The organism is Kribbella sp. NPDC058245, assembly GCF_042882005.1.
Classification (GTDB): domain Bacteria; phylum Actinomycetota; class Actinomycetes; order Propionibacteriales; family Kribbellaceae; genus Kribbella.
Genome location: NZ_JBHVWY010000017.1, coordinates 113,217 through 224,351, shown reverse-complemented (window position 1 = coordinate 224,351; position 111,135 = coordinate 113,217). Strand labels below are relative to the sequence as shown.

The window sequence follows — 111,135 nt, the reverse complement described above, 5'->3', positions numbered from 1 at the left end:
ACCAGTCCCCAACCACCTACGAAACCAGCACCGCCACTACGCTCCCATCAGCGGCGTAATCCACCACCCGTGTCCACGAACCGGGGGCAAGGCCCTTGGCTAACCGCAGGCAGTTGGCCCACCCACCACCGCGTGGACTGACCCACCAAATGGGGTGGGTTGACGAACCGCAGGGAGCGAGCGGCCCCCACCTCGGCCGGTACGACGTTGTGCTCGGTTCGACCGTATCGACGAGTATCTGGTGGGTTAACCCATGGGCTGGTGGGTTATGGACCCGCATGCGGGTGAGGAACCCACAATCTCGTGGGTTAACCCATCCGGTTGGGGGTCGGCTAACCGCATGCAGTTGGCCCACGCACCATGCGATGGGCTGACCCACCACCGCGTGGGCTGACCCGTCAAAGGATGAGCTCCAAGGTGAGTTCGTCGCGGAGCGGGATGCCGTAGTCGCCGGTCTCCGGGATCGTGGGTTTCACCTTGCGGGACTCGTCGACCGCGCCTGGTGTGACGCCGATGATGCGGAGGCCACGGCGTTGATAGAAGCGCAGGGCGTCCACGTTGTCGTTGGTGGTGATGAGCCAGAGGCGCTTCGCACCGGTCGTCCGAGCGAGCTCGGTTGCCGCGGACAGCAACGCCGTACCGACACCGGTATGACGCTCGGCTGCATGCAGGGTCACGACCTCGAAGTCATCACCCTGTACGTCGTACGTGAGCAGGCCGTCGATCTCGCCGTCCCGCTCGACGATCAGCCCGGGCAGGGCGGTCGCGTCGTAGGTGACGCCATGCGCGATCACCGTCGTACCGCCGTTCAAGGTCAAGAACTGCGCCACGGCACGGCGGTCGTCGGGACCGATCGGCCGTACGTCGATCATGAGCGTGGGTAGCCGATTTCGGCGATGCCCTCGGCGAGATCGGGCAGGCGGCGTTCGCGGTTGAGCGAGGTGACGACGTACTCGGTCAAGGGCATCAACGCGTAGACGTGCCGGATCGGTTCGATGTCGAGCTCGACGCCGTAGTAGTCCTCCGCGAACGACAGGAACGCCTCCGGGTTGCCGTCGGCCAGGAGCTGGAACAAGTAGTTGGCACCGTCCTTCTCCACGTCCTTGACCGGACCGCATTGCCAGGCGTCGTCGGCGGGGGTCCGCCAGATGCAGACCGTCGCACGCGGTACGCCGTCATCGGCGAAGGCGGGTTCATCGCGCGCGGCGTGAAAGACCTCCGGTACGCCGTCCAGCAGGCCGGGCCACAGCTTGCCGTTCCGCGCCCACGGCGACATCGGCGACTCGTGGTCGAACCCGTAAACGAACGCGCCCTCGGCGGAGAACACGATCGAGTACTCGTTGCCCGAGCCGTCGCGCATCAACGCGGCTTCCTCGGTCTCCGACCAGCGGGCGTCGAACGCGAAGAACGGCAGCATGTCATCGTCACCGTCCAGGATCAGGTCGAGGACGGCGAGGGCGCGGCTGACCCGGCGGACGTGGCCGATATCGGGCAGCCGCTGGATCACTTCATGAACGGACATCGGGCCATTCTCCCCGATGGTGCGGGCCTTATCGGCGCTGAACGGCTTCCTCGGCGACCTCGACCAGCTCGCGGTCGGTAGCCTCGGTCTCGGGATCGTGGGCCGGCTCCAGCCGGTCGTGGGCGATCAGCGACTGGATCGCCCGCAGTACGGCGCTCGCGGCCGCACCCCAGGTGGACACGTACGAGAACTGCCACCACCACAGCGCCTCGACGATCCGGCCCTCTTCGTAGTGGGCCAGGCCGTGCACGAGGTCGGTCGCGATCGCGGTCAGGTCGTCGGACAGCCGGTTCACCGTGATCTCCGGCGGTGCGGCGTACGGGTCGAAGACCTCGGCGTACTCGTCGAGACCCTCGAAGAGCACCGCCAAACGGTCACGCATCGCGTCCAGATCCGGATCCGGGCCCGCGTCGGACTCGAAGCGCTCCTCCGGCACGAAGTCCTCGAACGCGCCCAGCCGGCCACCGGCCAGCAGCAGCTGGCTGACCTCGAGCAGCAGGTACGGCAGCGAGGCGAGCCCCTCGTCCACACCGTCCTCGTCCGGCTGTGCCGCGATGTCGCGCACCGAGATCAGGAAGCTCTGCACCTGGTCGGCGATCTGTTCCGCGAACTCGGTGAGATCGTCCGAGCCGATGCTCAGCGCGCGCTCTGCCATATCGGTTGATTCAGTCATCGATCGATCGTCGCCCTTCAAACGCCCGTCCGAGTGTGACCTCGTCGGCGTACTCGAGGTCACCGCCTACTGGAAGTCCACTAGCCAATCGAGTCACGCGCAAGCCCATGGGCCGCAGCAACCGGCTCAGGTACGTCGCCGTCGCCTCGCCCTCGAGGTTCGGATCGGTGGCCAGGATGATCTCCATCACCTCTCCACCGGCCAGCCGCTGCAGCAGCTCCTTGATCCGCAGCTCGTCCGGCCCGATCCCCTCGATCGGTGAGATCGCCCCGCCGAGCACGTGGTACCGGCCGCGGAACTCGCGGGTCCGCTCGATCGCGACCACGTCCTTGGCCTCTTCGACCACACAGATCAGGCTCAGGTCCCGGCGCGGGTCCCGGCAGATCCGGCACTGCGGTTCCTCCGCGACATTGCCGCAGATCTCGCAGAACTTGACCTTCTCCTTGACCTGGATCAGCACGTGCGCGAGCCGCCGTACGTCGGTCTCGTCGGACGCCAGCAGGTGGAACGCGATCCGCTGGGCGGACTTCGGACCGACCCCCGGCAACCGGCCGAGCTCGTCGATGAGGTCCTGAACGGCCCCCTCGTACATGTCAGGCCGGGTTCTGGCCGGGCGGGCCGGACGGCTTGGTGAAGCCGATGCCGCCGCCGGGGAGCTCGGGGCTCGGCCGGTCGTCGTCCAGACCGGCGTCAGCCGGGCCGCCGAAACCGGGGATGCCGTTGGCCAGCGGGCCCATCGCCTGCGCGGCGGCGGCCTTCGCGTTCTCCGAGGCGTCCCGGACCGCGGCCACGATCAGATCGGCCAGCGTCTCGGTGTCCTCGGGGTCGACGGCTTCCTTCTTGATGTCGAGGCGGAGCAGCTCACCCGTCCCGGACACGACAGCGCCCACCAGGCCACCGCCGGCCGACCCCTCGACCTCCTGGGTCTCCAGGTTGGCTTGCGCCTGCATCAGCTGGTCTTGCATGGCCTGTGCCTGCGCAAGCAGGTTGGACATGTCGAAACCACCAGCACCGCCACCGTCGAACACGCGATCTCCTCGTCGAGCCGCCACCGAATTCTTCGACCAACCCTAGCCGGTCACCTGGACATCTCTTCGATCCCCCGGAAACCGACCAGTCTCCCCAAGTTTTCCACAGGGCTGTGAACATCTCCGTCCACACCCCTGTGGATCTTGTGGAAACCCGTGCCGGCCACCCACAGATACTGAGGGTGACCGGTGGACATTCAGCGCTGGAGGGCCAACCGAGCGCCGAGCCCGATGAACAATCCACCGGTCGTCGCGTCGATCCCACGCCGTACTCGCTCCCGGGTTCGCAGCCAGCCACCGATCCGCCCAGCGGTCACGCCGACCGCGCCGTCCACCAGGAACTCGAGCACGACCAGGACCGCCCCGAGGACGGCGAACTGCAGCCACAACGGTCCGCGGGTGGGGTCGACGAACTGCGGCAGGAACGCCAGCGTGAACGTCACCATCTTGGGGTTCACCAGATTGGTCAACAGCCCCATCGAGTACGCGCGACGGCCAGAAACGCCGCCCTGCAGGTCGAGTCCGCCACCTCGCTTGCGGATCATCTGGATCCCCATGAACACCAGATAGGCCCCGCCCGCGATCCGCGTCACCGCGAAAGCGGCGGGCACCGCGGCGAACAGCGCCACCAACCCGGCCGCAGCCAACGCCACATGGATCACTTCGCTGGTGGCAACCCCAGCCGTGGCCAGTACACCGGCCCGGGCTCCACCGCGGATCCCACAGCCCAGCACGAACATCATGTCCGGCCCGGGCACCACCATGGCCAGCAATGTGGTCAGAACGAACGCAAGAAACACCTGCTCATCAATAGGCACCTCACGATGCTCACATGATTCAGCGGGCCCCGTTGGTCTCTTCCATGATGATCTCGGCGCCGAGGGTGTCCCGCAGCAGATCCGTATGCGACCGCGAGTCCTCTTCCAGTACGACGTCGTCCTCGCCGATCGAGTCGGCCTCTTCCTCCGGCGTCAACGGCGCGGCCTGGACCACCGGCGCCGCCTGCTGCCGTCGAGCCTGCTCAGCCGCCACTGCCGCCTCGGCCGCCCGTCGCTTGCTGGCGGCCTGCTGCCGCCGATCCATGTCGGGAGCCGGCGCTGCTGCCTGTGTCGGTGCGGCTGCCTGAGCTGCTGGCGTTGTGGCGGGTGCTGGCGCGGCTGATGGTGCTGGGGTGCTCTGCTCCCAAGCTTCCGGCTCCGGCGGTACGTCGTACGGATCCGGCGGCTCCTGCAGATCCACCGCAGTCGGCGCCTCAGCTCCCCAGGCTCCGCTCTTGGCCACCTTCTCGGGTGCTTTCTCGGGTGCCACGGCCTGCGCTGGCGGCGGCTGGACGGGCTGACTGGCAACCGGCGCGTCGACCCGAGCAGTCGGCTCGGCCACCGGCGCATGCCCAGTCGGACCAGCAGGAGCGGGCGCAGCCGGACCGCCACCACCAGCAGGAGCCCCGGAACCACCCGCCGGACCTGCCCCGGCCGGCGGACCACCTGCACGCGGTCCAGCACCACCAGCAGGTGCACCTCCCGCACCAGGATCGGCCGACGGGTCCACCACAGCCTCGATCCGCCGGTTCAGCCCGATCGTGTCGATCATGGCCTGCCGCAGGATGTCCTCGCTCCCGGACCGCGAGAAACTCTCCCGCGCCCCGGCATTCAGCATGCCCAACGTCAACGTCTGATCGTCGACCGCGATGACCTGCGAGTTCTGGCTCAGCATGATCCACGCGAACCGCCGCTTGGCCTTCACAGCCTCCAACACCTGAGGCCACAACCGCCGAACATCCGCCAGCCCCACAGCCCCCACCGAAGGCGACCCCACCGGCGCGCTAGGAGCAGCCGGTACGGCGCTCGCGGCCGGCTGCGGACTCGCAGGCGCACTCTGCGGGACAGCCGTCGTCGGCTCATCCCCCCAAGCCCCCTGCCGCCCACCAGCCACCTGCCCCGCACCGGATCCCCCAGCGCCCGGCGCCGAGCCGCCACCCGCACCACCTGCTGGCGAGCCGACGCCGGCCGCACCAACGGCGGCCCCAGTCTGCTCTCCTGCGCCCCTTGAACTGTTCTCGGCGGCAGCGGCGGGAGGTGGCACAGCCCCACCCGCCGCATCACCGTCTACCGCCGTGGGACCAGGAGCGGCACCAGCCTGCGCGCCTGCGGCAGTGTCAGCAGGCACAGGGCCCGTCGCGCCGCCCTGCCCACCCACGGCAGAACCCGCAGCGCCGCCCACACCTGAGGCGGCGGCACCTGCACCGTCGACTCCGCGGGCACCTGCCTGCTCGGGACCACCTGTGGAAAACGCCTCGGCGGCAGCGGCGGGAGGTGGCACCGCGCCACCCGCCGCAGGACCAGCAGCCGAGCCGGCGCCCGCCGTACCGACGTCTTGGCCAGCGGCTGCCGCGCGGGCGGCTGCTCGGCTGGCGGCGGCGTCGGGTGCTGGGGCGGAGGGTACGGCATAACCGGCGGCGTCAGCCGGACCCGGGATGCCCATGGACAGGCGGCGCTCCATCCGGTCCAACCGCGCCTGAATTCCATTCGTGGAGTCGTCGGCGCCAGGCAGCAGCACCTTCGCGCAGATCAGCTCGAGCTGCAGCCGCGGCGCAGTGGCACCGCGCATCTCCAGCAGCCCCGCAGCCACAATGTCCGCGGCCCGCGTGAGCTCAGCCGCGCCGATCCCAGCGGCCTGCGTCTGCAGCCGCTCGCCCTGATCCTCAGCAGCCTCGATCAGCCCGGACGCCACCGCATTCGGCACCGCGGACAGTACGACGAGATCCCGCAGCCGCCGCAGCAGATCCTCAGCGAACCGCTTCGGGTCCTGCCCGGTCTCGATCACCTTCTCGACCGTCTCGAACACGGCCTTGCTGTCATGCGCCGCGAACCCGTCAACACACGCATCCAGCAGCGAATCGGGCGTGAAGCCGAGCAGCGCAACCGCCAGCTCATAAGTCACGCCGGCCGGCCCCGCACCACCGATCAGCTGGTCGAGCACGCTCAGTGAGTCACGCACCGACCCCGCACCCGCGCGCACCACCAACGGCAGCGCTGCCGGCTCGATCGCGACACCCTCGGACTCACACAGCGTCGCCATGTAGTCGCCGAGCACCTTCGGCGGCACCAGCCGGAACGGGTAGTGATGCGTCCGGGACCGGATCGTCCCGATCACCTTGTCGGGCTCGGTCGTGGCGAAGATGAACTTCAGGTGCGGCGGCGGCTCCTCGACCAGCTTCAGCAGGGCGTTGAAGCCCTGCGTGGTCACCATGTGCGCCTCGTCGATGATGTAGATCTTGTAGCGGCTCTCGACCGGCGCGAAGAACGCCCGCTCACGCAGGTCACGCGCGTCGTCGACACCACCGTGCGACGCGGCGTCGATCTCGATCACGTCGATACTGCCGGGGCCACCGCGGGCCAGGTCGGTACACGATTTGCAGACGCCGCACGGCTCGGCGATCGGGCCCTTCTCACAGTTGATCGCGCGGGCCAGGATCCGGGCGCTGGTGGTCTTGCCACACCCGCGCGGCCCGGAGAACAAGTAGGCGTGGTTGACCCGGTTGTTGCTCAGCGCGTTCCGCAGCGGCGCGGTGACGTGCTCCTGGCCGATGACCTCGGCGAACGTCTCCGGGCGATACCGGCGGTACAACGCAAGGGGTGCTTCCACGCCGCAACCCTAGCGCCGCCCGCCGACATTTCCACCGTCGCCCGGATCACGCCCGCGCGCCGGTCCCGGCCCGGCCTAGGGTGAGCGGATGGGCTCCGGCGACGAGCGGTACGACGTGATGATCCAGCGCGCCCGCGACCTGCTCCCGGCCGACGACCGGGTCCTGGCGGCCTACCTGATCGGGAGCTACGCGACCGGCGCCGAGGACCGGTTCAGCGATCTCGACGTCCACCTCGTCGTGACGGACGCGAGTATCGGCTGGTTCGAGGAGCACTGGGACGACGTACTGCGCGACCTCGCCGGGCCGACCGTCTTCACCGAACGGCTCGGCACCCTCGCCGGCGGTCTCGGCATCACCCCGGACTGGCTGCACGTGGACCTCATCGCGCATCCGCTCGCGTCCTTCGACCGATTCCAGTACGACGGGGTCCGGGTGCTGTTCGATCGCGACGGCACCTTGTTCCCGGACGGCGATCAGCCGGCGGAGGACGGCCGCCCGGGGACGCCGTACTGGCCGGAGAGCGTCGTACAGATGTTCTTCTACTTCCTCGGCAATCTGGTCACCGTCCTCGGCCGGGACGAACTGGTGGTCGCCAACCAGGGCGTCGGCGTGGTTCGTGACCAGCTGATTCGGCTCATGCTCGCGGAGCGCGGAGTACGTCGTACTGGGGGTGCGAAGCGGCTGAACGCGCTGCTGTCGGCGGAGCAACGCGCCGTACTGGAAGGTGTTCCGGCTGCTGGGTCCGACCCGACCGACATCATCGCGGCCAACCAGTACCTCTGCCGGGAGATGCTCCGGCGCGGGAAGGCGCTCGCGTTGGAGACGGGCGCGCCTTGGCCGACTGAGTTCGTCGACGCCACGCTGGCTCATCTGCAGCGGCACTTCGGGGTTGCGTTCGACTGAGGGAACCGCGCGGCCAGGTCGCACGTTGCGGTGGTGTGACAACAACCGTCAGCGGGCCTGGTGCGGCCTCGAAGCGTGAGGTCAGCCGGGGATCTGGGTGGTTCCGGGCGTTCTGGCGATGGCATTTCTACGCCAGCTTCCTGGTCGTCCCGATTTTGTTGCTCTTGGCGACGACCGGGCTGATCTACCTGTTCCGGTTCCAGATCGAGCCTTTGCTGCATGCCGATCTGATGAAGGTGGCGCAGCCCGCCGGACTCGTTGCGCAGCCCTACTCGTCGCAGCTCGACGAGGTGAAGGCGGCGATGCCAGGCGCGACGGTCGTGTCGATGACCGAGCCGTCTGGCCCGGATCGGTCGACGGTCTTCTCGGTACAGACCGCGGACGGCGAAGGCCGTGATGTCTTCGTAGATCCGTACGAAGGCAAGGTGCTCGGATCGCTGAACCCGGACAAGACACTGTCCGGCGCGGCGATCGTCCTGCACGGCAACCTGATGGCCGGCCGCGTCGGTGAAGTGGTGGTCGAGATCGCTGCCTGCTGGGCGCTCGTGATGGCGATCACCGGCTACTACCTGTTCTTCCGCGGCCGAATCGCGCGAGCCCGACGCCGCGCTGCCCGGGCCGCGGGCGCCGTACTGCGGTCTCGGCACGCACTTACCGGTTCGGTGGTCGGCATCGGCGTGCTGTTCCTGATCGTGTCGGGGCTGCCGTGGACGGGCTTCTGGGGCGCGAAGGTGCAGGAAATCGCCAGCAGCCAAGGCAGTTCGATGTGGAGCGAGGACCACGGAGCACTCTCCAACCCGACCTCCACCCTGGACGAATCACTCCCGCACAGCCACACAGTCCCCTGGGCCCTCGGCGACACCAAAGTCCCGCGCTCGGACCCCAACGGCGACCGCCGCTCAGTCGCCAACGTGGACACAGCCATCGCCGTCGGCGACCGCAACGGCCTCGCCCACCCGATGACCATCGCCCTGCCTGGCGACGAAGAGGGCGTCTACTCCGTCATCGGCTACGCCTTCCAGAACCCCGCCAAGGAACGAACCCTGCACGTCGACCAGTACGGCGGCGCTGTCGTCTCGACGTACGGCTATCAGGACTACCCGCTCCTGGCCAAGACCGTCGCCCAAGGCATCGCCCTCCACGAAGGCCGTCGCCTAGGAACCCTCAACCTGTGGCTCACCACAGCCTTCTGCCTAGCCGTCATCTTCATGGGCATCACCGGCCCAACCATGTGGTGGCGCCGCCGCCCCAAGACCCCCGGCGCCGGCCTCGGCGCCCCGCGCGGCCGCCTCCCCCTCAAATCCACCCCAGCCCTAGCCATCATCGTCACCGCACTGGCCCTCTTCCTCCCCCTCTTCGGCGTAACCCTCGTAGCCGTCCTCCTCCTGGACCGCTACGTAATCCGCCGAACTCCGCCCCTCCGCAACTGGTTCAACAGCACCCCCTAATCCCCTGTGCCTGCTGCCTGCCTGTCTGCCTGCGGCCGGGGCGGTCCGCGGTGGTTGCTCGCCGCTGCGGCCGGCTTGCAGACACGGGTGGCTGGGCTGGGTGCCTGGCTGAGGGGGATGGTGCGGTTGGCGATCACCTGCCCGTTGACTGGACTTCCGGGCTGTGGTTGCCGCCGCTGGCGAGGAGGCCAGTTGGCCAACCCGTCGCGGTGGTTTCCCACGATCACTGGGGAGCCAAATGCACCCGATTCGACAGGTAACCGCGCCCAGCCGCCGCGTTCAGCGGTGACGAGGTCTGCGGCTGACTCGCCGGGGAGCCGATTGCGCCCAAATCGACAGGCAACTTCCCCAGCCCCGCGCAACGTGCACCCGCAGACGACCTCAATCACTACCCCAGCCACAGCCCGTCAGGCCCAGGCAACATGAACGCGATCGCCGACCGAACCATCAGCCCAGCCACCACCAACGGCCACCCGAAGGCTTCGTGGACGCCGAAGGCGACCGAGTCGGTTAGCGGCGGCGCTTTGTGGATACCTACTGCCGCAGACAGGCAGTAACCATCCACAAAGCGGTCCCTCCGGCGACCCCAGCACCTAACGTCCGAAGACCCGGAGACCACGCCTGCGGTCCTTCGGACGTTAGCTCGCAGCCGTTTGCCGACCACGCCAACGCACTGAGTCGATGAGCACCGACCGACCCCACCACCTTGAGCACGGGCCAACCACCTCCGCGAGCTAGACCTGGTTGATGGGTGCACAAGGTGCACCTCGGCCACCACCTTGAGCACGGCTCAACCAGTTCCGAGCGCGGAATGTGGTTGGCGGGTGCACAAGGTCTGCCTCGACCACCACCTTGAGCACGGGCCAACCAGTTCTGCGGGCGGAATGTGGTCGGTGCGTGCACAAAGTGAGAGGCGCTCGTGGGATGGGTGGTGGACCGGCACGCAACGCAACGAGGGTTCCTGCGGTGTGCAGGAACCCTCGTGAGTGGAGCGCAGTGGGGGTTACTTCAGGTGGTAGTTGGCGAAGCGGGTGCGGAGGTCTTTCTTGGAGAACTTGCCGACGGAGGTCTTGGGGACCTCGTCGATGAACTCGACCGCGTCGGGGAGCCACCACTTGGCGACCTGGGGACGGAGGTAGTCGAGGATCTCCTCGCCGGTGACCGTCGCGCCTTCCTGCAGGACGACGCAGGCCAGGGGGCGCTCGTCCCACTTCGGGTGCGGTACGCCGATGACCGCGGCTTCCTTGACGTCGGGGTGGGCCATCAGGAGGTTCTCCAGCTCGACCGAGCTGATCCACTCACCACCGGACTTCACCAGGTCCTTGGTCCGGTCGACCAGGCGGACCGAACCGAACTGGTCGATCGCCGCCACATCCCCTGTCTTCATCCAGCCGTCCTCGGTGCACAGCTGGACACCGGCGTCGGGGCGGTAGTACTCGGCCGCGATCCACGGTCCGCGGACCTGTAGTTCACCGGTCGCCTCGTCGTTCCAGGGCAGGGCCTCGATCGAGCCGGGCTCCACGATCCGCACCTCGACGCCGGGCAACGGGGTCCCCTGGCGGGCCCGCACGTGGGCCTGCTCCTCCTCGGGGAGGTCGGCGTAGCGCGGCGGGACGTGGGAGGCGGTCGCGACCGGGCTGGTCTCGGTCATCCCCCAGGCCTGCAGGATCGGCTTGCCCAGCTTGGCGCGGAACGCCTCCGACAGCGCCAGCGGCACCGCGGAACCGCCACACGGGATCCGCCGAAGCTTGGGCAGCTCGACCCCGTCGAGCAGCGGCAGCAGCCCCTGCCAGATGGTCGGGACGCCGGCCGCCAGCGTGACGTCCTGCTCCTGCAGCAGCTTGAGAATCCCCTGCGGGCTCATGTCCGGCCCCGGGAACACCAGGCTCGCGCCGGCCATCGGCGCCGCGTGGGCCAGGCCCCAGGCGTTCGCGTGGAACATCGGCACGACGGGCATCACGGTGTCCGTCTCGGCCAGCCCGATCGCCGAGTTGGTCAGGACGCCGATCGAGTGCAGCCAGGTGGACCGGTGCGAATAGACGACACCCTTCGGATTCCCCGTCGTACCGCTGGTGTAGCACATGGCGGCCGCCTGGTTCTCGTCCTCGACGTGGAACTCGACCGGCTCGGCGGCGGCCACCAGCTCCTCGTAGTCGTGGAACCGCGGGTCGTCCGGCACCTCGACCCCGGGCGCACCCGGCGGCAGGTCGTCCATCACCACGACGTGTTTGAGCAGCGGGAGCCGGTCGAGCAGCGGCAGGAACAGCCCCAGCAACGAGCGGTCGACGAAGACGACCTCGTCCTCGGCGTGGTTGGCGATGTAGACGATCTGCTCCGGGAAGAGCCTGATGTTGAGCGTGTGCAGCACCCGGCCGGTGCACGGCGCGGCGAAGTACAGCTCGAGGTGGCGCCCGGAATTCCAGGCAAAAGTGCCGACCCGGCCGTCCGCGGTGACCTCGAGCGTGTCCAGCACCCCACCCAGGCGTCTGGTCCGCGCGGCCCACTCGCCGTACGTCATCGTGGCCGGCGCCGGCCCGCCGGTGTGCACGGTCCGGTCCGGGTAGAACTGCTCGGCCCGGAGAAAAATGTTGTCCAGGGACAGCTGGTAGTCCTGCATCAGACCCTTCATGCACACACTGTGCCAGTCCCGATGTCGCGTTGACCATGACCCCCGCAGGACTTTTTCCGGCACTCTTCCGGCACTCTTGCCGCGCGCCGATAGATGTCGTGACATACGTGTCGTGTAATGTATTCCGCATGAAGGTTCTGGAGGAGCTGCGTTATCTCGTGCTGGCGATCCAGCGCGAGGGCAACCGGCTGCTCGCCGCCGAGCTGCGCCCACTGGGCATCACGCCATCCCAGGCAGAGGTTCTGCGAGTCCTGCGTGACCATGGCCCGCTCACGTTGAACGCCTTGGGCGGCCTGCTGGTCTGCGAGACAGGCAACAGCCCAAGCCGCCTCGTCGACCGCCTCGTTGCCCAGGGCCTCGTGCAGCGCAGCGTCGACACGGTCGACCGGCGGTACCTCGCGCTGAGCCTGACCACGGCGGGTCGCGCCCTGCACCGCCGCGTCGTCACCGCGGAGAACCGGCTGCACCGGACGATCGACGGCCTGGTCGCCGACCGCGAGCTCGGCGAGACGATCGCCACCCTCCGTGCCGTCGCCGACGGCTTCCCCGCCGGCGCCGCCCTGGCCCGCCGCCGAGACCCCGCACACCCATTCGCCTAAGAGAGATCGTCGCCCAGGAGAGATAGACATGGAGCAAGCCACCGACAGCATCCCAGCCGGCCCGACCGCGATCCGGCACCTCCTGCTGGACGCCCTCACCCTCCCGGAATGGAACGAGGCCTTCCTCGCGATCGATGGCCCGCCCGCCGCCGAGCAGGGCTCCCGGTATGCGCTGCGGGTGCGCCCGGGCCTGGCCGGCGAGCTGGTCTACACGGCGGTCGAGGCGGACCGGGTCGAGATCACCTGGCAGGTCCCCGGCTTCCGCGAGGTCGGTATCTGGGCCATCGGCCCGGACAGCCAGGTCACCCACACCTTCGAACAGACCGGCCCCCTGGCCACGGTTCTGCGACCGGCGTACCGGAACATCGCCACCATCCGCCTTGCCCGCCTGACCAACCGCCTCCGCGAGCTGGCCCACGCATCCTGACCTGAAGCTGCCAGGCCTGCCCAGAACCGCTCACGACACCTAAGCTTCGGGACCATGCTGATCGAGGTCCGCGGCACCAGGCTGTACGTCGACGAGCGCGGCTCCGCGGATGGGCCTGCGCTCTTGTTCCTCCACGGCGGTCCCGGCTCCGGCTCCTACGACTTCCTGTCGTTCCAGGGTGGCCGGCTGGCCAAGCACTTCCACCTGATCGGTGTCGACCAGCGCGGCGTACAGCAGTCCGACCCCCTCACCGGACCGGTCAACGAGCTCGACCTGGTCGCGGACTTCGAGGCCCTCCGCGAGACGCTGGGCCTGGCGAGCTGGTCAATCCTCGGCCACTCGTTCGGCGGCCGCCTCGCCCTCCGGTACGCCATCATGCACCCGACCGCCGTCACAAGGGTCATCTTCGAGAACCCCGCCTGGGACCTGCTACTGAACACCGAGACGCTCATCCGGGCGGCCCAGCGGATCGCGCCCGCACTGCAGCTTCCGCCGCACGAAGGCCCGGCGACCACGCAGATGCTGAACGACCGGTTCAGGCTCATGCACCAACTGGGCGACCGCCGGATGGAGGTCTACCTCGGCCCTGACACGCAGGATCTGGAGCTCCCCGCCGACACCGAGATCCCCGACGAACTCCACGCACGTTCCGGCCAGTTCTCCGAGGCCATCATGAAGACGCCCGAATTCCTGGAGTCTCTGCTGCCACTGCTCGCGCAGATCACCCAACCGGCGTTGCTGATCAAGGGTGCGTATGACCCCGTCACCAGTCCGGAAGAGATCGCCCGGTTCCAGGCCGACGTACCGAAGGGGACCTACTACTTCGCGAAGAACAGCGCTCACTTCGTCCACGCCGAAGCCGCAGACGCCTACACGGAGCTAGTGACTAGCTTCCTCAGCTGACGGCGAGCGGCTGGGCGCGTTTGTGTGCCGTACGGCGATGGGTCGCGATGATCGTGCTCGCAGCCTTCTCGTCGACCTCACGGCCCTCGAGGAAGTCGTCGATCTCGTCGTAGGTGACGCCGAGAACCGCCTCGTCGGGAACACCCGGGTTGTTGGTCTCGAGGTCCGCCGTCGGCACCTTGCCGGTGATCTCCGGGGACGCACCGAGCCGGGCGCCGACCTCACGAACCCGGCGCTTGGTCAGACCGGAGAGCGGGGTCAGGTCGCACGCGCCGTCGCCGAACTTCGTGAAGAAACCCATCACGGCCTCGGCCGCGTGGTCGGTCCCGACCACCAGACCGCCGCGCGCACCGGCCACGGTGTACTGCGCGATCATCCGCTGCCGCGCCTTCACGTTGCCGACATGGAAGTCCTCGCGCTCACCGAATCCGGCGTGCCGCACCGACTCGACCATGGCATCGGTGGCCGGCTTCACGTCGACCACGAGCGTCTCGTCGGGCCGGATGAACTCCAGCGACCGCTGTGCATCCGCTTCGTCGGCCTGTACGCCGTACGGGAGCCGCATCGCGATGAACGTCGCCCGACCGCCCTCGCCGCGGATCCGCTCGACCGCCAGCTGGCACAGCCGCCCTGCGGTCGCGGAATCGACACCGCCACTGATTCCGAGCACGTACGACGTCGCTCCGGATCGGCGCAGCTGGTCGGCGAGGAACTCGACCCGGCGCTCGATCTCCGTGTCCGGATCGAACGCGGCCGGCACGCCCAGCTCGGCGATGATCAGTTCCTGCAGATAGCGGATTTCGTCGCTCACCGGAGCCTCCCAGACTGGGCCTGGACATAAGGATTCCCCGCGCACCCGGAAGAGCTCACTTACCCTTGCTGCCTTCCGGCCCTGGGGGAGTTGGGCGAGATACCGCCACGCGGGGAACCGAGGTCGAGTGTACGGGATCCGGACCGCTGACCGGGAATCGGCCCATCCGCCGCACGCTGTCAGCGAACACTCTGGCGCGTTGCCCCGCTCCCGGCGCACGCTGACTAAGTGACGGATCATCAATTCGGCCGGTTCGGGATCTCGACCGGTCTGGACAGCAGCCCCCACTCGCTCGCGGCCGCGCAGGCCGCCGAAGAACTCGGCTACCCGGCGATCTGGCTGTCCGGAGGTCCACTCCCCGGCCTGCAGACGATCACCGACCTGATCGGGGCGACGAACTCGATCAAGTTCATCACCGGCGTCCTGGCGATCGTCACGTATCCGGCCGCCGACGTGGCAGCGACGTACGCCGCTCTGGAGCCGAGCGGCCGCTTCACCGTCGGACTGGGCGGTGCACACGGCCCACGCCCGATCGAACGACTCACGGCGTACCTGGAAGAGCTTGAGGTCCCCGTAGAGCACCGCGTGCTCGCAGCGCTCGGTCCGCGGATGCTGGGGCTCGCCCGCGACCACTCCGCCGGCGCCTTCCCGTTCCTGATCACCCCGGCGTACACCGCCGAGGCACGGCAGGTGGTCGGGCCGGACAAGCTGCTCGCGGTGAGTCACCTCGTCGTACTGGAGTCAGACGCCGAGAAGGCACGGTCGATCGCCCGGGACACCATCAGCTTCTTCCCGAAGATCCCCGGGTACGCCGCCTCGCTGGAACGCCAGGGGTTCAGCAAAGCCGACCAGGCCGAGCTACCGGACCACATGGTCGACGCACTGGCCGCCTGGGGCACCCCAGCCGACATCAAGGCCAAGCTGTCCGAACACCGCGCCGCCGGCGCCGACCACGTCGCCATCAACGTGATCACTGGCGTCACAGGCCCCCAGCCCATCGACCAGTGGCGAGCGCTAGCCCCTGTCCTGCTCGACTGACAGGTCGTCGATCCGGCCGGACATGATCGCCCGGACGTTCGCCGTGACCTTCTCAACCGGCCAGTCCCACCAGGCGACGGCCAGCAGCCGCTCCACGTCCGCATCCGGGAACCGCCGGCGAATCAGCTTCGCCGGGTTCCCACCGACAATCCCGTACGGCGGTACGTCGTCCACCACAACCGCCCCGGACGCGATGATCGCCCCATCACCGATCGTCACCCCTGGCATCACCAGACTCCGATACCCGAACCACACGTCGTTCCCGACCACCGTGTCCCCCCGGCCGGGCAGCCCGGTGATGAGGTCGAAGTGCTCGGCCCACGCCCCGCCCATGATCGGAAACGGGAACGTCGACGGCCCGTCCATCCGGTGGTTGGCGCCGTTCATGATGAACGTCGTCCCCTCGCCCAGCGCGCAGTACTTCCCGATCCGCAACCGCTCCGGCCCGTAGTGGTACAGCACATTCGTGGTCTCGAACCGCTCCGGCTCCTCCGGATCGTCGTAGTACGAGTAGTCCCCCACCTCGATCAACGGCGACGACACCACCGCCTTCAGCAACACCACCCGCTCAGCCGCAGGCATCGGATGGACGACATTCGGATCAGGAGCACCCATGGACCGACCCTACTGAACGTTCTTCTGCCTGATGTGCAGGCGCAGTGTGGTCTCCGCCGCAGGCGCCAAGGCCCCACCCAGGCATGCCGACAGAAGGCTCGTCCGGACGTGCATCACCCATCAACAGTGATGATTTGGGTGTGGCTCCGCAGTGGCCGTCCTGACTCACCCTTCAACTGACTTCGGGTCTTCAAGTGGATCTGTCGGTCGGCCTGCTGCGGAGCCACTGCACTCACCGGACCAGAGGACTCGTGACTTCATAGGAGCCTGTGCCAGCAGGCACCCATCACTGTTCTGTCCGCTTGCCTCGGCTGGTGCGTGCCGCCCTAGCCCTAGCAAAGGACGGCAATAACCACCATGACACGCGACAACACCCAGCTCCAGTCCACTGTCACCGGCGGTGTCGACACCCACCGAGACACCCACACCGCCGCCGTGATCGACAATGTCGGACGGCTGCTCGGCCACCAGGTGTTTCCCACGACAACACTGGGATACCGCCAGTTGCTGGCCTGGCTGCGCAGCTTCGGAACCGTGCTGACAGTGGGCGTGGAAGGAACCGGCGCCTACGGCCACGGCCTGACCAGATACCTCACCAGCCAGCATCTCAACGTGATCGAGGTCGACCGGCCCGACCGCAAAACCCGCCGATCCGCCGGAAAGTCCGACCCCCTCGACGCCGAAGCAGCCGCCCGGTCCGCCCTGTCCGGGACCCGCACCGGAACACCGAAAATCCGCACCGGCCACATCGAAGCACTCCGCCAACCTGCGAGTCGCCCGCCGCAGCGCGATCAGCCAGCGCGCCGACTGCGTCCGCCGCATGAAATCACTCATCATCACCGCGCCCGACCAGCTCCGCGACCAACTCCGGGCCCTGACGGTCGTGCAACTGATCAAGACCTGCACCGCGCTGCGCCCCGACACCAACCAGGCCGCCGACCCCGCCCAAGCCGCCAAAATCGCGCTCCGCAGCCTCGCCCGCCGCTACCGCAACCTCAGCGACGAGATCGCCGACCTCGACACCCTCATCACCCCACTGACCCACGCCAGCAACCCCGACCTGCTCAAACTCCACAGCGTCGGCCCGGACAGCGCCGGCCAACTCCTCATCACAGCCGGCCAAAACACCGACCGCCTCCACTCCGAAGCCGCCTTCGCCATGCTCTGCGGCACCGCACCCATCCCCGCATCCTCCGGCCAGACACACCGCCACCGCCTCAACCGCGGCGGCGACCGCCAAGCCAACGCAGCCATCCACCGCATCGTCATCTGCCGACTCCGCTGGGACCCACGCACCCGCGCCTACCTCGAACGCCGCACCGCCGAAGGCCTCTCCAAAAAAGACACCATCCGCTGCCTCAAACGAATCGTCACCCGCGAGATCTACTACGTCCTCACCACACCACAGCCCGCTTGACATCTATAGGAGCATCCCCTCTCCGGGCCGCTCGCCCAGGCAGTGCTGAGCGTGGCCGCGCGGAGTTGGTGGGTGGTGGCGATCCAGCGCGGCGGCGCCAGTCGCCGTACAGGTGCAGCGATCTGGCGTCGAGTGGAAGGAGTGTGCCGCCGGTAATCGATATCCGGCGGCACACTCCTTCCAGTCAGCGACGCTCTCCCCGCACTCGGTCGATCACGCCGACCGCCCCAACTGACCACATCCCCCGTGACCTGGGATCACGTTGGTGCCCCGATTTCCACAACCAAGTCCTCCTCGCGTATTCTCTCCGCTTGGAGGATTCGCCTAGTGGCCTAGGGCGCACGCTTGGAAAGCGTGTTGGGGGCAACCCCTCACGAGTTCGAATCTCGTATCCTCCGCCACTCTCCGAGCGGCCGATTGACCAGTGTTTCCGCTGGTCAGAGCGCAGTACGGCACTCGCAGGGGCTGAACACAGGAAGGGCCGGTCGCATCAGCGACCGGCCCTTCTTCAGTGCGGGTCTCAACGGGGTCTCAACGACCCCGAGCGAGGCCAGGTGGAGGAGCGCCAGGGCTCCGTAGGGAGAGCCTCCATGTATCAAAACCTACCCATCATGGCTGGGCAGGGGGAGGATTCGATACACGCATGCGTCGTTTCGACAGCGGCCGTCGCGGTGAGTTTGACGTGTAAGACGGAACGGCGAGGGCGGTTCGCTGGCAGTAGCCCGAGTGCTTCCTGCGCCTTCTCGCTGCGCTAGATGGGGGTCGTACTCACTGTGCGGTATCGCCAACGCCCACACAGCGTCAAACGCGGTACGGCATTGCTCGACGTCCCTTGAATCGGTCGACATGGTGAACGCAGTGTTCAGCCCAGCACCCGAGTAGTGCAGGAACACGACCAGCTCGTTGTCGAGTAGGTAGAAGTCGTTCCCAGGGACGCAGACCGCGGACACCCGCCGGCGGGGACCCACCGGATGTCCTCGCCCGCATCGACCATCGGATGCGCGATGCTGCGCGACCACCGCTGATACTCACTCAACGGCTCAGACACGACCCGAGCCCGCCGAACCGTTCGGCCGGCCTTCACGTGCTCTCGCAGTTCCGCACACCACTCATCCAGCCACGCGAGATTATCCGGCTCACCCGCAGCCCACTTCGCCATGCACGGAAGCTCAGTCGCCGTCCCGTAGGCATCACGAGTCTCCAGGTCAGCCGAGCTCTCCTGGAAGCCATCCAGCAGAGGACCGAACTCGCCCTCCGAAATCTCCCGCACGATCCTCCTCCTTAAAGAATTGAATCATCCGATCCGGAATCTCCGCGGCAGACTCCGCAGCCGGAAGATTCAGCGTAGCCAACGCCTCCGGATCTTCATTAACCCACCCTTGAACAACCCAACTGTCCCGATCCGTCATGTAAATCGTCGGCGAGTTCTTCGGGTTCAACATCGGATCTCCGCCAACCAACGTGAGCTGCATAATTGCCAACCTCCCAGTGGAATTGCGCATTATTGCCGTTAACTAGCCTGCCGTTTCTGACAGTTACCCGTCAGGGGGGTTGCGAGAAGCTGCGATCCGACTCTTGGCGGCCTCACAAGCGACCTGAAGCCACCCAGAGGCTCGCAGGGCGAGGTTCAGGACCAGAGGCAGCGAATTTCGGCGCCCTCGAAGAAGGTTCCTCAGCCTTGCAATCACCTCTCAGCGCTCAGATGATGACTGGCATGAACCTCGAACAGTTGACCACGCTGCTATCTGGAGCCTTTCTGCTATGGCTCGGCATAGCCCTGAACACACTCCAAGAGAAGCGTCGATGGCTGCGCGAATGGAACATCGGCATGGTTAAAGAATGGCGCTCATTTTCAGCCGAGGTCTGCGCCGCAATGGACCGCCAGTATCTGATCCATGGACTCATACATAATGCCAATCGCTCAGGCGGTCCGATCGCAGACGATCGGATTCGAGCCGCCGACGAAGCCTGGCGGACCGTCTTGGCCCAACGGGTCATATACGGCACTCATGAGCTACAAAACGCAATGACCAAGTTCGACCAAATCCGCGCCGAGAGCACCTTGGCGATCAATGCTCGCAACGTCAGAGAATTCGATGAGATCGCATCACGCCTCCGCGGCGCAAGAGGTGCTCGATGCTATGCAGATGATGATCAACGAGGTTAACGAGACACTGGCGAATCACGCGTACTCGGGACTTTATCGATGGTGGCTCCGACTAAGAGGCCGATCGGTCGCACCAATCGCTAGCCTGCCGTCGCAGATTGACCGCTCACAGAAACGGTGCTCTGAAACAGAGTAGAGCCGCCAACTAGTTCGGCCATCTGGAAGCACGTCGCTAAGCCTCTCCGAATTTCCGCCCGTGCGATAGCCAATCTACTTAGAACAAGCCGAGCACGGTTGCCAGTTCGTCACGCTCCCGAGTAGTCGTGCCCTTAAGGATCAAGATGCTGGCATCCAGAAGGTCATCCAATCGATACTTCGCCACGGTACGACCCGCCGCGACACCTTTGGTTAAGTCGCACCGAAGACTCTGCCCTGTTTCTAGGCCGACCACAACACGTCGCACAGCCGCATTAACGCCGAGGGCGTCGCCTAGTCGCGTGAGGAGTTCATCCCGCGAAAGATCACCATCAGCATTACTGACCCCCACGCGCTGACCACGAACGCCTTCGAGCTCAATTTCCGACAGTGTCACCTGCGCCTGATCGACACGTGAAACAAGGTCTGGAACCGTGACCGCATCACTGGACCGCAGAGTGACTCCCATGTCAGCGGCGGCGTAGGTGCTTGCAAACGCCGAATAGCGCTGTGCTATTAACCCGAGTGCTCTGCCAGTCGTAGTCCAACGCGGCAGCGACAGGTCCGTTGTCGCCTGATCCTCGATCAGCACTACACATGCCTTCGCGGAAAGATGTGGCAATGCCGCACGCACGAGCCTCTGGAGATTCTCCGAATCAACATCGATGGTGGTCTCAATTAGCCTCCCCAGCGTCAGCCCTCGTGCCAGGCGCGCCCAGAACTCGTAATCGTCGATGTCCGCACCTGCCAGGAGGAACTGAAGTGACTCTCGATCCAGGTTGGCGGTGAGTTGCACTGCTCCAGGGAATCCGGTCGCCGGTGCTCCAGAGGCAATCCAGACCGCCTGCAGAAGTCTGTTGATCCTGCTTGCATGGAAGCCGTCCAACAGACCATCGACCAGGTCGACTGCGCGACCTGTATCGTCCGCAGACCCTTGACTCGCGGCAACGAAGCCATCTCCAACCGTTGCTCCTGCGGCAGCTGCGCGCCCCTCGCCGACCAGTCCTCGCCCTCCTTGGAGCACAGCGCGAGATAACAATCCAACGACCGGCGCATCGACAGCAGCTTCCGCCAAGCTCTCAAGTGCCTGTGGGTTCGCTACAAGGGTGCGCGCTTCCACTGACTTTCGATCGAAGTTTGTACGCTCAGCTCGGGAAGCATCAATCGATTCCCCGCCCCTCTCGTCGGTGCCGTCAAGGTCGCCGAGCGGCATGATTATCGGATGCATTTCGCCGATTGCGTCGATATCCTCCAGCAAGTACTGCTGACGCGTGGTCGTCCTCAGGAAAACATTTCGACTCGCTTCACCGGGCCAACTAAGCACCAGGTCGGGCGTATAAGTATGGTTAAAGTACTCGGTCGCGTAAACATCGACATCTGAGTCTGATTCCCGGAACCGATTGGCGACCAGTTGCTTGATCGCGTCAACATGGCGCCCGGGGCTGGCATCGGCAAGGTTGGCGATCGACTGCATAAATCCGGTGGTCATTCGCTATCCTTCTTTGTTTGCTTCTTGACGAGCCATGACCGATGTTTGCCCGTGATCACCAACTTCTCTTGCCTCTCAGACAAGACGATCACCCAGAGGCGCGAAGCAACGTCAGTTACAATTTTCGAATCTATAGCCGCCTTCGCGTCATCGCGATCTTTTGTGCCGAAGATGCGTTCGATGTTCTTGGGCAGAAGGATGCCCTTCTCAACCCACTCTTCCGTACACAGCTTCTTCCAATTCGTTTGCGCAAAGGGATGCCACGTGATCCACATAAAATTGTCGGTCAATGCGGGGTTCAACTGTCGCGCAATATAACTCTTCGCCAACCAGTCATCGTAATGTTCCGGCTGATCTCCTACTCCACTGTAATTCTTGACTTCGGAAACGAATGTCTGATTCTCAAACTCGTCGCCGGATAAGATACCACCAAGGTCAAAGGAGAATGTTTGCCCCCCGTACGGCCATGCGAATGACAACTTATTTATGTTGACTTCGTCTTCATTAGTCCATGACGCTTTCACTCTCGTCGTGGCGTCGAGCCATTTCTTTGCGCGACGCGCGCCGTCCGCACCTTTGAGATGATTCGCTTCCCCCACTGCCATCTGCTGACCTTAGTAGCAAATTCAGCAGTCGGCGATAGCTCGTCAACATCAGATCCGGGCACCTTTGTAAAGTCGTTACCTCTGACAGCTTGGCGAGGCTGGCCTCTGGTGGGAGCCCCTGAGCTCCCACATGCCGTCGTACTAGCTCGGGGCAACCGTGAACCTCATAGAGGTCGACAACGCTCAACTGCAGTCTTTGAGTCTGAGGCTCAGTCGGCTCAGGTATTCACGTGGAGTCCGTTCCCTACGTACGATCAGCCATGAGATGGCGACGCACGGCACTTGACCGGATGCAAGCACGAATCATGCAACTGGGGCTCAGCAGTTGCGCAGTATGCGGCACCGGCCAACTGGGCGTCCTGCGGCTGCCTGTGATGCAGAACATCGGCGGCTTCCAACGCGAGCGTTCTGACCCGGAATGGGACGCCGAAGCCAACGTTCTCTTCTTGGTCCAGGTGGAGTGTGACGTCTGCGGGCACGTCCTTCTGTTCAACTCCGAGCGGCTCGAGCCATCGAGCACCAAGTCGCTTGTCCTCGGTCTCACACAAGAGGAGGAAGACGCCCTGCCGGACGACGACCCTGCAGGCCCTTGACCTCAGGGCACCGCCTACATGTCCAAGCCGTTGGCCGGCACAAGCTCATCCGCTTCGATTCATGGATGTTGGGCAAACACTCGGATTGCTCGGTCGGCCTCGGCCGACCGTCTTGGGTGGCTATTCGGAAACCTCGAAAGCATGCCCGCAAAGCTCCGAGAGGCGCACTCCTGGGGTATCGACGCCGAGCTCTGCAGTCTCGGGAACGCCTATAGCAGCAGCCCGTCAGCAGTCTCAAAGCTAGTCTCATCCATGTCTGTTCGGGGGCGTGCAGGCGCTGCGGCTGCGCCTGAACGGTCCTTGGCGAACACCCCTGAACGACCACGGGGACTCGGAAAGCGTGTTGGGGGCAACCCCTCACGAGTTCGAATCTCGTATCCTCCGCCACTCTCCGAGTGGCCACCCGACCAGCTTTCCACTGGGCAACGCAGGACGTGGTCACGCGCAGGGGCAGAACACAATGAGGGGCGGTTCCCGGTCTGGGAACCGCCCCTCGGTCATTTCGTCTCAGTTGTTTCGTGGGGCCGGGACCGCGTCTACGGCGTACAGGTAGCCGTCTCGGGTGCCGACGTAGACCACGCCGTCCGCGACGACTGGAGTCGACACTCGTCCGCCGAGCGGCACCTTCCACCGCACCTGTCCGTTCTGCGCGCTCACTGCCCACAGGTGACCGTCGGCGCTGCCGAAGTAGACGGTGCCGTCCGCCACTACCGGGGAAGAGCCGACTTCGCCGCCCGTGGTGACGTGCCATCGGGTTTCGCCGGTGGTCGCGTTGAGCGCGTATAGGCGATGATCGCGGGAACCGACGTACAGGGTGTTGCCGTAGATCGCGGGCGTCGTTTTGATGCTGCTGACGCTCTGGATGTCGGGCCACGCTTGCCAGCGATGCGCGCCGGTGGCGGCGTCGAGAGCATAGACGCGAGGGCCCTGTCCGGCTGCCAAGTAGAGGCAACCGTCGTGCACTAACGGCGTACTGGGCTCAAAGGCCGGGGTGGACTGCTGCCAGCGGGTCCTGCCGGTGGCAGGGTCGAAGGCCCGGACCGTTCCCCGATCGTCGACCGCGTAGAGAGTGCCATCGGCAAGCACGGGTGCGGACTCGTTCCACCTGGGCCGACGGTACTTCGTCCTCCAGCGACCGCGGCCGGTTGCCGCGTCGAGGGTACGAAGGTATCGGTTGTCGTTGACGTAGTGGACCAGGCCGTTGCCGACCGCGGGCGGAGTATGGGACCACCGGTTCATGCGCCGATGCCAGCGGGTCCGGCCGTCAGTAGCGGCCAAGGCGAAGAACCTGAAGTAGCCCGCGATGTAGACGCTGTCGCCGACCACCGTGGCCGCACTCGTGAACCCGGCGTCGGGATGGGTCCACCGGACGGTGCCGTCAGTCGTGTCGAGGGCCCACAGCCCGTCCCCGGCGACATAGACGGTCCCGTCGGCGACGGTCGGCGCCGAGTGGACGGGGCCTCCGACGTGCACCCGCCAGCGCACAGGCGCGCCAGGTACGAAGGCAGATTGCGCTGTTCCGGTCGACGGGCTCGACGGACGGAACCGAAGATCCTTGGAGGTGCGCCGGAGGCGCTTTCGATTCGTCATTCCACCCCTGTGTCTCGCTCTTTGGCCAGCAAAAGGCGTCCCCCACCACACGTCGCAGGCGCGTCGGCGAGCCGGACGCACCGTAGCTGACCAGGTTAGTGCCGGGACCGCCCCTCAGTCATCGCGTCAGTGGCCGGTGGCGCCGTCGATCGCTTCGCGGATGATGTCGGCGTGGCCGTTGTGGCGGGCGGTTTCTTGGGTCATGTGGAGCAGGATTGCGCGCAGGTTGGCTTCGGAGCCCCAGGGTGTGGTGACTACGTCGTCGAGGTCGCCGGCGGCTACGAGGGCGCTGGCTCGCTCGCAGACCTGTAGGTACTGGCCGACCAGGCCGTCGGTGGTTTCGCCGGGTTCCGCGCGGAACTCGGCCTCGCGGTCGCCGGGGACGGCGTACAGGTCTGGCTCGGTGGAGCCGCCGTAGATCTTGATGAACCAGCTGTGCTCGGTGTCGGCCAGGTGTTTGACCAGGCCCAGCAGGCTGAGGCCGGAGGCTGTCATGGGGCGGCGGAGTGCCTCGTCGTCGAGGCCGTCCAGCTTGCGCAGCAGGGTGGCGCGGTGGAAGTCGAGCTGCTGGGTGAGCGCATCGCGCTCGTTGGCCAGGCGGTCCGGCGACGATCGCTCTACAGACGAGGTGAACACCATGTGGTCAACGTATCCGGGACAGGAGGCCTTGAGCACGTGCTTCCTGTACGGCGGTATTGCGGTCGCTGGCGTTGAGTTTCGCGTAGATGTGGCGGATGTGGGTGTTGACCGTGTTGAGGGAGAGCAGCAGGTCGGCGGCGATCTCGGGGCGGGTGAGGTTCGTGGGGAGGTAGCGGAGGACGCGGAGCTCGCTGGGGCTGAGCGGATCCACCACCGGAGCTGATGGAGTGTTGTTGCGGACGGCGTCGAGGATGGCGGTGACGAGAGCCGCGTGCTTGGTGTCCCAGGCTGGTAGCGCCTCGAGCAACTGCCAGGCGCCGGTGATGGCGAACGGGAGGATCAGGCGGTCCGGCTCAGCCAGGTCCAGTGCCTGCTCCAGCGCGGTCGTAGCGCCGCGTTTGTCGTCCAGGTCGCAGTAGGCGAGGGCTGTCAGCAGGTGGGCTTCGACCCTCGTCAGGGTGTCGCCTCCGCCAGCAGCGACGGGCGCTGGGTCACCTTCGGCTAGGTGAAGAGCCGCGGCCGCAGTGGGGAGCTCACCGGCGGCAGCGAGCGCCGTACGGGCTTGGTCGAGCATGCCGGCGCGAGCTTGAGTAGCGATCGCCCAGGCCGTCACCTGGGTGGACAGGGTGTGTTCACCAGCCATGCTCGCCTGGACCTTGCGTGCGGCGGCGAAGTCGGTCAGGGCGTCGTAGTGGTGGCCGCGGGCGGCCGCGACGAGTGCCGAGACCACGTACACGAGGAGCTGCACGCCCGGTTCAGCGTCGGTCTGGTTGACCTGTTCGAGCCGGTACGACGCTTGCTCGAACTCGCCGGTCTGGACGAGTACCCAGGCCAGGGTGGCGTGTGCGGGTGCGGCAACCGCCTCCGTGTCCCAGCCATGTCGGGCAGCGAAGGCGATCGCCTCCTCGCAGCGCTGGCGGGCCAGCGCGAGCGAGCGTCCAGTGGAGGCGAACCCGAGGTACGCGAGGCAAGACACCTCGAGGTACGGGCGGTTGAGGTCGCGGGCGAGCGCCGCGCCCTCCAGGAGGTGGCGTTCGGCGTCGGCGAGCCGCTGTGACCACGCCTCGGTGACGCCGAGGTTCAGCAGGACCATGGCGCGCAGAGCGGGGTCGGCGAACGGCTGGACGCCGTCCTGCGCCACTACACAGTCGAAGTGACCACGCAGCCTGGCCAGCAGCAGGTCCAGCGCCGTGAGCAGCATCTGGTGCTCACCTCTCAAGCGGGCGACCTCCAGGTGAGCCGCGGCCTCATCGAGCCGCAGGGTGCCGAGCTCATCGATGGCGTAGACAAGCGCGAGCGAATCACCGGGAGCAGGGAAGGCGTGCAGAAGGTCCCGGACAAGCGACCCCTGCCCGTCGAGAGTCAGACCGAGTGCGTGCTCAGTCAGCAGGCGGGTCGCCTCAGCCCAGTCACCAGCTGCCTGGAGGTGTCGGATGGCGTCGGCAGGCTGCCCGTGCTCTCTGAACCACCCTGCGGCGAGCCGATGCAGGGCAGGGATCTCGTCGGCCTGTGTACGGCGTAGCTCCAACCGCAGCAGTCCCGCGAACAGATGGTGATAGCGAAACCACGTGCGCTCCGGATCGAGTGAGACGACAAATGCGTTCGCCTCCTCCAGATCCAGCAACATGCGCTCTGCCCCGACCGCACCGGTGAGCAGATCAGCCAGCTCGCCATTGACTCTGTCCAGCAAGGACGTGCGCAGCAGGAGCCTCTGTACGTCGGGACGCTGCCGCTCCAGCATCTCGGCCATCAGATACTCGGCCACAGTCCGATCACTACCGGAGAACTCGGTCACGAACCGCTCGGGATTCGGATGCCCCGCCAGCGACAGCACCGCGAGCCGCAGCCCGGCCGCCCAGCCCTCAGTGCGCTGGTGCAGGAGCTCGACGAGCCGATCAGGCAGTGAGATCCCCGCTGCGGCCAGGAGCTCCCGCGTCTCCGCGACGGTGAAGCGCAGCTGCGGGCTGCGGATCTCAGCCAGCTGCCCGGCCAGCCGCAGCTTGTGCAGGTGCAGCGGCAGCTCACCCCGAGTGGCAACGATCGCGTGTGCGAGCGGCGGGAGGTCGGCCAGCAGCTCAGCCAGGTCCTCTGCGGAGCTGAGCTCGTGTGCGTCGTCAATAACCAGTACGAACGGGCCGTCGATCGCACTGACCTCGGAGAGCACCTTGTCGTGCCCGTTGCACCCAGGTGCCGCGAACGGCGGCTCCCCACCACAGGCGGCCCGGATCGCGCTCAGTACGGCGAACCAGAACAGGTGCGCGTCCTGACCGGGCTGCAGCGCCACGAAGGCAATCCGGTGGTTCTGCTCCGCACGGTCGGCCCACAGCCGCAGTACCGACGTCTTCCCGCTGCCCGCAGGCGCAGCGAGGACCGTCACCTTCTTCGTCACCGCACGGTCGAGCGCGGCGACCAGGTCTTGGCGGTCAATCAGCCCGGACACACTGTGAGTCTAGTGGCCGAATCACCTGATTCAGGTGATGCCCAGTCACCTGGCCGGTGGCGACTCTGGCCATATGACAACAGAACTCCCGGACTACGCACCGGTGCCGCACTCTTCACTCGGCCCGGCCATGAACGAACAGGGCTTCTACGTCGGGCGGGTGGAGAAGAACCTCTACTGGGTCACCGACAGCGGCTACCAAGCAGCGTTCCTGACCACACCGGACGGCGTCGTGCTCTTCGACGCGCCCCCGACCCTCGGCCACAACCTGCAGCGGGCCATCGACCGGATCGCGTCGGACAACGGCGTGTCCAACAAGGTGACCCACCTCGTCTACTCACACCACCACGCCGACCACATCGGCGCCTCGTCCCTCTTCGGCCGCGACGTCGTCCGGGTCGGCCACGCCGAGACCAAGCGACTGCTGCTCCGCGCCGACGACCCAGCGCGCCCCGCCCCCGACCTCACCTTCGACGCCAAGCACACCCTCGAGGTCGGCGGCGAACGCGTGAACCTCGCCTGGCAGGGCTCCAACCACACCCCCGACAACATCTACATCCACCTGCCCGACCACGAGACGATGATGCTGATCGACGTCGTGATCCCCGGCTGGGCCTCGTTCGCCGGCTTCAACGTCAACGTCGACGTACCGGGCTCGCTCGCCGCCCCGGACCTCGCCCTGGCCTACCCGTGGAAGCACTTCATCGGCGGCCACCTCGGCCGGCCAGGTACGCGCGAAGACCTGGATCTGCACAAGCAGTACCTCGCCGACATCGTCGAGAACGTGCGCACCGCGTTGGCCACAGTCGACCCGATGCCCTTCTACGCCCGGTACGGCGACAACGCGTGGGCCGCAGTGAAGGGCTACCTCGACACCGCCTCCGCCCAAGCCGCCGCACCCGTCGTCAAGAAGTACTCCGGGGTGCTCGGCGCCGCCGATGTCTTCATCACCAGCACCGTCTTCGTCATCCTGGAGTCGATGCGCCTCGACCTCGGAATCGGCCTGCAGATCCACCCCTAGCCGATGCTGACCACGCGAGCCCAGTGCGGTGGGGTGTCCGGGGAGTACTCCGGATCGTCCTCATCCACTGCCCTCGCCGGCCGGGCGAAGAGACCGACGACTGTGCGGCACCGTGGCTGGGCTGAGGGCCATGGTGTCTGCCCGTCGGTCAGAACGACGATCACGTCCGGGCGCGACCGCAGCGCCTGGGCGAACCCGGACCGCAGGTCTGTGCCCCCACCTCCCATCAGCTCGAGGTTCTCGGCTCGACAGAGCGGTACGGCGACCCCTGCCGCCGCGTCGCACGAGATCACCGACACCAGGTCGCGCCGGCCGCCCACCGCCCGTGAGATCGCCGCCACCTCCAGGAGCGCGCTGCCCAGTTCGCCGTCGCTCACGGAGCCCGAGGTGTCAATCACGATGCACACGCGGGGCGGCATCCGGCGCAGGCTGGGCAGCAGCACTCCGGGGAGCGCGGCAGACCGGCGGGACGGACGCCGGTAGGTGTGGTCGTCGCCCACTCCAGGTGCACTGACCGCGGAGCGGACAGCCGCCCCCAGCAACTGTCGCCATGGCTGCGGCGGGTGGAACGCCTCGTCCGCCCACCGCCGCCAACCCGCCGGTGCGTCACCCGGGCGGGCCCTGATCCCCTCTGCGATCCGGAAGCGGACCGCATCCTGCTCCTGCCTGCTCAGACCGTTCGCCCCATCCGGTCCGAGTTCCCACGGCCGGGTGTGCCCGTCTGCGCCGCTGCCACAGTCCAGCCAAGACAGCTCCACCGGTAGCCCGGACATCGACGTACTGCGCAGGTACTCCTCCATCAGCAGACCTGGGGCAAGATCCAGCAGCGACGGCAGTACCGCACCAGCTGGCTGGGGCAGGCCGTCGCCGTAGATGTCGTCGTTGATCTCGAAGTCGGCAGCGATGTTCCGCCGCAGCCGCTCACCAGCCCCGTACGCCGATTGCTCCCGCGCATACCGCTCTCCGCGCCCATGGTGGTCCCGGAGCAGGTGGGAGACCTCGTGCACCCAGACGCCGGCGAGCTCCTCGACTGGAGTGCGCAGCACAAAACCAGGGGAGACGTAGCAGCGCCAGTGTGCGTCCACTGCCATGGTCAGCACCGTGTGGTCCTCCACCACCTGCAGTGCGAAGAGTGCGCCGGCCAGGTAGGGCCGGACCTTCACTGCGTGCAGCCGAGCGGCCAGCAGCTTCTCCATGTCCAGCGGGAGTCCAGAGCTCCGTACGACGGTTCGTACCGGTCTCGGCGGCATGGGCCGAGGTACTGGGTTCCCGGTCATCGGCCTGCGGCGACCGTCGTCCGCCGTACTGACTGGTCAGCCCTCTGGGAGAGACCGACCACGCCGGTGAGCCGCTCCACCGCTGCGGGCACCTCCCAGTCGTCACGCCGCAGTGCAGCAAGCGCCATCGCCGGAGCGACCAGCAGATCCGGTAGGCCCGTCTCCAGCGCCCGGATCAGCACCGCCCAGCCCGCCTCCCAGCGGGCCCGCTCCGGCTGTGCACCTATGGCGGCTATGACTGCTTCCAGCGCGGCCTGCCGCAGATCGCCGCGCTCAGGCAGTTCGGCGGCAGCCGGGTCGGCTAGTAGAGACTCCGGGTCCGGAAGCTCCATTCGGTCCAGATGGGCGAGGAGCTCGAGCCCTGGTCCATCCCCTATCGTTCCACGCACCAGCAGCGCCAATACGTCCCGGGACACGGCGGCCGCCGTACCGAAGGCCAGCAGAGTCAGTGCGGCCTCCCAGCTCCGGGGCGACGGCCAAGCACCGCCTCGCCGCGTCTCGGTGGTGGGCAGCCGGTGGATCAGTGTCGGCCGCGCTTCCAGAAAGCTACAGACTGCCTGCCGGGCGTATGCCACCGCCGCTGGCAGTCGCTCAGGTATCAGCGAGGGCAGCTCCGCCCGGGGCCAGGTCCCGCCGAGACCGCGCACTACTACCTCTCGGTCGTGCACCCAGTAGAGGTGCACGAAGCGGTTCGCCAGCGGCGGGCTCAGCTCCCAGCCGTCCGCCGACGACGCACGCGGGTTGGCCGCTGCCACGATCCGTACTCCTGGTGGCAACTGCAGTGCCCCGACTCGCCGTTCCAGGACAACCCGGAGCAGTGCGGCCTGAACGGCCGGGGTCGCTGTCGAGAGCTCGTCCAGGAACAGCAGCCCGCGCCCGGCCTGCACGAGCTCCACTGCCCATTGCGGCGGCGCCATCGGAACCCCTTGCACCGTTGGGTTGTCGCCGACGATGGGGAGGCCGGAGAAGTCAGTGGGCTCGTGGACACTCGCAATCACGGTCGTCAGCGGCAGGTCGAGGGACGCGGCAAGCTGAGTGAGGGCGGCGGTTTTGCCGATGCCCGGCTCACCCCAGAGCAGGACAGGCAGGTCAGCTGCCACCGCAAGGGTGAGGGCTTCGAGCTGTTCGTCAGGACGTGGCTCGGTGGTGGTGAGCCGCAGCAGGGCAAGGAGGTCCTCTGCGACAGTGAGACGGGAAGCGGGCAGGGCAGTAGTCATAAGCATCACCTGGTGTTTGGTAGCGGAAACGATCAGGACAGGTCAGTACGACGCCGTACCCGGCTGATGCGCTTCGGGCGCAGCGTGGCTCGCGTACGGCGGTCGAAGCTGCCTGACGCGTACCTGGAGTTGAAGGCCCTCCCAGCGAACCGCAGGTCCGCACGGAAGAGGCCGTGATCGACGCGACGGGCAGCAGCCGATTCCAGCTCCTCCCGAAGCGGTCCGTCGCGCAGGATCGCACCGGGGCCGAGCAGCCGCTCAATCACGTCCAGCGCGCCGGCGAAGTCACCGTGATCGATCCGCTCTCGGACCGCGGGCAGGTCCTCCGGATCGCGATGCACCGCGTCAATCGCTTGCAGACAAGGTAATGCGGGCCCGCCGAGTGCCACCAGTAGCTCCTCGCGACGCAGCTCTACCGCATCGTGATCGACCGCCGCCAGCACTCCGTCGCGCAGCACGATCCGATGGATCTCACCCCGACACTCCACTCGATGCGGATCGCTGCCGGAGGCGGTGGTCGCAGCAACCGAGTCGGTCATCGGCAGCGCGGCTGCGACGAGTGGATGTAGCCGCTCGGACGTGATCAGTCCGGCCTGCAGCAGCTCCAGATCGGGGAGGACCCGGACAGCAGCGTCGGGCAGCATCGGCAGCTGCGCGACCTCCGGGCGCGCCGACGACCGGATCGTCGGCGCATGACTGTTGTCAGGAGCAACCAATTCGAGGACGGCGTGACTCCGGGCATTGAGTCGCACGGTGAAGAACCCGCTGCGATGACCCAGCAGCAACTCGGCTTCCACTGCCCACGCCGCTCTCCCCACACCGCATCGCCGCGCAAGTTCGCCGTACCGGGTCGAATCCCAGAGATGCCGATGCAGGTCCAGCCGGAAACGCCGACTGGGATGCGGATGGTTGCTCGGGGCACCGACCTCCCACAACGCCAGCGACATCCGCTGTCCCGCATCCGCCCAGGCCGGCGGCGTCCGCACCACCAACTGCATGCCGGGATAGCGACTCAGCGAGACGGTCACTCCGGGCCGGAGCAGCCCGTCGGGAGCGATCCGAGGCATGTGCCAACGCAACAGGTCCGGCGCCAGCCGCCGGAGATCCGTCCGCAGAAGGTTGACGACTTCGGTGCCGTGACGGTCGCGCACGGCGCGCAGATCGAGATCGACATCAATCCGGGCGGCAGCACAAGCGCCCGCCCAGTCACCCACCGAACGTCGTACGGCGGCGGTCTCGATCATGGACGGCGGTACGGCGTACTGACGCACGCGCCGCCACATCAACAGACGGGATGAAATCGGATTCGCGGAGTGGTGCATCAGCACTCACCTGGCGCGAACGATTCCCCCGATCCACACGAGAAGTTGTTCATCCCCAGAATCATAAGCACACACGAAGGATCTGTCATGCGTCAGGGTGAATGCCCGTCATCGACAGACCGTCCGCCGTGAAGTTCAGACGGAACCATCCACCCCGGTCGACGATCGTCGGCAGCGAACAGCCGTGGATCGACGCCAGGTGGGCAAGGACCACGGGAATCAGGTCACCGTGAGAGCAGACGACGGCTCGACCACCCTGATGCCGAGCAACGACCTCACCCAGTACGGCGACCCCGCGCGCCGCCGTCCATGCTCCCCCCAACGCCTGACCAATAGGCGCGAACACCCCACCAACCCAGTCCGCCGGCTCGTCGAACCCCTCCTGAAGCCGCTCATCAACACTGATCGAAACTCCCGCGGTCGCGGCCAACGGCCCCACCGACTGCCGGCAGCGCAACGCCGGACTCGTGTAAACACCCTGCACACCCTCAGCAGCCACCGCCGCCAAGACCTCCGCCTCCCGCAACCCCTTCTCACTCAACGGCCGCTCATCATCACCCCCGGCCCACTCCCCCCGCGGCGTCGAAGAGCAATGCGGCAACAGCTCAATCACAGTCAAATCCCCAGACACGCCACCTATTCTGCAGGAGCTGCGATGGTGATGATGTGGGCTTGGATTTTGCCTTCTAGGGGGCCTGGGCCGTAACGGTGGGTTAGGGCTTTGGCGCAGGCTGTGGTGGCGGTGGCTAGGTCTGGGGTGGCGCGGGCTTCGATCTCGGCGCGGACTGGGGTGCCTTGGCAGTAGGCGATGGCTACTGCTTCGGCTGAGGTGGCGCGGCTGCGGGCGGTGATTGTTTCGTGGTGGGGAGGACTGGTGAAGCCCGCGGTGGTTAGGTCGTGGGCAATGGCGTCGAGGTCGAAATACCCGTGGGGCGTGCGGGCCATGAACTGTGGCGGGTCGGTCGGGTACAGGTCGGCGAGAGTGCTGCTGACGGTGGCCGCGAACTCGTTGTCCTCAATGCGATCCCACACGTTGAACAGCAGCGTGCCGCCAGGGCGTAGGACGCGGCGCATCTCGGCGAAGGCCTTCGCCTTATCCGGGAAGAACATGGCGCCGAACTGGCAGAAGACCACGTCGAAACTCGCGGACTCGAACGGCAGGTCCATCGCGTCCGCCTGCTGCCAGCGCACCGATCGCGTCGTACCGATCGCTTGGGCGCGGTCGAGCATCGCCTGGTTGAGGTCCGTCGCCACCAGCTCCACCGACTCGGGCAACAGACGCGCCGCAACCCGCGTGACGACGCCCGTCCCCGCGGCAATCTCCAGCGCCCGATCCGGCGCGAGGTCCGCCACCCGGCGGGCGAGATCCTCGGCGTACACCGCGAAGATCATCGGCACCATGTACTCGTCGTAGAACTCAGGAATCGAGCCCACGAAGACTGCGTCTGACTTCTCCATGTGACACCCCCGATTGATCGTACGACGTTCCTGCGCCCTGGCTACCCCTCGCGGCGATCGGTGTAGGTTCGCGGCCATGAGTGCACGGGTGACGGCGCAGGAGTTTCACGCGGCCGACGGCGTACAGGACTGGCGGTCGGTCTATCACTTGGTGTCGGCGCATTTTCCGACTGAGTCGCTAGCTGCCGGTACGGCGTTCGTCGGGGAGGTCACGCGAGTTGCCGGAGCGGGCGCGGAGTACCTGGCGGTCGATCTCCGCGCCGGCGGCGTGACAGTCTCGTTGGGACGGCGGGATGTTGAGCTGGCTCGGCGGATCTCCGGGGTGGCCGCGGAACTGGGGCTGCAGGCGGACCCAAGCGTCGTACAAGTCATCAATGTGACGGTGGACGCGTTGGTGGGAGCCGATGTGTTGCCGTTCTGGCGGGCGGTGCTGGGGTATGGGCAGATCGGGGACGACTACTTGTTCGACCCGTTGCGGCGCGGGCCCGCGGTTGGGCTGCAGGAGATGGACGTTGCCCGGGTCGGACGCAATCGGATCCATGTCGACGTGGCGGTAGCTCACGACCAGGCCGAGGCACGCGTCGCGGCAGCGCTGGCGGCGGGTGGGCGCCTGGTGTCGGACGCGCATGCCCCCAAGTGGTGGGTGCTCTCCGATGCTGAAGGCAACGAGGCATGTGTCGCTACGTGGATGGGCCGCTGAGGGTCAGATGGGTGCGGACGATCTGACGAACGAGCGTGGGGAGATCCAGGCCTTCTAGGAGCTCGAGGGTTTTGGTGGCTCGGAGGGTGGTGAGGCCGTGAAGGTTGGTCCAGAGGGCTACGGCGCGGAGTTGGGCGTCGGCGGGGTGTGACTCGGCGACCAGGTCGATGAAGGTTTGCAGGAGCGGGAGGGACTGGGCGCGGAGGTTGCCGCCAGCGCCTTCGAGGAGGTCGTGGCGGAAGATCAGGTCGAACATGCCGGGGCGTTCCGCGGCGAACTCGAGGTAGCGCTCGGCGGCCGCGACCAGGCGCTCCTCGACCGATCCGTCGACCGATCCGTCGACCGGCAGGGCGAGGCGGGTGGCGAGGTCGGCGAGGCCAGTGGCGGCGATGGCGGCGAGCAGGGCGTTGTGGGTGGGGAAGTAGCGGCGCGGTGCGCCGTGGGAGACGCCGGTACGGCGGGTGATCGCGCGGAGGGTCAGGTTCGTCAGCCCCTCGGACTCGAGGAGTTCGACGCCGGCCTGGACCAGGCGATCGCGCAGTGGGGTCTCGGTCACGGGCCTATTGTGACCCTCTCTCCGGTAGATTGGTCGTCGTGACTACCGGGTCGGCTATACGCCATTCACGAGTTGGGTTCCCGGTCGCTCTCTGAGCGCCGAAGGGGCCGCCCGCGGGCCGCCCTCGCTTCTCTCTCACCAGCACCAGCGCAGTACCCCCAACCGAGAGAAGAGAATGCCGAACCCTTTCACCGATGCACTGATCACTGAGTTCCGCGCGAACGACGGCCGGCTGAGCGGGCCGTTCGCGGGCGGAAGAATGTTGCTATTGACAACGACTGGTCGCCGTTCGGGCCGGCCGCACACCGCGATCATCGCGTACTACCCGGACCGCGACCGGGTGCTCGTCGTCGGCTCGGCCGGCGGCTCCGACAAGCACCCGGACTGGTACCTCAACCTGCTCGCCAACCCCGAGGTCACCGTCGAGACCGGCCTGTTCACCTACCAGGCGGACGCCGTACCGCTCGAAGGAACCGAACGGGACGAGGTCTTCACCCGCCTCGTCGAGGCGAACGCGGGCTGGGGTGAATACCAGGCCGGTACGACGCGCGCGATCCCGGTGATCGCCCTGACCCAGAAGCAGATCGGGCCGCCGCGGGGTGGTGGTTCGTTCGCGGACCTGCTGATCCGGATCCACACCGCGTTCCGGCGGGAGCTCGCGTTGATCCGTGAAGAGGTCGCCACCTCCGGTACGGCGGGAGTCGGTGCGCAACTGCGCGTCAACTGCCTCACGCTGTGCCAAGGACTCCACCATCACCACACCGGCGAGTCCGACGGCATCTTCCCCGCACTGCTCCAACAACACCCCGAACTCTCCGACGAGATCACCGCACTGATCGCTGAGCACGACCAACTCGCCGTACACCTGGAGGAGCTCGAGAAGCTCCTCCAAACCCCTCAACCCAACCTCCTACCAGAGGTCGACCGCATCGTCGCGGTCCTGACCGCCCACCTGGACCACGAAGAAGCAGCACTACTCGCGTTCCTGTGAGCCAGTAGCACAGAGGCTCGGCGTACTCCCCCAGTACGCCGAGCCGCAGGCTTGCACGCGTTACCCGGTCAGGGCGTCGTACAGGTCGCGAACGAAAAAGGTGTCCGCCAGCGCATCGTGGATCGCATAGGCGGACTGATCGATCCCGACCATCGCTGCCATCTCACCAACCGTGGTCGTCGGCGGCCGCCGCGTCCGCCCGATGAGCTGGCTGATCACGCAGACCAGTCGGAAGTCCCATGGCACGTCGGCCGCATCCAGCGGAACCAGGCCGTGGACGTGCATCAGATGCAGTACGTCGTTCGCGTCCATCCAAGGTGCTGCACCGACCCACAGCGGTTGATCGGCTGTGAGCTCGACCATCAACTCGGCGATCTCACGACCGGTGGCGACGTCGGCATCGGAACCGTGCGACTCCGGGTGCCGGTCGAACCGGCTGATTGCCAGCGCCTGCTGGGTCGCGCGCCCGAGGTCCAGTTCGTGCAGGGGAACGAAGCGGTTGTACGCCGTCTCCCGGCCGTCGTCCTCGCGCCGAATCACCGCGAGCTGCCAGATCTGCCGCCCACCCGGCAGCCACGGCTCACGAACGCTGGTGGTCTCGAGATCCACGAAGACAATCGGCATGAGCCCAGTCTGACCGTCCGAGCCGACATTTTAATTACCCAGTGTCAGCGTGACTGTGCGTGACGTGACGATTTTTGGAAGATGGTGGGTATTGGGGGAAATCGTTCGGGGAAAACGCGAAAAAACCGTACGGGAGGTGTAACGGACGGCTGACTGTGACGATAAACGGGTGAGCGTCCCGGTTGGGGGGCCAGCGGGACGCTCCGGTGCTTCTTCGGGATCACCGAACGTTGGGGGGAAACGAACAGGTGCTCACCCGGGGCGGGGTGAGCACCTGTTTCTTTGTCAGCCCTTGATGGCCGATTTGTCAGCCCTTGATGCCGACGTTGGCCATGCCCTCGACGAAGCGCTTCTGCGCGAAGACGAAGAGGATGATCATCGGCAGGGTGGCGAGCGCCGTACCGGCCATCAGATAGGGCCACTGGATCTCGGCCGGGTTCTGGGAGAAGATCGCCAGCCCCAGCTGGAGCGGGCGCATCTCGTCCGAGGTGGTGATCATCAGCGGCCAGAGGAAGCCGTTCCAGGCGGCTTCGATCTGGAAGACGGCGATGGTGATCAGCGCCGGCTTGATCAGCGGCGTCATGATCCGCCAGAAGATGCCGAACTCACCGAGGCCGTCGACGCGGGCCGCCTGGGCCAGTTCGTCCGGGAGCGAGACGAAGAACTGCCGGGCCAGGAAGGTGAAGAACGGCGCGGCGCCGAGCGGGATGATGAGGCCCCACCAGGAGTTCAGCCAGCCGATCCCGCCTTGGCCGATGATGTTGTTGCCGCCGAACAGCGGGATCGACTTCACGATCATGAACAGCGGCACCAGGATGATCTGGAACGGCACCAGCAGCAGCACGATGAAGTAGCCGAGCATGGCCTTGCCGCCGCGCAACGGCATCTTGGCCAGTGCGTACCCGGCCGTCGTACAGACCACCAGTGTGAACGCCGTCTCGCCGATCGCGATCAGTGCACTGTTGCGGAAGTAGCGCAGGAACGGCGCGGTCTGCATCGCCTCGCTGAAGTTGCTCCAGCGCAGCTCACCAGGCAACCACGAGAACTTGAGGATCTCGGCCTCGCTCTTGAACGCCGTCAGCACCATCCACAGGAACGGTGTGACCATCAACAGCGCGCCGATCACCAGGACGACGTACAGCAGGATCCGGCCCGGCCGGACCGCCGACGGCTTCGTCGAGGCCTGAGCGACCGCCGGCAACGTGGCGCTAGTCATTGGTATCCGCCCTCTGGAGCAGGCGCCCGACACCGATGAAGACGGCGATCACGATCATCATGATCACGGTCTCGGCGGACGCGTAGCCGAGTTTCAGGTCCTGGAACGCGTTCTGGTAGATGTCGAGCACCAGCACGCGGGTCTCACTGCCGGGTCCACCCCGCGTCATCACGTAGACCAGGTCGAAGACCTGGAACGTGCCGACGATCGACGTGATCAGTACGAAGAACTGCACCGGGCCGAGCGCCGGCAGCGTGACGTTGCGGAACTTCTGCCACCGCGAGGCACCGTCGATGTCGGCCGACTCGAGCAGGTCGCGGGACACGCCCTGCAACGCGGCCAGGTAGATGATGATCTTGGTGCCGAGGCCCTGCCAGATACCGACCACCATCAGCGAGCCCAACGCCGTACCGGGGTCTGCCAGCCAGCGGTTCGGCGCGAACCCGAACAGACTGAGGAATCCGTTCGCCAGGCCGGAACCCGGGTTGTAGATCCACAGCCAGATCGTCGCGACCGCGACCGTCGCGGTGACGGTCGGGACGTAGAACGCCGTCCGGAAGAAGCCGATCCCGCGGATCTTCTGGTTCAGTCCGAGCGCGACGGCGAGCGAGATCGCCATCGAGATCGGGATCACGATCAGCGCGTACAGCACCGTGTGCCACAGCGCCGCGAGGAAGTCGACGTCCTGGAAAAGCTCGCTGTAGTTGCCGAAACCGACCCAGGACCAGGTGTCACCGAAGCTGTAGTCGGTCAGGCTCAGCACCAGGACCGAGATGACCGGGATGACGATGAAGATGCCCGAGTGCAGCAGAGCGGGCGTCAGCAGCGCCCAGCCGGTCCGGACCTGACTGCGGGTCAGCGTGCCTTTGTCCTTGGCGACCTCGGACTTGCGCGAGGCCGCGAGCGCCGGGCGCTCGAGTGTTGTGCTCATCGGCTTTGTCCTGCCAGGTTGTGCAGCACCGTCGCGGGATCCTTCTGTCCGAGGACCGCCTGGGTGAGCTGGATGTCGAAGTTGCCCCGCATCTCGAGCCAGTTCGGCGGGACCTCGTTCTCGTTCGCGGCCTTGTCCAGACCCTCGGCGACGAACTTGCTCAGCGGGTTCGATTTCGCCTGCGGTGAGTTCGCCGCATCCTTGTACGCCGGGAGCTTCTTGTTCAGCTTGGCCATCGCGTCGAGCGTGCTCGGCTGCGTCATCGACTGGATGAACGACCAGGCCGCTTCCTTGTGCCGGCTGCGGGATCCGATCGAGGCGAGGTCACCACCCATGTACTCGATCTCCTTACCGCTGTTGAAGCGGAAGAACTTCAAGTCGTCACAGGTCTTCTGACCGATGCCCTTGCCGCCGGTCGAGCAGTCGACCGCGCCACCGACGATCCCCATCGCGGCCTCACCCGAGTAGACGAGCGGCTGCTGGGCGGCGTTCACCTGACCGTACGGCTGGACGTTGTTGATCATCGACTTGATCCACAGCAGGGTGTCGAGCCCCTCCTGGTTGTCGAAGTTCGGCTCGCCGCCGACATAGAGCGGCTTGCCGGTCGACGCGAGGAAGGTCGTGAACGACTGCCGGAACCCGGTCGCCGACGCGAGGTCGAAACCGCTCCGGGTGATGTTGCCGTTCTTGTCCCGCTTGGTCAGCTTCTCCGCCGCGACCTTGATCTCGGCGAGCGACGTCGGCGGCTTCTCGGGATCCAGCCCGGCCTCGATGAACGCGCTCTTGCGCAGCGCCACCGCGCGGGTGTCCGCGAGCAGCGGATAGCCGTACATCTTGCCGTCGTACGTGACCGCGGGGATCAGCGCCTCGAGGCTCTTCTCCTTGATCACGTCCGGCGTCAGCCCGAACTCGCCGAGGTCGGCGAAGATCCGCTTCGACGCGAACGGCTGGATCCAGCCGACGCCGGTGACCATCACGTCGTACGGGATGCCGGCCGCGATCGAGGTCGACATCTTCTCGTTCAGGTTGTTGTACGTCGCGAAGTCCGGCTCGACCTTCATCTTCGGATAGGCCTTGTGGAAGTCGTCGACGACCTTCTGGAACTGTTGCCGCCCCTCGTTGCTGGGCGGGAACGACGGGAGCAACACCCGCAGCGTCCCGGTGGCCTCGGCCGGCGGCACGCCGTCCGTGCTCTTGTCGATCACCCCGCTACCACAACTGCTGACCACAACGGCAAGGGCCGCGGCCAGCAACGTCAGTCCCACGGAACGTCTCACAGGGGAACTCCTTCGCATCAAGTGCAGCGAAAGTATGGGAAAGGGCTTTCCTCGTCAAGACCTCAACGCTCGAATGATCACTTTCGATCAGTTCCGGAACTGATGTGATCAGAGTTCCGCGCAGCGGGCTGTTCTAGCGCTGAATTTCAGGCCCGCGCTCGGGAGAGGACTGCGTTCCGGAGCGCCGCGAACCCATCCGGTCCTCGCCCAGCCGACTGGCCGAGCTGAGCGGCTCAGAGCCGGAACGACTCGCATGTACGGCGGCCGCCAGGTCCGGCGGGAGCTGCTGAGACTCCGCGCTGTCCGCGGTCTGGGGCCCGGCCTCCTGCGGAGCCTGTCCGTTCGACCGCCCCTGCTCAGCCGCCACCCCACGCTCCACCCGCGCCTCCGGCGCCGGCTGCCCCCACTCCTTGCTCAGCTTGTCGACCTCGTCCAGCCCGGCCTCGACCGACCTCGCGCCGGCCTTCGCCGACTCCCGGCGTTTCTTCTCCGGATCAGATTCTTCCTTCAACTCTTTCAAACCGGACATCGCCGGTTTCATGGCCGTTTCGATCCGCCGAATCGCCGCGTCGCGCTCCTGCTCCGGAACCTTGCCCGGCAGATCGCTGCTGTCGTAGAGCATTCCGGCGGCGACCCGGAACTTCTGCTCCGCATTGACAACGGCGAGCCGCCGTACCACCTCGGTCGACTCTTCGCCGGTCTCCCGCCCGATATTCTCAGCGAACCGCCGCGCCGCCGGCGTGTAGTGCGGGTACGACGGCCGGGCCTCCGCCGACTTGATCCCCGGTGCGACGTCCTCGAGCCCGAGCTCGTCGATGTACTCGTTCAGGTTGTCGTAGCTGTGAACCTCGCTGATGCCCTCTTCGAGCGCCTGTTCCGGCAGGTTCTGAAACGCCTGCTTACCGTCAGCATGCTGGGTGCCCTCGGCCGCGAGCATGTGAGTGTTCTCGTGATGGACGGTTTTGACCGCCTCACGGTACGACCGCAGCGTTTCCGGGTCCTGGTTGTAGACCCGCTCGTTCTCGAACATCTCTTTGAGCGGCTGAGTCACCGAGCGGTCGGCGTAGGTGATGGTGTGATCCCACTGGGCGACACCATGAGCGTTGTCCTCGGGCGGGGTAATGCCGACCTTGCCGTTCCACGAGGAGTGATGCGCACCCGAAACCCTGATGGCGGCTCGGGCCTGCTCCGCCATCAGTTGGTTGTAGGTGGTGACTTTCACTCGGCGTCGGGCTCCAGCGACGACCTCAGCATGGCCAACGAGCCGTTCATCTCGACGATCGCATACTGCTCGTCCGACGGCGCGGAGTCGGCGATGCGGCCGATTTCAGCCATTGCTGCTGTGATGCGAGCAATGCGCTCGGCCTTGGTACCGCTGTCGTCCGAGGCCGCGGAGTGGACTTGGACCGCCTCGTTCATCGCGTCCGACCAAGGCTCCTCCTTGGCAGCCTCGCCCTCGCGGATGACACCTTCGATGCTCAGGATGGTGCCTTCGGCCCGCCAGCGCTGCCTGGGGTCTTCGAGACTTGCAGCAAGCTCCTTCAGGCGGGCGATGTCGTCCTGCAAGGTCGGCGGGAGGACCTTCGCATCGAGGACGTCCCAGACTTTTTCGCTCTCAACCTTGAACTGCGCGTAGTCCATGGAGTGAATCTACCGTTTGGGCGCCGCAGGAGGCGCGGACGTTGAGAGTCGGGAGCAGCGACAGGTGCTGGACCGGACCTGGTTTTGAGTGGAGTTTGCGGAGGAGTAGGTCGCAGGCGGTTTCGCCTAGGGCGAAGCGTGGGGGGCAGACGGCGGTGAGGGGGACTACGGCGAGGGCGGCGGTGACGTCGTTGTAGACGACGACGGCGAAGTCTTCAGGGATACGGAGGCCTAGCTCCAGGGCGCGTTCTACCAGGCGGGCGGCGTGTTCGTCGGAGTGGATGAGGGCGGCGCGGGCGCCGAAGGTTTCGCATTCGGCGAGGAAGGCGTCCAGTTGGGCGAGTGAGGCCGGGTCGTCGCGGGACTGCGGGAGTTCGACGCGGGACAGGAAGAAGTCGATGCCGAGCGTTGCCGCTGCAGTCTCGACGCCTCGGCGTAGCCAGTACTCCGTCTTGGTCGGCTGCAGGCTGACTGCGATCCGCTCGTGGCCGAGGCCGGCGAAATGCCGCAGCGCCAGCATCGCGCCGTAGGCGTGATCGGTGCGGACGTGGTCGTAGTCGCCGGCCACTTCCGGGAAGCCGAACGCGCGCTCCATCAGGACGAGCGGGACGTCGATGTCGTCCAGCCGGGAGCCGAGCAGCGCCGCCTCGCCATCGCCCAGCGCGGTCCCCATCAGCACGCCTGCCACGCCGACGCCGAGAACCTTGTCGATTCGTTCCAGCTCGACTTCGGGGTCGTAGTTGGAGACGCCGAGCACGAGCCGGGCGCCGTACCGGGCCGCTGCCGCCTCGGCGCCGCGGATGATGTCGGTGTAGTAGCGCCCAGCACTCGGTACGACGATGCCGAGGGTCAGGGCGCTGCCCGGCGTACTGGCGTCGCTGGGGCTGGTGCCGATCGCGCCGCCGTGGACGCGGCGGAGCAGCCCGGCACCGTCGAGCTCGGCCAGATCCCGGCGTACTGTGATCGCGGAAACGCCCAGCTCGGCGGCCAGCTCGTTCACCCGGAGCCGGCCGTGGCGACGCAGGCTCCGCAGGATCAGCTCGTGGCGCTCCGGTGCAAGCATTCGCGTTCCCCTGTGGTTTTTGATGATTGTTTGTGATCATACGATCAACCCAGGCCCATCCGGAATGCGCACGACCTCAGGAGGCGAACCAGTGGAACAGGCCGGCGGCCGGACCAACGCGGTGTTGGCGAAACTGACAGTGGTCGGCGATCTGCTCCTGCTGCAGTTGACCTTCCTCGTGCTCAGCGCCGGGATCATCACGCTGTTCCCGGCGGCGTTCGCGCTGCAGCGAGTGCTGCCGGACGCGATCAGCCAGGAGCGGACCGGCCTGATGCGGATGTTCTTCCGCGAGTTCGGCTGGGCGTTCAAGCGGTTCTGGCTGTCCGGATTCGGCCTCTACCTCGGTGGCGTGATGCTCGCGTTCGGGCTGACGTTCTGGGCGCATGCCAGCGGGCCGGCGCGGATATTCGCCCTCGTGATCCTCATTCCACTGACCGGAATGATCATCGGCCTCTATCTCAGCGGCCTGGCGGTCATGCGCGATGCCGGCGACGACGCATCCATGAAAACGGTGTTCCGGCAGGCGAATCTGTTTCTGCTGCGGCGGTCGCTGCCGGTAGCGGGCGGAGTGGTCATTCTGCTGACATGGTTCGCGCTGGCGTCGCAGGTGCCGACACTGCTCGTGATCGGATCCGGACTGGTCCCGGCACTCATCGCCTACTGGCTGGGCGGCGGCCGACGCCGTACCGAGGCTGAAGAAAAAGATTCGGGAGACGTGTCAATCTGACGCACTCCGGTTCGACGTAAGGGTATAGACGCTCTTACGAAGGAGATCCGGATGTACGCGACGACGACCGACACCCTGGCGACCACGCCGGCCACGCAGGGCGGCCGCGCGCGGTGGCTGGCTCTGTACACACTGTGCGCAGGCATGTTGATGATCGTGCTCGACGTCACCGTCGTGAACGTGGCTCTGCCTGCGATTCAGGACGACCTCGGTTTCACCAGCTCCTCGCTGGCGTGGGTCGTGAACGCCTACCTGATCGCGTTCGGCGGTCTCCTGCTGCTGGCCGGCCGACTCGGCGACCTCCTCGGCCGCCGCAACATCTTCATCGCCGGACTGGTCGTCTTCACCGTCGCCTCGGTGCTGTGCGGGCTGGCGACCTCGCAGGAGGTGCTGGTCATCGCACGGTTCGTCCAGGGGGTAGGCGGTGCGCTCACCTCCGCAGTGATCCTGGGCATGATCGTCACGCTGTTCCCCGAACCGCGTGAGCAGGCCAAGGCGATCGGGATGTACGCCTTCGTCGCCTCGGCCGGTGGATCGATCGGACTGCTCGCCGGCGGCGTACTGACCCAGGCGATCAGCTGGCACTGGATTTTCTTCGTCAACCTGCCCATCGGCATCCTGACTGTCGCACTGGCCGTGAAGCTGATCGAAAAGGACAAGGGCCTCGGCATGGGCCGCGGCACCGACGTACCGGGCGCAGTGCTGATCACCGCAGCCCTCATGCTCGGTGTGTTCACCATCGTGAAGCCGGCTGCTGAGCTGGGCTGGACTGCCGGACGGACCATCGCACTGACGCTGCTGACGATCACACTGCTGCTCTGCTTCGTGGTCCGCGAGGCGACTGCCGCCAACCCGCTGGTGCCGCTGCGCATCTTCCGCTCCCGCAACCTCTCCGGCGCGAACCTGGTGCAGGCACTCTCCAGCTCGGGCATGTTCGGCATCTTCTTCCTCGGCTCGCTCTACCTGCAGCGAGTGCTCGGGTACGACGCTCTCGAGATCGGACTGGCCTTCCTGCCGACCACTGTGGTCATGGGGCTGCTGTCCGTGAAGTACTCCGAGAAGCTGGTCACCCGCTTCGGCCCCCGCCGCCCGCTGATCGCCGGACTGCTCCTCGTGACCGCCGGACTGGCGCTGTTCACCCAGGCCCCGGTCGGCGGCAGCTACGTCGTACACATCCTGCCCGTACTGACCCTGCTCGGCCTGGGCGGCGGCATCGCCTTCCCCGCCCTCATGGGCCTGTCGATGGCCGACGTACAGCCCGAAGACGCCGGCCTGGCCTCCGGCCTCGTCGGCACCATGGGCGAGGTAGGCGCCGCCCTCGGCCTGGCCATCCTCGCCACCCTCTCAGCCACCCACACCACCGGCCCCAACCAGCTACAGGCCCTCACCAACGGCTACCACTTCTCCTTCGCCGTAGCCGCCGCCATCGTCGCCGCCGCGGTAGCCATCGCCGCCTACTTCATGCGCCCCGCCAAAAACAGCTAGTGCCTGTACGGCGGTGTGCGGGCTGGTCGTCGTACCAGCGCCAGCAGGTGAGGCCGCGGCGGCGAGCGCTGATCGAGAGCATCAGTCGACGCGACCGCTCAGGGACATGCGCCGGCGGCGGCCGATGATGGCGGCGACGACGGCGATCAGGGCCAGGGCGGCCGCGATCAGGGCGCTGGGGGTGCGGTCGAGGAACTCACGCAGGAGGACGAAGCTGGCGCAGCCGACGAGGACGAGGGGGAACGCGACGGTGCTGAGGAGGGGGTGGCGGCGGTCCAGGGTGGCCAGCCAGGCGCGGTAGCGGCGGGGTGCGATCAGGTCGGGAGTGAAGACCAGCAGGAACAGAGCTGCGGTCAGGATGCTCTCGAAGCTGGGGCGGGTGATGGCACGGGCGGTGAAGCCGACGACGACGAGCACACCGAGGACACGCATCGGTATGGTCGGCGGCCGGAAACCGCGCTGGAGGTAGCTGTCGAACTGACCCATGGCCGATGGTCTCACGAGGATTTGTCCACAGGGTGAGGGATCGGGTTTCGGGGTGGGGGGTGGGATGGGGAAGGATGGGGGCGAGCGGTGGTGTGGCTCGTTGGACAGTTGTCGTTGAAGGGGAAGCAACGTGGTGGTGCAGTCGGTCGAGCAGCGGATCGCCTTGGAGCTGGAGGTCGGCGAGAACCAGGTGCGGGCAGCGGTGACGCTGCTGGACGAGGGGTCGACGGTTCCGTTCATCGCGCGATACCGGAAAGAGGTGACCGGGGAGCTCGACGACGCGCAGCTGCGCACGCTCGAGGAGCGGTTGCGGTACCTGCGCGAGCTGGACGAGCGGCGGAACGCCGTACTGGAGTCGATCGAGAGCCAGGGCAAGCTGGACGACGCGCTGAAGGCGTCGATCCTGGCCGCGGACACGAAGGCGCGGCTCGAGGACATCTACCTGCCGTTCAAGCCGAAGCGCCGGACCAAGGCGATGATCGCCCGCGAGAACGGTCTCGAGCCGCTCGCCGACGGGCTGATGGCGGACCCGACCGTGGAGCCGCTGGCGGCCGCGGCGGTGTTCGTGACCGCCGACGTACCGGATGCGCAGGCGGCGCTGGACGGCGCGCGGGCGATCCTGGTCGAGCGGTTCGCCGAGGACGCCGACCTGATCGGCGCGCTGCGCGAGCGGCTGTGGACGCAGGGGCGGCTGGCCTCGGTCGTCCGCGAGGGCAAGGAGACCGACGGCGCGAAGTTCTCCGACTACTTCGAGTTCGACGAGCCGTTCACCAAGATGCCGTCGCACCGGATTCTCGCCATGTTCCGTGGTGAGAAGGAGGACGTGCTGACGCTGAACATCGAGCCGCTGCCGGCCGGTGTCGAGGCGGACGGCCCGACCGAGTACGAGACCACCATCGCCCGCAAGGTCGGCGTCGAGAACGCGGGCCGCGCGGCCGACAAGTGGCTGGTCGAGACGGTCCGCTGGGCCTGGCGGACGAAGATCCTGGTGCACCTCGGCATCGACCTGCGGATGCGGTTGCGCCAAGTCGCCGAGGAAGAGGCGATCCGCGTCTTCGCGTCCAACCTGCGCGACCTGCTGCTGGCCGCCCCGGCCGGTACCCGCGCGACGATGGGCCTCGACCCGGGCTTCCGGACCGGCGTGAAGGTCGCCGTCGTGGACGCGACCGGCAAGGTCGTCAACACCGGCGTCATCTACCCGCACGTCCCGCAGAACCAGTGGGACAAGTCGATCGCCACCCTGGCCCAGCTGGCCGCCGCGCACAACGTCGAGTTGATTGCCATTGGCAACGGCACGGCGTCGCGCGAGACCGACAAGCTGGCGGCCGAGCTGATCGCCAAGCACCCGGAGCTCAAGCTCACCAAGGCCGTCGTCTCCGAGGCCGGCGCGTCGGTCTACTCGGCGTCGGCGTTCGCCTCGGCCGAGCTGCCCGGGATGGACGTCTCGATCCGTGGCGCGGTCTCGATCGCGCGCCGCCTGCAGGACCCGCTCGCTGAGCTGGTGAAGATCGACCCGAAGTCGATCGGCGTCGGTCAGTACCAGCACGACCTGGCCGAGAACGCCTTGTCCCGTTCGCTGGACGCCGTCGTCGAAGACTGCGTGAACGCGGTCGGCGTCGACCTGAACACGGCCTCCGCCCCGCTGCTGACCCGGGTCTCCGGCATCACCCAGGGCCTGGCCGACAACATCGTCCAGCACCGCGACGTACACGGTCCTTTTGCTTCTCGGTCAGCGTTGAAGGACGTGGCGCGGCTCGGCCCGAAGGCCTTCGAGCAGGCGGCCGGCTTCCTCCGGATCCCCGGTGGCGACGACCCCCTCGACTCGTCCAGCGTGCACCCCGAGGCCTACCCCGTCGTACGGCGAATCCTCGACGCGACCGGTTCCGACGTGAAGTCACTGATCGGCTCGGCCGAGCTGAAGCGGCTGAAGGCGGCCGACTTCGTCGACGACATGTTCGGTCTGCCGACGGTCACCGACATCCTCGCCGAACTGGAGAAGCCGGGCCGCGACCCGCGCCCGGCCTTCAAGACCGCGGTCTTCGCCGAAGGTGTGGACAAGATCGCCGACCTGAAGCCCGGCATGAAGCTGGAAGGCCAGGTCACCAACGTCGCCGCCTTCGGCGCCTTCATCGACATCGGTGTCCACCAGGACGGCCTGGCCCACGTCTCGGCCCTGTCGAAGAACTTCGTCAAGGACCCGAGCGAGGTCGTGAAGGTCGGCGACATCGTCACCGTCAAGGTGCTCGAGGTCGACATCCCCCGCCAGCGCATCTCCCTCACCCTCCGCCTCGACGACGAGGTCGGCGGCGCCCGCCCCTCCAGCGGGGGCGGCCAGCGCGAGAACCGCGGTGGCGGTCAGGGCGGCGGCCGTGGCGGCCAAGGCGGTCGCGGCAACCAAGGCGGTCGCCCCGGCGGCGGCAACCGTGGCGGCCGCCCAGCCCAGGCCGCCCTGAAGGCCGACACCCCCATGGACGAAGGTTCCCTCGCCGACGCCTTCCGCAAGGCCGGCTTCACCGTCCGCTAGCCCCACACCCGGCTAACGTCCGAAGGACCCGCGGGCGTCGTCGGCGTGTCTTCGGACGCTAACAGTACTGACCGCGATCGGGGACCGGTGTGCGGTCGTCCACTGCCGCTATGAACCCGTTGCGCTATCGCTCCCCAAACCGGTTCGGGGAGAGTTTGCTCCTGCGGCGTAGGTCATCTGGGGAGGATCCACCCCCGCAATCCGTCCTGGATCCTCCCCAAACCGGTTGGGGAGGATCTGTCCGCCAAGAGCGACAGCGACTATCTGGCAAGGAACCCCGCTGATCCTGTCCGCGGCGGCTCGACCGCCCGTACCCCGGATCGATCGCCAACGTCCGAAGAACCGGAGACCACGTCTGCGGCCGTTCGGACGTTAGCGCAGGACCACCCTTAACGTCCGAAGAACCGCACGCGATGTCTCCGATCGTTCGGACGTTGTCCCGTCAGCGGTTGCTCCATCAGGTGGCGGGGATGGTTTGGGGCGGTGGGTTCGACGTACGGCGGGCCCACGGGAGGTAGATGGCGGTGGTCACCAACAGCCCCACGATCCAGGAGATGTCGGCGCCGCCCAACGCATCGGTGACTGGGCCGGTGTAGAGCTTCTGGGCCAGAAAGGGGATCTGGGCAACGATCCCCACGCCGTACGAGACCAGGGCCGTGAGGTTCCATCCGCCGTACCGGCCAGAAGCGTCATACAGGGCTGGGATATCGACGCGTTCGCGCGAGACCAGGTAGTAGTCGGTCAGGTTGATGGCGCTCCACGGCGTGAAGACCATCAGCAGCACCAGGACGAAGTTCTTGAAGTTGTCCAGGAAGTCCTTCGAGGCGAAGAGAGCGATCAGCACCGATACCAACAGAAAACCGATCGTGTACGCCGATCGCGCAGCGGGGCCGATGCGAGTGGCTCGACTGAAGGCGGTGACGGTGGTGAGGAGCGTCATCGAGCCGCCGTACGCGTTCAGGCAGTTGACGGCGAGCTTGCCGATCACGATCACCAGGTAGATCAGGATCGCGACCGGGCCGGCGAGAGTACCGAGGTAGCCGACCTGGTTGGCCAGGAAGCCGGCACCGCCGGCCGCGACCAGGGCGCCGAGCGTCATCGACCACTGGGAGCCGATCACGCTGCCCAGGAAGGTCGCGAGGAAGGTGTGCCGTTCAGGCGTGTCCGCGGGCAGGTAGCGGGAGTAGTCGGCGACGTACGGGCCGAAGGTGAGCTGCCAGCCGGCGCCGAGCGAGATCGCCAGCAGGAACGACACCCAGGTGAAGGGTTTCGCGCCGAAGAGCGAGCCGACGTCGACTGTCACCAGCAGCCGGATTCCCAAGTAGGTAAAGCCGAGCACGCCACACACCGTCGCCAACCGACCGAGTAGATGGATCCAGCGATACCCGAGCGTGGCAACGACCGCAGTCAGTGCGCCGAAGACCACGATCCCAATCGCGGCCGGGCCGACGTGCAGGATCTTGTTGACTGCTTGGCCAGCGAGCACGGTCCCGGTGGCGGCGAAGCCGAGGTACATGATGACGACCAAGACGAGCGGTACGACGGCGCCGTACACACCGAACTGGGCGCGGCTCGAGATCATCTGGGGCAATCCGAGCCGCGGACCCTGCGCGGAGTGCAGCGCCATCACGATGCCGCCGAGGACGTTGCCGAGCAGCAGGCCGACGATTGCCCACAGTGCGTCGGCTCCGAAGACCACCGCCAAGGCACCGTCGACAACCGCCGTGACCTGCATGTTCGCGCCGAACCACAACGTGAACTGACTGATCGGAGTCCCGTGCCGCTCAGCTGCCGGGACGACGTCGATACTCCGCTGCTCGACCACTGAAGTCATGCCCGAGATGGTGCCACTAACCGTTGAGAACGTGCAGTACCTTTCCGGCCTTGTCGTACGCCGTGACCTTCGCGTCCGGTCGGCCTTGCGGATCACTGCTCAGCCAGGCCAGCGCGAACCAGCCATCCACGAGAGTGATGTCGTGCTTGGCGCCGCCGGCCGGTTCGATCCGGATCCGGGCGACGTGGGACGGGATCCGGCCGGTCGCGGTATAGAGCCACCCCTTGCACTTGTCGCGAACGCAGCCTTCCTGACCACCCGGAATGCTCTGGAAGTCCTCTTCGAACGTGTTACGTCCGGAGACGGCCGACCGGAAGACCCGTGAGGACGAGTCGAGCTGGGCTCCGTCGTACTTGGTGACCAGCAGGCCGCAGGTCACAGTGCTCTTGCCGGACGGCGACTGCGCGACGAGCTCCGCCGCACGACCTGGCTCGACGTCGGCGGTCCGGACGCGCCACTTCGTCATGTCGATCCAGAAATACACCGAGCAGTTTCGCAGCTGAGCGGCCGCGGTCGTGGGGACCGGGTCACGCCGGGTGGCCTCGACCAGCGCGGCCGATGGCTTGTCGCCGCCAGGGATCGTGCAGTTGGCCATGCGCTGGCCCTTCGCCGGCTGGTACATGACCGTGATCCCCACGTGCCAGTTGGGCGCGGGCTGGATCGAACCCGGCACCGTGGGATTGCGCAGCTTGCACCGGCGGTTCGCTTCCTTCAGCGACAGCTCAGCGCCGATCGCTGCCTCACCCCGCGGCACCCCGGGCACCGGGGAGAAGTCCGAGGAGACAACAGCCTTCTTCGACGACGTCGCGACATTCGGCTCCGGAGAGGAGGTCGCGGAGCCGGGCAGGAGGCTGGCGCCGACCGCGATCGCGGCGACGGCGGCAACTCCGCCACCACCGGCCACGAGACGGCGGGTACGGCGGCTGCGGCGGCCGCGGGTGAGCATCGCCTGCGGGTCGATCGGGTCCAGGGGGTCCGTGCCGGCGAGGCGTTCGAGCTCGGCGCCGACGACGCGTTCGTCGTCCATGGGGTTCTCCTTCACGCTGGCCTGCCGATCCGGCGGGCCTGGTCGATGGCGGTGCGGAGAGTGTCGAGACCTCGAGCCGTCTGGCTCTTCACGGTGCCCTCCGAGCAGCCCATGATCTGGGCGGTCTGCTCGACGGACAGGTCCTCGTAGTACCTCAGGACGACGCAGGCCCGCTGTCTCGGGGCGAGCGTCGTGAGGGCCGCGAGCACCTCGTCACGGTCGGCGTGACCGGCGGCCGGGTCGTCGTGCGACGCCCGCTCCGCCGGGAGTTCAGCGGTCGGCACTTCCCGGCGCCAGGGGCGCCGACCACTGTCCAGGGCCGCGTTGACGACCGTACGGCGGGCATAGGCGAGCGGGTTCCCGTCACGATCGACCTTCGCCCACGACCGGTACAGCTTGCACAAAGCGTCCTGTACGACGTCGTCGGCGCGATGCCAGTCGCCACACACCAGGAACGCGGTCCGCCGCAGCGATGCACCTGCTGCCGCGACGAACTCGACGTACTCCCGATCCCGGTCCACCATCGCCCCTCCACTCTCCACTGTCCCCTTCAATACGAAGGGCTGGGAGAGCGAGGTTGCACCTTCACCGCAGGTCGGTCAGATGGCCGCCTGGATCACCCAGATGTACGGCGGTCGCCTGCGGCGTGTAGCCGACCCGGCGGTAGACCCGGTCAGCCCCGTCGTCGCCCGGGGTGAGCCAGGCGAGCGTGGCTCCGGCCTGCTCGAAAGCGGCCTGAGTCGCGTACGCCGTGGCGATCCCGGCCAGCCCCTGCCGACGATGACTGTGGATCGTGCCGACCCCGGCGACCTCGGTGACGCCGTCAGCAACCGCGGTCCAGGCTGCAGTCGCGGCCGGTACGCCGTCGACCCGCACAACCACCGCACCGCCGTCCGCGAGGACGGGTTGATAGGGGAACCCGACGCCCTCGGTCTCGTACGCATCCGCAGAGATCGCGTTCGCGTCAGCCTGCTCCGCGTCGGAGGTCACCACCCGAACCGTGACGCCGGCCGGCAGCACAGGCTGCACCAGCTCGTCCGGCTCGACGACCAGCAGCGGCGGGCGGGAGACGATCGTCATCCCGTTGTCCTCGAGCTCCTCGGCGAGCCCTGGGTTCGCTTCCTCGATCAGCTCGGCACTCAGCCAGCGTCCCTCGGCCCCGAACGCCTTGCGGACGATCGCCAGGGACTCCCGCACCTCGTCGGGATCGAACGGCGTACCGGGCTCGGCCGCGACCATCGTCGACAGGTACCACGTGTCCTCGTCGTGCAGCAGGCCCACCAACGGCCCCACCACGATCTGCCGGCGCGATCTGCCCAACCCGCTCAACTGTGCTCGCGCGATCCGCGCCCCGATCTGCATAAACCGACCCTAGTCGGCCGCCGGTCACCGGCTCGACGAGATTTCGGCCAGCAGGACGAGGTCCAGCAATCGGTCGAGGTCGGCGGGTGCGGGCGGCTGCCCGAGCAGGTCGCCGAGCGCGTCCAGAGTGCGGACCAAGTCGTCCCGAACGGCCACCCTGGTACGACGCCCGCCGGCCGCGAGCTGTGCGACGACGCGATCGGCCCGCTCCGAGCCGGCGAGCAGCTCGGTACCGACCGACGGGGGTGGCGTCGGCTCATCCTCGCCGATCCGCACCTCGAGCTGAGCCCCGAGCGCCGTCGCCAACCGGTCCAGCGCGGCGACTGTCGGGTTGCCGCGACCGTTCTCCAGGTTCGCGATGTAGGGCACGGACAGGCCGGCATCCATCGCGACCGACGCGATCGTGCGCCCGGCCGCCTTCCGGCGATCCCGCAGTACCTCACCTAGTTCCACCCGGCGATTCTATTCCTACAGAACAGTCTTGCCAATCACTGTCTTGTCAGGATAGCTTCCCGCTCTGTGAACAGCGATTTTCGACGAGTGTGGCTCAGCAGCGGGATCTCCGGCATCGGCTCCTGGCTGCTCGTGGTCGCGCTGCCGGTCCAGGTGTTCACGCTGACCGGGTCCGCCTCGGCCACCGGACTCACGGTCGCCCTCGAAGCCCTTCCCCCGCTCCTGCTCGGGCCCTGGGCAGGCGCCTGGCTGGATCGCTGGGATCTGGCCCGCGCGATGTGGATCGCGGATCTGGTCAGCGCGGCCGCCGTCGCCGCACTCCTGTTCGCCACGGTGGACCGAATCTGGCTGATCTACGTGGCCGTCCTGGTCGAGAACGCGGCAACCACCGTGATCCGACCTGCCGCCCGCGCACTGGTGCCCGCCGTCGTCGGCACAGGCGCCGAGCTGGCCAGGGCGAACGCGCTGAGTGCTGTCAGCGCCAGCACGATCCGCCTGGTCGCACCGCCGCTCGGCGCCCTCCTGCTGACCGGACGCGGGATCACCGCGGTCCTGGTGGTCGACATCGCCAGCTATCTGTTGTCCGCGGCAATCATCGCGACGATCCGGCTGCGTCGTCCACCCGCGACTATCGCAACCACCTCCGCGGTCGGCGTGCGACCAGGCATCCGGTACGTCGTTCGCCACCGCGCCCTTCGCGGAATCATGCTCGGCCAAACGCTCTTCCTGACCGCGAACGCCGGCCTGACCGCACTGCTCGTCCCGTACACGGTCGAGCGCTTGCACGCACCGGGCGCAACCGTCGGCTACCTGATCTCGGGGCTCGGTGCCGGCTATCTGATCGGGTCTGCCCTGAGCTCGAAAGCCCAGACCTGGCTAGGGATTCGCGAACTCCTGGCCGTCACCCAGCTCGCCACGGCCGCCGCTTTCTTCCTGCTCGTCAACTCACCGAACGTCATCCTCGCGATCGGCGCGGCGGTTCTGATCGGACTCCCCGGCAGCATCCTGCTGATCACCGCCGAGACCACCATCCAGCGCACGGCACCGGCCGAGATGCTCGCCCGGATCGGCGCCCTGTTCTTCGCCGCCGACTCGCTCGCCCTGATCATCGGCGCCCTCGCCGCACCGGCCGTGACACTGCTGATCGGCCTACCGGCAACGCTCAACACGGTCGCGGGGTTCGCGGTCATCGCCGGCGCGCTGACGCTGATCGCCGTACCGGGTCATCCGGCCGCGTTCACCCGGACTGCGCAGCCGCCGCAGCGTCGTACCGGGCTCGGGACGTAGCGATCTCGGTCTGGTGCGTCTCTGTCCAGGTGACCAGCGACTGGATGGTGGCGTGCAGGGTGACGCCGAGCGGCGTGAGCTCGTAGTCGACCCGCGGTGGCACGACCGGGTACACAGTCCGCAGAACCAGGCCGTCGCGCTCCAACTGGCGCAGCGTGACTGTCAGCATCCGCTGGCTGATTCCGTCGATCGTCTTCTTCAGCTCGGTGAACCGCATCGACCGATCATCGAGCAGCGCGATCACCAGCAACGACCACTTGTCGCCGACCCGGTCCAGGATCTGCCGGACGTTGCAGTCCTCCCGGGTGTCCCACTGGAAGGCCTCCTCGGTACAGCAGGAGTGACTCGGTTCCTTCGAAGTGCCTTCTTCCATAGTCTGCGATGGTTCCCGAAGATGGGGTCAGTTACAAGAGAGAACCGACTACCACCTGGGAGTTTTCGTGTCGACACCCCTGACCGGCCGCGCGTGGGCCGTCCTTTTCGTGCTCTGCGGCGCGATCTTCCTGGAGGGCATCGACGTCTCGATGATGGGTGTCGCGATGCCGTCCATCCGCGCCGAGCTCGGCCTGAGCACCGGCGAACTGCAGTGGATCGTCAGCGCCTACGCGCTCAGCTACGGCGGGTTCGTGCTGCTCGGCGGTCGCGCCGCGGACCTGCTCGGCCGGCGCCGGATGTTCGTCGGCTGGCTGGTCGTCTTCCTGCTGTTCAGCGGTCTCGGCGGCTTCGCGACCGAGGGTTGGGTGCTGATCCTGGCACGCTTCGCCACCGGCATCGCGGCCGCCTTCATGACCCCGGCCGGCCTGTCGATCATCACCACGACCTACCCGGAAGGCCCGCAGCGCAACAAGGCACTGCTCGTGTACGCCGGGACCGCGGCCGGCGGATTCTCGTTGGGCATGGTCACTGGCGGACTGCTCACCACGATCGACTGGCGCTGGGTCTTCTTCGCACCGGTGCTGGTCTCGGCGGCGATCCTGATCGCAGCGATCGTCCTGATCCCGCGCGACACCAAGGCCGTCGTACCGGGCGGTGGCTTCGATCTGGCCGGGGCCTTCACGCTGACCGGCGCGATGCTGCTGCTCGTCGCCACCGTCGTCCGCGCACCAGACGTGGCATTGGCACAAACCCTCGTGACCGCAGTCGCCGGTACGGCGTTGCTCGGCGCGTTCGTGGCGATCGAGCGGCGGGTGTCCACCCCGCTGATCCGCCTGGGCCTGCTGCGGAACGGATCGCTGATCCGGGCGAACGTCGGCGCGATCCTGCTGGTCGGGGCGTTCGTCGGGTTCCAGTTCGTCGCGGTGCTGTACCTGCAGGAGCTGCGCGGCTGGTCGGAGTGGAAGACCGGACTGGCGTTGATGGTGATCGGGATCGACTCGGTGCTGGCGCCGACCCTGACGCCGTGGCTGGTCACCCGCTTCGGCAACAGCCGGGTGGTGTTCGGCGGCTTCGTGCTCGCCGCCCTCGCCTACGCCGCCTTCCTGCCACTGGGTACGACGTTCGCCGCGATGCTGCCGACGTTCCTGCTGCTCGGCGTCGGGTTCGCGCTGGCGTACGGTCCGTTGACGATCGCAGCCACCGATCGGGTCTCCGAGGAGGAGCAGGGCCTGGCCGGCGGCGTACTGACCACGTCGTTCCAGTTCGGGGCCGCACTCGGGCTCGCCGGGGTGGCCGCCGTACTGGCGACGGCGGACGAACTGACGACCGATGCCTTCCGCAACGGTCTCCTGGTGCCGCTGGTCGCGGCCGCGCTCGGCGCCCTGGTGGCAGCAGGCGGATTGCGGACCCCGATGCGTGACCGAATGGGCGCGAAGGGTTAGCAGGAAGTGCGACATTTCCAGCTGGTTCGAAAAGCCGGGCAGTCAGCCGAATCGTTATTGGTAAATCCGTGCAAACATTCTTGACAGACGATTCCAGCAGGCGGATAAGCAGCTGGCCAGACCGCTCTGACCTGCGCATTCGTAGGGTTTCCCTACTCTGCGTCAAGGCTCTGTAAAGGTCCCTTCGGAAGTGTTCCGGCGGACGCCGGAGTGCGGTGTTCTTTTCTCAGCACCGGACAAAGCCGTCCGGGGAGCCGACCGAGACTGCCGAAGGACCGCTGATGACCGAGACGCTGGAAACCCCCATCACGCACCGTCGGGTGCGGGTTTGGTTCGGCGCTCACCCGATCGCGGACCACACCGCCACAGCGGAGCAGGCAGTGCAGTACGAGGAAGCCATGCAGCGGCGCTTCGCCTCCCTCCGGGTGACGAGCGAGCCGGTGCCGGCGGACGCTGTGGCAGGGCCGGGTCGATGACCACCCGGCCGACGCTGCTCGGATATGTGCGGGCCGACGCGCTGAGTTGCGCGGAGGAGCTGGCCGCGGCGACGGATTCCCTCGCCGCCTTCGCCAGCGCCGAGGGATTCACCCTCGGGACGGTCTACACCGAGCGCGACACGGCCGAGTCCGCGGCATTCCACGCACTGCTCGAGGAGGTCAAGCGGTCCGACGTGCGGGCGGTCGTCGTACCAGCTATGCACCACCTCGGTTCGGTCGGCACCCCGGCTGAAATGCGGCAACACCTCGAGTTCCACCAGGCGCACGTCTGGGCGGCGAACGCGGGATAACTCCACACAGGCAAGCGGAGCTGACGTCTTGACCCCTGCATCGGCGTCGGTTCCGCTCTCCACCTCCACAGCTGCACCGGGAATGCCCGGGCGGTAGTGGACCACCAAGGCCCCACCGGCTGCTACCGGTGGGGCCTTGTCGATTGCCTAGGGCAACTATTTGCTCCTGCTGGCCTGGACCGGAACGAAGGTTCGATGAACGTCAAGTTTTCGGATCGTTCCGCGTGCGTCGAGGTGTGCTCGGCGCCGGATTGGGGTACCACTAGGACGTCCCGCGGTTCAGTCAGTGTCATTCGGGCATGGGTGAGACTCACCGAGCCGCGAGTTCTCCCACTGAGGGGCGGGAGAACGACCGGCCCCGGCGGGCGCATCCCAGGTGCGCCCGCCGAGCTCGGAATCCAGGTGCGCCGGCCAAGCCCCGCACCTAGGCTCGCGGCATGATCCAGATTCCGGACGGCTTCCGCCAGATGCCGCGCTGGTGGCGTGACGGGACGGCGTGGCTGGACGCGCTTCCAGGCTCGGTGGATTCGCAGTGCACGACCTGGGGTCTCCAGGTCGGCGGCCCACTCTTCTGGGGCTCGAACGCCCTGGTCATCCCGGTGACGCGCGGCACCGATGAGTTCGTCCTCCGGATGAACCCGCCCGGCCCCGAGGTCGACGCGCAGGCCCACGCCCTGCGCTGGTGGGACGGGCGCGGCATGGTCTACCTGTACGACGTGGATTCCGCAGCGGGCGCGATGCTCCTCGAACGGTTGACGACACCCCTGCTCAGTCGTCCGGTCGACGAAGCAGTCGCCGTCCTCGGCGGGCTGATGCGCCGACTCGCCGTACCGCCGCCACCTGACGTGGCGTCGACCGGTGAGCTCGTACGTCGGCGGTCGGCCGAACTGGAGCAGCAGTGGGCGGACCTGGGGCGCCCCTTCGACGTCGCCCACCTGCGCGCGGCGCTTGAGGTCGCACCGCTGCTGATGGAGCCCGCCACCGACCTCGCGGTGAACGGCGACCTGCACTCGGATCAAGTGCTGGCCGGCACACGCGAGACGTGGCTGACCGTTGACCCCGTGTTGTACCGAGGTGACATCGAGTTCGACCTCGCGCGCGTCCTCTGGACCCGACTCGACGAAATGGCGGAGATCCCGCCGTACTTCGAGATCGTGGTCCACGAAGCGAGCCTGGTCATGGACCGGGCCCGCCACTGGGTGGTGTACCGCGCCGTCGACTACTGGCTGTGGGGCCTGGCCAACGGCCTCACCGAGGACCCAGTCCGCTGCGAACGGCTCCTCAAGGCACTCTCGTAGCCGGACCGCCAGCACCCACTAACCTGCGCAGCGGCTGGTCCGGCACGCTCAGGCGGGGGTCGGAGTCCGCTATTGAGGGCACTTGGTGGGTGGTGGCGGTCCGCCTGTGCATGTGGCGGGCTGACGAGACCGGGGTGGACGGGTCGTTGGAGGACGAGGCGGATCTAGTGCTCCGGGGCGAAGTCGTGGAAGCCGATGAGGTGCGTGATGCGGCCGTCGGGGTCGACGCGGACCAGGTCGGTACCGCCGGCGACTGGCTCCTGGCCTTCGGCCTTGAGGTGCCAGACCCAGCGCAGATATTCGTGGTGCTCGTCGATGTCGCCGATCCGGACGAACGTGAGACCGGGGAACATGTGCTGGGCGGCGCCCATCAGCTTGTTGAGCTCGTCGTGGCCGTGGGTCTCGAAGCTCGGGTCGACGAAGGTCGAGGTCTCGGTCCAGGTGGCCGCGATCAGTTCGGCCCGGCGGTCGGCGGCGGGCTCGTTCCAGGTCGCGAAGTACTGGTCGGCGAGGGTCTGTGCGGTCATCGTTTCCTCCTGTGTGGTTCGGATGACCAGAACCTTGCCGTGGAGTCCGCCGTACGGCGATGACGTCGGAGGTAATGGCGTTGTCCCCGCGGCCGACTACCGTCGGGGGCATGACAGAGACGTTCCAGCGGCCGGTCGGTGAACTGCTGCGTGGGTGGCGCGAGCATCGGCGGCTGAGTCAGCTCGATCTCGCGAACCGGGTCGAGGTGTCGACGCGGCACGTGAGCTTCGTCGAGACCGGGCGGTCGCAACCGAGCCGGGAGATGGTCCTGCGTTTGGCCGAGCATCTCGACGTACCGCTGCGCGATCGCAACCAGCTCCTGCTGGCCGGTGGGTACGCACCGATCTACAGCGAGTCCTCGCTGCATTCGCCCGCCATGCTGGCGATCCGAACGACACTGCGCCGTCTACTCGAGGCGCATCAGCCATACCCGGCGCTCGTCGTCGACCGCTGGTGGAACATCGTCGAGTTCAACAGCGGGATCAAGATCTTCACCGAGGGCGTCGACGAAAAGTTGCTCAAGGCCCCGATCAACGCACTCCGCCTTACCCTGCACCCGGACGGACTGGCCGGCCGCATCACCAACCTGCCCGACGTTCGCGCCGCCGCACTGCTGAACCTGCGGCGCCAGATCACCGGCACCGCCGACCCCGAACTCCAGGACCTGTACGACGAATTCCGCGGCTACGCGACTGACGATCGGCCGGCTCTCACCGGGCCGGCCGAGGTCGTCGTACCGATCGAGCTGGAGTACCAAGGCCAGAAACTCTCACTGCTGACGATGATCGCGACCTTCGGCACCCCGCTCGACGTCACCGTCTCCGAGCTGATAATCGAGTCCTTCTACCCCGCCGACGAGGCGACCGCCAACGTGCTGCGGACGCTGGCATAGGCAACGGCCCCGATCCGGCAGCAGGGGGAGGGTGCCGGATCGGGGCCGCTCGGTGGCGTCAGGTCTGCGCGGACCTGACGTCTGCGCTGATCTGACGGAAGTGTCGGTCACCGGCGGGCAGGGGTTCCGCCCGCCGCCTGCTCGCCGGTGACCGGTGTCCCTACCGGCCTGAGGAGGGGTGGCCGGTCGGGAAGGTGGTCGGGAAGCTCGGCGTCGGGACGCTGGGCTTCGTGGTCGGGAAGGACGGCTTGGTCGTCGGGAGCGACGGCTTGCCGGCCGGGTGCTGGCCCGGGTCGACGGTGACCTTGACGCCACCGGAGACCTTGACGGTCGGTACGGCGGGCTTCGGCGCGTTCGGGTTCGGCGCGGGCACCGACGGCTTGCCCGGCTTGCTGGGCAGCGAGGGAGCGTTGGTCGGTACGCCGTGCACGCAGTCCGGCACCGTGGTCGGCAGCGACGGCTTCGCGGTCGGGAGGCTCGGCTTGGCAGGGAGCGAAGCCTTGGGCAGCGTCGGCTTGGCCGGCAGCGAAGGCTTCGTGGTCGGCAGGCTGGGCTTGCCCGGCAACGACGGCTTGGTCGTCGGCAGGCTTGGCTTCGTCGTCGGGAAGGACGGCGTGCCGTGCGGCAGCGAGGGCTTGGTGGTCGGGAAGCCCGGCTTCCCCGGCAGGGAAGGCTTCGTGGTCGGGAAGCTCGGCTGGGCCGTCGGAAGCGACGGCTTCGGCAGGGACGGCTTGCCCGGCAACGACGGCTTCGTCGTCGGGAGGGCCGGCTTCTGGTTCGGGTCGATCGTCTTGTGTACCGAGACCGTCACCACGGGAAGCTTCGGCTTGGCCGGAACACAGCTCGGGTCGACCGTCGGGAGCTTCGGGGTCTCGGTCGGTACGGCGACCACCGGCGGCTTCGGTGCACCGGAGAACAGGTTCTTCACCGGGGCAGGTCCGCCGACCGCGGCCGACACCGTTGCCACGGTTCCGGCCAGGGCGGTGACACCGGCCGCGGCCAGTCCACGCCGGACCCAGGCGAGCCGCTTACCGCGCCGCATCAGGTCACCGGCATTCGGGGTGTACGGCTCCACGTCGTACGAAAGAGCGTTGCGCAAGCGCTGCTCGTCACTCATCAGTTTCCTCCAACTACGCTGTCGATCAGGTCGGGTGCCAGACGCAACTTGGCCAGCGCCCGGGAGGCCGTCGACTTGACGGTTCCGGGAGCCATTGCCAGCAGCTCGGCTGTCTCGGCCTCGGAGAGATCCTGCGAGTAGCGCAGCGCGACGACGGCTCTCTCCCGAACAGTCAGACCGGCCAAGGCCGAGAGCACGGCCTCTCTGGTCTGCACCTGCTGGGCGAAGTCCGCTACCGCTCGCTGGTCCCAATCGTTCTCAACCGGATCACTGGGTACTTCGTTGTTCCAGTGCCGGCGGGCCTGGGTGAGGAACCGGTTGACCAGCACCCGGCGGACATAGCGAAGTGGATCGCCGTCCAGTTTGTGCCATTTCGGATACGACCTCATCAACGCCTGCTGCACCAGGTCCTCGGCGGTATGCCGATCGCCGCACAGCATCTCCGCGAAGCGGAGCAACGGAGTTGACTGGGTCTGCACGAAGCGCTCGAAATCGGCGTCCGCGGTCCGGGTCATCGAATCTCCTCAGCCTCTGTCACACCCGTCCAAACCCTCTGGGTGACCGACTAGGTTCTGTCCCGTCACCAACTAGTTCGAAGAAATTTATTCACAAGCTGTACAGGGGAGCGGTTTCTTTGTCACATTGGGTGTCTGATGCAGTGACTCCACCGCCCCGGAGGTCCCGCGACATGCGTATCACCCGCAGTGCCAAGCTCGCAGCCTGTCTCGTCACAGTGCTCACCCTCGCGACCGTCACGCTGCCCAGTTCGGCCGCTCCGCCGCCCGCCACGAGCTCCACCAACATCCGGTACGACGGCAACCGGATCATCCTCGGCGATGCTCCGGCCGCGGTCGGTTCGAGCCAGGTCAAGCAGCGCTCGGGCCTCGCCGAGCTCGCTCCAGTACGGTTCGCGGCACCGACCTCAGCAGTCGTCGCCAACTACACGACCGGTACGCCGGACGGCTCGGCGGCCGATATCGACGTACGGGCCTGGATCACCGACCGCTGGTCGGAGTGGACCCCAGCCGCCGCTGGTCAACCAACCAAGTTGCCTGGAGCAAGTGACCAGGTCCAGCTGCGGATCATCGTCAGCGCACCGCCCACCGGCGCGCAGCCGTGGGTCGGCGACGTGACTGTCCTGCCGACCGACCAGGTGGCACCCGGCCGGATGTCCATCCAGGCAGCGCCGCTCAAGTCGCATGTGTTCGCCACCCGCGAAGGCCTGGTCGGCGGTACGACGGCCAACGGGCACGTGATCGTCAGTCGCGACCACTTCGTCGCCCTGCCTTCTCGTCGCGGCCTGGCGAGCAACGGTTCGGGCAACTACTCAGTGAAGGTCTGTACGGCGTCGCGCTGCGCCTTCGAGCCGGTGTGGGACGTCGGCCCGTGGAACATCAAGGACGACTACTGGAACCCGAGTGCCACCCGCGAGACCTTCAAGGACCTGCCGCAGGGCAAGCCCGAGGCGCAGGCGGCGTACCAGGACGGCTACAACGGCGGCAAGGACGGCTCCGGCCGGACGGTCGCGAACCCGGCCGGTATCGACCTCGCCGACGGCGTCTTCTGGGACGCGCTAGGCCTGACCAACAACGGCTTCGTCGACGTCACCTACCTGTGGACCGGTGACGGCGGCCGCGGCACGGTCTCGATCACGTCCGGTTACCTGAACCTCCGCAGTACGTCGAGCTCCACCGGATCGGTCGTCGGCATGGCCGGCAAGTCGGCACAGGTCACGGTCGAGTGCCAGACCACCGGCCAGAGCGTCTCCGGTTCGCAGGGCACCAGCAACGTCTGGCTCCGCGTCCACCCCGGCATGTACGTCGCCAAGGCGTGGGTCTCGGCCGGCACCTTCGGCGCCTGCTAACACCCCGACCCCGCCCAACAGCCCGCCACTCCCGCCCCGCCCCCTCCCCGCCCCGCAATTTCCCTGGCTAGGCAGCGAAATTGGGGGTTCCGCACTCATAACCAGAGTGCAGAACCCCCAACCCGGGTGCCTAGCCAGCCAAATGCGATCCTATCGACGCGGCGCCTGCGACGGCGTCGCTGTCGCTGTCGGCGGCTGCGGCATCTTCGACGGCGGCGGCGACTGCGGCCGCGGTGCCCTGGACGGGGTCGCCGTCGGCGGGCGCGGCGCGTCGGACGGCGTTGCCTGCCCCGGGCGCTTCGTCGGCGGCACATCGCTCGGCGTCATCGTCGGCGTGACCTGGGTCGGGGTCTGACCCGGCTCATCGCTCGGCGGCGCTGACGGCGTGACCTGGGTCGGCGTCTTGGTCGGCGGCACCGACGGCGTCTGCCCGCCACAGGGTGACGGCGCCGGGCTGGGCGTCGCCGCGTCCGCCGGCACCTTCGTCGCCGGGCTCGGAGTAGCCGCGGTGTCCGGCACCTTCGTCGCCTGGCTCGGCGTCTCTGTCGGCGTCGACGTCGGCGTCGCCTGATCACACGGCGGAGGCGTGTCCACCGGGCTCGGCGTCGGTGCGTCGCTCGGCAGCTGGCTCGGCGTCGCCGACGGCGTACCGCCGCCGTCCGCACCGCCGCTGCGCGCCATCGCCGTACCGCCCACGGCGACCAGCACCACCGCCGCGGCCGCGATTCCGCCGAGCACGATCCGGGTCGTCCGCCGCTTCCGGCCTACTTCGTCCATTTGTTGCCCTCCGCCACCATTTCGTCGTTCGGTCGGGCTGAAGGACGCGGCCTGGTGGCGAAAAGGTTCTGCTCAGCTGGGAGACCGGTGCGGAGTCGGCTCGTTGGGCGCCTTGCTCGGGGTGTCGGTCGGCGGCGTCTGGGGACTGTCCGGCGTCCTTCCGGGCGGTGTCAGAGGTGTGTCGCTCGGCGTCGGCTCCACGGGGGGTGGCGTCACTGTCGGCGGCCTGCTCGGCAGCCCGCTCGGAGTCGGCGACGGCTTCAGGCTGGGCGTGATCACCGGCCCCGGCCCCGCCGGTTGCGGCGCCTCGGCAGAGCCCTCGCCGAGCAGGAATCCCGCGGCAGCCACAGCGACCACGGCCACGGCCACGGAGGCAGCTCCGGCAGCCAGGCCGCGGACCTTGCGACGCCGCCGCGCTCCGGCGATCACTCGCGTCGGGTCCAGCGGTTCGATGCTGCCGTCCGGAGCCAGTGCTGTGCGCAGCTCGTCCTCGGTGTTCATCGCGTCACCTCACTCAGTTCCGGCGCGGCGCGCAGCTTGTCCAGAGCCCGGGCATTGGCGCTCTTCACGGTGCCGAGCGCGATCCCGAGCACCGCGGCGGTCTCCCGCTCAGTCAGGTCTTCGACATAACGCAGTACGACGATCGCCCGCTCGCGTCGGCTCAGGGTCGCCAGCGCGGCTCCGACCGTCACCCGACGGTCAACCGCCCCGGACTGGTCTGCGACCGGAGTGTCGAGGGTCAGCAGGTCCAGCTCGGCCGCGGCTCCGCTCGGACGCTCGCGCCACGGGCGACGTCGTACCCAGGAAAGGTGCTGGTTGACCACCGACTGCCGCACATACGCGAACGGATCGGCCATCTCGATCCGGTCCCAGCGCAGGTAGGCCTTCTCCAGTGCACCCTGCACCAGGTCCTCGGCCAGGCCGGCGTCGCCGCACAGCATCCGGGCGAAGTGCACCAACCGTCCGGACCTGGCCAGCACAAACGCCGTGAAGTCGTCGTCACGACTCATTCGTTCTCCGTCCACAGTGGTCACTCCTGAGGACGCGGTAGCCCCGCGAAAGGTTCTGCGAAGGCTCAAGAAAGATCGGTGGGAGCCGCAGCGCCGCTGGTGACCGGGCGGGCGGGTGGGGCGGTGAACGCCGACAGATCGCCGGCCACGCGGACCCGGTTGCGGCCGGCCGCCTTGGCCGCGTACATGGCGCGGTCGGCGCCGAGCAGCAGGTCGTCGACCGTGATCCCGTCGGCCGGGTAGACCGAGACGCCGATCGATACGGTCAGGTGGAAGGTGTCCGGATCCAGGTCCGGGCAGTCGAGGACGCCGGCACACATCGCGGCCAGCGGACTCCCGGCGACCGCGTTACGCAGGCGGTCCGCCGTCACCGTGGCCTCGTCGATCCCGGTGTCGGGCAGCGCGATCACGAACTCCTCGCCACCGAACCGGCCGATCACGTCCTTGGCCCGGATCGCACTGCGCAGGATCGTCGCGACCGCGCGCAGCGCCTCGTCGCCGACCAGGTGCCCGTGCCGGTCGTTGACCTGCTTGAAGTGGTCGATGTCGATCAGCAGCACGGCCATCTGCTCGCGCTGGGTCCGCGTCCGGCGCAGCATCTCCTCGGTCTGCCGGCGCCAGAAGTCGACCCGGGTCAGGCTCGTCTTCGGATCGGTCTGCGCCTCGGACTCCAGCTGGCCGAGCAGCAGCGCGCGCTGCGCGGTCAACGTGATCGGGATCGCCACGAACGCGAACCACGGGCTGATCAGGCACGCCCCGGCGAGCAGACAGCCGAACATCGCGGCCGTCGCGTCGATACACAGGTCGTCGATCCCGCCGACCGCCTCCTGGCGGCTACTGCCGGGGATGATCAGTGAGATGGCCAGGCCGCACAGCAGCGCGTCGGTCGCGACGAAGGTGACCGCGGCGGCCGCCATCGAGGCCACCAGCGCGAGCTCGCTCCCGCCGAACAGGTCACGTGCGAAGCCGAAGACCGCGTGAGCCGCCCCGACGGCAAGCACGTGCACCGACGTCGAGAAGGCCCACCGGTACGGGATGCACTTGCCGGCCCGGATCCGCCACCAGATCCGCAGCAGCACGACGACCAGGATCGCCAGCGCCGGATGCAGGATGATCGCGGCCGCGATCATCCAGGCCGGAGCGAGGTCCTTGTGCAGCGCACCGCCACGGCGGCGCCGGTTCTCCACCCGGCGAGCGCCCTCGACCGCGATCAGGGCCGAGACGGTCAGCGCGGCCACCAGGTCGATCCCGTGCCAGCTCGGTAACTCGGTGAACGACTGGACGCCGTACCCGAGGGCGGCGAAGTCGACGAGCACGACGATCACGAACGCCGGGACCGTCAGGGTCCACAGCGCCCATTTCCGTATCGATCGCCTACTCTGCGCAACCATTACCCCCACGGTACGACGAGTAGGCGTCTGGTCCCAATCCGCGACGGAGCGGCTCCGATGACAATGTGGAAACGAAACTCAATCCCGCCGGATTCAGTCGTTTGATCAATCATCAAACCCGGAAAACCTTTATATCGTTCGGTTTTCCGCGGACCGCGTGGTCTCGAAAAGGTTTCCGGGCCAGCGGGTCCAGGACCGCAGGATCGGCGGCCGGGTCCGCTCAGCGGACCCGGTTCAGAGCCCTGGCGTGATTACTTGCGGCGACGAGCGGCGCCGAACAGGCCGCGGACGATCTCCCGGCCCGCGGTCCGCGCGAACTGCTTGAACGCCGACGAACCGATGACCTGCTCGACCATCGACTTCTCCGGCTTCGGCGCCCGGCCGTGCGAGGTGGGCTGCTCCTGCTGTTGCTGCTGCTTGGCCTGCTCCTCGGCCTGGGCCTGCTCGGCCCCGGCCTGCACCTTCTTGGCGAGGATCTCGTACGCCGACTCCCGGTCGAGCACCTGCGAATACTTGGCGTTGTTCGGCGAAGCCTGCACCGCGGCGGTCAGCTGGTCCGCGGCCGCCGGTGCCATCAGCGACAGCGGGGCCCGCAGCCGGGTCCAGGCGACCGGGGTCGGTGCGCCCTTCTCGTTCATCACGGTCACGATCGCCTCGCCGATGCCGAGCTGGGTCAGCACCTCACCGAGGTCGTACGCCGAGTTCGGGAAGGTCGACACGGTCGCCTTCAACGCCTTGGCGTCGTTCGGGGTGTGCGCCCGCAACTGGTGCTGGACCCGCGAACCGAGCTGGGCGAGGACGTCGTCCGGCACGTCCTTCGGGGTCTGGGTGACGAAGAAGACGCCGACACCTTTCGACCGGATCAGCCGGACGGTCTGCGCGATCGAGTCCAGGAACGCCTTCGAGGCGTCGTTGAACAGCAGGTGCGCCTCGTCGAAGAAGAAGACCAGCTTCGGCTTGTCCGCGTCGCCGACCTCGGGCAGGTCATGGAACAGGTCGGCCAGCAACCACATCAGGAAGGTGGAGAACAGCGCCGGCCGGTCCTGCAGGTTCGGCAGCTCGAGCAGCGAGATCAGGCCCTTGCCGTCGCGCTGCGTCAGCAGGTCGGCGGTGTCGAACTCCGGCTCCCCGAAGAACGCCTCAGCACCCTGGTCAGCGAACCCGATCAGCGCCCGCAGAATCACACCCGCGGTCGCCGCGGACAGCCCGCCGAGGTCCTTCAGGTCGGCCTTGCCCTCATCGCTGGCGAGGTGTGTGATGACCGCGCGCAGGTCCTTGAGGTCGAGGAGCGTCAGACCCTGCTTGTCGGCGTAGTGGAAGATCAGCCCGAGCGACGACTCCTGGACGTCGTTCAGCCCGAGCACCTTGGACAGCAGCACCGGCCCGAACGACGTGACCGTGGCGCGAATCGGGATCCCCGTGCCCTGGCCGCCGAGCGCGTAGAACTCGGTCGGGAAGCCGGTCGCGGCCCACTCCTGACCGATCGTCTTGGTCCGGGCCAGCAGCTTGTCGTTGCTCTCACCCGGCTGCGAGATCCCGGACAGGTCGCCCTTGATGTCGGCGGCGAACACCGCGACCCCGGCCGCGGACAGCTGCTCGGCCATCAACTGCAGCGTCTTCGTCTTACCGGTACCGGTCGCCCCGGCCACCAGTCCGTGCCGGTTCACCATCGACAACGGAATCCGGACCGCCGCCTCCGGTTTCGGCTCACCGTCCACCAGCAGCGCGCCGAGCTCGATCGCCGCCCCTTCGAACGCATATCCCTGCTTGACGGTCTCCACGACGTCGCCTGTCTCGGCCATCTCAGCGTGCCTTTCCCCGGTAGACGGAAGACGCAGCCGCGCCCGCTGGGCAGCCTATTACCTCGAGATCTACAACCTGGGTATGACGTGTTTCTCATCCAAAAGGTTGAGTCTTGGTTCCGGACTGTTCCGGTGAGGTTTATGACCTCTCACGAGACCTCGGACACCGCTAGACTTCGGGGGGTGATCTTCAAGCGTGTCGGGGAGGAAAGGCCGTACCCGGAGCACGGGCTCAAGCCGAAGGACTGGTCGTCGCTGCCACCACGGCAGGTGCGGCTGGATCAGTTGGTGACGACCAAGGGCACGCTCGACCTCAATGCACTGCTCGACGAGGACTCGACGTTCTACGGCGACCTGTTCGCCCACGTCGTCGAATGGAGGGGTGAGATGTTCCTCGAGGACGGTTTGCACCGCGCGCTGCGAGCGGCACTGCAGCAGCGTCTGGTTCTGCACGCCCGGGTTCTGGTCGTGGACTGATCACGATGACCGCCCTCTACCCACAGCCCCGTCCGCAACTGCGGATCCACTGGCGCACCCCGATCACCATGGTCGTCCTGCTGACGATCCTGGTCGGCGGCGGCTGGTGGGGCTGGAACTCGCTGATCAACAGCAGCGCCGGCCCGACCTGTGTCGAGCAGCAACTGCCGAACAACCGCCTGGTGCCCAAGCAGGTCTCGGTCAACGTCTACAACGGCGGCGCCAAGGCCGGCACGGCCGCAGCCGTCGCCGAGGTCCTGCGCAAGCGTGGCTTCAACGTGGCCAAGGTCGCCAACGAGCCCAAGGGTGACAAGGTCGACGTCCTCGAGGTCCGCGGCTTCGCCGCCAACTCCCCCGAGCTCCAGTTGGTCGCCGGCCAAACCGCCCAGAAGCCCGTCCCCGTCGCCGACGGCCGCGACAGCCACACCGTCGACCTGGTCGTCGGCACCAAGTACACCAAGCTCAACGCCAAGGGCCTGGCCTCCGTAGCCGTCCCCGCCGGCAGCGAAGTCTGCCTCCCCACCATCTACACCCCCCAGCCCGTCCCCAAGGGCCAAAACCCCAACTGATCAGTCAGTAGCCTTCGGGTGCCCGGTCCCGGCGTACGTGATCCACACCGTCCGCCGCTCCGGGTCGACGACGTACCAGATCCGCCCACCCCCGGTCACCTCGTACTGCCACTGCTCCAGGCCGTTGGCCGTCCCGACCTTCCACTTCAAACGGTGATGCCGGGCGGTGTCGGGGAACGGCTGCGGCTCAGTACGAATCTCGCTCCACGCCCGTGCCGTATTTCCAGGCGCCTGGCGACAGAGCTCGTCCCACCCCTTCGCAGACGCCGAGTCGTCGAACCGCATCTCCCACTGGTCAGGCCCCGCCGGTGGCGCGACCCGGTCACCTCGCTTCGCAGGAGTCACTCAGCCACCGGCCTCGGCACAGGGCCGAAGTCGCCCCGCTCAGTCGAGGTCAGCTTGGCGAGGAGCTCGGGATCAGCATAGACATCAGCCGTGTTGCGCCATTGAGCGATCAGCGTCAGCACCGGAGAGCTCAGCCGCAGGTCCGCACTGGCATCCATCATGTCCACAAGTTCTTGCGCGAAGGCGATCCGGGCGTCAGACGGAAGAAACGTGAGCCAGGGAAAGACTTGCGGCAGCATCTCGAGCAGTAGTTGCGAACGTGTGACAGGGTTCGCCATGACTGCCCGCAGAACCCGGACGGTCAGCACGAGAATCTCGTGTTCGTCCGCCTCCTGGGCCACCGCCTTCAGGATGAGGTCGTCTTCGGAGCCCCGCCGATGGACGCGGAGCGCGCGGCGCCGGCTCGCGTTCAGCTTCTCGACTGTTTCGTTCGGGCGTTGGAGGAGTTCGGAGAAGGTGACCTCTTGGAGATCTGACATAGTTCAAAGGTAGTTCAGAACTCGTAGCCGAACAACTCAGTGGTTTTCGCGGCCTCGTTCACCGAACCAGCCGGCCAGGCGGCCGGCTCGGGAGATGGCGCGGAGGCGGCGGGCGGTTTGGTCGCGCAGCGGGCTGGGGGTGACGACCAGGAGGGAGTCCTTGGCGCGGAGGACGGTACGGCGTTCGGGGACGAAGGTTTTGTCGTCGCGGATGATCAGCGACACGGAGACGCCGGCGGGGAGGCGGAGTTCTCCGACCTCGACGCCGGCCAGGCGGGATTCGCTGGGGACGTGGACCTGGAGCATGTCGGCGCCGAGGGACTCCAGGGGTGCGACGTCGATCTCGACCTCGATGGCCGCGTTCTCGTCGAGGACGCCGAGTTTGCGGGCCAGCCAGGGCAGGGACGGGCCCTGGAGCAGCGTGAAGAGCAGGACCAGGACGAAGACGATGTCGAAGATCCTGGTGGCCTGAGGCACCTGTTCGGCAAGCGGGATGGTGGCCAGCACGATCGGTACGGCGCCGCGCAGCCCCGCCCAGGAGATGAACGCCTGCTCCTGCCAGGGCAGCTTGAACGGCGTCGCGGACACCACGACCGCGAGCAGCCGCCCGACGATCGTCACGGCGATCCCGATCACGAGCGCGATCAGTACGTCGTTGAGGCTGATCCGGCCGGGTGAGGCGAGCAGGCCGAGCATCACGAACAGGCCGATCTGCGCCAGCCACGCGAGCCCGTCGACGAACGAGCGGGTCGCCATCCGGTGTGGGAGCTCGGCCTTCCCGAGGACCAGCGAGGTCACGTAGACGGCGGCGAACCCCGAGACGTGGAGCAGGACGGTGCCTCCGGCGTACGAGATGATCGCGAGCGAGACGACCGCGAGCGGGTACAGACCGGCCGAGCCCAGGGCAACCCGGCGGATCAGGCCGACGCTGATCCAGCCGATCGCGAACCCGAAGAGCGCTCCGACCACCAGCTCGTAGAGCACCAGCCCGGCGAAGTACGGCCAGCCGTGCTCGCTGGTGGCGCCCGTGCTGACCAGAGTCACGAGCAGAACGGTCGGAGCGTCGTTCAGACCGGACTCCGCCTCCAGAGCACCCCGCAACCGCGGTCTGATCGGCACACGACGCAATACAGAGAAAACCGCGGCCGCATCGGTCGGCGACGTCACCGCACCGATCAGTACGGCGATCTGCCAGTCGAGCCCGAGGATGTAGTGCGCGATGCAGGCCACGACCGAGACGCTGATCGCCACGCCGACCGTGGCCAGCACGAGCCCGAGCGGCATCACCGGACGGACTTCGTTCCAGCGGGTGGTCAGACCGCCCTCGGTGAGGATGATCACCAGCGCCGCGAACCCGAGCGCATGCGCGATCTGTGCGTCCTCGAAGTGGATGTGCCCCGGCCCGGACTCACCGAGCAGCAGGCCCATCCCGAGGTAGATGAGCAGCGACGGCAGACCCAGTCGCCCGGACAGGCGGACAGCCACCACCGCGACCAGTAGCACCACGGCTCCGGCCAACAGGATCTGGTCGAGCTCTGCCACGTTCACGGTGTTGGGGCCTCTCGCTCAATCAGGTCCCGAGATACGAAGGCCCTGACGCATCACACGGCGCCAGGGTCTTCGGTCCTTCGTCCATCCCGGAGGATGGTTGGCGGTGGCGGAGGGAACCGTCGCCAGCTCCTCCCAAATCCCACAGCTTTCGATATATGGTCGGCCGGCCCCACACTTCGTGCGAGACCAACCGACCACATGGCGGTGGCGGAGGGATTTGAACCCTCGGACGGGGGGTACCCGTCACGCGCTTTCGAGGCGCGCTCCTTCGGCCGCTCGGACACGCCACCGCCGCAGAGGCTATCAAGACCTGTGCCCGGAAAAGAAATCGCGCAGCCGCGCACCGGCCTCATCGGCCATCACGCCCCCGAACACCTCGGGCCGATGGTTCAGCCGACGATCCCGTACGACGTCCCACAACGAGCCGACGGCACCCGCCTTCTCGTCGTACGCGGCGAAGATGAGCCGCTCGATCCGGGACAGCACGATCGCCCCCGCGCACATCGTGCACGGCTCGAGCGTGACCACCAGCGTGCAGCCGGTCAGCCGCCATTCGCCCACATGCCGGGCGGCCGCGCGCAGCGCCAGCACCTCGGCGTGCGCGGTCGGGTCGCCGGTCGTCTCCCGCTCGTTGTGCCCGCGGCCGATCACCACGCCGTCCGGGTCGACCACGATCGCACCGATCGGTACGTCGGGCAGCGCGAGCTCGGCTTCGTCCAGGGCGACCGCCATCAGCCGGGACCACTCGCGCTGCAGTGCCGGGCTAACCAAGAGCTTCGATCGCCTCGTGGAACTCGTTGCCGAACCCGAGCGCGTCCGCGACTTCCTCGAGCATCTCCTCGGGCAGGAGGTCGACGTCGTCACACAGCGCCCCGAGATCCATCGCGCTCATCCCGAGGTCCGCGACGATCGTCAGGTCACCGGCCGGGACCTGCTCGTCGTCGTCATCGGCCAGCGGAATGTCCAGCTCGTCGACGACCTGCTTGGCCAGCGGCCACTCGGTCGCCGCGGTCACGTCGGAGATCAGGAACCGCGCCCGGCCACCGTCCAGCCGGATCAGGATGAAGAAGTCCTCGTCGACCGAGATCATCCCGAGTACGCCGGCCTCACCGGGGTACCGGCGCAGGCCGGACACCACCGCGGCCAGGTCGGGCTCCCCGCGCAGCACCAACGGGGTGACGGTCCAGACCTCGTCCTCGGTGTAAGCCGCGACAGCGAAGTCGAGGTCGGTCACGAGCGGTCCCACTGTGGCATCGGACACAGGGTCATGGTGACAGAGTCCCGGAACACCCGGACGACCAGGCCATCACGATTACGTTTCGGCAGCGATATTCAGTGCCAGAAATCAGTGGTGGTACGTCGCTCTACGCATCGCCTCGCGGAGCCGGCGGACCCGGGCGCGGCGCGGGGCGATCCGGTCCCGCAACGCCTTCGCCTCCTCGAGTTCACGCAGGAACTCGGCCCGCCGGTGCAGCCGGTCCAGATCGCGGCGCGGCACCACCAACCGGGGCCGGGGCTGGTCGGGCACGTTCTCAGCAGCAGTCATCGGCACTCCCTGGAGGGCGAAGCAGGGCACAAACCAATGCACCTCCCATGGTAGGCCCGGGCAACCGCATTTGCCTGGCTGAGCAGCGTGGTTGGGGGTTAAGCACCCATAACCACGGTGCTGAACCCCCAACGGCGGTGGCTAGGCAGGCAAATGGTGGTTTCGCGGGGGGAAGGGGCGACGGTAGCGTTCCGGGTTATGCAGATCCTTGTGGTGGACCACCCGCTCGTTGCGCACAAGCTGACCACGTTGCGGGACGAGGCCACGGACTCGCCCACGTTCCGGCGGCTGACCGAGGAGCTGGTCACGCTGCTCGCCTACGAGGCGACCCGCGACGTGCGCACCGGCCCGACCACCGTGCAGACCCCGGTCGCCGAGGCCGACGGCGTGAAGCTGACCTCGCCGAAGCCGCTGGTGGTACCGATCCTGCGGGCCGGCCTGGGCATGCTCGAGGGGATGACGCGGCTGCTGCCGACCGCCGAGGTGGGCTTCCTCGGCATGATCCGCAACGAGGAGACCCTGGCCGCCTCGACGTACGCCGAGCGCCTCCCGGAGGACCTGTCCGGCCGCCAGTGTTACGTCCTGGACCCGATGCTCGCCACCGGCGGCACGCTGGCCGCCGCGATCCAGTTCCTCGTCGACCGCGGCGCCGACCACATCACCGCCATCTGCTTGCTCGCGGCCCCTGAAGGCGTCGAGCGCATCGAGCGCGAGCTCACCCACCTCAACATCCCCTGCAACCTGGTCGTCGCCGCGATGGACTCCCACCTCAACGAGAAGGGCTACATCGTCCCCGGCCTGGGCGACGCCGGTGACCGCCTCTACGGCGTCGCCCAATAACGTCCGAAAGACCGGAGGGCGGGTCTCCGCTCCTTCGGACGTTGCACGCACTCATCACCTAACGTCCGAAAGACACGCGCACGTGGTCGGCGTTCTTTCGGACGCTAGCCTCGTCCCCCAGCTAACGTCCGAAGGAACCGCATACGTGGTCGGCGTGTTTTCGGACGCTAGCTATCAGACGAGGGTGTTGCGGTAGAAGAGGTTGGCGCGGCGGTCGCCGGCTACGCCGGAGGCGAAGCCGAAGTAGAGACGTGCGGTGCCGTCGGTGGAACCGTAGACCGCCATGCCTTCAGCCTCGCGGTAGGTGAGGCTCTTACCGGCCAGCGTCAGGAACGAGTCGACCAGCTGACCGGCGTTGATGTCGTAGCACCAGAGCTTCGAGTTCGCCTTGGTCTCGTCCGGCTCCCCTGGGTACGCCTCCCCCTCCCAGAAGTACGCATAAGCGCCGTACAGGGTCCAGCCCTGGAAGGCGACGCCAGGGGTGAGCGCCGGCTGCTTGAAGGTCGCCAGCACCTTGGAGAAGTCGCCGGTCCGCGCGGCGGCCAGCGAGTACACGTTGATGTGCATGCCGTCCGACAGTGAGTGCCGCACTCCCAACTGACCGAACCGCTGGTCGACCGCGGGCGTGTAGACCGTCCCGCCCGACACCGGCTTCCACTTGGTGACCGAGGCCGGCGTCAGCGTCTGCCCGTCCTTCCACGGGAATCGGGTGATCTGCCGGCCGCGCCCGTTCGCGGTGTCGACGTCGGTCTCCGTCCAGATGTACGACGTCGTACCGGACGCCTCGGCGCCGATCGATACCGCATGACCGAAGCCGTTCAGGTACATGTGGCCGAGCACGGTGCCGGAGAAGTTCAGCTGGCTGAGCGTCAGATCACCGCTGTTCTCGGGCGTGCCGGATCGCAGTTGGCCGGTGAACAGCCGGTTGTTCGGAGTGTCGAAGGCGAACGACTGCATGACAGTCGGTCCCCACAGCGGCTTGCTGCGGAAGAACTCATTGGTCGTCGCGCTCATCTTGAAGCGCTTGGAGGCGGGCAGGTCAAGACTCCGGGCGGAGGCGGTGGGGACGCCAAGAGCACCAGCGGCGAGAACCGCGCCAGCACCCGTCAGCAACCCACGGCGGGAAATATTGTCCATGCCGAACGATAACTTCCGTGAACTACTCACGAACAGGTGTTAGAAAGTCTCCGGGAGATCAGGGACCTCGAGCGACACCAGCTGCGCCGAGGTCGGCGTCTTGAGCTCCGACATCCGGTGCGCCTGCCGCTCGGTCATCGCCTGGAAGATCTGCCGCGCCGACCGCCCGTTACCGAAGCCCTCGCCGCGCGGCAACTGCTCGAACAGCGTGCTCAACGCCGCCCGGGCGTCGACGGTCAGCTCGTACTGGTGGCCGCGCGCCTGGTGCTCGACGATCCCGACCAGCTCGGCCGCGGTGTAGTCCTCGAACTGCAGGGTCCGCGTGAACCGCGAGGACAGACCCGGGTTCGAGCCGATGAAGCGGGACATGTCGTTGACGTATCCGGCCACGATCACGACCAGGTCGTTGCGGTGGTCCTCCATCAGCTTGACCAGCGTGGCGATCGCCTCGGCACCGAAGTCGTTGCCGATCCCGACCGGCGCCAGCGAGTAGGCCTCGTCGATGAACAGCACGCCGCCCAGAGCCTGCTGTACGGCGGCCTGCGTCTTCGGACCGGTATGACCGACGTACTCGCCGACGAGCGCCGTCCGATCGACCTCGACCAGGTGCCCCTTGCGGAGCAGGCCGAGCGCCTTCAGGATCCGGCCGTACAGCCGCGCGACCGTCGTCTTACCGGTACCCGGGTTGCCGGCGAAGACCAGGTGCCGGCTGAGCGGCGGCGCCGGCAGACCGGCCTCCTCGCGCATCCGGACGGTCTGCATCAGTTTCACCATGGACTGGACGTCACGCTTCACCCGGTCCAGCCCGACCTGCTCCTCGAGCTCAGCCAGCACATCCTCAAGGGTCTCGTCGTCCGGCGGCATGCTCTCGTCGAGCGCCCCCGGCACGTGCACCTCAGGAGTCGACGCTGCCCCCGCCGCGGCCGCAACAGGCTTCTCGCGCACCATTGCGACGCCGTCGATGGTGCAGTCCTCAAACACCGGTACGGCGCCGTCCTCCTGGCCGATCGCCTCCGAACAGTCCCTGATCCGCAGGTGCTTGAACGTCGGAGCCGCCGTCTTCGCCAGATGCAGAGCCGGGTACTTCGTCCCGGTGACATCGCAGTCCGTGTAGGTCCCACCGGCCTTCTCGGCCACGTAGATCCCATTCTTGGCCACCGTGCTCACTCGCAGCCCGGTCACCGTCGGAGTCGCCTCGGACCAGATCACCAGGCCCGATCCCGCACAGTTCTCGATCGTGCTCGCGTCGATCGTCGCCGCCGCACCCGTGCCGACCACGATGCCGGCCGCCTTGGTCCCGCTGACCCGTACCGCATCCAGCGTCGCCAGACCCGCCCCGGCCAACTCGACGCCAGTGCCCACAGTCCCCGTCACCGACGACGTCCGCACACTCGTGGCCGTGGTCGACTCGAGCCGGATACCCGTCCCGCCACCGACAATCCGGCAGTCCTCGGCATCGGCATACCCGGCGTCCACGGCCGACAGCCCCGTCAGCCCCACGTCCTGGATCCCGCACCGGATGAGCTCGACCCGCGCCGACGCGGTCACGTGGATGCCGTGTTCAACGCCTTCGCGGACCTGACAGTCGGTCAGCTTCACGTTCGCCGTACCGGTCAAGTGCACTGCGCTGTACGCCGGTCGGTCGAACCTGGTCGCGGTCACCGTCGCCGTCGCGGAATCCGAGACCAGTAAGCCGTTTGCGCCCGCATCGGTGATCGCACAGTCCGACGCGATCAGCTCGGCACTGTCCTGAGCGACCAGCCCGCTGGCCCGCGAATCGCGAACCCGGCAGTCAGTCAGTTCACTGCGCGCCGATCCGGTCGCGTGCACACCAGGCCCACCGGCCTTCTCGATCCGGATGTCGGTCAGCGTCGCCGTCGACCCGTCCTCCAGCAGTACGCCGGCCATCCCGGTCTGCTTGATCGTCCCGTCGGTCGACACCAGCCTGCTGGTCCCGCGCAACCGGAACCCGTATCCCGAGGTCTGGTTCAGCCGCAGCCGCGACGCATCCAGAAACGCCGGACCAGACAGTACGACGCCGATCCCGTCGACCGTGTCGATCACGGAGTCCTCGATCTTGGCCTGGACCCGCCCGGACAGGTGGATCGCGGCCAGCCGTCCCTGCTCCAGCCGGGAACCACGCACCATCAACGTGGTCACGCCGTACCCGGCGAGGTCGGAACCCTGCCCGGTGTTTTCGTTGCCTCGGGCATGCACTCGGCCACCGTTGATCGTGCAGTCCTCGATCATCAGGCCAGCACCACCAGCCACCCCGATCGCCGGAGCACCATCGTCGGCCGGCGCTTTGATCGTCAACCCACGCACGGTGCATTCGAGGCCTTCGGCAACGACCGTCGGTTCACCACCCGGTACGCCGGTCACCGTCACCTGGCCGCCTCCCGGCTCGGCCACGACCGCGACCGAGCGGTCCAGGCGGAGCTGTTCGGCGTACTCGCCACCGGCCACGACGATCACGTCGCCAGGCCCTGCGGCCCGCAGGGCGTCGCCGATCCGACGGAAGCTGCCACGCCCCTTCGGGCCCACATAGCGAGTCGTCACGGTGTTCCTTGGGGGCCGGGGACGGTAGGTACGGGGGTGACGCCTGGCGGCAGAATCACACCGCCCTGAGTGATCGTAGGCTGCGGGGCCGGCGGCGGAGGCGGCGGCTGCGTCGGGATGTGCGACCAGGGCGGGTCGATCCGGCCGCGGATCTCGGGCGTCAGCAGCGAGCCCATGCCCTTCTCCCAGAGCCGCAGCGGCATGTTCAGGACCATCTCGCCGATGCCGCCCTTCTGGATGTAGCGGCCGATCGAGTACTGACCGATACCGGTCCGGAGCAGGCCGATGCTGTTGGCGGCCACCAGGCTGGCCACCGCCGTGATGCCACCCTCGGCCACGGCCTGCCAGCCGTACACCTTGTGGCTCTTGCCGTCCGAGCCCGGTACGCCGAAGATCGCGGCGTTCATCGCACCGTTCACGAAGGCGGTGAACGGCAGCAGCATCATGCCGAAGCTGTAGTCGAAGACACCCGCGCGCCACTTCACCGCGCCGGTGTTGGCGGCCCACTCCGCACCCCAGGTGGAGGTGTGGTTCATCGGCCGGTTCGTGATCAGCTTGCCGCCGTCGAGGTTGCTCATGTTCTGCTTCATGTTCCGGAAGAAGCTGCCGAACATCTTGGTGTCGGTCAGGGCCGCTCCGGCGACACCCTTGATCGCCGTACCGACCGCCGCGTTCATCAGCGCCTTCAGCGCATCGTTGCCGGTGAACGGCTTGTTCTGCGCCTCGGCGACGATCCCGGCGATCATCAGCGACGCCGCGTAGTCGAGCAGGAAGTCGAACGTCATCGTGATCGCGAGCTTCTGGGTGAGCAACCGCGAGAACGGCGCATAGTTCGCCTCCCGCAGTACGGCGCTTCCACCTGGAATGAGGGTCTTGTCGGCAAGCGTCCAGTCGGACTGCATCAGCCACGGCTGCCGCTGGACGTCGCCCACCCGGGTGTTCCAGCCGCGGAACTCGGTCATCTGACCGCGGAAGTCGAACTCGTTGCCGGTGAGCCGCAGTTGACCGTCACGGAACTCGAAGACCAGACCGTTGTCGGAACGCTCGCCGATCACCCGGCCGGTGTTGTCGTAGAGCTTCCACTGGCCGTGGACCTTGTCGGTCTCGAGGAAGTTGTTACCCGACGCCGCCCGCTCGCGGACGACCTTGTCGAAGTCGAATTCCTTCCACTGACCACGATCCGTGTGCCCGTTGGCGTCCAGCGTGTACTCGCGGACGCGTGTCGGACGGCCGTCGCCGATGTGCGTTGGCGTCTCCCGCAGCAGTTGCGCCGGAGTGGTCGGCGTCGCCGGAACGCTGTCACGGAAGTGGGTCGAGCCAGCGGTCCAGTTGTTGCCCCAGGTCCCGTCGGCCTGCAGCCATTGGCGGTTTAGCTGCGTCGACCCGACGACCTCGACACCCTTCTTGTCGAACTCGCGAGCCACCCACCGGCCGCCGTCCTCCCACGACTCGATGAAGCGGCGCTCGTCGAGCATCCGGCGGTCGCGAATGAGGTTGCCATCGGCATCGAAGTCGCGGAACGAATTGTCGTAGCTGATGCTCTCGTCGCGGGAGCCCTTGAAGTGGAACCGGTCGCCCTCACGGCCGGCGACCTGGACGCCGTTCTGATTCAGCTCGTGCCAGCGCCAGCTCGACGAATCGGCGTTGCCGGTGGCAACGACGTACTTGTGCTGGCCGATGTTGGCCGGGTCCGGGACCCGGTGCGACATCCCGACGACGTTGCCGTGCGCATCCCGGTTGACCCAGGCGTGGGTGTCCATCGGGTCCGGGTACTCGCGGACGACACCACCCGGCCGGCTCTCGCGGAACATCCGCCAGCCCTGACCGTCAACCTCGGCGAAGTCCTGCCAGTCGTTGCCGTTGTGGACCCGCCACCCGTTGACGTCACCGGCAGTCCACGGCGTGTCGGCGTGTGCACCTGGTCGCGGGTTCGGATGCGGGTACGGCGTGGCCGGAGCGGTCGCGTGGTCGCCAACCTTGAGCTCGGTGCCGTCGTGCAGTTTGCCCTTGGACCGAACGAACGCGCCGGCCATATCGACGTCAACGAAGGCCTCGTCGACACCGATGTACCGGATGCCGTGCTCGGCCGCGCCCGGGCCGCCGCTGGTGTTCCAGCGGAAGATCTGGAAGCGGTTGTCGTTCGCAATGTGCGCGACGCTACCGACGGTCGGCGGGTTGTCCAGGAGGGTCCTCCGGACCCAGACCGGCGGCCGCTGGTCGCCCTGCCGAACTGCGGCCAGCAGGGTGCCGTCGGGCAGCAGCTCACCCTTGCCGATCGCCTTGACCTGCGGCGACAGCAGCTCGAACGAGCCGTCCCGCGTCGGATGCGTGACACCCGGCTCGAGCTTGAACTCCTTGTACTGACGGGCCGAGTCCGGACCGTGCCAGGTGCCGAACTTCTGCTGCGCGACCCGGCTAACCTCGGCGTTGCCTTCCATCACCCGGACAGTGTCGGTCCAGCCCTCACCGATCTTCTCGAACGACCGGTTGCCCTGGGCAACGTGCAGGAACTGCGCGTCGTACCGGTGCCAGGTCCAGGCGCCACCGTTGCGGAGGGCAATGACGTGGCCGGTGATCTCCTTGTCGGCCTTGCCCAGCGGGCCGAGCTGATCGGCGATCGGGTTGTCGTACTTCTGCAGGCCCTGCTGGTAGCTGCGCGCCGTGTGCCAGTTGTGGTCGATGTCCTGCCAGGCGTTGCCGGCGGTGGCGTGGTGCCGCTTGCCCCAGTTGGTCAGGTTGCCGTTCGCCTCGTACGTCGTCCAGGTCGTCCGGCGGTTGGTCGAACCGAAGCCGAGCGTGTCGGTCTTGCGGAAGCTGTCCAGGATCTCGTCACCCGGCAGCCAGCGCCGTTCGAAGACCTCGACCTCCTTGGCGGTCGAGCTCTGCAGGCGGATCCGGCCGTTGTCCAGGCCGACGATGTCCACCTTGCCCTGGTGGAACCCGAGGTTGCCGAGCGTGCCGTCGTCGGCGACCCGCTGCCAGGTGTTGTCGGTCCGGTTCACGACGTACTTGAACTGGGTCGCCTGGTTCTCGCGGACGACGCGGAAGCCCTGCTCGGTGATCTCGCCGGACCGGTTGAACTGGTGGAACTCACCGTTGCGCGGCCGGCCCGGCATGGTGATCTCGATCCGGATGTTGCCGGTGTTGTCGATGGTCGCCCGGTGCGGGATCGGCATCTGTACGCCGGCATTGTCTGCCCAGGTGACGACTCCGTTGTTGTCGCGAGTGATGCGGCCGCCGCCCAGCGCGGCGTTGTGACCCGGCACGTCGGTCACCTCGCGGAGCAGACCGCCCTGCATGTCGAAGACGTCGTGACCGTTCGTCCGCGCAATGTGGATCTCAGCGCCGTGGATCGTGGCGTTGCGGCCCGCCACCGGCTGGAACGCGTTGTCGAGCCATTGCGAGTTCTGACCGTTGACGTGCAGCCAGCCGTTCTCGCCGGGGAGCTGGATCTGGCGGCCGAAGCTCTGGAAGACCCCGTTCCCGTCGAACTGGTCGAACCGGGCGTTATCGACGACCCGGTAGCCGCCCTGGACGCCATGGACGGTCGCGGTGTCGCCGTTCGGGCCATGCAAAGTGAGCGTGTTGTTGACGTCGTGGACGACGACCCGCTGAGTCCCGGTGTGCGGGTCCACCACCGGCACGTGTCGCTCGACATAGCCACCGGCGCCGTCAAAGTGCCGGCTGACACCGTTCGCGTCGACGATATGGAAGGTGTTGGTGCCGTCCTGCGCCAGGTGCACCGTGCCCGGCCGCGCGGCCGCCGCATCGTCGACGAAGCGAGCGCCACCATCGGGCGTCCGGTACAGGTAGGTGTTGCCCGGGTTCGCGGGGTCCTGCACCCGGATCCCATGCGCGCGACCAAGTCCGGCGTCGTCAAACCACCGGACCGTGAGCGTCGAGTCGTCGAACATCCGGAACTGCCCGTTGCCGAACGTCTCTAGGCGGTGCTGCGGAAGCGGCGTCCCGTCCAGATCCACGGCACGCAGTCCACCGGCGCCGTCGGCCTCCGTGAACAGCGTCCCCCGCAGGTGCAGGTTGTCCGCCAGCGCGACCCCATCACCGAGGTGCGCACCATCGGCGCCGTACCGCTGCATCTGACCGCGCGTCCCGATGACTCGGAAGCCACCGTCCTGTACGTCCACCACCCGGAACAACGGACCGTCGGTCCCTGCCACAAACGCGTGACCCTGAACCGGGCGGACGACCCACTGGTCCTGGAACCGACCGCCGAGCGCGAACTGGTTGTTGAGGTGAGCGCCATCCGGACCGAAGCCGTAAGCACGGTTGCCCTCGACAACACGGAACTCGCCAGCCAAGTTGTCCAGGTGCGTGTTCGGGATCGGTACGCCGTGGACGTCCACGACCTGTGCACCCTCAGTGAAGCGCAAACCACGTGCATCCTGCAGTACGACGCCATCCGCGACGTGGACGCCGTTCGCGCCGTACCGTCCCGTCTGGCCGTTCGGACCGACCACTCGGAAGCCGTTGTCACCGAAGTCGTGGACGACGAACTGGTTCGCGTTCGGACCGGTGACGTGGGCCTGGCCGCCGTGCGGACGGATGACCTGGCGGCCACCGAAGACACCACCGAGTTGGTGCTGCTGGATCTGCGGCATCTGCAGCATGTTGACGGTGACCGGATCCTGCGCCCAGGCGCCCGGCTGCGGCAACCGCATGAACAGATCGCTGTCGTGCAAGACGTTTCCACGCAGCTGCGCGGCCAGGTCGATCAGGTCCGTGCCCTTCCACGGTCCCTTGCTGAATGCGGTCTCGCCACCGTCGATCTTGACCGACACCGTGCCGGCGTCGACGTCCTTGCTGATCTGTACGTCGAGCTTGTCGCCGTACCCGGGCTTGTTCAGGGTGTGCGTGGTGATGTTGCCGTCGGCACTCTTCGTGGTCGTCACGGTGACGTCCTCGAAGCCCTCCCAGCGGTTGACCGAACCATCCTCGAACGCGCGGACGAAGTCGTCGTACGCCGTGTCCAGCTTCATGCCTGGCCACTTCTCGGTCAGCAGGTCCGCGATCTTGCCCGGCGGGATCTGCTCGGCCTTGACCGGGATGATCCGCATCCCGTCCTGGATCCGGTCCGGCCCGGTCCGGGTCAGCGTGGTCGGCGCGAGCGTGACCTCCCACTGGCTCGGGTTCCAGGCCTTGGCCGCACCTTCGCCGGGCTCGTACCCCTTCGGGTAGGCCAGCGACAGCTTGCCGTGCCCCGCCGGTACGTCGATCTCGAAGACGAACCGATTGCTCGCGGCACCGTTCTTGGCCCACTCCTCCTGGAACCCGATGTGGTTCGAGGTGGAGCTCGGCAGCCGGTCGACGAACTGGCCGGCCTGCGCTGCCTCCGGGTCCATCGACACCCCGCGGTACAAGGTCATCTGTCCGTCCGGGCCCTTGAACAGAAGGTCCCGGGTGACGTTGTTGAAGTCGTTGACCTTGGCGGCCAGCGTTCCCTCGTTCAGCGCGGAGGGCTTCACGAACCCTTCGTAGCCACGCTTGGACGTGAAGGCGCCGCCCATCACGTCCTTCATCATGTTCTCGACGGCCTTGTCGTCGAGCGCCGCCGTGAGGTGCGTCCGTGACGAGTCGACCTGCGAGGTCCAGCGCGCCAGTCCGTCCGGGTCGTTGACCAGGTGCGGCGGCGGCGGCGCCGGGCCGAGGTTGCGGGTGGCCGTCTGCACCGGACCGATGAAGTCACCGTCCCGCGTGTAGTGCAAAGGACCGCCTGGCGTGGCGACGAACAGGTCGTCACCGGACAGCTTCCGCGGCCAGATCCCAGCGCCGTCGAGCGAGCCGTCCAGCTGACCAGCCATTCCGCGCAGGTTGATGACCTCGCCGGCCAGCGGGCCGTCGGTCAATGTCATCGTGCGGCCGATCAGGTTCGGTCGGCCGCCGAAGCCCAGCCGGAAGGTCCAGGTATCCCCGGCGAGCTGCGCGCCGCCCTCGCCGACCCGGGTGACCACGACCTCGCGGCCGTTCACCGCTCCATGGAAAGCACCCGCCTGGGTGCCCGAGAAGCCGACCACGCCGTTCTCGACCTGGAACGAAACATTGCCGCCCGGTACGTCGAAGAACTTGCCGGCGCCCTCGCCCCGCGGCCGCTTAACGGCCCCCTGGAGATCGGTCTGGAGGTCGTCGAAGTCCATCGAGTGCTTGCGCTTGAACGCCGCCCGGCCGCTGTCGAAGTCGGCCCGCGCGGAGTCCAGATCCATCCTGACCTGCTGGCCGACGGAGACGTCGGCCGAGTGCCCGTCACCGCGTCCACCGTGCAGGTTGACGTTCAGGTCGGCGTCGTTCAGGTTGTACTGCGATTGCCGGATCCGCGCGAAGTCCTCCATCCGGACGTCGACCATCGCGTCGGTGTCGCCGGCCCGCTTGAAGACTCCTGTCTTCGCGGCCAGGTCGGCGTCCCATTGCGAGCTGAACGTCTCCGCGCCCTTGCCCTTGCCGCTCCAGGCCGCCGGCTTCGAGATCGAGACGAACAGGTCGTTGTCGTGCAGCGTCCCGGCCTTGAGGTCGGTCGCGATGTTCGCGAACTGCTCGCCGCTCCAGCTGTGGTTGAACGTCGACTTGCCGTCGGCGGTCGCGGTCACCCGGACCGAGTCGGCGTCGAGGTCGCGCGTGACGACGATCTTCAGGTCGTTGCCCGCGAACCCGGCCTTGCTGATGGTGATCTCGTGGACCAGGTTGCCGGTCGTCTTCGAGGTCGCCGTGACGCCTTCCATCCCGGGGAACTTCTGCACCGACGCCTGGTCGAACGCCTTCGCGAAGTCGTCGAACGCCTCACCCGAGTCCAGCCCACTCCACCGCTCGGTGAGGTAGTGGCTGATCTGTTCCTCGTTCATCTGCTGCGCGCGCACCGGGATGACGGTCAGCCCGTCGCGCTCGAAGATCGGCTCGCTGGTCCGTTCCAGGATCGTCGGCGACAGCGTCACCTCGAACTGGCCCTGGTTCTTCGGCGCGGCCTCGCCGACGCCGCGGGCGTAGTCGTCCGGGTACGCCATCGCGAGCTTGCCGTGCGTCTCCGGTACGTCGATCTTGAACACGGCTCGCTTGCTCAGATCGGTGTCCTTGGCCCACTGGGGCTGGAACTTCCACTCGCTCGACGTCGAGACCGGCAGCCGCTCGATGAACGTGTCCGCCTGCATCGCGGCCTTGTCCATCGCGAGACCGCGGTACACCGTCGTCCTGCCGATCTTGCCGTCGACCAGCAGTGAGTGGGCGACGGTGTTGAACTGCAGCACCTCTTCCTCGAGCGTCCCGTTGTGGAACGCCGAGTCGACGTACCCGCCGTACCCACGCTTGGAGGTGAAGGCGCCCTGGCTGATCGAGTGCATCATGTCGCCGACGTCGTCGAGGTCGCGCGCCGCGGTGAGGTGGGTGCGGGAGATCTCGGCCTGCGCGGTCCAGCGGGCTAGGTCGTCGCCGATCAGACCCTCCGGCGGGTTCACCGGCGGCAGGTGGTCGGTCCGGGTCGCGCCGATTCCCACGAACTGGCCGTCGCGCGTGTACTTCGCCGGTCCGGCCGACGACGGGACGTGGAACTCGCCCGAGAGGTACTGGACCGGGACGTTGCCGCCGGCATCGTCGTACAGGTGTGACTGGCTGGGCAGTCCGACCTCGATCTCGGCACCGAGACGCTTGCCCTCGAACGGTCCGCCGGTCAGCGTCAACTCGTCGCGGTTCAGGATCGGCATCTGTGTGCGCTGGTTGATCGAGAACTCGAGCTGGCGGGTCATGGTGCCGTCGAAGGAGGTCTCGGTGACCTTCAGGATCCGGCCCTCGAACGAACCGGTGAACGCATTGGCGTTCAGGCCGGTGAAGTTGACGACACCGTCGTCGACCTTGAAGAACGTGCCGCTGCCGGCGATCTCGACCGGCCGCGGCTGCGAACCGCCGGCGACCAGGCGCGGACGGTCCCGAAGCGAGTCGGCCAGCAGGTTGTCGAGGTGCTGCTGGATCCCCTCGACGTTCATGCCCGGGTACTTCGCCTCGAAGAGCTGCTTGGCCGTAGTGAGCTCGCCCATCGCCGTGCGCAGGTCGACGCGGGCCAGGTCGCCGACCGATGCACCGCTCGACGGGCCCTCGATGCGGTTGCCGTTGATGGTGAAGTTGTCCAGGGCCTTGCCGAGGTCGTTCTGCGCCTTCTGGACCGCCGTGAAGTCGTTGGCCTTCTGGAGGACGAGCGAATCCGCGTCGCCCGGCTGGCGGAACACGTTGGTCCGGGCCAGGCTGTCGGCGTCCCAGGCATCGGAGATCTGCGAGCCACTGGCGCGCGTGACGTTCCACTCGGCGGGCTTGGCCAGGTTCGCGAACTGCTCGTTGTTGTAGAGCACGTTGCCGCGCAGGTCCGTGGCCAGGTTGCGGAAGTCGGTCTTGGACCAGGTCTGGTTGAAGACCGTCTTGCCGTCGGTGACCATCGTGACGCGGACCGAGTCGGCCTGCTCGTTCCGCATCACGGTGATGGTGAGCTCGTCTTTGAAGCCCGGCCGCTGCACGTGGATCGTGTGCATCATGTTGTCGGTGCTCGTCGTGGTCCGCGTGATCGCGTCGTCGAGGCCCTCGAAGTTGCGCAGGTTCGTCTGGCTGAAGGACTTCGCGAAGTCGTCGAACGCCGTGGCCGAGTCCAGACCCTTCCACTGCTCGGTGATCAGCGACTCGAGCTTCGAGGTCGGGATCTGCTCGGCCTTGACCGAGATGATCCGCATCTCGCCCACGAAGCGGTCCGGCGCACCGGTCCGCACCAGCGTCGTCGGCGCCAGCGTGAACTCCGACTGGTCCTGGTTCCAGGCCCGCGCCTCGGAACCGCCGGGCGAGTAGTGGTCCGGGTACGACATCGCGAGCTTGCCGTGACTCGCCGGTACGTCGATCTCGAACACGACCCGGTTGGACAGCACACCGTTCTTCGCCCACTCGTCCTGGAACTTCATCGAGGTCGAGGTGGAGATCGGCAGCCGCTCGGGGAAGCTGTGCGCGAGCGCGGCCTCCGGGTCCATCGAGACCCCGCGGTAGACGGTGATGTTGTCGGCCGGACCCTTGAAGAGCAGGTCTTCGGTGATCGTGGTGAACGCGCGGGCCTTGCCGACCAGGGTGCCATCGGCCAAGGCGGTCGGGTTGACGTACCCGCCGAACCCGCGCTTGGAGGTGAACGAGCCGCCCATGACGTCCTTCATCAGCGTCTCGACGCCCTTGTCCGACGCGGCCACGGTCAGGTGGGTGCGGGACAGCTCGACCTGCGTCTCCCAACGCGCCAGCGCGGCCGGGTCGTCGAGCAGGTGCGGCGGCGGGGTCGGCTTCGGCAGGTGGCCGGCCACGTTCTCGGCCGGACCGGTGAAGGCGCCGCTTCGGTCGTAGGTCATCGGCCCGTGCGGTGAACCGACGGTGATCGTGTCGTCGGTGACCTTGACCGGGAACGACTTGCCGTCGAAGGTCATCGCACCGCGGTCGAACTGACCGAGCTTGCCCTCGAGCGCGACCGGCTTGCCGTCGAACAGGCCGCCGTTCAGCGGGAAGGACTCGCCGATCTGGTTGGCGCGGTTGCCGAAGCCGAGGTTGTAGGTCCAGCTCTGGCCGGTCGACTCCTTGCTGATCTTCAGCGTCGTGCCGTTGACCGCCGAGGTGAAGTCGTCGGCGTGGTCACCGTGCAGGGTGATTTGCTTGCCGTCAGCAACGTTGAACTTGACGCCGGCGTTGCCCGGTACGTCGAAGGTCTGGGTGCGGCCGCCACCGAGCAGCCGGGGGCGCTCGTTCAGCGACTGGGTGGTGATGTCGTCGAGCTGCTGCTTGAGCCCGTCGACGCTGAGGTGGTGCTTGTCCTCGAACGCCGCCTTGGCGTTGTCGAAGTCGCGCTGCGCGCCGTGCAGGTCGATGTGCACCTGGTCGCCGACGGACGGACCGCTGGAGGGTCCGTCGATCCGCTGGCCGTGGATATCGACGTTCTCGTGCGCGATGTCGAGGTTCTTCTGGGCGTTCTGCACCGACCCGAAGTCCTGCATCTTGCCCTTGACCGCGAGGTCGGTGTCGCCGGCCTTGTGAAAGACGCCGGCCTTGGCGGCCAGGTCGTTCTGCCAGTGCGCGGTGATGTTCTGGCCCTCGAGCTTGCCGGTGGCGCTGTAGTTCCAGGAGGCGCCGTCCTTGCCGAGGATCTGCACGCCGCCGCTGTCGAGCCCGCGAACCTTCAGACCATCCGGGACAAGCTTGCCGTCCAGGCCCGTGACGTGGAAGGTGCCGTCGGAGCCCTTGACCACAATCTGGTCGGTCGGCCGCAGTACGCCGTCAGTCTTGGTGAGCCGGATGCCCTGGTCGATGACGATGCCGTCGCTGCCGAACCGGGTCGTCGCGCCGGTGGAGGTGTCGGTGAACCGCACGTGGCCGCCGCTGAGGACGTCGAGCCGCCCGTTCGGGCCACCGCCGTGCAGGTTGAACTGCGTCATCCCGCCGTCGAACCGCTCCACCTTGATCACCGCGCCCGGGTGATCCGGCAGACCGCTCAGCGGGATCTCGGACTTGCCCGGCGAGAACGAGTGCCCGCCACTGCCCGGCGTACCGGGGGTTCCGACGGTGCCCACCGTGTTGCCGACACCAGGAGCGCCGACATGACCCGGCCCACCTACACCCGGCGTACCGATATGGCCGGGGGCGCCGACTCCCGGCGTACCAACGTGGCCCGGCCCGACTCCCGGCGTACCGACGTGGGCGTTCGGCACGAGCGAGGTCTGGACCGGGACCTCGGTGCGCGGGAGGTTCACCGGCTGAACGTGGGCGGTGGCCGGCGGGGAGGCGAGGTTCTGGGTTCCGGCCAGGCCGGGGTTCTCGACCTTGACCTGGGTGGTCGGGGCGCCGACCTTGAGGTCGGCCGGGCCGCCGTGCAGGAGGTTGAGGGCGCTGTTCACGCGGTCGACGGCCGGCGGGGTGACCGATGCCAGGTGGCCGTTCGTCGCGCCGCCCGAGTGCAGGATCTCGTCGATCGAGCTGGTGAAGTGCTGGGCCTGGAAACCGTGTCCCGCCCCGTCGCCGATCGCCGTGGCGAAGTTCGGCGAGACGCTCGGCGCGTTGTTCCGGATCCCGGAGTTGACCAGGTCGCCGATGCCGCTCGACTGCGGGTTGGAGACGTGGAGCGAGCTGACGTTCACGTTCGGCTGGGCGACGTTCGCGTTGCCCGTGAGGTGCCCGAACGTCGAGCCGTTGCCGACGTCCGCCGTACCGTGCACCAGACCGTTCGACGGGAGCACCGGGGTCCCGACGTGGGTCGCGCTCGGCATGCCCTGGACGAGGCCCTCGATGCCGTTCACCCCGTTCACCGACGGGGAGGCGGAGTGCAGACCGGAGATGCTGGTCGAGACGTTGCCGACGCCGTTCAGGGACGGCGTACCGGCATGCATCGCCGGGATGTTCGTCGACACGTTGCCGACGTTGCCGAAGGACGGCGTACCGGCATGCATGGCGGGGATGTTCGTGGAGACGTTGCCGACGCTGCCCATCGACGGCGTACCGACGTGCATGGACGGGACGCTGGTCGACACGTTGCCGACGTTCGCGGTGACCGGGATGTGCAGGCCGCTGGCCGTCGTCACGGTCGGCGGGTTGACCGCGCTGACCCCGACATTGGTCGGCGGCAGCGGCGCCATCGGCGCGAGGTGGATCTCGTCGATCGCGGTGAACGCCTTGCCGGCGCCGAACCCGGAGTCGGTGGCCAGACCGAAGTTGTTGATGTGTACGGCGGGAACCAGTTTCGGCGGTTCCATCGCCTGGTGGAAGAAGTTCTTCAGGTTGTCGACGAACGACAGGTTGCCGGTGTGGATCGGGGCCGCGCTGATCCCGCGCCCGATCGCCGCCATCGTCGGCATCCCGAAGACGTTCTGGCCGAACACACCACGACCGATGACGCCGACCTTGAGCGCCGAGGTGAAGGACTTGAAGTTGCTCAGCCCGAGCGCCTGGAAGGCGCGGATGTCGTCGGCCGCGACCGGCAGGAAGATCCGGGTCCATTGCAGGTTGCCGAAGTGCGCCGAGATGAACTTCCCGGTGCCGGTGATCGCCGTACCGATGCCCTTGCCGATGGCACCGATCCCCTTGCCGACCGCGGACAGCCCGGCCGAGAAGGTCAGCGAGAGCTTGCTGAAGGCACCGAGCGTGATCGTGCCGAAGTTGTTCACGAAGTTCGCGGCGCTGACCGGGAAGTTGTGCAGGTTCTTGATCACGAACAGGCCGGTCTCGCGGATCGAGAGGTTGACCAGGCTGCCCAGCCCGCGCAGGCCGGTCAGGCCCGACATCAGGAAGTCTTTGCTGAAGATGTTCCGGAAGGTGTTCGCGATCCCCTTCACACCGGCGCTGATGCCGCTGGCGACACCCTTGATGATGCTGAAGATCGGGAGTGCCTTGGTGGTCGGCGCGATCAGGCCCAGACCGGCCAGGAACAGGTCGAGGAAGCTGGCGTCACCCTTGGCGACGTCGACGATCGTCTTGATGAACAGCGCCAGGTTCACGCCGAGCGCGATCAGGGCGATCGGGCCGCCGAAGATCAGCGCGGGGATGATCAGGATGATCGCGAGCCACTTGAAGGCTTCCCAGAACGCCTCGCACTCCGAGATCGGCAGCTGGATGTCGGAGACGCCGTTGATCCGGCCGGCGTAGCCACCGGCGGCACTGGACTGGTCCCGTCCGGCCTGCTCGGCGACACCCTTCTGGCGGTCGCGCTCCGGGTCGTCCTCGGCCAGGCCGCGACCGGCGGCCAGCGCGGCATCCGCCGTACGCTGATAGCCCTCGACCGCTGTCCGCCACTCGCGCAGGGCGGTCGCCGCGGTCTCGAAGGCGTTCGCCACGTCCTCGACGTGGCCGCGCAGCCGGCCGTCCACCTTGCCGCGCAGGGCGTCCGCGGTGGCGCCGACGAAGACGCTGTCGTCGTTCTTGTTCATCACCGTGTCGACCGCGGTCATGATCTCGCGGGCCTTGCCGCCGACCTTCTGCAGCACCTCGGCCAGCTGACCGATGGTCTCCGGCTCCCCAGGAGTGGGGTCCCCGCCCAGCCCGATCGCATTCCAGTCGCCCGGCCGTGGCATTCATCCCCTCCTCACGAGTCGGTCTTCCCGCCGTACTGACCACGGACGAGCCGGCCGGGAAGTTCATTCTGAATCGAAATGAACCTGGACGCCCGTTCCGGCGTGGTCACTACGTACGCGTGAGGTGGAGCGAGAGGTCAGGAGGGGTTGTGCCGGACAAACTCAAGATGAACTACAACCTGCTCAACGACGCCAAGAAGGATCTCGAGGATCTGGCGGGCAACATCAAGCCGACGCTGAACGACAGTCTGTTCAGCACGCTGGCCGGGCAGGACAGTTCGAGCATCCTCGGCAGCAGCGAGATCGACTCCGCGATCACCGAGCTGCACACCAACGCCCAGGGCACGATGACCAAGGCCGAGGACGGCCTGAAGAAGCTGGCCGGTTCGTTCGGCTCGGTCGGCGAGGCGTTCCTCCAGTTCGACGCCGAGATCGCCCAGGGCATGAACGTCACCAACAGCAACCTCGCGCTGTCGAACTACTACCGCGACAAGTCGCAGTGGGACTACTACCAGGCCCACAAGAGCGAGTGCGAGAACCTCCCGGCCGGAACGAAGGCGCCGGACTTCTGCAGCGCCACCAACCCGGGCGACCACCCGCCGCTGGACCAGACGATCACCACGGACCGCGGCAACATCCAGACCCACCTGACCGTGGACGACAAAGGCAACGTGATCAAGGAAGAGACCACGGTCACGTACGACGGTAAGACGTACCACTCGGTGACGACGTACAGCGATGACAAGCACACGATGATCACCGACAGCGACTACCCGGACGGCAGCAAGGTCCACGACGAGACCAAGATCAACGACGACCACAGCAGCACCTCGACGTCCACCAGCACGGACGCCGACGGCAAGAAGGACGTCACCGTGACCGATCTGAAGGGTGACGGCAGCGGCACGAAGAAGGTCACCGACTCCGACGGTGAAGTGACCGACTACACCCGCGGCGCGGACAACGAGGACGGCACTTCCTCGGACTGGGTCGAGGTGCCGAAGCCCGAGGACGACTACACGTACTACCCACCGGTCTTCTAGACAACAGCACGCCCACCCCCGAAAGGACCATCCGCAATGGCGTACGACGGCATCAACCTCGACTACGGCAAGATCGTCGATGTCACCAACCTGATGAAGAACGCCCACGACCAGATCGTCCCGCTGGTGGAGAACCTGCGGACCCGGGTCAACACGCTCGTCGACGACGGCATGGTGTTCAAGCAGTCCAGTGAGGTCATCCGCAACACCTACAACAACTTCGACACCAGCCTGAAGGCCGCGGTCAAGGGCATCGAGGACTTCCGCGAGATGTTCAACAGCATCAAGAAGAACGCCGAAGACTTCGACCAGGGCATCAGCAACTCCCTCAACCAGGCCAAGTAACTCCAGCCCATCGAAAGGGGCTCCAGGCAACTGTCTGGAGCCCCTTCGCTTGTTGCTTGGCTTACTGCCTCGTCGGTACCGCGTCGCTCCGATGCGGCCGGGATCCGTCCGCCGTAGTTCAGCGCCGCTGCGGCCGATTGACAGTGGGAGGGTGGCTGGGGCCGTCTTGGGCCGAGGGGGATGGCGAGGCCCGGCGATCGGCGCACCGGTTGTTTGAGGTTCCGGGCTGTGGTTGCCGCCAGCCGCGCCGAGGTCTGGTCCGGTGCCCCGCCGCCGTGGTTGCTGCCGCAGTGCGGGTGGAGTGGGGAGCCCAGCAGCCCCCACCGGCACAAAAAACTCCCCAGTCACCCAACAGGCAACCCCCGCATGAACCCCAGCCACAACCCAGTACCTCAAACAACCGGTACGCCGACCGCCGGGCCTCGCCACCCACCCCAGCCACCGCGACGCGCGACCCGAAGGCTCAGTACCCGCCGCAGGCGGGCGAACCCCCACCCACGCCCCACCTTTGCGTGGATCTACTGCCGTATAGCGGCAGCAGCTCCCCGCAAACCCCACGCACCCCACCCCACCACACCACACCGTAACGTCCGAAAAACCGGAGACGGGCCCTCCGAACCTTCGGACGTTAACGGGGTGCCGGGCATAACGTCCGAAAAGGCGGAGGCGGGCCCTCCGAACCTTCGGACGTTAACGGGGTGCCGGGCATAACGTCCGAAAAAGCGGAGGCGTGCCCTCCGATCGTTCGGACGTTACGGCGGCACTGTGGTTAACGTCCGAAAAAGCGGAGGCGGGCCCTCCGAACGTTCGGACGCTACGGCGGCACTGTGGTTAACGTCCGAAAGAGCGGAGGCGGGCCCTCCGATCGTTCGGACGTTGCGAGGGAGTGGGGTTATTGGGGGCGGAGGACGGTGAGGGGGACTTGGATGGTGAGGGGCATGGAGCCGGGGCCGGTGGTCCAGCCGCGGCCTAGGCGGGGGGTGGCTCGGGTGATGTTGGAGCCGACGCGGACGCCGATGAGTTCGCCGTCGGACATGGAGCGTGCCTCCAGCAGCAGGCCGCGGCGGGCTCGGCGGGCGGCCGAGGACCAGCCGCTGAGGCCGGACTGGAAGCCGTCGGTGGTGGCGGCGAAGATCAGGCCGACGCCCTGGTCGCGGCCGGAGACGACGATGTCCTTGAGGATCTTGTCCGCGGCCGACGTCATCACCAGGTCGGCGTCGTCGATGACGACCACCTTGGGGCCAGGGATGGCGTCGAGCGTGGCGCGCAAGACGTCCTCGGGCGGATCGGCGTGTTCCATCAGCACGACCTGCGGGTGCCGTTGCAGCATGCGCAGCGGCGACTCGCGGGGCGTGATGACGATCAGTGAAGTTCCACTGGCCAGCAGCGAGACAGCGAGACAGGACAGCGCGTTGCTTCGGCCCGAGCCCGGCGAACCAAGGACCGCGTACGACGAGCTGACGCCGGCCAGGTCGACGCCGATCGCACCACCCTCGTCACCGCCGAGGCCGATCAGGCCCCACTGCGGACGCCGGTCGCCCGCAGCGACCTTCTCGTACACCTCGGCGAACTCCACCGAGGTCGGCAGCTCCGCGATCGTGAACGGCCGCCGGTCGGGCGCGACCTTGAAGTCCCGCTTCTTCGCCTCGGCCGCGATCGCGCGGATCGCATCGACCTGAGCCGACCCACCACCTTCTGCCAGTACGGCGACCTGCGTCTCGGTCCCGGTCAGCACATGCCAACCGCGCCCAGCGGCGACCATGGCCGGTACCTTCGCCAGCCGCAGACCGGCCGCCTGGTAGTCGGTCCGGTCGGCCTGCCGCAGCAGCAGCTTGTGATCGTTGTGCGAGGAGAGCCGGCCACCGAGCAGCGACCGCTCCGAGGTGGCGATCAGGTGGATACCGAGACCACCGCCTTCACGCAGCAGCCGCAGTACCTCACCGAAGAGGTTGCCGCCGTCATGGTCGTCGAGCATCGTCGACAGCGCATCCCAGCCGTCGATCAGCACGATGATGTGCGCCGGACGCTTCGCCTTCGGCAGCGCCTTGCGCAGCTCGTTCAGCCCGGTCGCGTTGTGCTGCCCGGCCAGCTCCTGCCGCTCAGTAAGCTCCTGGTTCAACCGACGCAGCAGTCGAGTCAGCCGCTCCATGTCGTGCCGCGAAACCACCGCACCACAATGCGGCAGCGTCTCCAGCGGAGCCAGCGCACCACCGGCCGCATCGATGCCGTAGATGTGCACATCCGCGACGCTCAAGGACTTGGCTGCCGACGCCGCCATCGTCCGCAATACCTGCGTACGCCCGGACCGCGGCGCACCGATCACATACAGATGGCCGAAGGTATCGAAGTCGATGCCGGCAACCCGCTGCTGCTGCAGCGCCGGGATGTCCTCCAGCGCATACGGAACGAACATCTCGGTCTCACTGGTATCCGGCAGATCCTCCAGCAGGATCTGCGCACCCAACGCAGGCTGCCAAGGCTTCGGCTGTACGGCGAAGTCCGGCAACTCGCCAGCCGCTTCGCGCAACGCCTCGACCAGCACATGCAGGTCGGTCAGCGGAACCGTCGGAGCCGGCCCCTCGACCTCTTCCTCGGGCTCATGCTCAACCGGCCGCCCGAGCGACTCCCACGGCAGCTCAGTCACCGTCACACCCGCCGGGTCGACCGGCCCGGATGGCTCGACGCCTTCCTTGCGCTCGGCACCTACCCACGCCGTCTGGAACAGATCCGCGAGACGAGGCCCGCGCCGGATCAGCGCCCGGCCCGGAATCCCTGTGCTGATCGACGCCGCCTCGTTCACGTCGACGACGTCCTGGCTCTCGGACTGGTCGGTGACCCGGAGCGCGATCCGCAGGTTGGTGTTCGCGCGGATGTCGCCGGTGACCACACCCGCCGGCCGCTGCGTGGCCAGGATCAGGTGGATACCCAGCGACCGGCCCCGCTGCGCGAGGCTGATCAGACCGGGAACGAAGTCGGGGATCTCGGCAACCATCGCGGCGAACTCGTCGATCACCAGCAGCAGCCGCGGCAACCGCGCGATCGACGGATCGGCGGCACGCTTCATCTGGTAGTCGACCAGGTCCTTGGCGTCGGCCGCGGCCAGGATCCGCTCCCGGCGGCGCAGCTCGGCGTCCAGGGACACCAGCACCCGCTCGACCAGGTGCGAGTCGAGGTCGGTCACCATGCCCAGCGTGTGCGGCAGTCCGGCACACTCCTTGAACGCGCTACCGCCCTTGTAGTCGATCAGCACGAAGGTCAGCTCGTCCGGTCGGTTCGAGACCGCGAGCGACGCGACCATCGTCTGCAACAACTCCGACTTGCCGGAACCCGTCGTACCGGCGATCAGGCCGTGCGGTCCATCGGCGACCAGGTCGACCGCGAAGCGACCGTCGAAGTCGGTACCCAGCACGAACGACGTACTGGCCGGGCGTCGGCGCCAGCGCTCGACGATCGGAGCGGCCGACGGTGGTTCCAGCTCGAGCTCGTCGAGCAGCTTGACCAGCTTCGGCAGGCCGGCGTCGTGGTCCGGGCTGATGTCGCGCACCGGCGCGAGCGCCCGGGCGATCTGCTCGCACCACTGCGGCGTGACCAGGTCGGCGCGGACGTTCTCCTGGTCGGGGATCCCCGGCCGACGGATGATCAGCGTCTCTTCTGCGGCCGCGATCACCACGCCGCACTCCTCGGGGAGCAGACGCTCGTCACGGTCCAGGCAGACCGAGTACACCCCGACGGCCGGTCCCTCGGTGAGGATCTGGATGAAGCCCGGTACGTCGCGGAGCCGGCGCGAACCGTCCGCGATCACCACGACCTCGGTCTCGGGCAACCGGTTCTGCGCCGACTGTCCCTCGGCTGCGATCCGGCGGTGCCGGCCCTGGACCTGCGCGACCAGCTCACTGATCCGCGCGTACGTCGTGGACTCGTCGTTCGCGATCAGCACAGCTGCCGAGTCGACCTTGTCCGGCCGCAACTGCGGCAACCAACGAACCCACTGCCATTCGTCAACAGTCTCTTCATCAGCCAGTACGACGATGCGCAGCGCCTGCGGCGAATGCAGTACGGCGGCCTGGATCGCCAGCCACCGGGCAACCCCACGAATCGTCGGCGCGGGCCCAGCGATCCCCAGTACGCCGTGTTGGCGCATCGGCAGCGCGATCGGGGCGTCCGGGATGGTCCAGCGAATCGTCCGGTGGTTCTCCTCGCGCCCTTGGTCGTCGACCTCTTTCAGCGACTGCTGATCCGCCGTACCGAGCCGGAGCAACAGGTAGTCAGGATCGGTACGACGGCGCTCCCACAACCGGCTGCCCGGTCGGGTCGCGAGCTGGGCGATCCGGACCGGGTCGGGCGCGGTCAGGTTGCGGATGAACCGCTCCCGCGTGACCGCGGCCTCGATCTCCTCCTCCAGGGCGGCCATCCGGGCGAAGTACCGGCGCCGCGCCTCGATGTGATCAGCGCGGTTGGTCTTCCGGGCGCTGAAGAAGTTCATGCCCATCATCATTGGGCTGAGCATCGTGAAGACGAGGAAGTAGTACGAGTTGAACAACCCGACCATCACGAGCCCCAGTACGACGGGCGCCATCACGACCGGCCACGGGAACGGGCGCTTCTGCGGCGGCGCCGGCGGCGTTGGCAGCCGGATCTTCTCGTCGTCCAGGTGCGGCGCGAGTCGCGGCGGTCGGTTGTAGTCAAGGGTGAAGCCGTCGTCGGCCAGCCGAACCGCAGCCTGCGGCTCCATCGAACCGCTGCAGCGCAGCAGCACCGTCCCGGCCGCGAGGTCCTCGTCCGGCAACCACGGGCGCACCTCGCCGACCGCGGCATGCCCGGGATCGACCACCCGCTGTGACTTGGCCGGGTTGCCCGCGTGCTCGTCGTCCTCGACCCTGATCGCGGTCGTCGCCGCGTCATCCTCCGGCGGCCCGATCTGCCGGCTCGCCACCTCACCCGTGAGGTCGTCGGTCCGATGCCAGAACGCTTCACCAGCTGGTCCGACCGTCACCCACAAACCACCGGTCGGTACGTCGTCCCCGGTCAGCTGGATCGTGCACAACAAATCCGAGCCGATCTCGTGACTCCCCGGCCCGACCCGCCACACGCGCCCAGCCTCCGGACCAGAGACCGCATGCAGCTCGACCACAACCGGCGCGGTACCAGTCGGCTGGCCCTGCAGCAGATCCGGTACGTCGATCGGTCCGCCGAGGCCGAGAACGCCACCGGTTCGGACTCCCGAGCCTGCGAGCGGGGTCGTCGGATCAAGCAGTCGGCGACCGAGGAAGAGCGGCGTACCGGGCTTGCCGAGACCCTCAGCCAGTCCCGCCACGGACAGACCGCGCGGGACGCGGACGATCCGGTCGGCGCGCTCACCCGAGCGGGCTTCGACGGTGGTGAGGTTCAGCTCCACGAGGCAGCCTTCCGGGTCGGCTCACCGGCGCCGCCCGCGGCGGAGACGCCGATCGGGCCGTCCGGCAGGCTGAGGTCGTCGAGATCGTCGAGCGGCTCGGTCGCGAGCGCGGCGGTCTCGGTCCCGAAGTCGTGCGGTGGCAGGCGACGGATCGACCGCGCCACGGCCCTTGCCAACGGCAACGGATCGATCCGGAGCCACTCGGCCGCGCCGTGCAGCCGCAGACTCTGGTCCGGCAGCGCCTCGATCAGGCGGCAACTGCCGCGCGACGGCCCGAGGGTGAGCAACCGGCGACCGGCCGGCAGCGGCCCCTGCAAGGGCTCGGCGCCGACCACGAACCAGACACCGAGCCGGGTCAGGGCTTCGGCGAGCGGCAACCCGTCATGCCGGGAATGGATGCCATCGGCAACTTCGATCGCGCCGACCGGCAGCCGGACGTCGAGCTGGGCCGCGATCGCCTGGACCACCGGCCGAGCGATCCGATTGACGCCGTACACGGAGAGCGTGCGCGGTCCGGACAACACATCGATCATCAGTACGGCGCTGCCGCCGCTGTCCGTGCCGAGGCAGACCAGCAGCGGCGTCTCGGTGTGCCGCGTGGTCGGCTCCGGCAGGCTGTCCCGGTCGATCCACCACAACCGCGGGTCCTGGTCGTCGTGCTGCCACGGTGCAGGCAGCGGTACGTCGGCCTCCGGGCCGGCCACCAGCACACCGACCCGCTTGCGCGTCAGCGCCACCGCGTACGGCGCGGTTCCGGGCACAAGGTTGTCGGCGGCAACAATCACTTGCTCGGCTGCAGTCCAGGCCGCCTGGTCCCGCAAGACCTGTGTCAGCAGCCGAAGCCGGCGCCGGTACCGACGGCGGGCCGCGATCGGCTCGACGAACGCGTGCACGGTCCGCTTGGTCTCGCGCTTGATCCAGCGCCCGAGCCGCTTCCAGCCACCGAGCTTCCGGACCAGCAGGTTGACCAGGATGATGACGAGCAGCCCGACACCGACGTACCCGAGGAATGCGCGCACACCACTGCTACCGAACCCCGTCATGCAGCAGCTCCGGCCCAATCTCCGCGGGTGAGTTCGGCGCGGATCTGCCGAACGGCGTTGTGGGCCCGTGATTTCACCGTCCCCAGCGGGACACCGAGCACGGCCGCGACCTCTTCGCCGGGGTGACCGAGCAGATGGATCCGGGCGACGACCTCACGGTGCGCGGGCGACAACCGGCGCAGCACCTCGACCAGCACCCGGCGGTCGATCACCTGCTGCACCTCGTCGGGCTGCCGGTCGCTCTCGAAGTCCGGCGCGTCCAGCCCGACCGGTACGGCGCGGCCGTCGCGGCGGTGCTGGTCGATGACCAGGTTCCGGGCGACCCGGAACAGCCACATCCGGACCGGGCGGTCGGTCCACTCGATCCGCTCGGCCAACTGCCAGGCCCGTAACAAAGTTTCCTGGACGACGTCCTCGACCGCATGACTGTCGCGGCCCAGGATGCTCGTCACATACCTGCGCAGGCTGTCTCGTTCGGCCAGACACAGATCGATGACGATGGTCCGGCGCGCGCACTCGTCGATGATGGATCTCCCTCGTGGGCGACTCGTTGGAGGACCCCCAGATCAGTCGCCAAAGTAATCTGAGAACGCTCTCATGGCAACAACAGACGGTGAACGAACAGCAACAAAGAGGTCACATGCGACGACCGGTCGGTTTGGCACGGTGACCGGCATCACAAACTCGCGATCGTTTGACGAGGGGCGGGTGGCCGGGTGATCCTGCGGAGTGACAATGCCCGGAATCCCTTGCGGGCATGAGCTCTTCCGCTCATATGAGCACCCTTGCCCTACCGTCCCAGAGCACAGGAGCTGACGTGAGGTCACCCCGAATCCCCGGCAAGACGGCGAAGCCCTCGTCGTCACGCTTCGCGGATACCTTCGCCCAGCGGCCGGACCTGCCCCGGGTCAGCCGGATGCCGGACCGGCGCGCCTGGTCGGCCACGCTGCTGGTGACCGGGTTCGTGGCCGGCATCGCCTTCGCCGTACCGGCGCTGATGCACTCCGACGGTGGAAATTCACCAGCCTACGCAGCTGATGCGCCACTCGTTGGCCGAACCCCGACCGGCGTCGTACCGACTCCGGGCACGTCGATCACCACGGTGCTCAAGCCCGGCGTGACCGTAACGTTGCCCCCGGCAACCGTGACGGTGCCGGGCAAGAACACCACGATGGTGGTCACCGTCCCGGGCAAGAACCTGACCGCGACCATAACCTTGCCACCGGCAACCACCACGGTGAACGCCACCACCACGGCGACCGCGACCACGACCGCCACGAAGACCACCAACACCACAACGACGGTGAAGGCCCCGCCGCCCAAGGGTGCGGAGGCGATCGGCGGGCCGCAGGCGCCGGGTGCGCAGCAGCCGATGGCGCTGAAGAGCGACAGCTCCAACCGCTGCATCGATGTGAAGGACGCCGGCGACGGCGTCGGCCGTGACGGCACGCCGCTGATCGCCTGGGACTGCACCGGAAACGCCAACCAGCACTGGAGTTTCCAGCCGGACGGAACCATCCGCTCGCTGAATCTCTGCATGGACGTGGCGAACGCGCAGTCGACGGACGGTACCCAGATCCAGGTCGCCAACTGCAACGGCGGCTGGGCCCAGAAGTTCCAGCTCACCGACCAGCGCGAGCTGGTCAACCCCAACACCCACAAGTGCGTCACCGCCGACTCCGGCGACAACGGCGCGAAGCTCACCCTCCGCTCTTGCGCCGGTGCCCCGGTGCAGAAGTGGAAGAGCTAGAACGCGTACGGGTACGGCGACCAGTCGGCAGGGCGCTTCTCCAGGAAGGAGTCGCGTCCTTCGGCGGCCTCGTCGGTGCCGTAGGCCAGCCGGGTCGCCTCACCGGCGAACAACTGCTGGCCGACCAGTCCGTCGTCGATCATGTTGAAGGCGTACTTGAGCATCCGCTGCGCCGTCGGTGACTTCGCGCAGATCTTCTTGCCCCACTCGAGCGCGACCGCCTCGAGCTCGGCATGCGGCACGACCTTGTTCACCATGCCCATCCGGTAGGCGTCCTCGGCGGAGTACTCGTCGCCGAGGAAGAAGATCTCCCGGGCGAACTTCTGCCCTACCTGCCGCGCCAGGTAGGCCGACCCGAACCCACCATCGAACGACGCCACGTCCGCATCGGTCTGCTTGAACCGCGCGTGCTCCGCCGACGCCAGCGTCAGGTCCGCGACGACGTGCAGGCTGTGTCCGCCACCGGCCGCCCAGCCCGGTACGACGCAGATGACGACCTTCGACATGAATCGGATCAGCCGCTGGACCTCGAGGATGTGCAGCCGGCCGGCCTTGGCCTGGTCGATGCTCTCCGCGGTCGTGCCCTCGGCGTACTTGTAACCGTCCTTGCCGCGGATCCGCTGGTCACCACCGGAACAGAACGCCCAGCCGCCGTCGCGCGGTGACGGCCCGTTGCCCGTCAGCAGCACACAACCCACGTCGGACGACATCCGCGCGTGGTCGAGCACGCGGTACAGCTCGTCGACGGTGTGCGGCCGGAACGCGTTGCGCACCTCGGGCCGGTTGAACGCGATCCGGACGACGCCTGCGTCGACCGCGCGGTGATAAGTGATGTCGGTCAGCTCGAAGCCGTCCACCTGCTTCCAGGCCGACGGGTCGAAGATCTCGGAAACGGTCACCTGCCCGAGACTAGTTCAGGCTCTCGCGGTGCTTTCGCGCAGGACGACCTCGGCCTTGAAGGTCTCGGTCGTCGCCTCGCCGCCCTCGATCGCCAGCTCCAATGCGCGCCGTCCCATCTGCTCCAACGGCAACCGCACCGTCGTCAGGCTCGGCCACACGTCCCGCAGCGTCGCGATGTCGTCGAACCCAGCCACACCGAGCTGCCCCGGTACGGCGACGCCACGCGCCCGCAGCGCGGACATCGCACCGACGGCCATCACGTCGTTCACCGCGAACAGGCAGTCCACGTCGACACCGCGATCCAGCAACTCCTCAGCCGCGGCGTATCCGCCGTCCCTGGTGAAGTCGCCGATCTCGATCGCGACCGGCTCGAGTCCGGAATCGGCCAGCCCGGCCACGAATCCGTCCCGCCGATCGCGTGCGGTCGCCAGCGTGTCGGGCCCGCCGAGGATGCCGAACTTGCGCCAGCCCAGCCCGGCCAGCGAACGCGCCAGCTCGGCGGCACCCGCCCGGTTGTCGGGCTCGATCGTGTGCGCCGGCATTCCGGACTGACTCACCAACGCCAGACCCGCACCGGAGTTCAGGAAAGAGGAAACTTCGGATGCGGTCCGGGTCAGGCTCTCGGCGTCCGTGCGCCGGCTGCCGATCATCACCGCGGCCCGGGCGCGCTGGGCGCGCAAGGAGGCCAGGTAGGCAATCTCACGCTCCGCATCACGGAACGTGCTGGCCAGCATCACCAGCAGGTTCCGCTCGTCGGCGGCCCGCATCACGCCGTTCGCGATCGCGGCGAAGTACGGATCCTCGATGTCGTGGACCAGGATGCCGACCACGTTGGTCGACGACTTCGCCAGGGCCTGGGCCTGTGCGTTCGGCGTGTACCCGAGTTCGTCGGCCGCCGCTTTGACGCGTTCCTGCAGCTCCGGCCGGGGGATGCGGTCCCCGCCGTTCAGGACGCGGGAGGCCGTCGCGACGGACACGCCGGCGCGCTGTGCCACGTCCAGCAATGTGACCGGTGCTCGCAGATTCACTGGCTACCCTTTCGTCCCTTCCCCCCGGGGCGGTGGCGGTCACCTTATCGGAAAGCTCTTCCCGTGACGCTGTGTACCGGGCAAGTCGCGGGCAATCCGCCCAGCACCTGGCTTTGCGACACGCGAGTGACTAGCCTTCCCATCCATGACGACCGTCCGCACCAGGGTGACGATCCTGGTCTCGTCCACTGCGCTCTGTTTCGGCGCTGCCATGAGTTCTGCCACGGCTGCGCCGGTTCCGGACGGCCCCGACGGCTCGCGCGCCGGGAGCCCGATCCCGGCCGGCCCGCCGCCGAACATCGACCAGCGCACGCACAGCACCGAGCCGGTCTACGACTACGCGAACGCGATCCGCGAGTCGGTCTACGTCGACACCACGATGGACACCGACTCCGATGGCAAGAACGACGTGATCGCGGTCGACATCGTCCGGCCGAGCGAGACCGCGCTGACCGGCCGCAAGATCCCGGTGATCATGGACGCCTCGCCGTACTACGAGTGCTGCGGCCGCGGCAACGAGAGCGAGACCAAGACCTACGACGAGAACGGCGTCATCAAGAAGATGCCGCTGTTCTACGACAACTACTTCGTCCCGCGCGGGTACGCCATGGTCGGCGTCGACATCGTCGGCACCAGCCGGTCCACCGGTTGTGGTGACGTCGGCGGCAAGGACGAGATCGACTCCGTGGTCGCGGTGATCGACTGGCTGAACGGCCGCAACAGCGCGCACACCTCGGACGGTTCGCCGGTGACGGCGTCCTGGACGACCGGCGCGGTCGGCATGATCGGCAAGTCCTACGACGGCACCCTGGCCAACGGGGTCGCCGCGACCGGGGTCAAGGGCCTGAAGACGATCGTCCCGATCTCGGCCATCTCGTCCTGGTACGACTACACCCGCTCCGGCGGCGTCCCGTACTCCGACGACTACATGCCCTGGCTCGGTGGATACGTCGGTCACGACACCCCCGCCTGTGACGCGGTCCGCGCCGACCTCGGGGACAACGACGACGACGAGACCGGCGACTACACGAAGTTCTGGGCCGAGCGCGACTACGTGAAGGACGCGCGCAAGGTGAAGGCGTCGGTCTTCATCACCCACGGCCTGAGCGACTACAACGTGCAGACCAATCACTTCTCGCAGTGGTGGGACGCCCTCGCCAAGAACAACGTGCCGCGCAAGATCTGGCTCGGCCTCGAGGAGCACGTCGACCCGTTCGAGTTCCGCCGCGACGACTGGGTGAACGAGCTGCACAAGTGGTTCGACTACTGGCTGCAGGGCCTGCCGAACAACGTGATGCGCGAGCCGATGGCCTCGGTCGAGACCTCGCCCGACGTGTGGAACGACTACAAGACCTGGCCGGCCACGAAGCACGCCGTACCGGTGCCGCTGGCCGCCGGCAAACTAGGTGCCGTCGGCAAGGGAACCGTCACCATCACCGACGACCCGGACCTGACCGAGGACGACATCGTGGCCACGCCGTCCGACGAGATCGCGGGCCGGCAGATGTTCTTGTCCGCACCGCTCCCGGCCGCGATCCGCGTCAGTGGCACACCGACCGTGACGCTGCGGATCAAGGCCGACTCGGCCACCACGCCGGTCACTGCCCGCCTCGTCGAGTACGGCGACGCAAAGCGGTACTCGGGCGTTCGCCGTACCGGCACCGAGACCTGCGCGGGCGAGAGCACGTCGTACGACGACAGCTGCTACTTCACCGTGCAGAAGCTCACCACGCAGTCCGACCACGGCATCGTCAGCCGGGGCTGGATCGACGCCGCGCACAGCGATTCGAACGCCAAGCCGAAGCCGCTGACCCCCGGCAAGTGGACGACCGTCACCGTCCCGCTCCGGGCCCAGGACGAGATCATCCCGAAGGGCCGCATCCTCGGCCTGGCCGTCACCCTGTCCGACGTCGAGTGGACGAGCCCGAACGACACCGGCGCCACGATCTCCATCGACCTGGCCGCCAGCCGCCTGAACCTCCCCCTCACCACTGGCAAGCTGACCGCCCCGACCAAGGTCGCCCCGCTCGACGTGGACATCACCACCCCGAGCCAGCGCCCTGACCTGCACGACCCCAAGAACTGACGAGGACGAGCGCCCGGCGACTTCGTACCGGGTCCGGGTCTTGACCGCACGGTGGATCCACTCGGCGCATAGACCAGCCGCACGGTGGATCCACTCGGCGCAGACACCAGCCGCACCGTGGAACCACTCGGCGCATAGCCGGATCACACGGCGCACAGTCGGACTGCACGGTGGAACCACTCGGCACCGCCCACTCGTCGACTGAACCCACCGTGCACGCCGCCACCGAGTGTGCGGACCATGCTGCTGGCAAACGCTTGCTGGCAACACACCCGCGCCACTCGACACAGTGGATCCACTCGGCGCAGGCACCAGTCGCACGGTGGATCCACTCGGCGAGGACCAACCCCGGGTTACTCATTGCGTAGTACTCCACAGTGTGTAGTAGTGTGTGGTGCAGATGAGGAGGTTGGGGATGGATACGAGCCAGTTGCTCAAAGGGGTGCTCGACCTGGCGGTGCTCGCGGTTCTGCGCGACGCCGACGGCTATGGGTACGACGTTCTCCGGCGGCTGCGCGCTGCCGGGCTCCATGACGTGGCGGACGCGTCGGTCTACGGGACGCTCCGGCGGCTGTTCGCGGCCGGCGCGCTGACGTCGTACGTGCAGCCCAGCGAGGAAGGCCCGCACCGCAAGTACTACGGGCTGAACAAGACCGGCCACGACCTGCTCGACCAGTCCACCCGGACGTGGACCCACTTCGCCGACATCATGTCGGTACTGCTGCTGACCAAGGAGGCCGCGTGAACAGCACCCTGACCGGAGCGGTCGCGATGTACCTGAGCCAGGTGCGCGCGGAGCTGAGCGACCTCCCGCCCGGCGAGCTGGCTGACGTCCTCGAGGACGTCAGCGGTCATCTCACCGAGGTCGCGGCCGAGTTCGACAGCGAGCCGACCATCACCGCTCTGCACGAGCGCCTCGGCACCCCGCGGCAGTACGCCGACGAGCTGCGCACCGCGGCCGGCTACCCGCCCCGCACAACCAAGCCGCCGGCCGACCAGAACCCGGCCAAGAAGTCACTCCGCTGGGGCCTGATCGCTGCCCTGGTCGGTCCGTTCTTCGTGATGATCGCGGTGTTCTCCGGCGGCGGTGGCGTGAGTGCCTTCTTCGGGTTCGTCGGCTTCGTCATCCTCTTCGGCGCGGCGTACTTCGGGGTCAAGGCCTTGCGCGGGAACGACCCGCGGATCGTCCTCGACACCCCGCAGGGTCAGCGCGGCGAGCGCGCGATCCGCGACCTGCTCGACCAGATCCCGCCGAACCTGCGCAAGGAGCTCGTCACGATCGGCCAGCCGGTCTGGTGGGTGCTGCGCGGTGCGGTCGGCGGTGGCGGCTTCTTCCTGCTCTTCGGCGCCGGCGCGGTCGCGGTCGTCGGTGCGATCGCCGGGGCCATCGTCTCGGTGTGGGTCGCGCGGCGTACGCAGCAGGACCACCGCTGGCTCTGGTACGTCGTCCCGCTGAACGTGGTCGCCGCGATCGCCGTACCGGCCTTCCTGTCCGCCGCCTTCCTCGGCGCGTACAGCGGCGTCTTCGACCGCGACTACAACAACAACAGCAACTCCAACTACAACCCGCCGGAGCAGGGACTGACCTGGAACGGCAAGGACGTCAGCAACATCTACCCGTTCGATGCCCAGGGCAAGCAAATTTCGGTTGCCCTGTACACCCAGGACGGAGAGGCGATCACCCTGCCGCTGCAGGACTGCCTGACGGAGAACAACAGCAACAACAACAACGCGAGCCCGGGGAACAGCAACATCTTCCCGCACCCGATCGCGACGTACCCGACGCCGACGGATGAGACCGGCACCGAGACCGAGCCCCCGGCCGAGCCGGTCTGCACGGACAACTCGAAGCCGCCGTTCGCCCCGCCGCAGTTCCCGAACCTGACGCCGACGCCCACCCCGACGCCGACGCCGCCGGCCGCTTCGAAGCCGATCCCCACGCCGACACCTAGCGTGAAGCCGACAGCAGGCAAGCCGGGTGCGACGTTGACGGTCCAGCCGACCCGTTAGGTCCAGCCGACCCGTTAATAATGCGCCGCGGCGACGCGGCGGTAGGTGTATCCCAGGCGGTGGTAGACCGCGATCGCGGCGGGGTTGTCGCGGTCGACCATCAGCCCGGCCCGGCCGTGCCGTTTCACCAGCTCGGCGGTGCCGAATCCGCAGACCTGCTGGGACAATCCCTTGCCCCGGGCAACCGCCCGGGTGGTCACGCCGGCCAGGAATCCGATCTCGGGTGCGCTCCACGCATCGGCCGCGATGCTCAACAGCTCGCCGTCATCCGCCGAGATCGCGGCCCAGCGCCGTACACCGGAACGACCCGGCCACGCATACGACTCAGGTGACGCCTCGGTCAGCAACGCCTCGACCCCATCGTCCCCGTCCAGCCATGCCGCGGTCGTCGTGACCGCCGGAACCTCGGCCGTGTCCATCCAGCCGAACGCGGCCGAAAACTCCAACCCAGGCACGCGATCCGAGAGCTCCCTGATCAGATCCTCATCGCCGAACGGCCGGTACGACGTACCCGCGTCGATCGAGGTGATCAGCCGGGCGACCTCGGCCGGCGGTCCGGCGACGGCCAGGCGATCGCGTTTCGAGAGCTCCGGGGATGCGACGGCGACCGCGCTCCCGTCGTACCAGGCCCGGACGCCAGGCGCGAAGCCCTGCCCAGCCCAGACGATCAGCGGATCCCCAGCGGCCGCGGTGATCAGGTCAGCTGTGGTGTGAATCTCCTGCACAACTTCATTCTGTCTCAGCCCGTTGGAGGGCGTAGGGCGTGAGGTGGTGGTAGCCGCGGACGGAGACGCGGCGGAGCTTGCGGAGCCGGTACGACGGGTGTCCGTCGAGCGCGGCGGCCAGCTCGCGATCGACGAGGACGCGACCGGGTTTGCACTCGGAGGTGAGACGGGCGGCGATGTTCACGACTTCGCCGTACACGTCGCCGAGGCGGATCAGGATGCTGCCGTAGCAGAGGCCGATTCGCAGCTCAGGCAGGTCGTCCACGGCGGCGACCGCGTCCTGGAGGGCGAGTGCGACGGCCGCGGCCTGGGCGGCGGTGTCGGTGACGAACAGGACCTCGTCGCCGATCGACTTGATCACCCGGCCGCCGTTCAGCGCGACGACGTCCGCGGCCATGCCCTCGAACCGTTCGATCAGCTGGCCGAGCTCGATCTCGGTCAGCCGCCGGGTCAGCCGCGTGTAGCTGACGATGTCGGCGAACCCGACCGCGCGAATCCCGCGGGCCATTTCGTCGGAACCCGCCACCGCCCGGCCGGCCGCGGCGGCGAGGTGCCGGCGCCAGACGTAGGTCTGCAACTTCTCCATCGCGGGCAGCAGCAGCCCAGCGACCTCGATCGCCTCGTCGGCCTCCAGCGGCGCCGTGGCCAGGAACTGCAGGAACATCGCAGACTGCCAGGAGGCCAGCCGCGACTGGGTCTGGCCAAGCTTCCGGGCGAGCGAGGATTCCATCTCCGGGTCGATGAAGTTGTCGTCCTCCAGCGCCGCGACCAGCCGCAGCGCCTCGACGTCGCCGTCGGTGAACGCCACCTCGTCGTCCGGCACCGTCGCGAACCCGAGCGCATGCCACATCCGCTCGGCGCGCGCGATCGAGATCCCGGCCCGCTCGGACACCTCGATCCGGGTGAACTTCCGGTCCCCGCCGAGCAGCGTGCGCTCGAACTCGGCCTGCAGGGCGCCCAGATCCGGCTGCCCCTCAGCGGGGGACGCCTCAGGAACCACCGCGGCGCTCGGCGATGGTGGCGTCGATGGCTTCCCGGAAGTCCGGCAGCCGCCGGGTCAGGTCCTCGAACTTCTCGCGGGTGAAGTGCAGCAACTGCAGCCGCGACTTCGCCGTGACCGTTGCTGTCCGCAACATGTTCTTCCGGACCCCGACCTCGCCGGCGATATCGCCCGGACCGAGCTCGGCAATCTCCTTGCCCTTCTCCCGGACCGCCGCCGTACCGCTCAGGATCAGGTACGCCGCGTCCGGCGCGGTCTGCTCCAGAATGAGCGACCACCCGGCCGGCACCGACACCTCTTCGCCGGCCCGGAAAATGTCCCGGATGTCCTTACCGGACAGATCCGCGAACAGCGGCAGGTCCCGCGGGGACGTTCTACCCAGTGCCACGTCGATCCTCCGAGTCGCCGATGTTTCCCGTCAGTAACTCTAACGGCTGCACCCCTCGCAGGTCATCAGCATCCCCGAACTGGTCTCCCCGACCCGACGGGCTCGCCGAAACAACCGGGGGCGGCGGCGTCCTGGACGAAGTGCGTTAGGGCAGGCGGAGGCCGCGCATCTGCGGTGAGGCGTAGACGTTGGTGATGCGCACGCCGTCCAGCCAGGTGGTGAGGCGTTCGGCCTCGGCCTCGAGGGCCTTGCGCGCCTGGTTGCCGACGTTGTCGTGGATGACGAGGCGGACGGGCGCGGCCGGGTCCTCGGCGTCCTGCAGCCAGCACCCGACGATCCGGCCGTCCCACCAGGCGGTGTTGCCCGCGTTCCCGTTGCTGTCGAACAGGTACGGCTTGTCGGCCGGGTCGAGGTAGAAGTCCCGCTCCTTCCACCCCATGACCGTCGGATCGAGCGATGGGAGGAGCGCCGCCCAGGGTTCTGGGCGCTCGTCCTGGACGTCGTCCGGCAGGACCCAACCGGTGCCACCACCGTCGAGGCTCACCTCAACCGCTTCGACGGTCGCGAGCGCTCGGCGTACGGCGGTCTTGGTTGCGCCCAGCCACCAGACGATGTCGGCCTCGGTTCCCGGGCCGAATGTTCCCAGCCAGCGGTGGATCAGTTCGGCGTACCCCTCGGACTCTTCCAACGCTGTTGGCCGTTGGCCGAGCCAGTGCTCGGCGGACGTCCAGGCGGGCTTGTTGAGGCGCCAGTGGCCGGCATTCACCCCGCGCAGCACGCGGCCCTCCGCACTGAGCATCGCCATCACCACCGGCCCGACCGGAAGCTCACCAGGACCACTCGGACGCATGTGCCCGAGCTCCGGGACCTGCTCGCGCATCTCGCTCATCGTTCGGGTCGTGCCGTCCGCCAGCAACTCGAGCACTGCACTAGCGACCTCATCGATCCACTTCTCGGGGGTCGTGATCCCGCTCGCAGCTAGGTCTTTCGCCAACCGCCCCCGCTGTTGCATCGCGACCCGCCGCGCGGCACTCCCCAACGCGGCCGGGAGGAGATCCCGCGGGAACACGAACAGCGTGCGTCGCATCGCCAACTGCTTCACCACGCTGCGCTCGTCGTACAAGGTCCGCTCGATGTCCGCCACGGTCACCCCGGCAACGCGCGCCCACAACGAGAGGTGGACCGTCGCGGCCTCGGTCGCGTGCAGCACGGTCATCCCCCGGACCGCGGCCTCGATCGTGTCGAACCGCCGCACCAGCCCATGCCTCGACGCCAGCCGGACGCGACGCTGAGCGTCAGAAATGTGCAGCACGTCGCCATTCTGTCTGGTGCCGCCGACAGTTCAGGACGTCTTGGACCACCCGCGGCGCCGGCGGGACGTCTTGCGGCGGATCGGGCGGCGGGGGCCGATCAGACGCGGTCCGGCGAGCCGGTCCTCCAGGCGCCGGGCCTCGCGGCGGATCGGCTGCGCGACGTATTCACCGAGGATCACGCCGGATGCGATGGCGATCGAGATCGCGACCGCTGTGGCCAGGCTGACGATCCCGATCAGGTTGCCGAGTCCGGTCAGCTCGTAGAGGCCCTTGTAGATGGTGAGTCCGGGCAGGAGCGGCACGGTGCCGGACACGACCACCACCAGCGGCGGTACGCCGGACCTCCGGCCGAGCGAGTAACTACCGAACCCGACCGCGAACGCAGCCGCCGCGGTCGACCACGCCGGCCCGAACTCGGCCCGCGTCATCAACGTGTACACGAGCGATCCGCCACCACCGATCACCGCGACCGGCAGCAACGCCCGCAGCGGCGCGTACGACGCATACGCGAACGCGACCGCCATCAACGCGCCTGCGCCGACCATGATCGGCAGGTTGGAGAGCTGGATCGTCTGCGCCTCGATGCCGACATGGAAACCCATCTTGATCCCGATCGCGAGCCCGAGGCTCACCCCCGCGATGATGCCGCCGGTGAGCAGCATCGCCTCCAGACTGCGCGCGGCCGCGGTCACGTAGTACCCGGTGATCGCGTCCTGCACCGCACCGGTCAACGCGATCCCGGCCAGCAACATAATGATGCCTGCGGCAACGACCAACGACGGTTCCACCGGTGCGTGTACGGCGTACAGCACCAGCGCGACCGCCATCGCAACGAACGCCCCGGCCACCTGCTGATAGAACGCCGGCAACCGCTGCCGGTTGAACCACCGGTTGCTCAGATCAATCGCAATCGCGGTGACGACGGCAACCAACGTGATCAGCCAGCCACCACCGAGCAACAGCGTCGCACCACCCGCCATCACACCCCAGGCGACAACGGCGGTCCAGCGCGGGTACGGCGGTCCGGCGGACGTCAACCGGGCCAGCTCGCGACTCGCCTCGTCGCGGGTGACCTCAGCACGCGCATACCGCCGTACCAGGCGATCGACCTCGGTGAGGCGGGAGAAGTCCTGCGAGCGGTACCGGACCACGCGCATGTGCGTCTCGGGCGCGGTATCCGGCGACGCCTGGTAGGAGATCGCGATCGACGTGAACGTGATGTCGACCTCACACCCGCGCAGCGCACCCGCCGCCGCGACACCCAGGATGGTCGCCGTCGCATCCGCCGTACCGGCCCCACTGGACAACAGCACCTCGCCCACGCGGAGCGCCAGGTCCAGCGTCCGGTAGACCTCCCGCTGATCGTCCAGATCCGTCACCCCACCAGCACATCACACCGCCACCCTGAGCCGTCTGAGCGCATCCCTCAAGAACCCATCGCGCCGCTCCGTCGCTTCGGGTGTCCAGAGCACCGTGGGCGTGTTGAGCGCCGCCACCACATCCCAGTAGGCGCTCCCGCCTTGCGGTGTCAGCCCGTAGGTGATCGCCATCTGCTTGCGTAGCTCACCGAAGTCCACCCCGGGATCCCCAACCCCCGCCGTCTTCCAGTCGATCAACACACACTCGGTCGGACTCGCCCACGCCACGTTCCCCGGCCACACATCCCCATGCAGAAACACCGTCGGGCCTCGCGGTGCCGCGATTTCTTGTATGACGTCGTCCGCGACCTTCAGCAATGGCGTTGTCGCCAGCAGGCCCTCACGACGGTCCCGGGCAAAGTCGTCGAGCGCGATCGGGCGGATCCTTCGTGGCAACCCCGGCCGTGCCTCCAACGGCACATGCACCCGCCGCAGCGCCGCCTCAACTCGCTCGAGGTCGGGATGCTCCGGCCACGTCGTACTCCCCACCACCGTCTCCACCGACGCCGTCAACTCAAGGTCCACCCCCAGCAACCGCGGAGCCGGTACGCCGTACTCCTCCGCAACCGTCAACGCCGCAACCCCGGTCGCGATCATCGCAGCGTCAACCCGCGGCGTCACCGCCCGCAGCACAACGCTTGTCTCCCCGACACGCAAGAGCCAAGGCCCCTGCTCCCCATGCAAAGGCCGCACCGACACGACCCTCGCCTCGCTGCCCAAACACCCAGCAGCCCACTCCACAACACGCTCGGCCGGCATCCCGCCGCCTGCTCTACCCTTCCCGCACTCGCCAACCGTGCCAGACCCGGGTACCTAAACCAAACCCCTTACTCCCTGACAAGTCGGTAAGAAGCGCACCCAGTCCTGCTGCGCTGTACCTCCCCAAACCGGTTCGGGGAACCCGTGCACCCCCCCACCAACCCACAGCGGGGAGCATCCACCACCCGAATCGATCCTGGATCCTCCCCAAACCGGTTCGGGGAACCTGCACGCCCTCACCAAGCCAGTGCGGGGAGGATCCACCACCCGGACCAATCCCCGATCC

Annotated in this window: 94 protein-coding genes, 2 tRNA genes, 1 other RNA gene and 2 pseudogenes; 32 read left to right on the top strand and 67 right to left on the bottom strand. The window is 67.5% G+C overall.

The genetic code is table 11. The features are described 5' to 3' along the window. Positions 1-398: 398 nt before the first annotated feature. The 7 genes from ACFVWG_RS33575 to ACFVWG_RS33545 form a co-directional block, all read right to left on the bottom strand. Entirely contained in the window at positions 399-872 is a 474-nt protein-coding gene (locus tag ACFVWG_RS33575; RefSeq protein WP_391547484.1) for a GNAT family N-acetyltransferase, read from the bottom strand. Continuing rightward, positions 869-1,522 carry a hypothetical protein gene (locus ACFVWG_RS33570; RefSeq protein WP_391547483.1) on the bottom strand — a complete coding sequence of 218 codons (654 nt, stop codon included), beginning with the start codon at positions 1,520-1,522 and terminating at the stop codon, positions 869-871. Before ACFVWG_RS33570 ends, ACFVWG_RS33575 begins: the two co-directional genes overlap by 4 nt. Before the next feature lie 28 nt (positions 1,523-1,550). Then, the gene (locus ACFVWG_RS33565) at positions 1,551-2,195 is read right to left on the bottom strand and encodes a DUF5063 domain-containing protein (RefSeq protein ID WP_391547482.1); all 645 of its coding nucleotides are present in this window, start codon (positions 2,193-2,195) and stop codon (positions 1,551-1,553) included. Continuing rightward, on the bottom strand, positions 2,188-2,787 hold the full coding sequence (recR, locus tag ACFVWG_RS33560) for a recombination mediator RecR (protein WP_391547481.1): 600 nt from the start codon (positions 2,785-2,787) through the stop codon (positions 2,188-2,190). Before recR ends, ACFVWG_RS33565 begins: the two co-directional genes overlap by 8 nt. 1 nt (position 2,788) lies before the next feature. Next, a complete protein-coding gene (locus ACFVWG_RS33555) occupies positions 2,789-3,223 on the bottom strand; it encodes a YbaB/EbfC family nucleoid-associated protein (protein WP_391547480.1) in 435 nt (144 codons plus the stop codon). Between the two features lie 197 nt (positions 3,224-3,420). Beyond that, positions 3,421-4,041 (bottom strand): LysE family translocator, encoded by a 621-nt coding sequence (locus ACFVWG_RS33550; protein WP_391547479.1) that lies wholly within the window; start codon positions 4,039-4,041, stop codon positions 3,421-3,423. 19 nt (positions 4,042-4,060) lie between these two features. Next, positions 4,061-6,868 carry a DNA polymerase III subunit gamma and tau gene (locus tag ACFVWG_RS33545; RefSeq protein ID WP_391547478.1) on the bottom strand — a complete coding sequence of 936 codons (2,808 nt, stop codon included), beginning with the start codon at positions 6,866-6,868 and terminating at the stop codon, positions 4,061-4,063. Between the two features lie 88 nt (positions 6,869-6,956). Here ACFVWG_RS33545 and ACFVWG_RS33540 point away from each other — a divergent pair, with 88 nt between their 5' ends. Both ACFVWG_RS33540 and ACFVWG_RS33535 read left to right on the top strand, forming a co-directional pair. Then, a complete protein-coding gene (locus ACFVWG_RS33540; RefSeq protein WP_391547477.1) occupies positions 6,957-7,772 on the top strand; it encodes an aminoglycoside 6-adenylyltransferase in 816 nt (271 codons plus the stop codon). Between the two features lie 35 nt (positions 7,773-7,807). Further along, positions 7,808-9,220, top strand: coding sequence for a PepSY-associated TM helix domain-containing protein (locus tag ACFVWG_RS33535; RefSeq protein WP_391547476.1), 1,413 nt, complete (start codon positions 7,808-7,810; stop codon positions 9,218-9,220). A gap of 388 nt (positions 9,221-9,608) precedes the next feature. Here ACFVWG_RS33535 and ACFVWG_RS33530 read toward each other — a convergent pair whose 3' ends face one another. Both ACFVWG_RS33530 and ACFVWG_RS33525 read right to left on the bottom strand, forming a co-directional pair. Then, positions 9,609-9,785, bottom strand: coding sequence for a hypothetical protein (locus ACFVWG_RS33530; protein ID WP_391547475.1), 177 nt, complete (start codon positions 9,783-9,785; stop codon positions 9,609-9,611). A gap of 438 nt (positions 9,786-10,223) precedes the next feature. Further along, complete coding sequence (locus ACFVWG_RS33525) at positions 10,224-11,849, bottom strand: long-chain fatty acid--CoA ligase (RefSeq protein WP_391547474.1); 1,626 nt, start codon at positions 11,847-11,849, stop codon at positions 10,224-10,226. Positions 11,850-11,977: 128 nt separating this feature from the next. On the opposite strand from ACFVWG_RS33525, the gene ACFVWG_RS33520 reads away from it, so the two are divergent. Genes ACFVWG_RS33520 through ACFVWG_RS33510 form a run of 3 tightly spaced genes read left to right on the top strand, consistent with a single transcriptional unit; the run spans position 11,978 to position 13,778 of the window. Beyond that, a complete protein-coding gene (locus tag ACFVWG_RS33520) occupies positions 11,978-12,448 on the top strand; it encodes a MarR family winged helix-turn-helix transcriptional regulator (protein WP_391547473.1) in 471 nt (156 codons plus the stop codon). Between the two features lie 28 nt (positions 12,449-12,476). Then, the gene (locus tag ACFVWG_RS33515; RefSeq protein WP_391547472.1) at positions 12,477-12,875 is read left to right on the top strand and encodes a hypothetical protein; all 399 of its coding nucleotides are present in this window, start codon (positions 12,477-12,479) and stop codon (positions 12,873-12,875) included. Positions 12,876-12,929: 54 nt separating this feature from the next. Next, positions 12,930-13,778: an alpha/beta fold hydrolase gene (locus ACFVWG_RS33510; RefSeq protein ID WP_391547471.1), complete on the top strand. Its 849-nt coding sequence runs from the start codon at positions 12,930-12,932 to the stop codon at positions 13,776-13,778. Here the strand turns inward: ACFVWG_RS33510 and nadE are convergent. Together nadE and ffs are read right to left on the bottom strand one after the other, a co-directional pair. Next, a complete protein-coding gene (gene nadE / locus ACFVWG_RS33505; protein WP_391547470.1) occupies positions 13,771-14,589 on the bottom strand; it encodes an ammonia-dependent NAD(+) synthetase in 819 nt (272 codons plus the stop codon). The genes ACFVWG_RS33510 and nadE overlap by 8 nt on opposite strands. A gap of 25 nt (positions 14,590-14,614) precedes the next feature. Beyond that, an RNA gene (gene ffs / locus ACFVWG_RS33500) (signal recognition particle sRNA small type) lies at positions 14,615-14,711 on the bottom strand. A 106-nt stretch (positions 14,712-14,817) separates the two neighbouring features. Here ffs and ACFVWG_RS33495 point away from each other — a divergent pair. Then, a complete protein-coding gene (locus ACFVWG_RS33495; RefSeq protein ID WP_391547469.1) occupies positions 14,818-15,627 on the top strand; it encodes a TIGR03620 family F420-dependent LLM class oxidoreductase in 810 nt (269 codons plus the stop codon). Here the strand turns inward: ACFVWG_RS33495 and ACFVWG_RS33490 are convergent. Continuing rightward, the gene (locus tag ACFVWG_RS33490) at positions 15,604-16,242 is read right to left on the bottom strand and encodes a CatB-related O-acetyltransferase (RefSeq protein WP_391547468.1); all 639 of its coding nucleotides are present in this window, start codon (positions 16,240-16,242) and stop codon (positions 15,604-15,606) included. The genes ACFVWG_RS33495 and ACFVWG_RS33490 overlap by 24 nt on opposite strands. Positions 16,243-16,599: 357 nt before the next feature. On the opposite strand from ACFVWG_RS33490, the pseudogene ACFVWG_RS33485 reads away from it, so the two are divergent. Beyond that, positions 16,600-17,659: pseudogene (locus tag ACFVWG_RS33485) on the top strand (IS110 family transposase). Positions 17,660-17,972: 313 nt separating this feature from the next. Then, a tRNA-Ser gene (locus ACFVWG_RS33480) sits at positions 17,973-18,060 on the top strand. Between the two features lie 201 nt (positions 18,061-18,261). Here the strand turns inward: ACFVWG_RS33480 and ACFVWG_RS33475 are convergent. After that, positions 18,262-18,929, bottom strand: a pseudogene (locus tag ACFVWG_RS33475) (DUF6879 family protein). Positions 18,930-19,373: 444 nt separating this feature from the next. On the opposite strand from ACFVWG_RS33475, the gene ACFVWG_RS33470 reads away from it, so the two are divergent. Next, entirely contained in the window at positions 19,374-19,826 is a 453-nt protein-coding gene (locus ACFVWG_RS33470) for a hypothetical protein (RefSeq protein ID WP_391547467.1), read from the top strand. Between the two features lie 214 nt (positions 19,827-20,040). Here ACFVWG_RS33470 and ACFVWG_RS33465 read toward each other — a convergent pair whose 3' ends face one another. Next, the gene (locus ACFVWG_RS33465) at positions 20,041-21,450 is read right to left on the bottom strand and encodes a hypothetical protein (RefSeq protein ID WP_391547466.1); all 1,410 of its coding nucleotides are present in this window, start codon (positions 21,448-21,450) and stop codon (positions 20,041-20,043) included. Then, a complete protein-coding gene (locus ACFVWG_RS33460; RefSeq protein WP_391547465.1) occupies positions 21,447-22,055 on the bottom strand; it encodes a hypothetical protein in 609 nt (202 codons plus the stop codon). The genes ACFVWG_RS33465 and ACFVWG_RS33460 overlap by 4 nt, the downstream gene beginning before the upstream one ends. A 305-nt stretch (positions 22,056-22,360) precedes the next feature. On the opposite strand from ACFVWG_RS33460, the gene ACFVWG_RS33455 reads away from it, so the two are divergent. After that, positions 22,361-22,648, top strand: a complete 288-nt coding sequence (locus ACFVWG_RS33455; RefSeq protein WP_391547464.1) for a hypothetical protein — start codon at positions 22,361-22,363, stop codon at positions 22,646-22,648. A gap of 507 nt (positions 22,649-23,155) precedes the next feature. Here ACFVWG_RS33455 and ACFVWG_RS33450 read toward each other — a convergent pair. From ACFVWG_RS33450 to ACFVWG_RS33440, 3 genes are all read right to left on the bottom strand, one after another. Next, positions 23,156-24,238, bottom strand: coding sequence for a PQQ-binding-like beta-propeller repeat protein (locus ACFVWG_RS33450; protein ID WP_391547463.1), 1,083 nt, complete (start codon positions 24,236-24,238; stop codon positions 23,156-23,158). A gap of 126 nt (positions 24,239-24,364) precedes the next feature. Continuing rightward, the gene (locus ACFVWG_RS33445) at positions 24,365-24,877 is read right to left on the bottom strand and encodes a DinB family protein (protein ID WP_391547462.1); all 513 of its coding nucleotides are present in this window, start codon (positions 24,875-24,877) and stop codon (positions 24,365-24,367) included. Positions 24,878-24,881: 4 nt separating this feature from the next. Next, the gene (locus ACFVWG_RS33440; protein WP_391547461.1) at positions 24,882-27,317 is read right to left on the bottom strand and encodes a LuxR C-terminal-related transcriptional regulator; all 2,436 of its coding nucleotides are present in this window, start codon (positions 27,315-27,317) and stop codon (positions 24,882-24,884) included. A gap of 73 nt (positions 27,318-27,390) precedes the next feature. Here ACFVWG_RS33440 and ACFVWG_RS33435 point away from each other — a divergent pair, with 73 nt between their 5' ends. Further along, entirely contained in the window at positions 27,391-28,338 is a 948-nt protein-coding gene (locus ACFVWG_RS33435; protein ID WP_391547460.1) for an MBL fold metallo-hydrolase, read from the top strand. Here ACFVWG_RS33435 and ACFVWG_RS33430 read toward each other — a convergent pair. From ACFVWG_RS33430 to ACFVWG_RS33410, 5 genes are all read right to left on the bottom strand, one after another. After that, positions 28,335-29,588 (bottom strand): VWA-like domain-containing protein, encoded by a 1,254-nt coding sequence (locus tag ACFVWG_RS33430; RefSeq protein WP_391547459.1) that lies wholly within the window; start codon positions 29,586-29,588, stop codon positions 28,335-28,337. The two genes, ACFVWG_RS33435 and ACFVWG_RS33430, sit on opposite strands and share 4 nt — an antisense overlap. A 23-nt stretch (positions 29,589-29,611) precedes the next feature. Next, on the bottom strand, positions 29,612-30,832 hold the full coding sequence (locus ACFVWG_RS33425; RefSeq protein WP_391547458.1) for an AAA family ATPase: 1,221 nt from the start codon (positions 30,830-30,832) through the stop codon (positions 29,612-29,614). 32 nt (positions 30,833-30,864) lie between these two features. Beyond that, entirely contained in the window at positions 30,865-32,115 is a 1,251-nt protein-coding gene (locus ACFVWG_RS33420) for a hypothetical protein (protein WP_391547457.1), read from the bottom strand. Between the two features lie 124 nt (positions 32,116-32,239). Further along, entirely contained in the window at positions 32,240-32,767 is a 528-nt protein-coding gene (locus tag ACFVWG_RS33415) for a histidine phosphatase family protein (RefSeq protein ID WP_391547488.1), read from the bottom strand. A 23-nt stretch (positions 32,768-32,790) separates the two neighbouring features. Beyond that, the gene (locus ACFVWG_RS33410) at positions 32,791-33,612 is read right to left on the bottom strand and encodes a methyltransferase domain-containing protein (RefSeq protein ID WP_391547456.1); all 822 of its coding nucleotides are present in this window, start codon (positions 33,610-33,612) and stop codon (positions 32,791-32,793) included. A 76-nt stretch (positions 33,613-33,688) separates the two neighbouring features. Between ACFVWG_RS33410 and ACFVWG_RS33405 the strand changes: the two genes are divergently transcribed. Next, positions 33,689-34,312: a VOC family protein gene (locus ACFVWG_RS33405; protein ID WP_391547455.1), complete on the top strand. Its 624-nt coding sequence runs from the start codon at positions 33,689-33,691 to the stop codon at positions 34,310-34,312. Here the strand turns inward: ACFVWG_RS33405 and ACFVWG_RS33400 are convergent. Continuing rightward, the gene (locus ACFVWG_RS33400) at positions 34,293-34,868 is read right to left on the bottom strand and encodes a TetR/AcrR family transcriptional regulator (RefSeq protein ID WP_391547454.1); all 576 of its coding nucleotides are present in this window, start codon (positions 34,866-34,868) and stop codon (positions 34,293-34,295) included. The two genes, ACFVWG_RS33405 and ACFVWG_RS33400, sit on opposite strands and share 20 nt — an antisense overlap. Before the next feature lie 175 nt (positions 34,869-35,043). Here ACFVWG_RS33400 and ACFVWG_RS33395 point away from each other — a divergent pair, with 175 nt between their 5' ends. Beyond that, on the top strand, positions 35,044-35,859 hold the full coding sequence (locus tag ACFVWG_RS33395) for a nitroreductase/quinone reductase family protein (protein ID WP_391547453.1): 816 nt from the start codon (positions 35,044-35,046) through the stop codon (positions 35,857-35,859). A gap of 60 nt (positions 35,860-35,919) precedes the next feature. Here the strand turns inward: ACFVWG_RS33395 and ACFVWG_RS33390 are convergent, their stop codons facing one another. The 7 genes from ACFVWG_RS33390 to ACFVWG_RS33360 all read right to left on the bottom strand — a co-directional run bounded on the left by ACFVWG_RS33390 (position 35,920) and on the right by ACFVWG_RS33360 (position 42,611). Further along, a complete protein-coding gene (locus tag ACFVWG_RS33390; protein ID WP_391547452.1) occupies positions 35,920-36,483 on the bottom strand; it encodes a hypothetical protein in 564 nt (187 codons plus the stop codon). 307 nt (positions 36,484-36,790) lie between these two features. Continuing rightward, positions 36,791-37,699 (bottom strand): carbohydrate ABC transporter permease, encoded by a 909-nt coding sequence (locus ACFVWG_RS33385; protein ID WP_391547451.1) that lies wholly within the window; start codon positions 37,697-37,699, stop codon positions 36,791-36,793. Then, a complete protein-coding gene (locus ACFVWG_RS33380) occupies positions 37,692-38,630 on the bottom strand; it encodes a carbohydrate ABC transporter permease (RefSeq protein ID WP_391547450.1) in 939 nt (312 codons plus the stop codon). Before ACFVWG_RS33380 ends, ACFVWG_RS33385 begins: the two co-directional genes overlap by 8 nt. Next, on the bottom strand, positions 38,627-39,907 hold the full coding sequence (locus ACFVWG_RS33375; protein WP_391547449.1) for an extracellular solute-binding protein: 1,281 nt from the start codon (positions 39,905-39,907) through the stop codon (positions 38,627-38,629). The genes ACFVWG_RS33380 and ACFVWG_RS33375 overlap by 4 nt, the downstream gene beginning before the upstream one ends. A 133-nt stretch (positions 39,908-40,040) precedes the next feature. After that, complete coding sequence (locus ACFVWG_RS33370; protein ID WP_391547448.1) at positions 40,041-41,102, bottom strand: hypothetical protein; 1,062 nt, start codon at positions 41,100-41,102, stop codon at positions 40,041-40,043. A gap of 23 nt (positions 41,103-41,125) precedes the next feature. Further along, positions 41,126-41,548: a hypothetical protein gene (locus tag ACFVWG_RS33365; protein ID WP_391547447.1), complete on the bottom strand. Its 423-nt coding sequence runs from the start codon at positions 41,546-41,548 to the stop codon at positions 41,126-41,128. Next, entirely contained in the window at positions 41,523-42,611 is a 1,089-nt protein-coding gene (locus ACFVWG_RS33360) for a substrate-binding domain-containing protein (RefSeq protein WP_391547446.1), read from the bottom strand. Before ACFVWG_RS33360 ends, ACFVWG_RS33365 begins: the two co-directional genes overlap by 26 nt. A 91-nt stretch (positions 42,612-42,702) precedes the next feature. Between ACFVWG_RS33360 and ACFVWG_RS33355 the strand changes: the two genes are divergently transcribed. Both ACFVWG_RS33355 and ACFVWG_RS33350 read left to right on the top strand, forming a co-directional pair. Next, entirely contained in the window at positions 42,703-43,338 is a 636-nt protein-coding gene (locus ACFVWG_RS33355; RefSeq protein ID WP_391547445.1) for a DUF624 domain-containing protein, read from the top strand. Positions 43,339-43,389: 51 nt separating this feature from the next. Then, positions 43,390-44,823: an MFS transporter gene (locus ACFVWG_RS33350; protein ID WP_391547444.1), complete on the top strand. Its 1,434-nt coding sequence runs from the start codon at positions 43,390-43,392 to the stop codon at positions 44,821-44,823. Between the two features lie 81 nt (positions 44,824-44,904). On the opposite strand, the gene ACFVWG_RS33345 is transcribed toward ACFVWG_RS33350, so the two are convergent. Then, positions 44,905-45,309: a hypothetical protein gene (locus tag ACFVWG_RS33345; protein WP_391547443.1), complete on the bottom strand. Its 405-nt coding sequence runs from the start codon at positions 45,307-45,309 to the stop codon at positions 44,905-44,907. Positions 45,310-45,439: 130 nt separating this feature from the next. Between ACFVWG_RS33345 and ACFVWG_RS33340 the strand changes: the two genes are divergently transcribed. Further along, positions 45,440-47,833 carry a Tex family protein gene (locus tag ACFVWG_RS33340; protein ID WP_391547442.1) on the top strand — a complete coding sequence of 798 codons (2,394 nt, stop codon included), beginning with the start codon at positions 45,440-45,442 and terminating at the stop codon, positions 47,831-47,833. A 457-nt stretch (positions 47,834-48,290) separates the two neighbouring features. On the opposite strand, the gene ACFVWG_RS33335 is transcribed toward ACFVWG_RS33340, so the two are convergent. The 5 genes from ACFVWG_RS33335 to ACFVWG_RS33315 form a co-directional block, all read right to left on the bottom strand. Continuing rightward, positions 48,291-49,667 (bottom strand): purine-cytosine permease family protein, encoded by a 1,377-nt coding sequence (locus ACFVWG_RS33335; protein WP_391547441.1) that lies wholly within the window; start codon positions 49,665-49,667, stop codon positions 48,291-48,293. A gap of 16 nt (positions 49,668-49,683) precedes the next feature. After that, positions 49,684-50,694 (bottom strand): hypothetical protein, encoded by a 1,011-nt coding sequence (locus ACFVWG_RS33330; RefSeq protein ID WP_391547440.1) that lies wholly within the window; start codon positions 50,692-50,694, stop codon positions 49,684-49,686. 11 nt (positions 50,695-50,705) lie between these two features. Then, positions 50,706-51,218, bottom strand: a complete 513-nt coding sequence (locus tag ACFVWG_RS33325) for a SigE family RNA polymerase sigma factor (RefSeq protein ID WP_391547439.1) — start codon at positions 51,216-51,218, stop codon at positions 50,706-50,708. 61 nt (positions 51,219-51,279) lie between these two features. Continuing rightward, the gene (locus ACFVWG_RS33320; protein WP_391547438.1) at positions 51,280-52,056 is read right to left on the bottom strand and encodes a GNAT family N-acetyltransferase; all 777 of its coding nucleotides are present in this window, start codon (positions 52,054-52,056) and stop codon (positions 51,280-51,282) included. Between the two features lie 24 nt (positions 52,057-52,080). Continuing rightward, positions 52,081-52,509, bottom strand: coding sequence for a helix-turn-helix domain-containing protein (locus ACFVWG_RS33315; protein WP_391547437.1), 429 nt, complete (start codon positions 52,507-52,509; stop codon positions 52,081-52,083). Between the two features lie 66 nt (positions 52,510-52,575). Between ACFVWG_RS33315 and ACFVWG_RS33310 the strand changes: the two genes are divergently transcribed. Continuing rightward, positions 52,576-53,796 (top strand): MFS transporter, encoded by a 1,221-nt coding sequence (locus tag ACFVWG_RS33310; RefSeq protein ID WP_391547436.1) that lies wholly within the window; start codon positions 52,576-52,578, stop codon positions 53,794-53,796. On the opposite strand, the gene ACFVWG_RS33305 is transcribed toward ACFVWG_RS33310, so the two are convergent. Next, the gene (locus ACFVWG_RS33305) at positions 53,747-54,169 is read right to left on the bottom strand and encodes a winged helix-turn-helix transcriptional regulator (protein ID WP_391547435.1); all 423 of its coding nucleotides are present in this window, start codon (positions 54,167-54,169) and stop codon (positions 53,747-53,749) included. The genes ACFVWG_RS33310 and ACFVWG_RS33305 overlap by 50 nt on opposite strands. Before the next feature lie 67 nt (positions 54,170-54,236). On the opposite strand from ACFVWG_RS33305, the gene ACFVWG_RS33300 reads away from it, so the two are divergent. The 4 genes from ACFVWG_RS33300 (at position 54,237) to ACFVWG_RS33285 (ending at position 57,698) form a co-directional block, all read left to right on the top strand. Further along, positions 54,237-55,613: an MFS transporter gene (locus ACFVWG_RS33300; protein ID WP_391547434.1), complete on the top strand. Its 1,377-nt coding sequence runs from the start codon at positions 54,237-54,239 to the stop codon at positions 55,611-55,613. Between the two features lie 281 nt (positions 55,614-55,894). Continuing rightward, complete coding sequence (locus ACFVWG_RS33295) at positions 55,895-56,089, top strand: hypothetical protein (protein WP_391547433.1); 195 nt, start codon at positions 55,895-55,897, stop codon at positions 56,087-56,089. Next, positions 56,086-56,400, top strand: a complete 315-nt coding sequence (locus ACFVWG_RS33290; RefSeq protein WP_391547432.1) for a hypothetical protein — start codon at positions 56,086-56,088, stop codon at positions 56,398-56,400. The genes ACFVWG_RS33295 and ACFVWG_RS33290 overlap by 4 nt, the downstream gene beginning before the upstream one ends. A 437-nt stretch (positions 56,401-56,837) precedes the next feature. Continuing rightward, on the top strand, positions 56,838-57,698 hold the full coding sequence (locus tag ACFVWG_RS33285) for an aminoglycoside phosphotransferase family protein (protein ID WP_391547431.1): 861 nt from the start codon (positions 56,838-56,840) through the stop codon (positions 57,696-57,698). A gap of 164 nt (positions 57,699-57,862) precedes the next feature. Here ACFVWG_RS33285 and ACFVWG_RS33280 read toward each other — a convergent pair whose 3' ends face one another. Next, a complete protein-coding gene (locus ACFVWG_RS33280; RefSeq protein WP_391547430.1) occupies positions 57,863-58,225 on the bottom strand; it encodes a nuclear transport factor 2 family protein in 363 nt (120 codons plus the stop codon). Between the two features lie 110 nt (positions 58,226-58,335). On the opposite strand from ACFVWG_RS33280, the gene ACFVWG_RS33275 reads away from it, so the two are divergent. After that, positions 58,336-59,118, top strand: coding sequence for a helix-turn-helix domain-containing protein (locus ACFVWG_RS33275; protein WP_391547429.1), 783 nt, complete (start codon positions 58,336-58,338; stop codon positions 59,116-59,118). 160 nt (positions 59,119-59,278) lie between these two features. Here the strand turns inward: ACFVWG_RS33275 and ACFVWG_RS33270 are convergent, their stop codons facing one another. Continuing rightward, a complete protein-coding gene (locus tag ACFVWG_RS33270; RefSeq protein WP_391547428.1) occupies positions 59,279-60,235 on the bottom strand; it encodes a hypothetical protein in 957 nt (318 codons plus the stop codon). Beyond that, a complete protein-coding gene (locus ACFVWG_RS33265) occupies positions 60,235-60,750 on the bottom strand; it encodes a SigE family RNA polymerase sigma factor (RefSeq protein WP_391547427.1) in 516 nt (171 codons plus the stop codon). The genes ACFVWG_RS33270 and ACFVWG_RS33265 overlap by 1 nt, the downstream gene beginning before the upstream one ends. Positions 60,751-60,923: 173 nt before the next feature. On the opposite strand from ACFVWG_RS33265, the gene ACFVWG_RS33260 reads away from it, so the two are divergent. After that, positions 60,924-62,099, top strand: coding sequence for a hypothetical protein (locus tag ACFVWG_RS33260; RefSeq protein ID WP_391547426.1), 1,176 nt, complete (start codon positions 60,924-60,926; stop codon positions 62,097-62,099). A gap of 150 nt (positions 62,100-62,249) precedes the next feature. On the opposite strand, the gene ACFVWG_RS33255 is transcribed toward ACFVWG_RS33260, so the two are convergent. From ACFVWG_RS33255 to ACFVWG_RS33235, 5 genes are all read right to left on the bottom strand, one after another. Next, positions 62,250-62,876, bottom strand: a complete 627-nt coding sequence (locus ACFVWG_RS33255; protein ID WP_391547425.1) for a hypothetical protein — start codon at positions 62,874-62,876, stop codon at positions 62,250-62,252. 72 nt (positions 62,877-62,948) lie between these two features. Then, the gene (locus ACFVWG_RS33250) at positions 62,949-63,377 is read right to left on the bottom strand and encodes a hypothetical protein (protein WP_391547424.1); all 429 of its coding nucleotides are present in this window, start codon (positions 63,375-63,377) and stop codon (positions 62,949-62,951) included. Continuing rightward, complete coding sequence (locus ACFVWG_RS33245) at positions 63,374-63,886, bottom strand: SigE family RNA polymerase sigma factor (RefSeq protein WP_391547423.1); 513 nt, start codon at positions 63,884-63,886, stop codon at positions 63,374-63,376. The genes ACFVWG_RS33250 and ACFVWG_RS33245 overlap by 4 nt, the downstream gene beginning before the upstream one ends. A gap of 65 nt (positions 63,887-63,951) precedes the next feature. Continuing rightward, positions 63,952-65,277 (bottom strand): diguanylate cyclase, encoded by a 1,326-nt coding sequence (locus tag ACFVWG_RS33240; protein ID WP_391547422.1) that lies wholly within the window; start codon positions 65,275-65,277, stop codon positions 63,952-63,954. A 251-nt stretch (positions 65,278-65,528) separates the two neighbouring features. Continuing rightward, entirely contained in the window at positions 65,529-67,079 is a 1,551-nt protein-coding gene (locus ACFVWG_RS33235) for a helicase HerA-like domain-containing protein (RefSeq protein WP_391547421.1), read from the bottom strand. A 183-nt stretch (positions 67,080-67,262) separates the two neighbouring features. Here ACFVWG_RS33235 and ACFVWG_RS33230 point away from each other — a divergent pair, with 183 nt between their 5' ends. Next, positions 67,263-67,556, top strand: a complete 294-nt coding sequence (locus tag ACFVWG_RS33230) for a type II toxin-antitoxin system VapB family antitoxin (RefSeq protein WP_132409342.1) — start codon at positions 67,263-67,265, stop codon at positions 67,554-67,556. 5 nt (positions 67,557-67,561) lie between these two features. Then, complete coding sequence (locus ACFVWG_RS33225; RefSeq protein WP_391547420.1) at positions 67,562-68,125, top strand: LytR C-terminal domain-containing protein; 564 nt, start codon at positions 67,562-67,564, stop codon at positions 68,123-68,125. On the opposite strand, the gene ACFVWG_RS33220 is transcribed toward ACFVWG_RS33225, so the two are convergent. From ACFVWG_RS33220 to ACFVWG_RS33190, 7 genes are all read right to left on the bottom strand, one after another. Further along, complete coding sequence (locus ACFVWG_RS33220) at positions 68,126-68,470, bottom strand: hypothetical protein (RefSeq protein ID WP_391547419.1); 345 nt, start codon at positions 68,468-68,470, stop codon at positions 68,126-68,128. It lies immediately after the preceding gene. Further along, entirely contained in the window at positions 68,467-68,949 is a 483-nt protein-coding gene (locus ACFVWG_RS33215) for a hypothetical protein (RefSeq protein ID WP_391547418.1), read from the bottom strand. Before ACFVWG_RS33215 ends, ACFVWG_RS33220 begins: the two co-directional genes overlap by 4 nt. A 36-nt stretch (positions 68,950-68,985) precedes the next feature. Then, the gene (locus ACFVWG_RS33210; protein ID WP_391547417.1) at positions 68,986-70,497 is read right to left on the bottom strand and encodes a potassium/proton antiporter; all 1,512 of its coding nucleotides are present in this window, start codon (positions 70,495-70,497) and stop codon (positions 68,986-68,988) included. Positions 70,498-70,699: 202 nt separating this feature from the next. Continuing rightward, a tRNA-Ser gene (locus ACFVWG_RS33205) sits at positions 70,700-70,790 on the bottom strand. Between the two features lie 13 nt (positions 70,791-70,803). Further along, positions 70,804-71,232 carry a nucleoside deaminase gene (locus ACFVWG_RS33200; RefSeq protein WP_391547416.1) on the bottom strand — a complete coding sequence of 143 codons (429 nt, stop codon included), beginning with the start codon at positions 71,230-71,232 and terminating at the stop codon, positions 70,804-70,806. 31 nt (positions 71,233-71,263) lie between these two features. Continuing rightward, positions 71,264-71,761: a tRNA adenosine deaminase-associated protein gene (locus ACFVWG_RS33195; protein ID WP_391547415.1), complete on the bottom strand. Its 498-nt coding sequence runs from the start codon at positions 71,759-71,761 to the stop codon at positions 71,264-71,266. An 84-nt stretch (positions 71,762-71,845) separates the two neighbouring features. Then, positions 71,846-72,046 (bottom strand): hypothetical protein, encoded by a 201-nt coding sequence (locus ACFVWG_RS33190; protein WP_391547414.1) that lies wholly within the window; start codon positions 72,044-72,046, stop codon positions 71,846-71,848. Positions 72,047-72,244: 198 nt separating this feature from the next. Between ACFVWG_RS33190 and upp the strand changes: the two genes are divergently transcribed. Further along, positions 72,245-72,886 (top strand): uracil phosphoribosyltransferase, encoded by a 642-nt coding sequence (upp, locus tag ACFVWG_RS33185; RefSeq protein ID WP_391547413.1) that lies wholly within the window; start codon positions 72,245-72,247, stop codon positions 72,884-72,886. 174 nt (positions 72,887-73,060) lie between these two features. Here upp and ACFVWG_RS33180 read toward each other — a convergent pair whose 3' ends face one another. Genes ACFVWG_RS33180 through ACFVWG_RS33170 form a run of 3 tightly spaced genes read right to left on the bottom strand, consistent with a single transcriptional unit; the run spans position 73,061 to position 89,646 of the window. After that, on the bottom strand, positions 73,061-74,023 hold the full coding sequence (locus tag ACFVWG_RS33180; protein ID WP_391547412.1) for a hypothetical protein: 963 nt from the start codon (positions 74,021-74,023) through the stop codon (positions 73,061-73,063). A gap of 39 nt (positions 74,024-74,062) precedes the next feature. Further along, the gene (locus ACFVWG_RS33175) at positions 74,063-76,582 is read right to left on the bottom strand and encodes a right-handed parallel beta-helix repeat-containing protein (protein WP_391547411.1); all 2,520 of its coding nucleotides are present in this window, start codon (positions 76,580-76,582) and stop codon (positions 74,063-74,065) included. Further along, on the bottom strand, positions 76,579-89,646 hold the full coding sequence (locus tag ACFVWG_RS33170; RefSeq protein ID WP_391547410.1) for a hypothetical protein: 13,068 nt from the start codon (positions 89,644-89,646) through the stop codon (positions 76,579-76,581). The genes ACFVWG_RS33175 and ACFVWG_RS33170 overlap by 4 nt, the downstream gene beginning before the upstream one ends. Positions 89,647-89,795: 149 nt before the next feature. Between ACFVWG_RS33170 and ACFVWG_RS33165 the strand changes: the two genes are divergently transcribed. Both ACFVWG_RS33165 and ACFVWG_RS33160 read left to right on the top strand, forming a co-directional pair. Then, entirely contained in the window at positions 89,796-90,689 is an 894-nt protein-coding gene (locus ACFVWG_RS33165; protein WP_391547409.1) for a hypothetical protein, read from the top strand. 36 nt (positions 90,690-90,725) lie between these two features. Further along, positions 90,726-91,034 (top strand): hypothetical protein, encoded by a 309-nt coding sequence (locus ACFVWG_RS33160; RefSeq protein WP_132409322.1) that lies wholly within the window; start codon positions 90,726-90,728, stop codon positions 91,032-91,034. Between the two features lie 892 nt (positions 91,035-91,926). Here ACFVWG_RS33160 and ACFVWG_RS33155 read toward each other — a convergent pair. From ACFVWG_RS33155 to ACFVWG_RS33145, 3 genes are read right to left on the bottom strand one after another with little or no spacing between them, the layout of a single operon-like run. Next, complete coding sequence (locus ACFVWG_RS33155; RefSeq protein WP_391547408.1) at positions 91,927-96,429, bottom strand: FtsK/SpoIIIE domain-containing protein; 4,503 nt, start codon at positions 96,427-96,429, stop codon at positions 91,927-91,929. Further along, positions 96,420-97,472, bottom strand: coding sequence for a hypothetical protein (locus tag ACFVWG_RS33150; RefSeq protein WP_391547407.1), 1,053 nt, complete (start codon positions 97,470-97,472; stop codon positions 96,420-96,422). The genes ACFVWG_RS33155 and ACFVWG_RS33150 overlap by 10 nt, the downstream gene beginning before the upstream one ends. Further along, positions 97,469-97,936, bottom strand: coding sequence for a sigma-70 family RNA polymerase sigma factor (locus ACFVWG_RS33145; RefSeq protein WP_391547487.1), 468 nt, complete (start codon positions 97,934-97,936; stop codon positions 97,469-97,471). The genes ACFVWG_RS33150 and ACFVWG_RS33145 overlap by 4 nt, the downstream gene beginning before the upstream one ends. Positions 97,937-98,289: 353 nt before the next feature. On the opposite strand from ACFVWG_RS33145, the gene ACFVWG_RS33140 reads away from it, so the two are divergent. Further along, positions 98,290-99,222 (top strand): ricin-type beta-trefoil lectin domain protein, encoded by a 933-nt coding sequence (locus ACFVWG_RS33140; protein WP_391547406.1) that lies wholly within the window; start codon positions 98,290-98,292, stop codon positions 99,220-99,222. Here the strand turns inward: ACFVWG_RS33140 and ACFVWG_RS33135 are convergent. After that, entirely contained in the window at positions 99,219-100,121 is a 903-nt protein-coding gene (locus ACFVWG_RS33135; RefSeq protein WP_391547405.1) for a 1,4-dihydroxy-2-naphthoyl-CoA synthase, read from the bottom strand. The two genes, ACFVWG_RS33140 and ACFVWG_RS33135, sit on opposite strands and share 4 nt — an antisense overlap. A gap of 15 nt (positions 100,122-100,136) precedes the next feature. Further along, positions 100,137-101,150, bottom strand: coding sequence for a LacI family DNA-binding transcriptional regulator (locus ACFVWG_RS33130; RefSeq protein WP_391547404.1), 1,014 nt, complete (start codon positions 101,148-101,150; stop codon positions 100,137-100,139). 145 nt (positions 101,151-101,295) lie between these two features. Here ACFVWG_RS33130 and ACFVWG_RS33125 point away from each other — a divergent pair, with 145 nt between their 5' ends. The 3 genes from ACFVWG_RS33125 to ACFVWG_RS33115 all read left to right on the top strand — a co-directional run bounded on the left by ACFVWG_RS33125 (position 101,296) and on the right by ACFVWG_RS33115 (position 105,246). Further along, positions 101,296-103,236 (top strand): Xaa-Pro dipeptidyl-peptidase, encoded by a 1,941-nt coding sequence (locus tag ACFVWG_RS33125; RefSeq protein WP_391547403.1) that lies wholly within the window; start codon positions 101,296-101,298, stop codon positions 103,234-103,236. A gap of 415 nt (positions 103,237-103,651) precedes the next feature. After that, a complete protein-coding gene (locus ACFVWG_RS33120) occupies positions 103,652-103,981 on the top strand; it encodes a PadR family transcriptional regulator (RefSeq protein WP_132175444.1) in 330 nt (109 codons plus the stop codon). Then, a complete protein-coding gene (locus tag ACFVWG_RS33115) occupies positions 103,978-105,246 on the top strand; it encodes an HAAS signaling domain-containing protein (RefSeq protein WP_391547402.1) in 1,269 nt (422 codons plus the stop codon). The genes ACFVWG_RS33120 and ACFVWG_RS33115 overlap by 4 nt, the downstream gene beginning before the upstream one ends. 14 nt (positions 105,247-105,260) lie before the next feature. Here the strand turns inward: ACFVWG_RS33115 and ACFVWG_RS33110 are convergent, their stop codons facing one another. From ACFVWG_RS33110 to ACFVWG_RS33085, 6 genes are all read right to left on the bottom strand, one after another. Then, on the bottom strand, positions 105,261-105,971 hold the full coding sequence (locus ACFVWG_RS33110) for a GNAT family N-acetyltransferase (protein ID WP_391547401.1): 711 nt from the start codon (positions 105,969-105,971) through the stop codon (positions 105,261-105,263). A gap of 4 nt (positions 105,972-105,975) precedes the next feature. Continuing rightward, positions 105,976-106,971 (bottom strand): adenylate/guanylate cyclase domain-containing protein, encoded by a 996-nt coding sequence (locus tag ACFVWG_RS33105; protein ID WP_391547400.1) that lies wholly within the window; start codon positions 106,969-106,971, stop codon positions 105,976-105,978. After that, entirely contained in the window at positions 106,961-107,359 is a 399-nt protein-coding gene (locus ACFVWG_RS33100; protein ID WP_391547399.1) for a cyclic nucleotide-binding domain-containing protein, read from the bottom strand. Before ACFVWG_RS33100 ends, ACFVWG_RS33105 begins: the two co-directional genes overlap by 11 nt. A gap of 145 nt (positions 107,360-107,504) precedes the next feature. Then, positions 107,505-108,671: a winged helix DNA-binding domain-containing protein gene (locus ACFVWG_RS33095; protein WP_391547398.1), complete on the bottom strand. Its 1,167-nt coding sequence runs from the start codon at positions 108,669-108,671 to the stop codon at positions 107,505-107,507. A gap of 30 nt (positions 108,672-108,701) precedes the next feature. Beyond that, on the bottom strand, positions 108,702-110,051 hold the full coding sequence (locus tag ACFVWG_RS33090; RefSeq protein WP_391547397.1) for a threonine/serine exporter ThrE family protein: 1,350 nt from the start codon (positions 110,049-110,051) through the stop codon (positions 108,702-108,704). Positions 110,052-110,063: 12 nt separating this feature from the next. Then, on the bottom strand, positions 110,064-110,849 hold the full coding sequence (locus ACFVWG_RS33085; RefSeq protein ID WP_391547396.1) for a phosphotransferase family protein: 786 nt from the start codon (positions 110,847-110,849) through the stop codon (positions 110,064-110,066). Between the last annotated feature and the right edge of the window lie 286 nt (positions 110,850-111,135).

Bases quoted from the DNA above. Each gene is read 5' to 3' on its own strand.
- ACFVWG_RS33575 (WP_391547484.1), bottom strand. From the start codon at position 872: ATGATCGACGTACGGCCGATCGGTCCCGACGACCGCCGTGCCGTGGCG.
- ACFVWG_RS33570 (WP_391547483.1), bottom strand. From the start codon at position 1,522: ATGTCCGTTCATGAAGTGATCCAGCGGCTGCCCGATATCGGCCACGTC.
- ACFVWG_RS33565 (WP_391547482.1), bottom strand. From the start codon at position 2,195: ATGACTGAATCAACCGATATGGCAGAGCGCGCGCTGAGCATCGGCTCG.
- recR (WP_391547481.1), bottom strand. From the start codon at position 2,787: ATGTACGAGGGGGCCGTTCAGGACCTCATCGACGAGCTCGGCCGGTTG.
- ACFVWG_RS33540 (WP_391547477.1), top strand. From the start codon at position 6,957: ATGGGCTCCGGCGACGAGCGGTACGACGTGATGATCCAGCGCGCCCGC.
- ACFVWG_RS33525 (WP_391547474.1), bottom strand. From the start codon at position 11,849: ATGAAGGGTCTGATGCAGGACTACCAGCTGTCCCTGGACAACATTTTT.
- ACFVWG_RS33520 (WP_391547473.1), top strand. From the start codon at position 11,978: ATGAAGGTTCTGGAGGAGCTGCGTTATCTCGTGCTGGCGATCCAGCGC.
- ACFVWG_RS33515 (WP_391547472.1), top strand. From the start codon at position 12,477: ATGGAGCAAGCCACCGACAGCATCCCAGCCGGCCCGACCGCGATCCGG.
- ACFVWG_RS33510 (WP_391547471.1), top strand. From the start codon at position 12,930: ATGCTGATCGAGGTCCGCGGCACCAGGCTGTACGTCGACGAGCGCGGC.
- ACFVWG_RS33490 (WP_391547468.1), bottom strand. From the start codon at position 16,242: ATGGGTGCTCCTGATCCGAATGTCGTCCATCCGATGCCTGCGGCTGAG.
- ACFVWG_RS33470 (WP_391547467.1), top strand. From the start codon at position 19,374: ATGAACCTCGAACAGTTGACCACGCTGCTATCTGGAGCCTTTCTGCTA.
- ACFVWG_RS33465 (WP_391547466.1), bottom strand. From the start codon at position 21,450: ATGACCACCGGATTTATGCAGTCGATCGCCAACCTTGCCGATGCCAGC.
- ACFVWG_RS33460 (WP_391547465.1), bottom strand. From the start codon at position 22,055: ATGGCAGTGGGGGAAGCGAATCATCTCAAAGGTGCGGACGGCGCGCGT.
- ACFVWG_RS33455 (WP_391547464.1), top strand. From the start codon at position 22,361: ATGCAACTGGGGCTCAGCAGTTGCGCAGTATGCGGCACCGGCCAACTG.
- ACFVWG_RS33450 (WP_391547463.1), bottom strand. From the start codon at position 24,238: ATGACGAATCGAAAGCGCCTCCGGCGCACCTCCAAGGATCTTCGGTTC.
- ACFVWG_RS33445 (WP_391547462.1), bottom strand. From the start codon at position 24,877: ATGGTGTTCACCTCGTCTGTAGAGCGATCGTCGCCGGACCGCCTGGCC.
- ACFVWG_RS33435 (WP_391547460.1), top strand. From the start codon at position 27,391: ATGACAACAGAACTCCCGGACTACGCACCGGTGCCGCACTCTTCACTC.
- ACFVWG_RS33430 (WP_391547459.1), bottom strand. From the start codon at position 29,588: ATGCCGCCGAGACCGGTACGAACCGTCGTACGGAGCTCTGGACTCCCG.
- ACFVWG_RS33425 (WP_391547458.1), bottom strand. From the start codon at position 30,832: ATGACTACTGCCCTGCCCGCTTCCCGTCTCACTGTCGCAGAGGACCTC.
- ACFVWG_RS33420 (WP_391547457.1), bottom strand. From the start codon at position 32,115: ATGTGGCGGCGCGTGCGTCAGTACGCCGTACCGCCGTCCATGATCGAG.
- ACFVWG_RS33410 (WP_391547456.1), bottom strand. From the start codon at position 33,612: ATGGAGAAGTCAGACGCAGTCTTCGTGGGCTCGATTCCTGAGTTCTAC.
- ACFVWG_RS33405 (WP_391547455.1), top strand. From the start codon at position 33,689: ATGAGTGCACGGGTGACGGCGCAGGAGTTTCACGCGGCCGACGGCGTA.
- ACFVWG_RS33395 (WP_391547453.1), top strand. From the start codon at position 35,044: ATGCCGAACCCTTTCACCGATGCACTGATCACTGAGTTCCGCGCGAAC.
- ACFVWG_RS33390 (WP_391547452.1), bottom strand. From the start codon at position 36,483: ATGCCGATTGTCTTCGTGGATCTCGAGACCACCAGCGTTCGTGAGCCG.
- ACFVWG_RS33385 (WP_391547451.1), bottom strand. From the start codon at position 37,699: ATGACTAGCGCCACGTTGCCGGCGGTCGCTCAGGCCTCGACGAAGCCG.
- ACFVWG_RS33380 (WP_391547450.1), bottom strand. From the start codon at position 38,630: ATGAGCACAACACTCGAGCGCCCGGCGCTCGCGGCCTCGCGCAAGTCC.
- ACFVWG_RS33370 (WP_391547448.1), bottom strand. From the start codon at position 41,102: ATGGCGGAGCAGGCCCGAGCCGCCATCAGGGTTTCGGGTGCGCATCAC.
- ACFVWG_RS33365 (WP_391547447.1), bottom strand. From the start codon at position 41,548: ATGGACTACGCGCAGTTCAAGGTTGAGAGCGAAAAAGTCTGGGACGTC.
- ACFVWG_RS33360 (WP_391547446.1), bottom strand. From the start codon at position 42,611: ATGCTTGCACCGGAGCGCCACGAGCTGATCCTGCGGAGCCTGCGTCGC.
- ACFVWG_RS33350 (WP_391547444.1), top strand. From the start codon at position 43,390: ATGTACGCGACGACGACCGACACCCTGGCGACCACGCCGGCCACGCAG.
- ACFVWG_RS33345 (WP_391547443.1), bottom strand. From the start codon at position 45,309: ATGGGTCAGTTCGACAGCTACCTCCAGCGCGGTTTCCGGCCGCCGACC.
- ACFVWG_RS33335 (WP_391547441.1), bottom strand. From the start codon at position 49,667: ATGACTTCAGTGGTCGAGCAGCGGAGTATCGACGTCGTCCCGGCAGCT.
- ACFVWG_RS33330 (WP_391547440.1), bottom strand. From the start codon at position 50,694: ATGGACGACGAACGCGTCGTCGGCGCCGAGCTCGAACGCCTCGCCGGC.
- ACFVWG_RS33325 (WP_391547439.1), bottom strand. From the start codon at position 51,218: ATGGTGGACCGGGATCGGGAGTACGTCGAGTTCGTCGCGGCAGCAGGT.
- ACFVWG_RS33320 (WP_391547438.1), bottom strand. From the start codon at position 52,056: ATGCAGATCGGGGCGCGGATCGCGCGAGCACAGTTGAGCGGGTTGGGC.
- ACFVWG_RS33305 (WP_391547435.1), bottom strand. From the start codon at position 54,169: ATGGAAGAAGGCACTTCGAAGGAACCGAGTCACTCCTGCTGTACCGAG.
- ACFVWG_RS33295 (WP_391547433.1), top strand. From the start codon at position 55,895: ATGACCGAGACGCTGGAAACCCCCATCACGCACCGTCGGGTGCGGGTT.
- ACFVWG_RS33290 (WP_391547432.1), top strand. From the start codon at position 56,086: ATGACCACCCGGCCGACGCTGCTCGGATATGTGCGGGCCGACGCGCTG.
- ACFVWG_RS33285 (WP_391547431.1), top strand. From the start codon at position 56,838: ATGATCCAGATTCCGGACGGCTTCCGCCAGATGCCGCGCTGGTGGCGT.
- ACFVWG_RS33280 (WP_391547430.1), bottom strand. From the start codon at position 58,225: ATGACCGCACAGACCCTCGCCGACCAGTACTTCGCGACCTGGAACGAG.
- ACFVWG_RS33275 (WP_391547429.1), top strand. From the start codon at position 58,336: ATGACAGAGACGTTCCAGCGGCCGGTCGGTGAACTGCTGCGTGGGTGG.
- ACFVWG_RS33270 (WP_391547428.1), bottom strand. From the start codon at position 60,235: ATGAGTGACGAGCAGCGCTTGCGCAACGCTCTTTCGTACGACGTGGAG.
- ACFVWG_RS33265 (WP_391547427.1), bottom strand. From the start codon at position 60,750: ATGACCCGGACCGCGGACGCCGATTTCGAGCGCTTCGTGCAGACCCAG.
- ACFVWG_RS33260 (WP_391547426.1), top strand. From the start codon at position 60,924: ATGCGTATCACCCGCAGTGCCAAGCTCGCAGCCTGTCTCGTCACAGTG.
- ACFVWG_RS33255 (WP_391547425.1), bottom strand. From the start codon at position 62,876: ATGGACGAAGTAGGCCGGAAGCGGCGGACGACCCGGATCGTGCTCGGC.
- ACFVWG_RS33250 (WP_391547424.1), bottom strand. From the start codon at position 63,377: ATGAACACCGAGGACGAGCTGCGCACAGCACTGGCTCCGGACGGCAGC.
- ACFVWG_RS33245 (WP_391547423.1), bottom strand. From the start codon at position 63,886: ATGAGTCGTGACGACGACTTCACGGCGTTTGTGCTGGCCAGGTCCGGA.
- ACFVWG_RS33240 (WP_391547422.1), bottom strand. From the start codon at position 65,277: ATGGTTGCGCAGAGTAGGCGATCGATACGGAAATGGGCGCTGTGGACC.
- ACFVWG_RS33235 (WP_391547421.1), bottom strand. From the start codon at position 67,079: ATGGCCGAGACAGGCGACGTCGTGGAGACCGTCAAGCAGGGATATGCG.
- ACFVWG_RS33225 (WP_391547420.1), top strand. From the start codon at position 67,562: ATGACCGCCCTCTACCCACAGCCCCGTCCGCAACTGCGGATCCACTGG.
- ACFVWG_RS33215 (WP_391547418.1), bottom strand. From the start codon at position 68,949: ATGTCAGATCTCCAAGAGGTCACCTTCTCCGAACTCCTCCAACGCCCG.
- ACFVWG_RS33200 (WP_391547416.1), bottom strand. From the start codon at position 71,232: ATGGCGGTCGCCCTGGACGAAGCCGAGCTCGCGCTGCCCGACGTACCG.
- ACFVWG_RS33190 (WP_391547414.1), bottom strand. From the start codon at position 72,046: ATGACTGCTGCTGAGAACGTGCCCGACCAGCCCCGGCCCCGGTTGGTG.
- upp (WP_391547413.1), top strand. From the start codon at position 72,245: ATGCAGATCCTTGTGGTGGACCACCCGCTCGTTGCGCACAAGCTGACC.
- ACFVWG_RS33180 (WP_391547412.1), bottom strand. From the start codon at position 74,023: ATGGACAATATTTCCCGCCGTGGGTTGCTGACGGGTGCTGGCGCGGTT.
- ACFVWG_RS33170 (WP_391547410.1), bottom strand. From the start codon at position 89,646: ATGCCACGGCCGGGCGACTGGAATGCGATCGGGCTGGGCGGGGACCCC.
- ACFVWG_RS33160 (WP_132409322.1), top strand. From the start codon at position 90,726: ATGGCGTACGACGGCATCAACCTCGACTACGGCAAGATCGTCGATGTC.
- ACFVWG_RS33150 (WP_391547407.1), bottom strand. From the start codon at position 97,472: ATGACGGGGTTCGGTAGCAGTGGTGTGCGCGCATTCCTCGGGTACGTC.
- ACFVWG_RS33125 (WP_391547403.1), top strand. From the start codon at position 101,296: ATGACGACCGTCCGCACCAGGGTGACGATCCTGGTCTCGTCCACTGCG.
- ACFVWG_RS33120 (WP_132175444.1), top strand. From the start codon at position 103,652: ATGGATACGAGCCAGTTGCTCAAAGGGGTGCTCGACCTGGCGGTGCTC.
- ACFVWG_RS33085 (WP_391547396.1), bottom strand. From the start codon at position 110,849: ATGCCGGCCGAGCGTGTTGTGGAGTGGGCTGCTGGGTGTTTGGGCAGC.